This is a genomic window from Exiguobacterium sp. UBA1053, assembly GCF_002316465.1.
GTDB classification, from domain to species: Bacteria; Bacillota; Bacilli; order Exiguobacteriales; family Exiguobacteriaceae; genus Exiguobacterium_A; species Exiguobacterium_A abrahamii.
Genome location: NZ_DCDO01000003.1, coordinates 401,619 through 516,961 on the forward strand (window position 1 = coordinate 401,619; position 115,343 = coordinate 516,961).

General features: G+C 46.8%; 108 protein-coding genes, 2 tRNA genes and 1 pseudogene (2 of these 111 cut by a window edge). 16 read left to right on the forward strand and 95 right to left on the reverse strand.

Going from position 1 to position 115,343, the window contains the following annotated elements; genetic code table 11:
- From B3G15_RS03065 to B3G15_RS03085, 5 genes are all read right to left on the reverse strand, one after another.
- On the reverse strand, positions 1-599 hold the 5' portion of the coding sequence (locus B3G15_RS03065; RefSeq protein WP_064300301.1) for a superoxide dismutase. The gene continues 10 nt to the left of window position 1, outside the view; only the first 599 of its 609 coding nucleotides appear in the window; it begins with the start codon at positions 597-599; the stop codon falls past the left edge of the window.
- 93 nt (positions 600-692) lie between these two features.
- Positions 693-2,153, reverse strand: coding sequence for an alpha-amylase (locus B3G15_RS03070; protein ID WP_023467536.1), 1,461 nt, complete (start codon positions 2,151-2,153; stop codon positions 693-695).
- 116 nt (positions 2,154-2,269) lie between these two features.
- Positions 2,270-2,343: transfer RNA gene (locus B3G15_RS03075), tRNA-Ile, on the reverse strand.
- 11 nt (positions 2,344-2,354) lie between these two features.
- Positions 2,355-2,428: transfer RNA gene (locus B3G15_RS03080), tRNA-Met, on the reverse strand.
- 128 nt (positions 2,429-2,556) lie between these two features.
- Positions 2,557-4,200, reverse strand: coding sequence for a Na/Pi cotransporter family protein (locus tag B3G15_RS03085; protein ID WP_064300303.1), 1,644 nt, complete (start codon positions 4,198-4,200; stop codon positions 2,557-2,559).
- 207 nt (positions 4,201-4,407) lie between these two features.
- Between B3G15_RS03085 and B3G15_RS03090 the strand changes: the two genes are divergently transcribed.
- From B3G15_RS03090 to B3G15_RS03105, 4 genes are all read left to right on the forward strand, one after another.
- On the forward strand, positions 4,408-4,893 hold the full coding sequence (locus B3G15_RS03090; RefSeq protein WP_215148143.1) for a hypothetical protein: 486 nt from the start codon (positions 4,408-4,410) through the stop codon (positions 4,891-4,893).
- A 167-nt stretch (positions 4,894-5,060) separates the two neighbouring features.
- Positions 5,061-6,170 (forward strand): flavodoxin-dependent (E)-4-hydroxy-3-methylbut-2-enyl-diphosphate synthase, encoded by a 1,110-nt coding sequence (gene ispG, locus B3G15_RS03095; protein ID WP_023467533.1) that lies wholly within the window; start codon positions 5,061-5,063, stop codon positions 6,168-6,170.
- Positions 6,171-6,269: 99 nt separating this feature from the next.
- On the forward strand, positions 6,270-6,839 hold the full coding sequence (locus tag B3G15_RS03100; RefSeq protein WP_231884699.1) for a 5' nucleotidase, NT5C type: 570 nt from the start codon (positions 6,270-6,272) through the stop codon (positions 6,837-6,839).
- Between the two features lie 100 nt (positions 6,840-6,939).
- A complete protein-coding gene (locus tag B3G15_RS03105; RefSeq protein WP_230088826.1) occupies positions 6,940-8,019 on the forward strand; it encodes a GGDEF domain-containing protein in 1,080 nt (359 codons plus the stop codon).
- A gap of 55 nt (positions 8,020-8,074) precedes the next feature.
- Here B3G15_RS03105 and B3G15_RS03110 read toward each other — a convergent pair whose 3' ends face one another.
- From B3G15_RS03110 to B3G15_RS03130, 5 genes are all read right to left on the reverse strand, one after another.
- Entirely contained in the window at positions 8,075-9,952 is a 1,878-nt protein-coding gene (locus B3G15_RS03110) for an EAL domain-containing protein (protein WP_290715549.1), read from the reverse strand.
- A 104-nt stretch (positions 9,953-10,056) separates the two neighbouring features.
- Complete coding sequence (locus tag B3G15_RS03115; RefSeq protein ID WP_290715552.1) at positions 10,057-11,487, reverse strand: NAD(P)H-hydrate dehydratase; 1,431 nt, start codon at positions 11,485-11,487, stop codon at positions 10,057-10,059.
- A gap of 94 nt (positions 11,488-11,581) precedes the next feature.
- A complete protein-coding gene (locus tag B3G15_RS03120; RefSeq protein ID WP_023467528.1) occupies positions 11,582-12,013 on the reverse strand; it encodes a Fur family transcriptional regulator in 432 nt (143 codons plus the stop codon).
- On the reverse strand, positions 11,985-12,854 hold the full coding sequence (locus B3G15_RS03125) for a metal ABC transporter permease (RefSeq protein ID WP_023467527.1): 870 nt from the start codon (positions 12,852-12,854) through the stop codon (positions 11,985-11,987). The genes B3G15_RS03120 and B3G15_RS03125 overlap by 29 nt, the downstream gene beginning before the upstream one ends.
- Positions 12,851-13,618, reverse strand: coding sequence for a metal ABC transporter ATP-binding protein (locus B3G15_RS03130; RefSeq protein WP_023467526.1), 768 nt, complete (start codon positions 13,616-13,618; stop codon positions 12,851-12,853). Before B3G15_RS03130 ends, B3G15_RS03125 begins: the two co-directional genes overlap by 4 nt.
- Positions 13,619-13,833: 215 nt before the next feature.
- Here B3G15_RS03130 and B3G15_RS03135 point away from each other — a divergent pair, with 215 nt between their 5' ends.
- The 3 genes from B3G15_RS03135 to B3G15_RS03145 all read left to right on the forward strand — a co-directional run bounded on the left by B3G15_RS03135 (position 13,834) and on the right by B3G15_RS03145 (position 17,758).
- A complete protein-coding gene (locus tag B3G15_RS03135; protein ID WP_023467525.1) occupies positions 13,834-15,372 on the forward strand; it encodes a Ppx/GppA phosphatase family protein in 1,539 nt (512 codons plus the stop codon).
- Positions 15,369-17,522 carry an RNA degradosome polyphosphate kinase gene (locus B3G15_RS03140; protein WP_064300311.1) on the forward strand — a complete coding sequence of 718 codons (2,154 nt, stop codon included), beginning with the start codon at positions 15,369-15,371 and terminating at the stop codon, positions 17,520-17,522. Before B3G15_RS03135 ends, B3G15_RS03140 begins: the two co-directional genes overlap by 4 nt.
- 65 nt (positions 17,523-17,587) lie before the next feature.
- Positions 17,588-17,758 (forward strand): XapX domain-containing protein, encoded by a 171-nt coding sequence (locus tag B3G15_RS03145; protein ID WP_023467523.1) that lies wholly within the window; start codon positions 17,588-17,590, stop codon positions 17,756-17,758.
- Positions 17,759-17,813: 55 nt separating this feature from the next.
- On the opposite strand, the gene B3G15_RS03150 is transcribed toward B3G15_RS03145, so the two are convergent.
- The 8 genes from B3G15_RS03150 to B3G15_RS03185 form a co-directional block, all read right to left on the reverse strand.
- The gene (locus B3G15_RS03150) at positions 17,814-17,996 is read right to left on the reverse strand and encodes a FeoB-associated Cys-rich membrane protein (protein WP_087679837.1); all 183 of its coding nucleotides are present in this window, start codon (positions 17,994-17,996) and stop codon (positions 17,814-17,816) included.
- Positions 17,997-18,008: 12 nt separating this feature from the next.
- Positions 18,009-19,988 carry a ferrous iron transport protein B gene (feoB, locus tag B3G15_RS03155; protein ID WP_290715564.1) on the reverse strand — a complete coding sequence of 660 codons (1,980 nt, stop codon included), beginning with the start codon at positions 19,986-19,988 and terminating at the stop codon, positions 18,009-18,011.
- The gene (locus tag B3G15_RS03160) at positions 19,985-20,221 is read right to left on the reverse strand and encodes a FeoA family protein (protein WP_290715567.1); all 237 of its coding nucleotides are present in this window, start codon (positions 20,219-20,221) and stop codon (positions 19,985-19,987) included. The genes feoB and B3G15_RS03160 overlap by 4 nt, the downstream gene beginning before the upstream one ends.
- A gap of 170 nt (positions 20,222-20,391) precedes the next feature.
- The gene (locus B3G15_RS03165) at positions 20,392-21,009 is read right to left on the reverse strand and encodes a hypothetical protein (RefSeq protein WP_064300312.1); all 618 of its coding nucleotides are present in this window, start codon (positions 21,007-21,009) and stop codon (positions 20,392-20,394) included.
- A 20-nt stretch (positions 21,010-21,029) separates the two neighbouring features.
- Positions 21,030-21,932, reverse strand: a complete 903-nt coding sequence (locus B3G15_RS03170; protein ID WP_058712880.1) for a deoxyribonuclease IV — start codon at positions 21,930-21,932, stop codon at positions 21,030-21,032.
- Between the two features lie 98 nt (positions 21,933-22,030).
- Entirely contained in the window at positions 22,031-23,383 is a 1,353-nt protein-coding gene (locus B3G15_RS03175) for a DEAD/DEAH box helicase (protein ID WP_064300313.1), read from the reverse strand.
- Positions 23,384-23,430: 47 nt separating this feature from the next.
- Positions 23,431-24,384 carry a sugar ABC transporter substrate-binding protein gene (locus tag B3G15_RS03180; protein WP_064300314.1) on the reverse strand — a complete coding sequence of 318 codons (954 nt, stop codon included), beginning with the start codon at positions 24,382-24,384 and terminating at the stop codon, positions 23,431-23,433.
- Positions 24,381-26,144, reverse strand: a complete 1,764-nt coding sequence (locus tag B3G15_RS03185; protein WP_290715575.1) for a two-component system sensor histidine kinase NtrB — start codon at positions 26,142-26,144, stop codon at positions 24,381-24,383. Before B3G15_RS03185 ends, B3G15_RS03180 begins: the two co-directional genes overlap by 4 nt.
- 145 nt (positions 26,145-26,289) lie before the next feature.
- Here B3G15_RS03185 and B3G15_RS03190 point away from each other — a divergent pair, with 145 nt between their 5' ends.
- Positions 26,290-27,237, forward strand: coding sequence for a 4-hydroxy-3-methylbut-2-enyl diphosphate reductase (locus B3G15_RS03190; protein WP_029341043.1), 948 nt, complete (start codon positions 26,290-26,292; stop codon positions 27,235-27,237).
- Positions 27,238-27,340: 103 nt separating this feature from the next.
- Here the strand turns inward: B3G15_RS03190 and B3G15_RS03195 are convergent, their stop codons facing one another.
- From B3G15_RS03195 to rpsU, 21 genes are all read right to left on the reverse strand, one after another.
- Positions 27,341-28,453, reverse strand: coding sequence for a Nif3-like dinuclear metal center hexameric protein (locus B3G15_RS03195; RefSeq protein ID WP_290715580.1), 1,113 nt, complete (start codon positions 28,451-28,453; stop codon positions 27,341-27,343).
- On the reverse strand, positions 28,453-29,172 hold the full coding sequence (locus B3G15_RS03200) for a tRNA (adenine(22)-N(1))-methyltransferase TrmK (RefSeq protein WP_326188407.1): 720 nt from the start codon (positions 29,170-29,172) through the stop codon (positions 28,453-28,455). Before B3G15_RS03200 ends, B3G15_RS03195 begins: the two co-directional genes overlap by 1 nt.
- A 117-nt stretch (positions 29,173-29,289) precedes the next feature.
- On the reverse strand, positions 29,290-29,631 hold the full coding sequence (cccA, locus tag B3G15_RS03205) for a cytochrome c550 (protein ID WP_035398358.1): 342 nt from the start codon (positions 29,629-29,631) through the stop codon (positions 29,290-29,292).
- A gap of 153 nt (positions 29,632-29,784) precedes the next feature.
- Positions 29,785-30,870 (reverse strand): RNA polymerase sigma factor RpoD, encoded by a 1,086-nt coding sequence (gene rpoD, locus B3G15_RS03210; protein ID WP_023467512.1) that lies wholly within the window; start codon positions 30,868-30,870, stop codon positions 29,785-29,787.
- A gap of 34 nt (positions 30,871-30,904) precedes the next feature.
- Positions 30,905-32,701 (reverse strand): DNA primase, encoded by a 1,797-nt coding sequence (gene dnaG / locus B3G15_RS03215; RefSeq protein WP_023467510.1) that lies wholly within the window; start codon positions 32,699-32,701, stop codon positions 30,905-30,907.
- A gap of 146 nt (positions 32,702-32,847) precedes the next feature.
- The gene (locus B3G15_RS03220) at positions 32,848-33,657 is read right to left on the reverse strand and encodes a pyruvate, water dikinase regulatory protein (RefSeq protein ID WP_029341037.1); all 810 of its coding nucleotides are present in this window, start codon (positions 33,655-33,657) and stop codon (positions 32,848-32,850) included.
- 12 nt (positions 33,658-33,669) lie between these two features.
- The gene (locus B3G15_RS03225) at positions 33,670-34,299 is read right to left on the reverse strand and encodes a helix-turn-helix transcriptional regulator (protein ID WP_035398363.1); all 630 of its coding nucleotides are present in this window, start codon (positions 34,297-34,299) and stop codon (positions 33,670-33,672) included.
- A gap of 21 nt (positions 34,300-34,320) precedes the next feature.
- On the reverse strand, positions 34,321-36,381 hold the full coding sequence (gene glyS, locus B3G15_RS03230; RefSeq protein WP_214857073.1) for a glycine--tRNA ligase subunit beta: 2,061 nt from the start codon (positions 36,379-36,381) through the stop codon (positions 34,321-34,323).
- Positions 36,374-37,264, reverse strand: a complete 891-nt coding sequence (glyQ, locus tag B3G15_RS03235) for a glycine--tRNA ligase subunit alpha (protein ID WP_029341034.1) — start codon at positions 37,262-37,264, stop codon at positions 36,374-36,376. Before glyQ ends, glyS begins: the two co-directional genes overlap by 8 nt.
- A 288-nt stretch (positions 37,265-37,552) precedes the next feature.
- The gene (gene recO / locus B3G15_RS03240; protein WP_023467502.1) at positions 37,553-38,302 is read right to left on the reverse strand and encodes a DNA repair protein RecO; all 750 of its coding nucleotides are present in this window, start codon (positions 38,300-38,302) and stop codon (positions 37,553-37,555) included.
- A 3-nt stretch (positions 38,303-38,305) separates the two neighbouring features.
- Complete coding sequence (gene era, locus B3G15_RS03245; protein WP_023467500.1) at positions 38,306-39,214, reverse strand: GTPase Era; 909 nt, start codon at positions 39,212-39,214, stop codon at positions 38,306-38,308.
- Positions 39,207-39,605, reverse strand: a complete 399-nt coding sequence (locus B3G15_RS03250) for a cytidine deaminase (protein WP_023467498.1) — start codon at positions 39,603-39,605, stop codon at positions 39,207-39,209. Before B3G15_RS03250 ends, era begins: the two co-directional genes overlap by 8 nt.
- Before the next feature lie 48 nt (positions 39,606-39,653).
- Positions 39,654-40,004, reverse strand: a complete 351-nt coding sequence (locus B3G15_RS03255; protein ID WP_058265082.1) for a diacylglycerol kinase — start codon at positions 40,002-40,004, stop codon at positions 39,654-39,656.
- Complete coding sequence (gene ybeY, locus B3G15_RS03260; protein ID WP_029341033.1) at positions 40,001-40,477, reverse strand: rRNA maturation RNase YbeY; 477 nt, start codon at positions 40,475-40,477, stop codon at positions 40,001-40,003. Before ybeY ends, B3G15_RS03255 begins: the two co-directional genes overlap by 4 nt.
- Positions 40,474-42,531: an HD family phosphohydrolase gene (locus B3G15_RS03265; RefSeq protein WP_290715601.1), complete on the reverse strand. Its 2,058-nt coding sequence runs from the start codon at positions 42,529-42,531 to the stop codon at positions 40,474-40,476. The genes ybeY and B3G15_RS03265 overlap by 4 nt, the downstream gene beginning before the upstream one ends.
- A gap of 36 nt (positions 42,532-42,567) precedes the next feature.
- Positions 42,568-43,530 carry a PhoH family protein gene (locus B3G15_RS03270; RefSeq protein WP_023467492.1) on the reverse strand — a complete coding sequence of 321 codons (963 nt, stop codon included), beginning with the start codon at positions 43,528-43,530 and terminating at the stop codon, positions 42,568-42,570.
- Between the two features lie 171 nt (positions 43,531-43,701).
- Complete coding sequence (locus tag B3G15_RS03275; RefSeq protein ID WP_064300320.1) at positions 43,702-44,172, reverse strand: hypothetical protein; 471 nt, start codon at positions 44,170-44,172, stop codon at positions 43,702-43,704.
- 13 nt (positions 44,173-44,185) lie between these two features.
- Positions 44,186-45,169, reverse strand: a complete 984-nt coding sequence (floA, locus tag B3G15_RS03280; protein WP_023467489.1) for a flotillin-like protein FloA — start codon at positions 45,167-45,169, stop codon at positions 44,186-44,188.
- On the reverse strand, positions 45,166-45,675 hold the full coding sequence (locus tag B3G15_RS03285; RefSeq protein WP_047396392.1) for an NfeD family protein: 510 nt from the start codon (positions 45,673-45,675) through the stop codon (positions 45,166-45,168). The genes floA and B3G15_RS03285 overlap by 4 nt, the downstream gene beginning before the upstream one ends.
- 181 nt (positions 45,676-45,856) lie before the next feature.
- Entirely contained in the window at positions 45,857-46,303 is a 447-nt protein-coding gene (locus B3G15_RS03290; RefSeq protein WP_023467485.1) for a GatB/YqeY domain-containing protein, read from the reverse strand.
- Positions 46,304-46,324: 21 nt separating this feature from the next.
- A complete protein-coding gene (rpsU, locus tag B3G15_RS03295; protein ID WP_012369719.1) occupies positions 46,325-46,498 on the reverse strand; it encodes a 30S ribosomal protein S21 in 174 nt (57 codons plus the stop codon).
- A gap of 313 nt (positions 46,499-46,811) precedes the next feature.
- Between rpsU and B3G15_RS03300 the strand changes: the two genes are divergently transcribed.
- A complete protein-coding gene (locus B3G15_RS03300) occupies positions 46,812-48,071 on the forward strand; it encodes a dicarboxylate/amino acid:cation symporter (protein ID WP_064300322.1) in 1,260 nt (419 codons plus the stop codon).
- A gap of 68 nt (positions 48,072-48,139) precedes the next feature.
- Here B3G15_RS03300 and pulA read toward each other — a convergent pair whose 3' ends face one another.
- The 13 genes and pseudogenes from pulA to B3G15_RS03365 form a co-directional block, all read right to left on the reverse strand.
- A complete protein-coding gene (pulA, locus tag B3G15_RS03305; protein WP_290715621.1) occupies positions 48,140-51,052 on the reverse strand; it encodes a type I pullulanase in 2,913 nt (970 codons plus the stop codon).
- Between the two features lie 225 nt (positions 51,053-51,277).
- Positions 51,278-52,192: an LCP family protein gene (locus B3G15_RS03310; RefSeq protein WP_290715625.1), complete on the reverse strand. Its 915-nt coding sequence runs from the start codon at positions 52,190-52,192 to the stop codon at positions 51,278-51,280.
- Between the two features lie 25 nt (positions 52,193-52,217).
- Positions 52,218-53,393, reverse strand: coding sequence for a DHHW family protein (locus B3G15_RS03315; RefSeq protein WP_290715628.1), 1,176 nt, complete (start codon positions 53,391-53,393; stop codon positions 52,218-52,220).
- A gap of 15 nt (positions 53,394-53,408) precedes the next feature.
- The gene (locus tag B3G15_RS03320; RefSeq protein ID WP_290715632.1) at positions 53,409-54,797 is read right to left on the reverse strand and encodes an MBOAT family O-acyltransferase; all 1,389 of its coding nucleotides are present in this window, start codon (positions 54,795-54,797) and stop codon (positions 53,409-53,411) included.
- A complete protein-coding gene (locus tag B3G15_RS03325; RefSeq protein WP_290715635.1) occupies positions 54,787-55,272 on the reverse strand; it encodes a hypothetical protein in 486 nt (161 codons plus the stop codon). The genes B3G15_RS03320 and B3G15_RS03325 overlap by 11 nt, the downstream gene beginning before the upstream one ends.
- Complete coding sequence (gene wecB / locus B3G15_RS03330; RefSeq protein WP_290715638.1) at positions 55,269-56,369, reverse strand: non-hydrolyzing UDP-N-acetylglucosamine 2-epimerase; 1,101 nt, start codon at positions 56,367-56,369, stop codon at positions 55,269-55,271. Before wecB ends, B3G15_RS03325 begins: the two co-directional genes overlap by 4 nt.
- A 112-nt stretch (positions 56,370-56,481) precedes the next feature.
- Positions 56,482-57,222, reverse strand: a pseudogene (tagH, locus tag B3G15_RS03335) (teichoic acids export ABC transporter ATP-binding subunit TagH); the annotation flags it as partial.
- Positions 57,223-57,233: 11 nt separating this feature from the next.
- Positions 57,234-58,034 carry an ABC transporter permease gene (locus B3G15_RS03340; protein WP_023467468.1) on the reverse strand — a complete coding sequence of 267 codons (801 nt, stop codon included), beginning with the start codon at positions 58,032-58,034 and terminating at the stop codon, positions 57,234-57,236.
- Complete coding sequence (locus B3G15_RS03345; RefSeq protein WP_149426934.1) at positions 58,031-59,323, reverse strand: nucleotide sugar dehydrogenase; 1,293 nt, start codon at positions 59,321-59,323, stop codon at positions 58,031-58,033. The genes B3G15_RS03340 and B3G15_RS03345 overlap by 4 nt, the downstream gene beginning before the upstream one ends.
- A 278-nt stretch (positions 59,324-59,601) precedes the next feature.
- The gene (locus tag B3G15_RS03350) at positions 59,602-60,855 is read right to left on the reverse strand and encodes a glycosyltransferase family 4 protein (protein ID WP_214857062.1); all 1,254 of its coding nucleotides are present in this window, start codon (positions 60,853-60,855) and stop codon (positions 59,602-59,604) included.
- Entirely contained in the window at positions 60,852-62,168 is a 1,317-nt protein-coding gene (locus B3G15_RS03355) for a glycosyltransferase family 4 protein (protein ID WP_290715650.1), read from the reverse strand. Before B3G15_RS03355 ends, B3G15_RS03350 begins: the two co-directional genes overlap by 4 nt.
- Positions 62,063-63,067: a class I SAM-dependent methyltransferase gene (locus B3G15_RS03360; protein WP_290715653.1), complete on the reverse strand. Its 1,005-nt coding sequence runs from the start codon at positions 63,065-63,067 to the stop codon at positions 62,063-62,065. The genes B3G15_RS03355 and B3G15_RS03360 overlap by 106 nt, the downstream gene beginning before the upstream one ends.
- Positions 63,064-65,688 (reverse strand): glycosyltransferase, encoded by a 2,625-nt coding sequence (locus B3G15_RS03365; RefSeq protein WP_290715656.1) that lies wholly within the window; start codon positions 65,686-65,688, stop codon positions 63,064-63,066. The genes B3G15_RS03360 and B3G15_RS03365 overlap by 4 nt, the downstream gene beginning before the upstream one ends.
- A gap of 287 nt (positions 65,689-65,975) precedes the next feature.
- Between B3G15_RS03365 and B3G15_RS03370 the strand changes: the two genes are divergently transcribed.
- Positions 65,976-66,140 carry a hypothetical protein gene (locus B3G15_RS03370; RefSeq protein WP_167507528.1) on the forward strand — a complete coding sequence of 55 codons (165 nt, stop codon included), beginning with the start codon at positions 65,976-65,978 and terminating at the stop codon, positions 66,138-66,140.
- A 58-nt stretch (positions 66,141-66,198) separates the two neighbouring features.
- Here the strand turns inward: B3G15_RS03370 and B3G15_RS03375 are convergent, their stop codons facing one another.
- Positions 66,199-67,194, reverse strand: coding sequence for an NADP-dependent oxidoreductase (locus B3G15_RS03375; protein ID WP_290715665.1), 996 nt, complete (start codon positions 67,192-67,194; stop codon positions 66,199-66,201).
- A gap of 188 nt (positions 67,195-67,382) precedes the next feature.
- On the opposite strand from B3G15_RS03375, the gene B3G15_RS03380 reads away from it, so the two are divergent.
- A complete protein-coding gene (locus B3G15_RS03380; protein WP_290715668.1) occupies positions 67,383-68,441 on the forward strand; it encodes a PTS transporter subunit IIC in 1,059 nt (352 codons plus the stop codon).
- Between the two features lie 86 nt (positions 68,442-68,527).
- Here the strand turns inward: B3G15_RS03380 and B3G15_RS03385 are convergent, their stop codons facing one another.
- The 3 genes from B3G15_RS03385 to B3G15_RS03395 form a co-directional block, all read right to left on the reverse strand.
- Entirely contained in the window at positions 68,528-69,157 is a 630-nt protein-coding gene (locus B3G15_RS03385) for an HAD family hydrolase (RefSeq protein WP_064300333.1), read from the reverse strand.
- Between the two features lie 13 nt (positions 69,158-69,170).
- Positions 69,171-69,734, reverse strand: a complete 564-nt coding sequence (locus B3G15_RS03390; RefSeq protein ID WP_050676927.1) for a DedA family protein — start codon at positions 69,732-69,734, stop codon at positions 69,171-69,173.
- A 129-nt stretch (positions 69,735-69,863) separates the two neighbouring features.
- Complete coding sequence (locus B3G15_RS03395) at positions 69,864-70,298, reverse strand: YkvA family protein (RefSeq protein ID WP_029341012.1); 435 nt, start codon at positions 70,296-70,298, stop codon at positions 69,864-69,866.
- 136 nt (positions 70,299-70,434) lie between these two features.
- Here B3G15_RS03395 and B3G15_RS03400 point away from each other — a divergent pair, with 136 nt between their 5' ends.
- Together B3G15_RS03400 and B3G15_RS03405 are read left to right on the forward strand one after the other, a co-directional pair.
- A complete protein-coding gene (locus tag B3G15_RS03400; protein WP_290715675.1) occupies positions 70,435-71,184 on the forward strand; it encodes an SDR family NAD(P)-dependent oxidoreductase in 750 nt (249 codons plus the stop codon).
- A gap of 336 nt (positions 71,185-71,520) precedes the next feature.
- The gene (locus tag B3G15_RS03405) at positions 71,521-72,768 is read left to right on the forward strand and encodes a murein hydrolase activator EnvC family protein (RefSeq protein WP_133207947.1); all 1,248 of its coding nucleotides are present in this window, start codon (positions 71,521-71,523) and stop codon (positions 72,766-72,768) included.
- 64 nt (positions 72,769-72,832) lie between these two features.
- Here B3G15_RS03405 and B3G15_RS03410 read toward each other — a convergent pair whose 3' ends face one another.
- The 15 genes from B3G15_RS03410 to lepA all read right to left on the reverse strand — a co-directional run bounded on the left by B3G15_RS03410 (position 72,833) and on the right by lepA (position 90,104).
- Entirely contained in the window at positions 72,833-74,482 is a 1,650-nt protein-coding gene (locus B3G15_RS03410; RefSeq protein WP_050676930.1) for a methyl-accepting chemotaxis protein, read from the reverse strand.
- Positions 74,479-75,453, reverse strand: coding sequence for a BMP family lipoprotein (locus B3G15_RS03415; protein WP_290715682.1), 975 nt, complete (start codon positions 75,451-75,453; stop codon positions 74,479-74,481). Before B3G15_RS03415 ends, B3G15_RS03410 begins: the two co-directional genes overlap by 4 nt.
- Positions 75,454-75,590: 137 nt before the next feature.
- Positions 75,591-76,256 carry a deoxyribose-phosphate aldolase gene (gene deoC, locus B3G15_RS03420; protein ID WP_023467449.1) on the reverse strand — a complete coding sequence of 222 codons (666 nt, stop codon included), beginning with the start codon at positions 76,254-76,256 and terminating at the stop codon, positions 75,591-75,593.
- A 76-nt stretch (positions 76,257-76,332) separates the two neighbouring features.
- On the reverse strand, positions 76,333-77,217 hold the full coding sequence (gene rarD, locus B3G15_RS03425) for an EamA family transporter RarD (RefSeq protein WP_050676932.1): 885 nt from the start codon (positions 77,215-77,217) through the stop codon (positions 76,333-76,335).
- Between the two features lie 16 nt (positions 77,218-77,233).
- Positions 77,234-78,109 carry an EamA family transporter RarD gene (gene rarD, locus B3G15_RS03430; protein WP_050676933.1) on the reverse strand — a complete coding sequence of 292 codons (876 nt, stop codon included), beginning with the start codon at positions 78,107-78,109 and terminating at the stop codon, positions 77,234-77,236.
- Between the two features lie 53 nt (positions 78,110-78,162).
- A complete protein-coding gene (gene rluF / locus B3G15_RS03435) occupies positions 78,163-78,858 on the reverse strand; it encodes a 23S rRNA pseudouridine(2604) synthase RluF (RefSeq protein WP_023467446.1) in 696 nt (231 codons plus the stop codon).
- A 108-nt stretch (positions 78,859-78,966) separates the two neighbouring features.
- On the reverse strand, positions 78,967-80,301 hold the full coding sequence (gene mtaB / locus B3G15_RS03440) for a tRNA (N(6)-L-threonylcarbamoyladenosine(37)-C(2))-methylthiotransferase MtaB (RefSeq protein ID WP_023467445.1): 1,335 nt from the start codon (positions 80,299-80,301) through the stop codon (positions 78,967-78,969).
- Between the two features lie 5 nt (positions 80,302-80,306).
- The gene (locus B3G15_RS03445) at positions 80,307-81,053 is read right to left on the reverse strand and encodes a 16S rRNA (uracil(1498)-N(3))-methyltransferase (RefSeq protein ID WP_214854793.1); all 747 of its coding nucleotides are present in this window, start codon (positions 81,051-81,053) and stop codon (positions 80,307-80,309) included.
- Between the two features lie 4 nt (positions 81,054-81,057).
- Positions 81,058-82,005 carry a 50S ribosomal protein L11 methyltransferase gene (prmA, locus tag B3G15_RS03450; RefSeq protein ID WP_058704803.1) on the reverse strand — a complete coding sequence of 316 codons (948 nt, stop codon included), beginning with the start codon at positions 82,003-82,005 and terminating at the stop codon, positions 81,058-81,060.
- A gap of 25 nt (positions 82,006-82,030) precedes the next feature.
- Positions 82,031-83,137: a molecular chaperone DnaJ gene (dnaJ, locus tag B3G15_RS03455; RefSeq protein WP_023467442.1), complete on the reverse strand. Its 1,107-nt coding sequence runs from the start codon at positions 83,135-83,137 to the stop codon at positions 82,031-82,033.
- A 132-nt stretch (positions 83,138-83,269) separates the two neighbouring features.
- Positions 83,270-85,096 (reverse strand): molecular chaperone DnaK, encoded by a 1,827-nt coding sequence (dnaK, locus tag B3G15_RS03460; RefSeq protein WP_064300340.1) that lies wholly within the window; start codon positions 85,094-85,096, stop codon positions 83,270-83,272.
- Between the two features lie 48 nt (positions 85,097-85,144).
- A complete protein-coding gene (gene grpE / locus B3G15_RS03465) occupies positions 85,145-85,702 on the reverse strand; it encodes a nucleotide exchange factor GrpE (RefSeq protein WP_023467440.1) in 558 nt (185 codons plus the stop codon).
- Positions 85,703-85,726: 24 nt separating this feature from the next.
- The gene (gene hrcA, locus B3G15_RS03470; RefSeq protein ID WP_064300341.1) at positions 85,727-86,761 is read right to left on the reverse strand and encodes a heat-inducible transcriptional repressor HrcA; all 1,035 of its coding nucleotides are present in this window, start codon (positions 86,759-86,761) and stop codon (positions 85,727-85,729) included.
- A 315-nt stretch (positions 86,762-87,076) separates the two neighbouring features.
- Complete coding sequence (hemW, locus tag B3G15_RS03475) at positions 87,077-88,222, reverse strand: radical SAM family heme chaperone HemW (protein WP_064300342.1); 1,146 nt, start codon at positions 88,220-88,222, stop codon at positions 87,077-87,079.
- Between the two features lie 58 nt (positions 88,223-88,280).
- A complete protein-coding gene (lepA, locus tag B3G15_RS03480) occupies positions 88,281-90,104 on the reverse strand; it encodes a translation elongation factor 4 (protein ID WP_023467435.1) in 1,824 nt (607 codons plus the stop codon).
- A 232-nt stretch (positions 90,105-90,336) separates the two neighbouring features.
- Here lepA and rpsT point away from each other — a divergent pair, with 232 nt between their 5' ends.
- A complete protein-coding gene (rpsT, locus tag B3G15_RS03485; protein ID WP_023467434.1) occupies positions 90,337-90,597 on the forward strand; it encodes a 30S ribosomal protein S20 in 261 nt (86 codons plus the stop codon).
- 126 nt (positions 90,598-90,723) lie between these two features.
- Here the strand turns inward: rpsT and B3G15_RS03490 are convergent, their stop codons facing one another.
- Complete coding sequence (locus tag B3G15_RS03490) at positions 90,724-91,167, reverse strand: GNAT family N-acetyltransferase (RefSeq protein WP_041255011.1); 444 nt, start codon at positions 91,165-91,167, stop codon at positions 90,724-90,726.
- A gap of 13 nt (positions 91,168-91,180) precedes the next feature.
- On the reverse strand, positions 91,181-92,182 hold the full coding sequence (gene holA, locus B3G15_RS03495; protein WP_023467432.1) for a DNA polymerase III subunit delta: 1,002 nt from the start codon (positions 92,180-92,182) through the stop codon (positions 91,181-91,183).
- Positions 92,183-92,282: 100 nt separating this feature from the next.
- On the opposite strand from holA, the gene B3G15_RS03500 reads away from it, so the two are divergent.
- The gene (locus B3G15_RS03500) at positions 92,283-92,444 is read left to right on the forward strand and encodes a YqzM family protein (protein WP_023467431.1); all 162 of its coding nucleotides are present in this window, start codon (positions 92,283-92,285) and stop codon (positions 92,442-92,444) included.
- Between the two features lie 36 nt (positions 92,445-92,480).
- On the opposite strand, the gene B3G15_RS03505 is transcribed toward B3G15_RS03500, so the two are convergent.
- The 15 genes from B3G15_RS03505 to B3G15_RS03575 all read right to left on the reverse strand — a co-directional run bounded on the left by B3G15_RS03505 (position 92,481) and on the right by B3G15_RS03575 (position 104,806).
- Positions 92,481-94,643, reverse strand: coding sequence for a DNA internalization-related competence protein ComEC/Rec2 (locus B3G15_RS03505; protein ID WP_290715715.1), 2,163 nt, complete (start codon positions 94,641-94,643; stop codon positions 92,481-92,483).
- Complete coding sequence (locus B3G15_RS03510; RefSeq protein WP_064300428.1) at positions 94,643-95,251, reverse strand: helix-hairpin-helix domain-containing protein; 609 nt, start codon at positions 95,249-95,251, stop codon at positions 94,643-94,645. Before B3G15_RS03510 ends, B3G15_RS03505 begins: the two co-directional genes overlap by 1 nt.
- 228 nt (positions 95,252-95,479) lie before the next feature.
- The gene (locus tag B3G15_RS03515) at positions 95,480-96,208 is read right to left on the reverse strand and encodes a class I SAM-dependent DNA methyltransferase (protein WP_058704798.1); all 729 of its coding nucleotides are present in this window, start codon (positions 96,206-96,208) and stop codon (positions 95,480-95,482) included.
- Positions 96,208-96,555 carry a ribosome silencing factor gene (gene rsfS, locus B3G15_RS03520; RefSeq protein WP_023467427.1) on the reverse strand — a complete coding sequence of 116 codons (348 nt, stop codon included), beginning with the start codon at positions 96,553-96,555 and terminating at the stop codon, positions 96,208-96,210. The genes B3G15_RS03515 and rsfS overlap by 1 nt, the downstream gene beginning before the upstream one ends.
- Positions 96,552-97,127: a bis(5'-nucleosyl)-tetraphosphatase (symmetrical) YqeK gene (yqeK, locus tag B3G15_RS03525; RefSeq protein ID WP_290715723.1), complete on the reverse strand. Its 576-nt coding sequence runs from the start codon at positions 97,125-97,127 to the stop codon at positions 96,552-96,554. The genes rsfS and yqeK overlap by 4 nt, the downstream gene beginning before the upstream one ends.
- Positions 97,117-97,686 (reverse strand): nicotinate-nucleotide adenylyltransferase, encoded by a 570-nt coding sequence (nadD, locus tag B3G15_RS03530; protein ID WP_064300344.1) that lies wholly within the window; start codon positions 97,684-97,686, stop codon positions 97,117-97,119. The genes yqeK and nadD overlap by 11 nt, the downstream gene beginning before the upstream one ends.
- On the reverse strand, positions 97,683-97,976 hold the full coding sequence (yhbY, locus tag B3G15_RS03535) for a ribosome assembly RNA-binding protein YhbY (RefSeq protein WP_023467424.1): 294 nt from the start codon (positions 97,974-97,976) through the stop codon (positions 97,683-97,685). Before yhbY ends, nadD begins: the two co-directional genes overlap by 4 nt.
- A gap of 2 nt (positions 97,977-97,978) precedes the next feature.
- Entirely contained in the window at positions 97,979-98,767 is a 789-nt protein-coding gene (aroE, locus tag B3G15_RS03540; RefSeq protein WP_214857042.1) for a shikimate dehydrogenase, read from the reverse strand.
- Positions 98,767-99,876, reverse strand: a complete 1,110-nt coding sequence (gene yqeH, locus B3G15_RS03545) for a ribosome biogenesis GTPase YqeH (RefSeq protein ID WP_023467421.1) — start codon at positions 99,874-99,876, stop codon at positions 98,767-98,769. The genes aroE and yqeH overlap by 1 nt, the downstream gene beginning before the upstream one ends.
- Before the next feature lie 143 nt (positions 99,877-100,019).
- The gene (locus B3G15_RS03550) at positions 100,020-100,604 is read right to left on the reverse strand and encodes a YqeG family HAD IIIA-type phosphatase (protein ID WP_290715730.1); all 585 of its coding nucleotides are present in this window, start codon (positions 100,602-100,604) and stop codon (positions 100,020-100,022) included.
- A gap of 136 nt (positions 100,605-100,740) precedes the next feature.
- Complete coding sequence (locus B3G15_RS03555; RefSeq protein ID WP_290715733.1) at positions 100,741-102,090, reverse strand: ArsB/NhaD family transporter; 1,350 nt, start codon at positions 102,088-102,090, stop codon at positions 100,741-100,743.
- A gap of 50 nt (positions 102,091-102,140) precedes the next feature.
- Complete coding sequence (locus B3G15_RS03560) at positions 102,141-102,920, reverse strand: phosphatidylserine decarboxylase (protein ID WP_214860939.1); 780 nt, start codon at positions 102,918-102,920, stop codon at positions 102,141-102,143.
- Entirely contained in the window at positions 102,913-103,401 is a 489-nt protein-coding gene (locus B3G15_RS03565) for a thioredoxin family protein (protein ID WP_050677692.1), read from the reverse strand. The genes B3G15_RS03560 and B3G15_RS03565 overlap by 8 nt, the downstream gene beginning before the upstream one ends.
- A 13-nt stretch (positions 103,402-103,414) precedes the next feature.
- Positions 103,415-104,548, reverse strand: a complete 1,134-nt coding sequence (gene iadA / locus B3G15_RS03570) for a beta-aspartyl-peptidase (RefSeq protein ID WP_290715740.1) — start codon at positions 104,546-104,548, stop codon at positions 103,415-103,417.
- A 63-nt stretch (positions 104,549-104,611) separates the two neighbouring features.
- Entirely contained in the window at positions 104,612-104,806 is a 195-nt protein-coding gene (locus B3G15_RS03575) for a YjzD family protein (RefSeq protein ID WP_023467415.1), read from the reverse strand.
- Positions 104,807-105,004: 198 nt separating this feature from the next.
- Between B3G15_RS03575 and B3G15_RS03580 the strand changes: the two genes are divergently transcribed.
- Positions 105,005-105,814, forward strand: a complete 810-nt coding sequence (locus B3G15_RS03580; RefSeq protein ID WP_290715744.1) for a Cof-type HAD-IIB family hydrolase — start codon at positions 105,005-105,007, stop codon at positions 105,812-105,814.
- Between the two features lie 50 nt (positions 105,815-105,864).
- On the opposite strand, the gene B3G15_RS03585 is transcribed toward B3G15_RS03580, so the two are convergent.
- The 7 genes from B3G15_RS03585 to B3G15_RS03615 all read right to left on the reverse strand — a co-directional run.
- Positions 105,865-106,716: a YitT family protein gene (locus B3G15_RS03585; RefSeq protein WP_050677689.1), complete on the reverse strand. Its 852-nt coding sequence runs from the start codon at positions 106,714-106,716 to the stop codon at positions 105,865-105,867.
- 188 nt (positions 106,717-106,904) lie between these two features.
- Positions 106,905-109,205 (reverse strand): glycoside hydrolase family 65 protein, encoded by a 2,301-nt coding sequence (locus B3G15_RS03590; RefSeq protein ID WP_290715749.1) that lies wholly within the window; start codon positions 109,203-109,205, stop codon positions 106,905-106,907.
- A gap of 227 nt (positions 109,206-109,432) precedes the next feature.
- The gene (locus tag B3G15_RS03595) at positions 109,433-110,464 is read right to left on the reverse strand and encodes a LacI family DNA-binding transcriptional regulator (RefSeq protein WP_035398727.1); all 1,032 of its coding nucleotides are present in this window, start codon (positions 110,462-110,464) and stop codon (positions 109,433-109,435) included.
- Between the two features lie 34 nt (positions 110,465-110,498).
- Positions 110,499-112,022: an alpha-amylase family glycosyl hydrolase gene (locus B3G15_RS03600; RefSeq protein ID WP_195865601.1), complete on the reverse strand. Its 1,524-nt coding sequence runs from the start codon at positions 112,020-112,022 to the stop codon at positions 110,499-110,501.
- Between the two features lie 22 nt (positions 112,023-112,044).
- Positions 112,045-112,878: a sugar ABC transporter permease gene (locus B3G15_RS03605; protein ID WP_023467409.1), complete on the reverse strand. Its 834-nt coding sequence runs from the start codon at positions 112,876-112,878 to the stop codon at positions 112,045-112,047.
- Between the two features lies 1 nt (position 112,879).
- Positions 112,880-114,235 (reverse strand): carbohydrate ABC transporter permease, encoded by a 1,356-nt coding sequence (locus B3G15_RS03610; protein ID WP_195865600.1) that lies wholly within the window; start codon positions 114,233-114,235, stop codon positions 112,880-112,882.
- A 126-nt stretch (positions 114,236-114,361) separates the two neighbouring features.
- Positions 114,362-115,343: the 3' portion of an extracellular solute-binding protein gene (locus B3G15_RS03615; RefSeq protein WP_174316741.1), read on the reverse strand. 275 nt of this gene lie beyond the right edge of the window; only the last 982 of its 1,257 coding nucleotides appear in the window; the start codon falls outside the window, past its right edge; the stop codon is at positions 114,362-114,364.

A 115,343-nucleotide genomic window follows, 5' to 3' on the forward strand; every position in this document is an offset into this window, starting at 1 on the left:
TCAGCGTAAAGCTTCGCTACGTGATCCCAATCAACGACGTTGAAGAACGCATTGATGTAATCAGGACGACGGTTTTGATAGTTGAGATAGTATGCATGTTCCCAAACATCAAGACCGAGGATTGGCGTTTTGCCTTCCATGACTGGTGTATCTTGGTTTGGTGTCGAAACGACCGCCAATTTTCCACCGTCAACGATTAACCAAGCCCAACCTGAACCAAAACGAGTTGTTGCTGCTTTCGCGAATGCATCTTTGAATGCATCGAATGATCCGAATGCTTCGTCGATTGCTGTCGCGAGTTCGCCTGTTGGAGCAGCACCGTCGTTCTTCTTCAACAGTTTCCAGAAGAATGAGTGGTTCCAGTGACCGCCACCGTTGTTACGGACTGCAGTTTGAATGTTTGCTGGGAGAGCATCCAAGTTTTGAAGAAGTTCTTCAAGTGACTTTCCTTCATGTTCTGTACCCTCAAGCGCCGCATTCACGTTCGTGACATACGTGTTGTGGTGTTTCGTGTGGTGAATCTCCATCGTACGAGCATCGATATGTGGCTCAAGCGCATCATAAGCGTAGCCGAGTTCTGGTAATTCAAATTTTGACATGTTCATGTCCCCCTTTGTGCTATTTTCGAAAACTTCAATACCCTTTAAGACTAGCAAAAGAACCTGTGTTGACGCAAGTCAAGACCCTCGGATTTACTCGACTTCTCGCGGAGCAAAAACTGAGACACCACCACCTGGAACCGGGAAGACACCAAATCCTTCATCGTCGATCACGACAGGGTGATCTTGATGGTTCGTATAGTCGAACCATTCTTGACCTGCACGTTCTTCACCGACGAACATCCGTTTTTCACACATATCGGCATTCGACAATAAGACCGCACAGCCAGAGTTCTCGATTTCCTCAACTCCACGGCGAACCCAACCGACACAATGAGGATCATCGAGATAATCTTCTTGCTCACCATATGCTTTGTGATACCGTGCATAGAGTAAAGCATCGATCATTTCTTTTTTTCCTTCTACCGGATGTGGTCCTTGCACTCCATAATAGTCACCGTAGAAGACACATGGGTAACCGTCTTTACGAAGTAAAATCGCCGCGTAAGCGTGTTGTTTGAACCAGTCATCCACCCACGACTCAAGTGATTCCCCCGGTTGAGAATCGTGATTGTCGACGAACGTGACGGCATTCGTCGGGTGTGATTCGACAAGGGTGTCCGCAAACAACGTCGTCATATCAAAGTCCTGTCCCTGCTTCGAAGCTTCATGGAACTTGTAATGAAGCGGAACATCGAACAAATCGATCGTATAGTCGACGCTATCGAGGAAATGACGACAATCATCGAGATCTGATTTCCAGAACTCGCCGACCATATAGAAATCACCTTCACTTTTTTCAATCATTGATTTTGCGAATTCATGAACGAATTCATAGTTGATATGTTTGATGGCATCGAGTCGGAAACCTTGGCAATCAATTGTTTCTTGGAACCAATGTCCCCAGCGGATCATTTCTTCGCGGACTTCCGGGTGATTATAATCGATGTTCGCGAACATCAAATAGTCATAGTTTCCGAATTCATCATCTACTTGATCATTCCAATCTTTATTTTTACCGGAAATTTTAAAGACCCCCGTCTTTTCTTCACGGGCATCAAAATCCGTTCCATTGAAAAATTCATGTGTCCAGATGAAATCTGAATATTTTCCGTTACGTCCTGGGAACGTAAACTTCGTCCAAGCTTCGATTTCAAACTCTTCTGAAATTTCTTTCGAACGATCTTCTGGATGGACCTCGACGACATTGATCGTCTCGAGTTCATCGGCTGCTGCTTTATGGTTCATGACGACATCCGCGTAAACAGCGATATCGTTCTCACGAGCAACCTGGATCGCTTCGACGAGTTCATCTTTCGTACCGTATTTCGTACGGACCGTTCCTTTTTGATCAAATTCGCCTAAATCATAGACGTCATAGATGCCATATCCTGTATCTTCATCCGATTGACCTTTTGACGCCGGTGGAATCCACACGGACGTGATGCCGGCAGCACGTAATTCAGGCGCCCGCTCTTTCAAGCGTTGCCAGTGCTTCCCATCATTCTCTACATGCCACTCAAAAAACTGCATCATCGTATGGTTACGTTCCATCTCTCTTCGCTCTCCCTTAGTTACTATAGTATGAATATTATTACAATATCTTTACTATTCCCCGGGGGAACAAAAATAAACGCTTCCCGTTTTTCAACGAGAAGCGTTCTACTGAATGGACCCTGCAGGGCTCGAACCTGCGACCGGACGGTTATGAGCCGTCAGCTCTAACCAGCTGAGCTAAGGGTCCTTAAGTAATAGTAGCGGCGGAGGGAGTCGAACCCACGACCTCACGGGTATGAACCGTACGCTCTAGCCAGCTGAGCTACACCGCCATGATGTATGTTTCTTACTCTTACTAGATTACGAGATGTGGCGAAACTTGTCAATATGCTATTTCAAAAAAATAAACAGCTGATTTCATATTTTTGAAATCAGCTGTTATAAGAAAATCGTATTTCACTTAGTTCGTTAAAGCCGTCCGCTGTTCAAGGACGAGATCCGTGATGTTGACAGCGTGATCGCCAATTCGTTCGAGGTTCGACAAGAGATCGACAAAAATCATTCCTGCTTGTCCCGTACATTCGCCAGCGTTAACACGAAGGACATGATGCTTCCGGAATGATCGTTCGAGTGCATCAAGTTTGCCTTCGAGTTCCAGAACCTTACGAGCTCGTGTGACATCATCCTCTTCGACAGCGCGAACAGCACAATCGACGATTTCTTGCGTTAAGGCGTACATGTCATCAAGCTCTTGCTTCGCAGCTGATGTGAACTGAATTCGGTTGACGATTTGGAAATCGACCAATTCAACGATGTTTTCGACGTGGTCACCGATTCGTTCAAAATCATTGACGGCATGCATCAATAACGAATGATCATTTGATTCTCGTTCTGATAAATCATGTGCCGCTACTTTGACAAGGTAATTCGTGACTTCTGTGTTCAAGTGGTTGATTGCATATTCAATCTGCTCTGATTCTGAAACATCTTTCTTATCATGCGATTGCGTGTAACGGTGCGCTTTTGCAAGGGCGTCTTTCGAGAATTCTCCCATTCGCAATACTTCGAGTTTTGCATGATTTAATGCAAGTGCCGAAGATTGGTTCAAGATGTTCTGATCGAGATGACGCGGTTTCGAATCAATCGTCGTATCCGTACCCGGTACGATTTTTTGTACAAGCCATGCGATTTGTGCGATGAACCAACATTGAATCAACGTATTGACGACGTTGAATGTTCCGTGTGCAAAGGCAATTTGCATTTTCGGACCTAAATCAAGCGTTCCTGTGATCCACGTAATGAAGCTTGAGAAAATTGGTAATGCAATCAGGAACAATACTGTTCCGATGATGTTGAAAATGACGTGTGCTGCTGCTGTACGTCTTGCTGCAATCGACGCACCAAGTGCTGCAAGTACTGCTGTGATCGTCGTTCCGATGTTATCACCGAACAAGACCGGAAGTGCCGCTTTGATATCGATCATGCCGCCAGCGTACAACTCTTGTAAGATGCCGATCGTTGCTGACGACGACTGGACAAGAACAGTAAAGATCGTTCCGACGAATACACCAAGCAATGGGTTATCCGACATCGATACCGTCAACTCACGGAACCAGACGCTTGACTCGAGTGGAGCCATTCCGTCGCCCATCAATGTCAAACCATAGAACAATGCACCGAAGCCGAAGAAAATCTGTCCGATGTATTGAATCCGTTCTTTTTTAAAGAAGAAAATCAAGAAGGCTCCGAGCGCAATTGCCGGAAGCGCAGCTTCCTTGACGTTAAAGCCAATGATGAAGGCGGTAATCGTTGTTCCGATGTTTGCCCCCATGACGACTCCGATCGCTTGTCGTAAATTCATCAGACCCGCACTAACGAGTCCGACGACGATGACGGTCGTTCCTGACGAAGACTGAATCAGGACGGTTACGACGATACCCGCTAGGATACCTAGTAGTGGATTTGTCGTATATTTATCGAGGATATAACGTAATCGGTCTCCGGCTGTTTTTTGGAGCCCATCTCCCATATACTTAATACCGAATAGGAAAATTCCGAGTCCACCGATGAAGGTGAAAATCATTTCCTGCAAATCATAGTTCATCTTGCCAGCTCCTTTATTTCATGTGGATTGATGTGTTTGTAAAGTTTATTTTCTCAACTCCCCCATTATGTAAAGGTCTGTTGAACTTGTAAATAGTTTTTGAGACATCCGTTTGTTAAGGTTTTATTAATCTGTACCATCACACAAAAACCCTTTATCACCAATCAAAATTAAACAATTAAAATCTGTTATAAAACAGTAGAAAGAGTGATTCACTTGTCATTTTTACGTCAACTGATTAATTACTTACAAACTTCTTTAATTCCAAATCGTCCGTTTTTGCGTCTTCGTTTGGCAGATGTTTCCCTTTATTTTTGTGGATTAGCTTGGATTTCATTTTGGACGACGGTCATTGATTCCTTCTTTTTACAAAAAAACATCCCGATCATCGTTTGGTTCATCCTTCATTTCATCTTTATCGCAATCGCTGTATTACTTTACGTATTGTTTATGGCGTATCTAACGAAGGGGTTCGTCCGATTGTTACTTCCACGTCCGTGGGCGTATCGCCACACATTTCCTTACACGGTCGCAACGAATCTCTGGTCTTTCCCAATCGGTATGCTTCTATATCAACTCGATTATCTTCGCTTCGGAATCGGGATACTCGTAATCGGACACTTCGTCTACACATTAGTGCCATTATGGATTGCCCGTTCCTCGAAGCCGCGTTCTTCACGTAAACCTCAATGAGTATTAAAATCAGGCGTCCGACGGATTGACGGACGCCCTTCTTTCATTAAACAATTGTAAATGTTCAATTTTCGTTCTTGTTTCTCGATTTTTAGGGAATAGTTCGATATGATAGAAAAGGTAAACATAAACAATATGGCGGTATGCCACAAAAGGAGATTTTCGATATGCCGAAAATGGTCCATCGCTCTAAGACTCGTCCCGTTCGTGTAGGGGACCTTGTCATTGGTGGAAATAATGAAGTCATCATCCAAAGTATGACGACAACTAAAACACACGACGTCGAAGCGACAGTCGCTGAAATCCTACGCCTTGAAGAAGCTGGTTGCCAAATCGTCCGCGTCGCTTGTCCAGAAGAACGTGATGCGCTCGCACTTGCAGAAATCAAAAGCCGAATTAACATTCCGCTTGTCGTAGACATCCACTTCAACTATAAACTTGCGCTTATGGCAATCGAAGCTGGCGTCGATAAAATCCGGATCAACCCGGGTAACATCGGTCGCCGCGAAAAGGTCGAAGCCGTCGTTACAGCAGCAAAAGCGAAAAACATCCCAATCCGGATCGGGGTAAACGCCGGTTCACTTGAAAAGCATATTCTTGAAAAATATGGCTACCCAACTGCTCGTGGTATGGTCGAGAGTGCCTTGCACCACATTAAGATTCTCGAAGATCTCGACTTCCATGATATCATCGTCTCGCTTAAGGCATCAGACGTACAGTTGGCGCTTGAAGCGTATCAGCTCGCTTCTGAATCATTCGACTATCCACTTCACGTCGGGATTACGGAATCTGGTCCACTTCGCTCTGGTTCATTAAAATCAGCAGCGGGACTTGGCGCGATCTTGTCACGCGGAATCGGAAATACAGTTCGTGTATCTCTTTCAGCGGACCCTGTCGAAGAAGTAAAAGTCGCAAAAGAAGTCTTGAAATCATTTGGTCTCGCAGCGAACGCAGCGACATTGATCTCATGTCCAACATGTGGTCGGATCGAAATCGATTTAATGTCAATCGCTGCAGAAATCGAAGACTATATCGAAAACATCCAAGCGAACATCAAAGTTGCGGTTCTCGGATGTGCGGTCAACGGTCCTGGTGAAGCACGTGAAGCTGATATCGGTATCGCTGGTGCACGAAACGAAGGATTGTTATTCCGTCACGGAGAAATCATCCGTAAAGTACCGGAAGCAACGATGGTCGAAGAATTGAAGAAAGAGATCGATGCGATCGTTCTCGAAAAACAGGCTGAAAAAGAAGCCGAAAAAGCGAACCATGCATAAGTTGAAGACTCCTCCCTCGCGAGGAGTCTTTTTTCGTATCTCGATTTCGACTATGTTATACTAAGTGAAGAAAAATTTTTAGAACGTGGGTGACTGTAAATGAAAATTGGAATTGACATTGATGGAACGATCACACATCCATCCTCTTGCTTCACTTACATGAATAAATATCTCGGAACGTCGATTGACTTCAATCAGGCGTCCGAGTATGAATTGCATACGTACACCGATATGAATCAAATCGAATTTTGGGACTACATGGTGAACTCCGGTCACGAGACCGGCATTTATCGTGAATCCATCCCTCAAGAACATGTTCGCCACCACTTATGGAATTTGCGGAAGCAATATGACCTCCATTACGTAACAGCACGATCGGAGCTCGTTCGTCCTGTAACAGAAGAGTGGATCAAACAACACGAACTTCCTCTTGATTCCTTGATCATGACAGGATCACACGACAAAGTACAAGTCGTTCGTGATTTATCACTCGATTTATTCATGGAAGATCGATTAGAGAATGCTGTGCAGATCGCAGAAGACACATCGATTCCTGTAATCTTGTTCGACGCACCTTATAACCGTAAAGCCGTACCGAATAATGTCATTCGTGTCGCTTCATGGAATGAGGCCGTTCAAGAGATTCAAAAATTTGCACCGATTCGTTAAAACAGCCGATTAGGCTGTTTTTTCCATTTTTATGTCATTGCACGACTTGATATCGTACAATGACGATAGATTGAAACTTTGATATAGAAAGGGCTTCATGATGCTTGCGACAGTGAATATCTTTTTTATTAATATCTGTATTATTTTTCTCGTTTCTACGTTCACCTTTTACCTACTTCGTGATCGTTTGCCAATTCAACCTGACTCAAAAATATCTACTCGTCTCTATTTCGGACTTTCCAATGGTCTGACTGGCATTCTACTTATGCATAATGCAATCGACTTAAATGGAGCATTGATTGATTTACGGTTATTACCTCTCGCTTTGTCCGCTTTGTTCGGTGGTAATATCAGTATTGCCGTGACAGGATTGATGCTCTTGATCTACCGATTCGTGATTGATAGCGGAGATTCACTAGACGCTCTGTTTAGTTCCGTCATCACACTACTTGGATTTCTAGTACTTTCTTTTATTTGTCGTCGATTCATCAAACGGCAAGGGTACTTCTTTTCTGCCATCGTCACAGTCGGTTCCCTACTCGTACTCTCGCGATTGATTATGAGTAACTCCCCAGCGGATGCCTGGGGAACGATTTATATTCCATATTTCATTTTAACGATTGGTGGAGCTCTTTTGTTTTATCGTTTGTCTTCACTCCTTCAGCAACATTTTGTTCTTTATTCTTATCAATCCTACCTTGCTTCGACCGATCAATTGACGCGGCTCGCGAATCGCCATGTCATTTTAGAAAAAGTCACGACGCTCGAAAAGAGTACAGATTCTTGGGGAGTCATCTTGTTTGATTTGGATCACTTTAAGAATGTAAATGATACACATGGTCACGCGATCGGAGACGCTGTCTTGCGCCACTTTTCAATCTTATTGAACGAGTATTGTCCGGCACCCGTTACGGTCGGTCGATATGGTGGTGAAGAATTCATCGTCATCGTTCCAGACATTGAACGGCATCCTCCTGTCGTCCTAGCTGAAACAATCGTAACAGCCGTTCAGCAAACACCGTTCGTCATGCAAGATCATGCCGTATCCATTACGGTATCCGCAGGAATTGCTTATGCTCATCAACAACCAGCTGAAACAGTATTTAAGCAAGCGGATAGCGCTTTGTACGAAGCAAAAGCACAAGGACGAAATCAGTATCGCCTGTATCGATCAGAATGAATACTAAAAAGCCACTTTTCCTCCGAGCGATTCGGACTGAAGTGGCTTTTGTTGGTCAACGGACCGTTCCTTCATTCGTTTTTTGCAGTAGACAGATGATTTCTTCAAGTGATACCGGCTTAGCAAAGAAATAACCTTGGAATAGATGAATGCCGATTCCCTTGGCAATGCGTACTTCTTCTCCTGTCTCAACTCCTTCGACGATACATTCGACATGCATCGACTGGCTCAGTTGAAAAATCGACTCGAGGATGGATTGTCGTTTCTCCGATTCACCGATTTGTTCGATGAATTGCTTTGGAATCTTTAATTGACGTAACGGTAACAAACGCTCGAGAACATGATAGGACGCATGACCGGTTCCGAAATCATCGAGTGACAACGGGAAATCGAGCGTTTTGATTCGTTTGAGCGCTCGATGAATCGATTGGCTCTCGAAATCAAGTGACTGACTCTCTGTGATTTCAATTTTTATCTGTTGCGGTTTTAGGGCATACTTCAGTAGCGTTCGTTCGATGAACGGCATGAACGAATCACTTGTCAACTGGCGTGGTGATACGTTGACAGATAACGTAAACTCGTCTGGAACCAGATCGACCAATGCTTTGCGCGTCTTACAGCTTTCCTCAAAAATCCATTCTCCTAGACGAATGATTAAATCACTTTTTTCAGCAATCGGAATGAATACGGATGGTCGATCAGCTCCTTGTAACGGGGTCTTCCAGCGAACTAAGGCCTCAAGACCAATGAATTGCTCTGATTGAACATCGTATTGTAATTGATAGACCAGATGAAAATCCGTTTCGATGTTAGCTTGGGCTAGGGATTGTGCTGCTTTGACTCGTAATTCTTGATCCTTACGCCATTCTTGGTCAATACACATCACACGTTCGTTTTGTTGCGCTGCTTCTTGTAAGGCAGTCAATAATTGCTGCACCCGACGCTTTCGATTGTTGGTCGCCCCTTCGCCATTATCAATGACGATGGATATGTTGACATAGACATGATGCCCCTCGATTTCGTATGGTACAGAGATTTCTTGGCTCAATTCTTCCATCGCTTCCTTACACGCCACCTCGTCCGGCTTTTCCATGACGATCAATAACGTCCCTGCTTCAATCCGAGCAAAAGCTTGATAAGGAGGTAGTTGTCTCTTGAGTCGCTCGATACAGGCGCGTAGTACTTGTAACTGAATATCTTCTCCAAAATAACGTGCCAGCTCATAGTAGTTTTCTAAATGAATCCCGACAAAAATGAGCTGTTGTTCGGGTCTTGGAAAATCAATTTCGTTTAATCCTTGGCGATTCAAGACACCTGTTTCTTCATCACGTCGCGCCGTATCGTGTAATTGTATCGCAAGGTCATTTAACCGATTTAAATTGCGAATATGCAAGTGATTGATGACAAGCGCAATCGATACGCCAATCACAATCATGCCAATCCGTCCATAATGGTCCGTCGGATCAATTTCTACCGTCACGGTATCGGCATTCCACATGACATACAAACTAGTTGCGATGGCAATCACGATGGCGTACCACATCATGATTCGTTGATACGAGATTAAAGCGATCATCAAAAACAAAAAGCTACTTGCCCAAACGGTAACTGCCGCATAAGGTAAAAAGCTAATCGATGTAATCGGAACGACGAGCAACATCAAAGACAATAAGTGCGTTTGCAAAACGGTTTCCATTTTGCGACGACTAATATAAAAAATAAATAGACCCATGACGATTAAAAATGAAATGATGACAGAACGACTCAAATACGCATTCTTAATTGTCTCTTCTGTCGTCGTATAAATGATCAAAGCACCAACGAACATCATGAATAAGGCAAAATTTCCAATCCACCATTGTTGTTTCCGAACGATATCCTCGATGCTTTCCCCCTCCTTTCCGTCTGATTTTCCGTATAAAGGTTTCGACATCGCTTGATGATACTCCTGTCAAATGGAATGTGTCAATTCTTTCCTAAAAAGAAAAGTCTTCCCTCATACGTATCGTGGAAGACTTTTCTTTCAAATTGATGTTTTTATAGCTTGACTCTTCCTAACTCCTCGATGACATCCGTTGCTAGCAAGCTGCTCGGATGCATGTGTCGTTCGACTTGTCGAGAAGCACGTGCATACCACTCCGCTCCTAACGCCAGTGTTCTTTCGATATCTCCTGTTGGATGTTGTGCAAGAAGGCTGGTTAATATACCAAACAGCGTATCCCCACTTCCTCCTTTGGCGAGACCACTTGATGCACCAGAGACGACGAATCCGCCTCCATCCGGTTTCGCGATTAAGATGACATGAGACTTCAAAACGACAGTTACTTGATGCAAGATGGCATAGTCGGTTGCCTGACCAAAAAGATCATCTTGAATACTTTCGACACTCTGATTCGTCATTCGGGCGAATTCACCGATATGCGGTGTGACGATGATTGGCGCGGTTCGTTCGGGATAACTTTCTTTTACTAGAGCTGCAGCATCTAGTACAACCGGCAAATCACTCTCAAGCAGATAGTCCACCCATGTTTCGACTGCCTTTTGCGATAATCCGGGACCGATTCCAACTGCTGAGACGGAGGGAATCATCTCCTGAATTGCTAGTAACGTCTGATCAATGACCATCGCTTCCGGCGCTTGGGCGATGATTCCATGTTTCGCAAGTGCCGTCGTTGCCACTTGTAGTTTACCGACTCCTGTTCGTAAGGCTGCCCGTGTCGCGAGTTGGATGGAACCCGGCATCGTCTCACTTCCACCAATCAATAGCGCCGTCCCGTACGTTCCTTTATGACCGTATGGTTCCCGCTTGAACAAGGCGGTCACACCCTTAGGTGATACGCGCCATTCACCGAATGTCGGTAATCCGATATCAATCGTTTCTAATTCGCCATAAAACGGTGCTGTTCGTATTAAAAAGGCAGATCGTTTCATTGCATGTAATTGGAATGTCACGTCTGCGCGAATCGCTGTCTCCTTAAATTCCGTTGCATGATCCGTCGGTACTCCGCTCGGTACATCCACTGCATAGATACGTGCCCCTTGTCGCTTTTGTTCCGATACGAATTCACATTGCGCTTCGAACACCTGATTCATCCGCTTTGGATCAAATCCCGTTCCATATAAGGCATCTAGAATGACATCATATTGACCACACGGTTGTTCGGTCACGAGTCCAAACGCTTCTGCATAATGAACATGAACGATGGATGTATCCGAACGATTTTCTCCAAATGGTGCATGTAGTGTGACATCAAATCCGTCGCGTATCAATTCGCGTCCAATGACATACCCATCCCCACCGTTATTGCCTGTCCCACATAAAATCAAGATTCGCTCCGTCTTTCTATGACGCTCCTTGATACGTGTTGCGATGTGACTTCCAGCTCGTTCCATCAGCACTTCAAGTGGCAGTCCGGATGTCCGTGCCCACTCATCGATTTGTCGCGCTTCTTGTGTATCATAAATCATCTTCTCATCACCTCTGTTCGACTATTCCCGTTTTGAACAGGACTAGTCTTTTAAAACGCAAAAAGAGGACGCCCGACCGGGCATCCTCTTTCATTTAAGATGTCATGCGTTGACAATTCGCACAGCGTCCATAAATTTCGAACTTATGATCCTCGACTTCAAAGCCAGTCTCTTGGACCGGAGAAACCCATTCCATCGGACAGACATTCAATGTTTCCGTCTTGCCGCAGATTCGGCATATCAAATGATGATGATGGTGTCCTGAAGCACAAGCTGCTCGGTATTTCATCTCACCGTCTAATTCCGTCACTTCTAATAAGTCGATTTCCGAAAAGTCATTCAAGTTTCGATAGATTGTATCATAACTTAACGAAGGATGAGACGTTCGAAGAGCTTCTGCTACTTCCCGCGCACTGACATAACGATTCACTTCAAACAGATACGATAGCAAATCGAGACGCTTCGGTGTCATTTTAAACCCAGAAGCCTTCATGCGTTCACGCGCTTGTTCGATGTTCGTCTTCATGTGTTTTCCCTCCTATCCAAAAACGTTCCAACAGCATCACGATGATCAGCTCAAGTACCGCAATCAAGACGATCATTCCGCCGGGTGCCAAATCGAACTGATAAGCCAGGATGAGTCCAAGTACTGTAGCGATTTCGCCGAAGATGATTGCTAAAAAGATTGTCATCTTAAAACTCTTCGCAATTCGAAGTGCTGCCGCAACCGGTAACGTGATTAAGCTTGAGACAAGCAAAATCCCAACGATTCGCATACTGATCGCAATGACAAGCGCAACGACGATCATAAAGAGAATATGCACTAAGCGAAGGCGAATCCCGGAAACGCGCGCCTGCTCCTCGTCAAAGGAGAGGAACAACAATTCCTTGTAAAAAGCAAAGACGAAGATGACGACGACGATCGTCACGATAAGAATCGTGTACACATCCGTCAAGGCGACAGCCGAGACCGTTCCAAACAAGAAGGAGACGAGATCCATTGAAAAGCCGTTCGCGAGACTGATGAATGTTGCCCCAAGCCCCATTCCCGTCGCCATGATGATCGGGATTGCGAGTTCTTGGAAGTGCTTGTACTTCGCACGCAACCAATCGATCGTAAGTGCCGCGATGACCGACGTCACGATTCCTAAATACAGTGGATTCAAGTCCGCTAATTGTGCGACCATTCCAGAAATCAAGAGACTGAGCGCAATCCCAGCTAGCGTGACGTGTGATAGTGCATCTGCGATCAGGCTCATCCGCCGGACGACGACGAACGAACCGATCAATGGTGCCGTGAATCCGATCAGAATGGCAGCCACCAAAGCGTACTGTAAAAACTTTAACGTCATGAACGCTTCAATCATTGGACACTCTTCCCTTCATGAACGAGGACACGTCCCGGAACCGGATAGAGGGAGCGGATCGTCTGTTCATCTAGTTCCCAGTATTCCTTGATGCCACAGTTACATCCTAAACGTCCATCGACCAGATGAATCACATCCGTGACAAGTTTACTGACGAAATGAATATCATGTGTGACAAGAACGAATGTCCGGCGCTTATCTCGACGAAGTTCTTCTAAGATCTCATAAAATTCTTTCACGTATCGCTGATCGACACCAACGGTTGGTTCATCCAAGATCATTAAATCAGGATCGTTGACGAGCGCACGTGCGATGAAAACACGTTGTTGTTGACCACCGGATAGGTCGCCGACTTTTGAATCGCGTCGCTCCCACATGCCGACCGTTTCGAGGGCCGTTCGTACTTTGTCTCGATCGTCGCGAGACAAGCGACGAAAGAGTCCTTTTTTAGCGTACAGTCCCATCTCAACGACTTCTGCGACAGTCACCGGAAAACCGGAGTTGAACGCTGCCGCTTTTTGCGAAACATAGCTGATCCGCCACCATTCATTGAATTGTGATTGGGATTGTCCAAATAAACGAATCGTTCCTTTCGGTTGCAATAACCCTAATATACATTTGATCAGCGTCGATTTTCCGGATCCATTTTCACCGACGATGGCTAAAAATTGCCCTTGCTCGACCTGAAACGAGACTTGATTCAACACCCGACGATCCGGGTAATCATAGCTGACTTGATCAATCTCGATGATTGGTGTTTCCATGTATTTTCACTCCTTCCGTTCTCGTAAAACGGAATAATTACGCCTTAATCAACTGTCTTATTATAGCGCTCGCCAATTATTGGTGCAACTCTAGCAACTTCCTATCCTCCTTAGAAAACATTCAAGGTACAATAAAGAAAGAAGCTAGCTGTTTCCGGCTTGTTCAGAGAGGGAATTCTTTTAGTGCACGCATCGCAGAGAGGAGTCGGAGTCATTTGAAACAAGAACTTGCAGTCATCGATATCGGTTCCAACTCGATTCGTTATGTCATCTTCCATCCGATCGCTTCTGGTCGCTATATCGAGAAGATTAATATTAAAGTCGTCGCCCGGTTATCTGCTCACATCAACGAGGATGGAGCACTCGATGATGAAGGCATCGCCTTACTCGAAGAAACATTACATCGTTTTTATGAAGTTGGTGTCACCCATGAAGTCGAAGAAACGATCTGTGTCGCGACAGCAGCCATCCGTAATGCAACGAACCGAGATGCCATCGTTGAATCCGTTACAGAAAACACGCCTTTTTCCATTCAGGTTCTGACAGATGAACAAGAAGCATACTATGGCTATTTTGCCATCATCAATTCGACCTTCCTGACTGATGGCTTTTCTGTCGATATCGGTGGTGGTTCCATGGAAGTCACCTTGATTGAAAATCGCGAAATGGTGGCGTATCACAGCTTTCCATTTGGTGCCGTCACTTTGACACGGCAATTCGTTTCGGACGAGACACTAAATACCAGCGATAAGAAAAAATTGGTGAAATTCCTACGGGAACAATTCGAATCGATTCCATGGCTGAGTGACAAAAAGCTTCCTTTAATCGGTGTCGGTGGTTCTGCCCGAAATTTCGTTCGGATCCATCAGTCGAATCAGGACTATCCCCTTCGAAGTGTTCATCAATATCAAATCAAAGCGAAAGAACTTGCGAAGATGGTCGACGATCTCGAAGGAAAGTCGGCGAAACAACTATCGAAAATCGAAGGACTATCAAAAGATCGAATTGATATCTTTCTGCCGGCATTGATTGCGATTCAAGAGTTAGCCCATCACATCGAAGCGGAAGAATTCGTCATGAGTAATCTCGGTCTTCGCGAAGGTCTTGTTTACGAGTTCGATGTGCAAGACGAAGCATACCGTCGGATTGAAAACGTACGTGAGCAAAGTCTCTATCAGCTCGAGAGCGACTATAAGGTCAATCGAGATCGTGCGTCATATATTGGAACACTCGCCAAATCGATGTACCGACAGCTCGTCACGCTCGACTTGATTTCAGAACGCGCGTCTGATCTACGACTGCTCGATTCAGCAAGTCGCTTATTTTATTGTGGACAATACATTAATCCAGATACACGATCGGACCAGACGTTCTACCTGTTGACGAATACCGAATTGAATGGCATGACGCACAAGGATCGCGTTGCTCTCTCGCTCGTCAGTTCCTATTCTTCTGCCAAGCGGATGAACCAGCTTGCAAAACCTTTTAAGGACTGGTTTACGGAAAAATCGCTGGATCGCTTCGACCTACTTGGATCTCTCCTCAAATTAAGTCATGCGCTCGACGTGACGGAGCGAAAAGCCGTCGATCACTTGGAGCTATTCCTTCAAAAGGATCAACTCCAGTTTGTCCTCGATACAGGCGATCATGATTATGGATTCGAAGTCGAAAAGGCGGAAAAACAAAAGAAACACCTGGAACGAATCATTGATTGTACGATTACCTTCGAAACGAAAGGAGATCTTCCTTCATGAAGCTCGACATACCGGAACATTTCAATAATCGTGAACTCAGCTGGCTCCAGTTCAATAAACGTGTACTGGATGAAGCGTTTGACACACGCAATCCGTTAATGGAACGTTTTAAGTTTCTCGGTATCTTTAGTTCCAATCTAGACGAATTCTATATGGTACGGGTCGGTGGTTTAAAGGATGAAGTACTCGCCGGATTCAATAAACCAGAAAATAAACAACAGATGACACCCAAACAACAGTTACGTGCGATCGCAGCGAAAACAAAAGAGTTAGTCGATCGGCAATACGAAGCATTTCAAGCAATCAATCAGACGTTATCCGATGAAGGCATTACATTCTTGAAATATGACGCCCTGACTTCGGAACAAACGACCTATGTAAAATCCTTTTTCCGTGAACAAGTCTTTCCGGTACTCACGCCCGTTGCCGTCGATGCCTATCGTCCGTTCCCGATGCTCTCGTCAAAATCACTTAACATCGCAACGGTACTCGAGGCAGAAGACGGGACGAAACGAAATTTGGCGCTCGTACAAGTACCTGCTGTTTTACCGAGATTCGTCGATTTACCAGTAGAAGATGACGAGACGACGGCTGTCATCTTACTCGAAGACGTCATCATCGCCTTCATCGATAGTCTATTCAAAGGCTATCGTGTGTTGTCTGCCATGCCGTTTCGGATTACGCGTAATGCCGACCTTCCGTTTCATGAGGAAGGTACGCATGACTTATTAAAGCTGATTGAGAAAGAATTAAAAAAACGGCGTTGGGGAGTCGCAATTCGACTCGAAGTCCAAAAAGCTGCCATCAATACCGAACTGCTCAACATGTTACGCGATGTGCTTGATTTGCAGGAACGCGACATCTTTGCCGTGGACGGTCCGATTGATTTAACGTTCTCCTTTGCCTTCTACAGTCAAATCGGTATTGAATATGATCATTTGATCTATCAGACGATCATGCCGGTCGACCCACCGGCACTCGATAGTTCAAAAAATCTGTTTAATCAATTACTGGAACGCGATTACCTCTTGCATCATCCGTATCATACGTTTGATCCTATCGTCCGGTTCATCGTCCAAGCGGCGAATGATCCGAACGTCCTTGCCATCAAACAAACGCTTTATCGCGTATCTGGTGACTCACCGATCATCAAGGCCTTAAAAACGGCAGCGGAGAACGGGAAACAGGTCACCGTCCTCGTTGAACTGAAGGCTCGATTCGACGAGGCGAAGAACATCGAGTGGGCAAAGCAACTGGAGAAAGCCGGCGCTCATGTCATTTACGGATATAGTGATTTAAAGACCCACTCAAAGATCACGCTCGTCGTTCGACTCCATGAAGGCAAGATTCAGCGTTTCGTCCATCTTGGTACCGGCAACTATAATGATTCGACGGCGAAACTATACACGGACGTCGGATTATTAACCGCTCGGGAAGAGATCGCCGAAGATGCGACGAACTTCTTCAATTGGTTATCCGGATACGGGGAACAGCCGGAATGGAACGTCATCCAAACTTCACCGAACGCGATGCTTGAGAAGTTCCTGTCATTGATTGATGAAGAGATTCATCATCATAAAAAACACGGAAACGGTCGAATCGTCGCCAAGATGAATAGTCTAACGGAAAAAGACATCATTTTACGGCTTTACAAGGCATCGCGCGCTGGTGTCCAAGTCGAACTCATCGTTCGGGGCGTCTGTTGTCTGCGTCCTGGTATTCCAGATGTTTCGGAGAACATTCGCGTCATCTCGATCGTCGATCGTTACTTGGAGCATTCACGCATCTTCTACTTCCATCACAACGGTCAGGATTTGATGTATGGATCAAGCGCAGACTGGATGACACGCAACATGCGAAAACGAATTGAAATCTTGTTCCCGATCATGGACGAAGAACATAAGGAGTATTTAAAGGATTGCCTCGCCCTCGCCCTGGCTGATAATGTAAAGTCGCGTGAGCAGGCAGCCGATGGATCCTATCATTACGTGAAGGAAGGAAAACAGAGCTGTGAATCTCAGCTGCTGATTCAAGACTATACGAGCGGCAAACTCAAACAAAAACCTAGTTTTACAACACCATTAACACAAAAGTGGATCACGATCGAAAAGAAGGAGGACAAAGTCATTCTTGATCAAAATGCTACATGATTCTGGTCATGTTTTACCACGTACTCTACTTCACATGCTGATTTACAGCAGAAAGGACGAAATGTATGCTTCAGCAAATCTTATTATCCCTTCTCGCCGGCGTCATCTGCGGCGTCGTGTTTACCGCACTGAAACTGCCGATTCCTGCCCCACCCGTTTTTCCAGCCGTCGTCGGAATCTTCGGTGTCTTCCTTGGGATGAAAATCTATCTATTTTTAGTAGAACGCTTTTTCTAATCCAAACAAAAACCGTTCTCTGACTGCCTCGTGCAGAAAGAGAACGGTTTTTTAATTATTTTTTTAAGGCTTCTGCGATCACACGATCCCAGTTGACCTCATCACATGCCGTCTCACACGTCGGTTCTACTTCGCATGTCGCACATTTCCCTTTTTTCGCCTTTTTCGTAAAGCGAACAAGTGAAAACCCTGCATAACCAAAGACGATGAGTCCGATAAGTATATCGATGAAATGCATTTGTTCTCCCCCTTAAGCGAACCCTAACCATTGTCCTGTTTGATAAATGATGAACGCCACCCCGTAAGCAACGAATAAGCCATATAAACTAGCAATCCACGTCCACTTCGCACTTCCAACTTCACGACGAATGACAGCGACCGTTGCTAAGCACGGGACGTAAAGTAAGACGAAGACCATGAAACTATACGCGCTGAGCGGTGTGAACTGTTGCGCAATATGACGTCCCAGTTCCGATTCATTGACAGCATAAATGATTGCCATCGTTGAGACAACCACTTCCTTCGCAAGAAATCCGGTAATAAGGGCGGCACCCGCCTGCCATGTTCCGAATCCAAGCGGTACGAGCACCGTGGCAATGATGCCACCGATCATCGCAAGAAAACTATCATTCATATTGACGTCCAGTCCACCGGGTCCTGTATAGGCGAGCAACCAAATAACGACTGATCCCCCAAAGATGAACGTTCCCGCTTTTCGAACAAATCCTTTTCCTTTTTGCCATGTGCTCCGCCATAGCGTTAACCCTTGTGGAATCCGGTATGGTGGTTGTTCGACCAAAAATAAGCTCGTCGCATCTTCTGCAGCTAACACTTTCGAAAAGACTTTTGCTGCAATGAGCGCCAGTACGATTCCAAGGATATAGAGCGATAAAACGACGAGTGCCTGATTCGTCGCAAAGAAGCTTCCCGCAAAAACAGCGTAAATCGGTAAACGAGCAGAACAAGACATGAATGGCGAGATAAAGATTGTCACTAAGCGCTCTCGCTCTTCTTCTACAGAACGAGCAGCCATGATCCCTGGTACATTACAACCGAAGCCAATGATCATCGGAATGAAGCTTTTCCCGTTTAAGCCAACCATCTGCATGAATCGATCCATGACGATCGCGACACGTGCCATGTAACCCGAATCTTCCAAAAATGAGATGAAGAAGAAGAGGACGAAGATTTGCGGGACGAATACCAGGACACCCCCAACCCCAGCCACGACACCTTCAACAAGTAAATCTTGAATGAACGGTGATGCACCAAGCGTACTTAACAGACTGACGAGCCCTTTTGAGAGTGGTCCAGCGATGAATCCATCCAGCAAATCTGACATCGGCGATCCAATCCAGTTGAACGTCACATGGAACAAAAGATAAAGAATCGCAAAGAAGATCGGTAATCCTAAAATCGGATGTGTGACGATGGCATCAATCCGTTCTGTCCAGTTCGTTCTTATCGTCTGTTCTTCCGTTACGACAGCAGCCCTCGTCGCCACTGCCCAGTGCCGGCGACATTCCGTGATATGCGCATGAACGAATCGTCCTAGCTGTTGTTCTAGCTGTTTACGAATCGTTGCGATCTGTGGTGTCCGTTGCTCTAACACGTCAACAAAAACACGATTCCCCGCTAAATATTGAACAGCCATCCACCGTTCCATTTCCGGCATATCGACGATTTCGAGGATATCCTCAATCGCCTGTTCGGTCTCTGAACCATAATCGATTCGAAGGACAGGCTGTGGTTTTTGTTGTAAGGAAGATAATAATACATCACACCCGTCACCCGTGCGGGCAACGATCGGGAAAACGTCAACGTGTAAGACGTTTGCTAAACGTATTGGATCGACTTTCATCCCACGATGATCGGCTACATCCATCATGTTCAGCCCAATTTGAAGAGGTTTTCCGATTTCCAGTAACTGAGCAGTTAATTGTAGATTTCGCTCAAGCTGGGACGCATCGATGATGTTGATCATCGAGTCAAACGACTCCTCCATTAAAAATCGAGCAACGACTGCTTCATCTGCAGACAATGGATCTAAGTCATATACGCCAGGTAAATCAATCAATTGCCCACGATTTCCACGCAACTGTCCGATTTTTTTGTCCACCGTGACCCCTGACCAGTTCCCGACGTGAGCATAGGAATTCGTCAATCGATTGAATAAAGACGTTTTTCCGGTATTCGGATTTCCGAGCAAGGCAATGCGTTGCGTCGTCATGGGACATACACCTCGATTCGTTTTGCATCACTGCGACGGATAGCAACCATTTGGTGATGATCCTGTTGCTCAATCGTCATAGGACCTTGAAATATCGCTTTTCGTCGCACGATGATCGGACATCCTTCATAAAAACCAAGCGCGAGTAATCGCCGACGTAATCGATCATCGATATGATTCATGTTCGTCATCACGACAGGCTGGTTCATTGGAACCGTAGCTAAATCCATCATAGCTGCTCCCCCATTTATCTTTACATTCATTGATAACAATTATCATTCCTGATTATAACACCATCGATTCCTTAGTTACATAGGAATTCAATAAATGAATCAACTGGATATGTTTGCCTCAATAATAAAAGCTCTGCTTTCCTGACCGAGATCAGGAAAAAGCAGAGCTTTTATTCACTTTCTTCCGTTGCTGCTGCCGTATCCACCGCATGCAGCATCTGTTGATGTAACCATCGGTGACAGGTCGGGCAAACCGTCTGATATCCTTCTGGTGTCAAATGCCATTCCAGTAACGACTGCCTAGACTCCTCACAATGCATACATTGACGCGCGACTTGTTCCAGATGATTTCGCTCCTTGAAGCGCTCGATTCGACGTTGTTTAGATTGTTCGAGTGTCAGTACATCCGTTTCGAAATACCCATACTGCCATGAATCAAGCAGACGCGTGCGAAACACGCCTTCGACCGGTCCAGTTTTAAGACCAAGTTGATCGAGTGGTCGTCCAAGTAAGGGATGACGTAAATCCACACTGATGAGATCAAGGCACACATATGACCCTTCCGAGTCGTCAGCATTCGTCAACCAAAATGGATCTTCTGGACGTGTCGTATACTCGGTGAACAAGGCTTCAGCATACGCCATGATACCGTCAGTCGTCGCAAGAAACACCTCTTCTCCCTCTACCAGTTCTGCCGGCAAATAAAACGGTTCCTTTGTTTCATAGTAGTGGACAACAGCTTTTCGTATCGCAAAACTAGTATCATCAACGACGAGTATATGACACATCACAGACACCCCTTTATGAGTTATTCGACCGGTGCTCCTAGAATCGGTAGACGCCAGTCTGCATCAAACGCACCCGAACGTAACATATCGATTTCTTGTTTATACGGTGCCACTTTTTTCTTTGGATCGAGACCGATGTATGGCGTCTCTAAGATTTTCGGTAAATGTGCCAGAGCAGGATGATGCACGACGCGATGTAAGGCATCAAATCCAATCTCACCAAAACCAATATTTTCATGACGGTCCTTTCGCGCACCACGGATATTCTTTGAGTCATTCACATGGATGACACCAAGACGATCCAGTCCAACGATCCGGTCGAATTGCTCAAGAACACCATCTAAGTCGTGCACGATATCGTATCCTGCATCATGCACGTGACATGTATCGAGACAGACGGACAGACGATCATGATGTGTGACGCCTTCGATGATTTGAGCAAGTTCCTCGAAGGTTTTTCCGATTTCCGATCCTTTTCCAGCCATCGTCTCAAGCGCGATCTTGACCTGTTCGTCACCTGTCAGTACTTCATTGAGTCCTTCGACAATCCGTTTGATTCCGATTTCTTCCCCAGCACCGACATGCGCACCAGGATGTAATACGATGTGTTGCGCCTTTTCAAGCGCTTCTGCTCGTTTAATTTCTGCTGCTAAAAACGAAACGGCGAGTTCGAATGTCTCGGGTTTCGTCGTATTCCCTAAGTTAATGATATACGGCGCATGCACGACGATTTCCTCTATTCCATTAGCACTCATATGTTGCAATGCTTCTTGAATCCGTAACTCTTCCATCGGCTTACGGCGTGTATTTTGAGGTGCTCCTGTATAGACCATCATCGTCGTTGCACCGTAAGATGCCGCTTCCTCACTTGCACCTAACAGCATTTTTTTCCCCGAAACGGAGACGTGTGAACCTATTTTCATGTTCTTTTCCACCTTTCTCTTTTTACAGTGTACCAAATCTTAAAAACAACAAGACACCCGAAAAATGTTTTTTCATTTCACGGGTGTCATCAATGGAATTATTTTGATTTGCGTGCGTTTTCTTTACGTTGCGCGCGACCGACACCACGTTGTTCTTTGATGCGTTCACGTTTTGCTGTTTCTTTCAGCTTATATTGATGCTTCTTCTTATAACCTGGTTTAACGCGTTTTTTCGCTTTTGCTGCTTCACCTGACAGACGGCTATGCGCTGTCTTCGAGACAGCAGTTTTCATATGCGGCTTCGCACGACGACGTTCTTTAACCTCGACGATTTGACTGCCTTTGACATCAACGTTCGTGAATTGAATGCCACGATCCTCTAAGCGATTGATCATACCGTTCTCGTGATCTTCAAACAGTGTATATGCCAATCCATCTTGATCGACGCGACCTGTCCGACCGACACGGTGGACGTAGAAGTCTAAATCTTTTGGAATACCGTGGTTGATGACGTGCGAGACACCTGAAATATCAATTCCGCGTGCTGCAAGATCCGTCACGATGACGTATTGATACTTCGCATCGTTGATTTCTTTGATGGCTTGTTTACGACGACGTGCCGGAAGATCTCCGTGAAGGGAACCAACGTTCAGTCCTGCTTCTAGGAACAAAGCTTCGACTTCGATTGCTTCTGCTTTTGTATTCGTAAAGATTAGACAAATATACGGATTCAGCGCTTTCGCGACTTTCAACGTCAATTGTGAGCGCTCACGATGCTTGACCGGAATCGTATGGTGAACGATTTTCTTCGCTGTCTGTTGTTTTGGATCCACATGCGCATAACGCGGGTTGTTCATGTATTTTTTCAAGAACGGTTGCAATTTCTCAGGAATCGTTGCTGAGAAGACCATCATCTGAAGCTGTTCTGGAAGAGCTTGCGCAATCCGGTCAACTTCTGGCAAGAAGCCCATGTCGAGCATTTGATCCGCTTCATCGATAACGTAGTGCTTCACGAAATGCGGTTTTAAAGCCTGTTCTTTGAATAGGTCTAAAATACGTCCCGGTGTTCCGATAACGATTTGAGGTGAGACTTTCACACGACCGATTTGACGTTCGCGATCCATTCCACCTGTAATAAGACTCGTCTTGATGAAGTCTGGTTCCTTCACGAGTAACGATTTCAGTTCTTCATGAATTTGCCAAGCAAGTTCGCGCGTTGGAGCAACGATGATTGCTTGTAATTCTTGAAGCTTTGGATCGACGTTTTGAACGATTGGAAGAAGGAACGATAACGTTTTTCCTGTTCCTGTTTGTGATTGACCGATGATATCGCGTCCCTTTACTGCAGCTGGGATGATCCGCGACTGAATGTCGGTCGGTTTTGTGATGCGGGCGTCATCGAGTGCTTCGATGACGAACGGGTGTAATTGATAATGGCTGAATCCATTCATGAATTGACACCGTCCTTTCCTTATTTGCTGAGGCTTCTGCCTCTCGATTAGTTCAACATGGTTATGGGTCTACTACCGTCATACAGATAGGAGTACGTATAAAAACGAGTTGGAATCTTTTTGTTTTTCGTATGAAGCTTCAATGCACTGAAGGCGACTTTCATCATCTCATCAGCACTCTGGACGACCGTCGCATCCATCGATTTCATGTCAACAGCTTCTAATATAGCACGATTCCCGTCTATGCCGACAATTATTTTTCCTTTGATCCCTGCTTTTTTCAATGCTTCGAGGACACCTAGCGCAATATCGTCATTGTGACAATAGACGGCATCAAACGGAATTCCTGACTCAATGACCTGTGTCATGACCTTTTCTGAAGTGACTGGGTCGTAATCCCCATTCACGGATTCGACGATTTCAAGTTCCGGCTCACGCTCAAGACCAGTCAAAAATCCCCGGTGTCGTTCATTCGTCGTATTGACGTTTGCCGTACCTGCGACTTCAATGATGTCGGCCGTAGCTCGTCCCGTCTGCTTGATGCGTTCGTGTTTGATGAATGAGGCAAGCTGTTCCCCGATCAATTGGTTATTCGAGGTAATCGAACTGACGACTGCATCGGAGCGAATCAATCGATCGATCGCGAAGACCGGAATCCCAGCACGAGCTGCCTCTTCTAACGTACTAGCAATATAGACATCATCAAGCGTCGTCACGAAGATTGCATCTACCTTCATTCGAATGAACTCTTGAATTTGCTCGCGTTCATTGATGCGTGAATTATGAGACGTCGCGACAACTGCTTCGTATTTATTCAGTTTGGCTTGTGTCTTAAACGCATCGACGAGCCGTTGCGCAAATTCATGTTTATCATTGACGATCGTGAAGCCGACGAGATGACGGCGTGGACTCGGATCCGGATTGACGAATAAATTGGAAATGAACAAAACGGATGAAATCCAAACAATCAGGACGAATAACCAGGCCTTATTGAATTTCATTCCGTTTGCTCCTTTCGAGGTAAGTGGACTTGAATCGTCGTACCGACACCCGGCTTACTATCAAAGATCATCTTGCCTTTATGATCACGAACGATTTGCTTCGACATGAAGAGTCCAAGTCCATTGCCATCGACTTTTGATGTCTTGAACGCTTGACCGACATGATCAATCTGATTTCCATCCATCCCTACCCCATTATCCTGAACAATGAAGACGACTTCTTCTGGATAAACGTGGACATGCAGATGACAGATTCCATCCGGTCCTTTAAACGCGACAGCTTGAAGGGCATTTCGAACACAGTTTGCTAAAATCTGCAAAATCCCCTCTTCTGATGCATAAATCTTTGGCATGAAGGAAGGTGTATAAATCTTGCAGTCCGCTTCGTAATGATGAGCTTCCGCTTCTAAGATATATGTCAGCTTCTTCATTAAATCATTCATGTCAATCGTCGTTTTTTGAAGTGCGTTGTTTTCGCCTTTCGATAAATCAAGCATCGTTTGAATCATGCCATTTGCTCGATCCAGTTCCGATAAGGCGAGAATCAACATTTCTGGATCACGATCCTTTTCTGCTGCTAACAACTGTAACGTCATCTTGACTGGTGTTAGTGGATTGCGGATTTCGTGGGCAATTCCTGCTGCTAGTTGACCGAGTGATGCTAATTTTTCTTGATGTAACATCGTTTGTTGTTGACTCAACTGCTCAAGGCGCGCATTTTCCATCCGTTGAGCGTACTCGTTATAGGCAGCAACGAGTGTCTTGACTTCGTTTGATCCGGCACGCTCGAGAACAATCGGTTTGGGTGAGCTGCTTTTCTCGATCTTCTTCACAAGTTCAAGCATCGGTGCTGTCAATTGTTTTGACATCAAATAGCCGACGATCAGACTGAGGACGAGCGTCAAGGCAGCGATGATCAAATACTGTTGCCGTGTCGTGTAAACTGGTTCATAAAAGACGCTTCGTGGCGTTCGAACGAGAATCTTCCAATCCGTCACCTTCAAATCTTTCGCGAAGTAATACATGTCTTGGTTCGTACTAAAAATCTCAGAAGGTTCTACCGACTGAAAAGCGCGATCGATGACATTTTTTGATAATAAGCGCTCTTCATCCGGTACCAGATTACTGGATGTGGCTAATAATTCTTTTTTGCTATTGAACAGGTAGGCGATCGTCTGATCGTCAAATGATTCAAGCGAATTCCGAAAGACGATCGAGTTCATGACACTTAACCCACCACCAAAGACACCGACGCGTTCATTGCCGTCTCGAACCGGAACGAACATATAGGTGACAGCATCTGACTCCATCGTATACAGCTTACTCATATGAAAGTCCGTACTCGTCAACGTTTGCAAGAATTCATCATCTTTCAGGATCGTACTGTTTTCTATACGTCGATCCTCACTTGAGAACCAAGTGACTTGCTTCGTCTGTCGATCAAAGTAGAAGAAACTCTTAAATCCTGTATCAATGTCTATTAGATTCGATTCTTCAATTTTTTGTTTCAGCTTTTCGGGGTTTTTGACATTCAACTGCAAGCTCATGATCTCTTCATGCAGATTCCCAATATTGTCGCGAATCGCATTTCCTGAGACCTCGACACTCTTCTCGCTTTGTTTCTCTGTTTGTTGCTCGACCCGGGAAATCGTGACCCGGTCCGCAGTGAAGGCAAGCGCTGAAATGACAAGACAAATCAGGATGAATAAGACAGCGGTGATTTGAAAAAAATACGACCGCATCATTTTCTTAGACTCCATCCCTTCGCCTCCCTTTTGAATAATTGACAACTTCATTAGTATAGCATGTTCTGTAGATGAAACAGACTCCTCTATTTTCATTCAGCTTCAATCAATGGTACACTCTAACTAATCATTCTTTTTCACAAAGGGAGAATCCATAACTATGCTAGTAAAAAAAATCAGCCCCCGCGGCTATTGTTACGGTGTCGTCGATGCAATGAAACTTGCACAACAAGCGGCATTGAATAAAGACTTGCCACGTCCGATCCATATTTTAGGAATGATCGTCCACAATGCTCACGTGACACGTGAGTTCGAAAATATGGGGGTCATCACTGTCGATGGTCCCGATCGCCTTGAAGCGTTAGAGACGATTCAAGAGGGCACTGTCATCTTTACTGCACACGGCATTTCACCTGCAGTTTATGCGCGTGCTGCTGAGAAGAACTTACACGTCGTCGATGCAACATGTCCTGACGTGACGCGTACGCACGATTTGATTCGACAAGTCGTCGCGGATGATTATGAAGTCATCTACGTCGGCAAACACGGACATCCGGAACCTGAAGGTGCAGTCGGTGTAGCACCAGAGCATGTGCACCTCATCGAAAAAGTCGAAGATATTGATGAACTTCCGCCTCAGCTTGCCCACAAAAAAATCATCGTCACGAATCAGACGACGATGAGCCAATGGGATGTCCAAGCTTTGATGGAACACGTTCGTAAAAAGTATCCGCATGTAGAAGTACACAATGAAATCTGTAACGCAACACAAGTCCGGCAAGAAGCGGTGGCTGATCAAGCAGGAGACTGCGATCTCGTCATCGTCGTCGGGGACCCGCGTTCGAACAACTCGAACCGTTTGGCACAAGTATCCTTCGATATCGCTGGCACTCCAGCGCATCGGATTGGTGATCTGACAGAACTTGATTTGACTTGGCTCGAAGGTGTCACGCAAGTTGGTGTCACATCAGGTGCATCAACGCCAACACCGATCACGAAAAAGGTCATCGATTTCCTACAACAATATGATCCTGCTGATATCAGTACGCATGACAAGACACCGTTCCTTGAATTACGACGCATCTTGCCTAAAGTCAAAGTACTTTAATCATTACAATCGATACAGCAAAACCGAGTCGCGATCGTCATTCGCGACTCGGTTTTTTTATTACTAAATACGACGGTAGCATCGACGTATTCCATTCGATTCATCATAAAAACTGAAACGGATTCGTATTCGCTGTTGAAATCAGCAGTTCGACGTCGATTTTTTTCTGTTCGAATCGACGCTTCAATTCGTTGAAGACGCCTTCCTTCATGACCGACTCTACATGATGTCCCGGATCGACGACTGCTAGTCCAAGTGCCATCGCATCATGCGCCACATGGAAATAGAGATCGCCTGTCACAAGGACATCCGCTCCCGCAAATGCTGCAGTCGAGACGTACTTATTGCCGTCACCACCAAGGACCGCAACTTTTTGGATGTGGCGTGATTCGTCTCCTACGAAGCGTAAGTTTTGTACACCAAACGCATTGCGAACATGCTCTGCAAATTCCCGCAACGTCATTGCTTCCGGTAACCGACCAATCCGTCCAAGACCAAGTGATGTTGCCGGGCGTTCTTGACGAATGAGATCATAGGCGACTTCCTCATATGGATGAGCCTGTTTCATCGCTCGAATGACTTGTTTCTGATTCAGTTCCGTGACGATCGTCTCGATTCGGACTTCTGAAACGCGTTCGAGTCGCCCTGCTTCACCGATATACGGGGTAGCTTCCGTCAACGGTCGGAATTGACCCGTTCCATTGACGTGGAATTGACAATCACTGTAGTCCCCTTCTTTTCCTGCTCCCGCTTGTGCAAGGGCTGTTGAAACGCGCTCTACAGCCTCGTTCGGTACGAAGACACTTAGTTTATATTGTGTGTTTTCAAACGTCGGTGCTAGTACTTCACAAGACTCAAGACCAAGCGCATCTGCCATCCAGTCATTGACCCCGCCTGGTGTCACGTCAAGGTTCGTATGCGCAGCATACACCGCAATATCGTGTTTGATACATTTTGTGACGATGCGTCCTGTTGCAGAACGATCCGTCACATTTGCTAACTTACTAAAAATCGGTGGATGATGCGCAATGATGAGATCGACCTTCTTTTCAATCGCTTCATCCACGACAGACTCCAAGACATCAAGTGTCACGAGCACACGTTTGACGTCCTTGTTCAATGTTCCGATTTGTAGACCAATCGGATCACCTTCGAGTGCGAATTTTTTCGGAGCAAATGCTTCAAATTGCTCAATGACATGGTTCCCATTCGCCATTAGTTCGTCACCTCTTCCATCTTTTGAATCAATTGTTCGATGGCTTCGATTTTTTCTGATAAAACCTCCGTTGCTTGTCCTTGTTTCATCTGAGCTAGGATATACTCTCGCTTTTGTTTTTCGATCTGCCATTTTTCGATGAATTCTGGTGCACGTTCCCGCATTAACTGTGGTCCAAAGAACAATTCCCACTGACGTGTTGTTTCGTCCTCTGAGTAAAGTGTTTCATCTCCACGTTCTGCAACGAGAATTTCATAGATCTTCCCGTTCTCCTCGACAATCGCTTCAGACAATAACGCATAAGAATTCGTCAGCAACCACTTCCGAACATCGACTGCATCGACATTCGGTTGAAGAATCAAGCGTTCCTCACCTGACAACCGATCTTTTCCTTCTTCAAGGATAGAGGCAATCAGCGTTCCGCCCATTCCCGCAATCGTAATCGCTGTTGCTTCGCCCGGCTTCAAAACCGATAAGCCACTTCCTAAACGGACATCAATCTGTGATTCAAGACCGACAAGCGCCACTTGTCCTTTTGCCGCTTCCATCGGTCCTTCATTCACCTCTCCTGCAATCGCACGCTCGATTTTCTTTTGTTGTACACAAAAACAAGGTACGAATGCATGATCTGATCCAATATCTGCGAGGATCGCTCCTTGTGGAATATACGACACGACTTTTTGGAGTCGTTGATCCAATACGACGTTCATTTGCATCATCTTCATCCTTCCTATTTTCCGAAAAACTCTCTTTTAAAAATAGCGGATTTACGCTAAAAAAGATACCATACACCACAAAAAAACATCCATCTCGTAACGAGATAGATGCCCTTGTTCTTATTTCTTAGCAGCTAACCATTTGGCTAGAACAGCTGCTTCTTCGTCATTCGCAAGACCGCCAGGCATTTGCCCTTTACCGTTCATTGCGATGTTCTTAATTTCGTCTTCTTTCAGCTTCGCGCCGATCTTTGTTAAGTTCGGACCTGCTCCGCCTTCTAAGTTTCCACCGTGACATCCTGTACATCCTTTAGATGCAAACAAGTCTTCCGGCTTCATTTCTGCAGTTGACGGCCCTTTACGAGCTTCCTTCACCTGATCGACCCCAAAGTAAGACAATGAAATCATAGCGATGATGGCGATGACTGCGATCGCCGCGAACGGTACTAATGGATTACGCATTTGGATTCCCCCCATATTCTATACCCAACCAAGTTGGTGACTGAATGGTATTCCCCATTACTATTCTACTGTAAAAAAAACAGGGAAGGAAGAAAAAAACGAAACTTTTTTCTTCCTTCCCACTAAAATTTCATATATTCTTCACACTTTGAATTAATCGAGGAAATCTTTCAAGCGTTTTGAACGACTCGGATGACGTAACTTCCGAAGTGCTTTTGCTTCGATTTGACGAATCCGCTCACGTGTAACACCAAATACTTTTCCGACTTCTTCAAGTGTCCGTGTTCGACCATCGTCAAGACCAAAACGAAGACGGAGGACGTTTTCTTCACGATCCGTCAGTGTATCTAACACATCTTCGAGTTGTTCTTTCAAGAGTTCATATGCCGCAGCATCTTGTGGTGCTGTCGCATCTTGGTCCTCGATGAAATCTCCGAGATGTGAATCGTCCTCTTCCCCGATTGGAGTTTCAAGAGAAACCGGCTCTTGCGCAATTTTCAGGATTTCACGGACTTTTTCCGGCGTGATTTCCATCTCTTTCGAAATTTCTTCCGGTGATGGTTCACGTCCGAGATCTTGCAAGAGTTGACGCTGGACACGAATCAATTTATTGATCGTCTCAACCATGTGAACCGGAATTCGGATTGTCCGCGCTTGGTCAGCAATCGCACGTGTGATTGCCTGACGAATCCACCATGTTGCATACGTCGAGAATTTATATCCCTTCGTATAGTCGAATTTTTCGACCGCTTTGATCAGACCCATGTTGCCTTCTTGAATCAAATCAAGGAACAACATACCGCGTCCGACATAACGCTTCGCAATCGAAACGACGAGACGTAAGTTTGCTTCCGCCAATCGTTTTTTTGCTTCTTCATCGTTTTGCTCGATTCGTTTAGCGAGTTCGACTTCGTCTTCTGCATTCAACAGATCAACGCGGCCGATTTCTTTTAGATACATCCGGACAGGGTCATTGATCTTGACACCAGGAGGAACAGACAAATCGTTTAGATCCGCCTCTTCTTTTTCGTCCCCTGTGCCGTCATTGTTGACCTTGATACCTTCTGTTTCAAGCAATTGAAGGAATTCCTCGAATTGCTGAGCATCCATTGATTCGAACGAACTTAGTTTGTCTTCGATCTTTTGGTGTGACAATTCACCATTTTTATGTCCGAGCGCGATGAGTTCCTCTTTCGCGAGACGGAGTAATTCAGCTTCTGATCTTGCTTTTTCTGCCATCGAACCATACACTCCTTCCACATCATGCAGCAGGTCATCGATCTTTTAAACGACGCTTCCGTTCTATGATCGCCTGCATCAGCTCCGCTTGAGCACGGATATCTGTTTGTTGATTCAATCGTGACTTTTCTTCTTCTAACAACCGACGTTGCTGTTCATTTTGGACGGCACGAATATAGTGACTGAGTAAATCAGGATCATACTCAGGCATCAGCATGAACTCTAAATCCGCTACGATTCGTTGCAAAGAAGCGTCGTGCAACATCGTCAAAAAACGATCAGGACTTCCTTGCGTACCTGCTCCGTAAAATTCATATAGCTTGCCGGCAATCAATTGGTGTGCCGGATCATTGAATTGGACACCTAGTTGCTCTCGCACTTCAAGACATACTTCTTCTGAACGGATCATGTAGGCAAGCAAGAAGCGTTCTGCCTTTTTCCAGTTCGCGAACGTTCGGTCAGGAGGTGCTGTCGGTAGAGCAGCTGGGCGATCGGAAACGATTTGTTCTCTCTTCGGTTGTTGGACGGTTGGACGCACTTGTGCGATCAAGGAGTCTTTCGAGAGTTTAAATTCCTCAGAAAGTTTTCCTAAATAAATGTCCCGTAACAACGGATTGGATGTTCGACCAATCTCTTCAAGCATAGTTTCAATATATCGAACGCGTTCTCCTTCTAATCGCAAGTTTTTTCCTTGTCGAAAATAAAAAGATTTGAATTCAAGACTTGAAACCCGTTCTTGTTCAATCCAGTGTAAAAACGTCTCTTCGCCCTGATTCCCAATGAAGGAATCCGGGTCTTCGCCATCCGGTAAACGGATGACGGAACAGTCGACGGCAACGGCTTCAAGCAATTGTAGGGCTTTTAACGTCGCAGCGCGTCCTGCCTTGTCTCCGTCATAACAAATAATGACTTCATCGACGATACGTGCTAGGTTTTGGGCATGAACCGGTGTTAAGGCTGTTCCTAAAGAGGCTACCGTATAAGGTATACCCGCTTGAGCGACACGCACAACATCAAGATTCCCCTCAACGAGGACGACTTGTTTGATTTTGCGCATCGCCCCTCGTGCTTGAGCGAATCCGAATAACAGTTCACTTTTATTGAACAAAGGTGTTTCCGCTGTATTGACATACTTCGGATCACGACCATCAATCGAACGTCCACTAAATCCGACGATCGTGCCATCACGATCGGAGATAGGAAATACGACTCGACCGTTGAATCGATCTCGATAATCGCCATCGCGTCCGATTGAAATCAATCCCGCTTCGACCATCTCATCTAAATCAAACCCACGCCGTGCCAAGGAATCCACTGTAAAACGATCTTGATCCGGTGCATACCCGAGTCGGAACTCACGCATCGCACCCTCACGGATACCACGATTCTCTAAATAGATCCGTCCCGCGTCGCCTGCTTCCGTTTGAATCAACACCTCATGATACAACTCGGTGACGATCCGATGTGCCTCGCGCATCCGGAACTTCTTTTCCTGTTCAGGTGTCGATTCCGATTGTTCGAATCGATCCGGCTCCAGTTCTGGAAGTGTGACATCGCTGCGATCAGCTAATTTAGAGACGGCTTCCTTGAAACTCATTCCTTCTGTTTCCATGACGAAAGTGATCGCGTTTCCACCTGCACCACATCCAAAACAGTAGTACATCCCTTTATCAGGAGAAACAGAAAAGGAAGGTGATTTCTCAGAATGAAACGGGCAAAGCCCTGAATATCGATTCCCTTGTTTTTTTAATTCTACACGTTCTGAAATCAATTCGACGATGTCCGTTGCTTGGCGGACCTGATCGACGATTTCATCAGGAATTCGCTTCATTCCGTCCTCTCCCCTTTCCTTGAGAACTTATCCTTACATGACCATACCCGCAATGAAACGGAACGATGACTCGTTCCGTTTCATTAGAAAAAGGGCATTATCTCATTTATCAGCTAAACAAGTATACTATGTTCCTGACTGCTTGACTAGTCATGCGCTTTCCCAGAAATTCCGGTCAAAATCAGGTTCGCCGTTTCCTCGACTGCTTTATTCGTCACGTCGATGACTTGGCAACCGATTCGTTCGTATAAATTCCGTGCGTATTCGAGTTCCCGGTTGATTCGGTCCATCTGCGCGTATGCTGCTTCTGGTTTGAGTCCTAATGAACGCAGGCGTTCCATTCGGATGTCGATCAACTTTTCCGGTGAGATGAGCAATCCAAAACATTTTTCTTTTGGAATATCGAATAGCTCTGTCGGCGGGATCGATTCAGGTACGAGTGGTACGTTCGCTACTTTATATCGCTTCAAAGCCAGATACTGCGAAAGTGGTGTCTTTGATGTACGCGACACCCCGATCAAGACGATATCCGCACGTTTAATTCCTTTTGGATCACGTCCATCGTCATACTTGACAGCAAATTCAACCGCTTCGATTTTTCGGAAATACTCCTCATCTAAGCGATAGATTAATCCTGGCTCTTCCTTCGGTTGCATCTGTAAGCGATCTTCCATCGTGTCAAGCAATGGACCAAGTAGATCAATCGCTTTTACACCGTGGGCGCGAGCTGTGTCTGCAAGCAAACGACGATGGGTCGCATGAACGATCGTAAAAGCAATCGTCGCTTGTTCTTCTTTCGCATGAAGAACCAAGTCATAAATGACTTGGTCATCATCGACGAACGGAATGCGGACCGTTTCGATGGCTTGTTCCGGGAATTGGATTGCAGCTGCGCGGACGACGAGTTCACACGTCTCTCCGACAGAGTCACTCACGACATAAATCCGTTGACGCATCAGGAACCCTCCTTAAATTTCTTCATCACGTGCTAAAGCGACCAACACTTTCGTCATGTTCGTCTTTGTCATTCGACCCACGACTTTCAAGACGCCGTTCTCCTCTTCGACGACTGGCATTGAATCAATCTGCTTTTCGATCAGTTTCATACCGGCACCAATCAACGTCTCCGATTTTTCACAGACCGTCAAATTCGGCATCCGTGTCATGATGATATTGACCGGTAACGAGTCTAATTCTTGATTACCGATTGCCGCACGTAGAAAATCCTTACGTGACAACACACCGACCAACGCATGGTCCTTACTGACGACGAACAGCGAACCTACATCTTCCAGGAATAAGTGAACGATCGCATCGTATACGGTCATCCCTTCATGAATGACCTTTGCCGACGACATGAATTCGCCGACGGTCAAGGTGTCGAGTTTCTCATGAAGCATGGACGCATTTTTCTTTCCAACGTACATATAGCCGACACGTGGACGCGCTTCTAGCATGCCGGTCATCGTTAAAATCGACAAATCGGGCCGTAACGTCGCCCGTGTCAAGGAGAGTGCAGAAGCAATCTGCTCTCCCGTGATCGGACCGTTCTCTTTGACGATTTGGAGTATCTTTTTTTGCCGTTCATTTAACTTCATCGGCTCATCCGTCCTTTTTCTTTACGCTAAAGTAAGTGCATTGAACCGGGCGACTGATTCGATGGCTTGCGCAAATCGTTTCATTTCGCTAAGACGGTTCGTGCGGACTGTTTCGTCGTCCGTCATGATCATCGTACCGTCAAAGTATGCTGTGATCGACGGAACGGTTGCCTCAAGTGCCTCAAGCGCTCGTTCATAATCAAGTGACGCGATCGCTTGATCGACCTCTGGTAAGGTCTTCTCAATCGCCTCATGTAACGCGCGTTCCGCATCATTTTCAAAGAGCGCTGGATTAACAGTTGTGACGTCTTCTGCTTTTTTCGAGATGTTTAAGACACGACTGAGTTGTTCGACTGTTTTCTTGAACGATTCTTTTTTCGTCGCACTTTCAAGCATCGCAGCACGCTGCTCATTCGCTTCGACTGTCAACGTATGATCAAGAGCGGCTTCGACGACATCATGACGGAAGTTCATTTCCGATAGACGGTATTTCAAGCGTTGTGCAAAGAAGTCTTGTAATGCAGCTTGAACTTCTTCGGCATCCTTCGCATAAAGACCTGCTGCCACCTGTTCTGAAACGACGAAGGCAATCAATTCAGTCAATGTCAGATTCAACTTGCGATCTGATAAAATCTGAACAATCCCTTGTGCTTGACGACGCAATGCATACGGATCCGCTGATCCACTCGGAATCATACCGACACCAAAGAATCCAGCGACGCTATCCATCTTATCGAGAATCGCATAGAGTGTTCCTGTCGGTGTCTCCGGACTTGCATCACCCGCGAAGCGTGGCATGTAATGTTCACGAATCGCAGCCGCGACTTCCGGATCCTCATTCTTCATGTTCGCATAACGCTCACCCATCAGACCTTGTAATTCTGTGAATTCATAGACCATTTGACTGACGAGGTCGAATTTATAGATCTGTCCTGCACGTTCGACACGTGTTTTGTCTGCACCGACACGATCGGCAAGTGCGAGTGCCATCTGACGAACGCGACGGACTTTTTCGCCTGTCGTTCCTAATTTTTCATGGAAGACGATTTTATCAAGACGTTTCGCCTGTTCATCGATATCTGCTTTTTTATCTTCTTCATAGAAGAACTGCGCATCTGCTAAACGGGCACGGATGACTTTTTCGTTTCCGCGTGCGACGTTTTCAAGATGTGTTGCGTTTCCGTTTCGTACCGTCACGAAATAGTGGAGCAACGCCCCGTCACGTTTGACCGGGAAGTAACGTTGGTGTTCCTTCATCGTCGTGATCAAGACTTCTTCTGGTAACTCAAGATACGCTTCATCAAATGCACCGAACAAGGCTGTCGGATACTCGACGAGGTTCGTGACTTCTTCAAGTAAAGACGCATCAATCGGCACTTCGAATTGTTCGCGTGCCGCAAGCGCTGCGATTTGTTCTTCGATCAATTGACGACGTGCTTCATAACTGACGATGACGTTTTCTCCTGCGAGCGCTTCAACATAAGCGTTCGGACGCAGGATCGTGATGTCCTGCCCGAGGAAACGATGTCCACGTGATGTCCGACCTGTTTCGACGGATGCGACTTCAAACGGGATGACTTGATCGTCAAGCAGGGCAATCAACCAACGAATCGGGCGCATGTAACGCAATGATTGTGTGCTCCAACGCATGTTTTTCGGGAATGTCATCGCTTCGACGACTTGTTTTAGTCCAGGAAGTAGATCAGCTGTCGCTTGTCCGACTTCCTTACGTGTCGCATAAAGGTATTCGACTCCTTTTTCTTCTCCAAGGAAGAGATCGTCCGTCGTTAACCCTTTACCACGCGCGAATCCTTCGGCTGCTTTCGTCCAGTTACCGTCTTCATCCATCGCGATTCGTTTTGCTGGTCCTTTTAATGTCTCTTCGAGGTCGCTTTGACGTGCTGCGAGACCTTTGACGTAAACTGCAAGACGGCGTGGTGTCGAGAAGGATTCGACGCTCGCGAACTCGATCCGTGCTTCTTCAAGAAAACGCGTCACGCGCTCCTTGAGTTGTGTTTCGGATTGAAGAACGAATCGAGCCGGCATCTCTTCTAAACCGATTTCAAGTAATAATTCATGCATGTGACTCACCTGCTTTCGACTTGATCAATGGGAAGCCAAGACGTTCCCGTTCTTCGATGAAACTTTGCGCACAACGACGCGACATGTTCCGGACACGATGGATGAATCCTGTGCGTTCCGTGACGGAAATCGCCCCTTTCGCGTCGAGAAGGTTAAAGGTATGTGAACATTTCAAGATGTAATCATACGCTGGGAAGACGAGGTTCTCGTCCAAGGCACGATTCGCTTCTTTTTCATATTGATCGAACAACGTGAAAAGTAATGCGACATCTGACGTTTCAAACGTATACTTCGAATGTTCGAACTCCGGTTGATAGAAGATATCACCGTATTTGAAGCCATCTGTCCAAACGAGATCAAAGACACTCTCGACGTCTTGGATGTACGACGCGAGACGCTCGATTCCGTACGTGATCTCTACTGCGATCGGATTACACTCGATTCCACCGACTTGTTGGAAGTACGTGAATTGTGTGATTTCCATCCCGTTCAGCCATACTTCCCAGCCGAGACCTGCAGCACCGAACGTCGGGTTCTCCCAGTTATCCTCTACGAAACGAATATCATGTTCGAGTGGGTTGATACCAAGCAACTCGAGACTTTGTAAGTACAATTCCTGAATGTTGTCAGGTGATGGTTTCATGATGACTTGGAATTGATGGTGTTGATACAGACGGTTCGGGTTTTCCCCGTAACGACCGTCAGCCGGACGGCGTGATGGTTCTGTATAACAAACGTTCCATGGTTCTGGTCCGAGACTCCGTAAGAACGTCATCGGATTCATCGTACCGGCTCCTTTTTCTACGTCGTATGCTTGCATCGTCAAGCAGCCTTGTTCTGCCCAAAATTTTTGTAATGTCAAGATCATGTCTTGTACTGTCATCTTCACGACTTTCACCTCCGAAATGATTAAGGAACGCAAAAAACGCCCCTATGTACAACAATCGTTGCACATAGGGACGAGACGAGCCCGCGGTTCCACCCTACTTGCATGCATCGCATGCCACTCTTTTTGACAAAGAACACTCCGAAACGCCATTCGCGCCACTCTCACTCCCAGCTCACACCACCCTGGAATCGCTTGATTGAGAAAAAGACGGTACTCCTTTTCGTCATCGTGTTCATTTAGTTGCTTCTACCGCATTTATTCTACCGAACCCGCTTGTTGCTGTCAATCGTTGCCGAAATCAATCAACTGGTCGAGGACACGTTTTGAACGTAGACGTAACCCGCTGTAGCGTTCCATATAAGCATCCATGATTTGACGTAGTAGACGCTTCGTTTCCGGCTTCACCGTCACGGTCCCGATCCGCGAGAAATCATAGACAGAAAACACATAGAGCATCTTCGCGACTGCCTCTGACATAAAGACAGCATGTTCATCCTCATGGCGATGCCGGCGACAGAGTAGACCACCGTGGTGTAACGAAAAAGCAAACGGTGCTTCAGCACTCCCGCAAATCGTACAGCCATTCAAGTGCGGCGCAATCCCTAGATGACGCAACAGGCGCAACTCGATGATGAAAGAGACGACGTCGGGATCCAGTCCTTCATCCATCGCCTCCAGTCCTTCGACGAACAAATCATAGAGTGCCGGTTGCGGCACTCGTTCATCAAGCGCTTTATCTGCCAGCTCCAGTAGATACATCGCATACGCCATCAAGACGACATCTTGCCGGATATGCGCGTGGCTCGTGATGACGTCTGCTGATTTCAACTGACCGAGACCACGTGACCGTGGATAGATATAGACGGCTCGAACGAAAGGCTGGCTTGCCGCGTTGAAACGACTACCCGGCTTCTTCGCTCCTCGCGCCATGACGGCGAGCTTGCCGTATTCACGTGTCAGTAGCGTGACGATCTTATTCGATTCACCGTATACGACCGTTCGTAGTACAAGCCCTTCCGCCTTATCGATCATCGCTTAATACTCGTCATCGCGGAAGCCAAGTTCACGCAATTGACCGGCCTTGTTACGCCAATCCTTTTGGACTTTGACCCACAAGTTCAGGTAAACTTTCGTTCCGAGTAACATCTCGATGTCCGTTCGTGCTTCAGAGCCGATTTCTTTTAGAAGTGCTCCGCGTTTACCGATGATGATTCCTTTTTGGGAATCGCGCTCGATCAAGATCGTCGCATGGACATCGACCATGTTTCCATTCTCACGCGTCTTGATTTGATCAATCGCGACTGCGATCGAGTGTGGTACTTCATCGCGTGTCTTCTGCAAGACTTTCTCACGGATCATCTCTGAGATGATGAAACGCTCCGGGTGGTCAGTGACTTGATCCGCCGGGTAATACATTGGTCCTTCCGGTAAGATCTTCGCGATTTCTTCAAGTAACGGTCCGACGTTGTTACCTTGAAGCGCAGAGATCGGAACGACTGCCGCAAACTCGAGCTCATTTTTATATGACTCGATGATTGGCGGAATATCATTCGGATGAATCAAATCGACCTTATTCATGACGAGAATGATCGGTGTATCGAGTTCCTTCAATTTTTCAATGATGAAATCGTCACCTTTTCCTTTTGGTTCTGTCACGTTGACCATGAACAAAATCGCATCAACTTCACGCAATGCGTTCGTTGCGACCTTCATCATGAAGTCACCGAGTTTATGTTTTGGTTTATGAATCCCTGGTGTATCGATGAAAATCGTCTGAACGTCTTCTGTCGTATAGACACCTTGGATCTTATTTCGCGTCGTTTGTGGCTTATCAGACATGATGGCAATCTTTTGTCCGATGACACGGTTGAGGAATGTCGATTTTCCGACGTTCGGGCGTCCGATGATCGAGACAAAGCCCGATTTGAATCCTTCTTTAAACATGTAAATCCCCTTTCGTGAATGCTCCTGGTAAGAGGGCGCCCACTGTTGTTTCTGTGACATCCCCTTTAAGGTTCGTCAAATAGATTGGCATATCTGCGTCACACATCTCTGATAGCACTTGGCGGCATTGTCCACATGGTGCGACCGGTCCTTCTGTGTCCGCAACGACAGCCATCGCTGCATACTCGCGCGCATCCTGTGCCCACGCAGAGAAGATTGCTGTCCGTTCTGCACAATTACAAAGACCATATGCAGCGTTTTCAATATTGCAACCATGGAAGACTTGTCCGTCTTTTGTTAGTAGAGCAGCACCGACTTGGAATTTCGAATATGGAACATACGCTTTTTCGCGTGCACGTTTAGCTTGTTCGAGTAATTGTTCTGTTTTCATGTGAGTATCCCCTTCTTAGGAACGGTATTGGCCAAAAAGGCCGGATTCTTATTGTACCAAATATGGGATGAAGATGCATAGTGCAATTGCAATAGATGTAAGCGCCAACACAAGAACAGCTCCACTTGCAATATCCTTGACTGCTTTTGCCAGTGGATGCCATTCCTGCGTCACGAGATCAACGACGCGCTCAAACGCTGTATTGAACATCTCGGCACTGATAACGATCCCGACCGTCAAGAAGAGGATTGCTCGCTCGACAGACGTCAAGGGTAATAGAAAGGCGACAAGCAACACGATGGCACCAACTGTCACGTGAACTTTCATATGCCGTTCTTCTCGAATCGATTGGCGCAATCCGTTCATGGCATGTCGAAAGGGTTGCCACCAGCTTTTCACAATGTGCCCCGATATAACTCGAAGTGATGCAGGATTTCCTCCTGTCGCTTCGTCATGACTTCCTCATCTGCTTTTTCAATGTGATCGTATCCGAGTAAATGGAGAAAACCATGGACAGCGAGGAAACCGAGCTCTCGCTCAAAATGATTGCCATACTCTGCCGCTTGTTCACGGCATCGTTCCACGGAAATGATCAAATCGCCAAGGACGATTGGTTCATCTTCGAGCAATCCGAAATCGATTTCATCTTCTCCGAGTTCTTCCATCGCAAAGGAAATGACGTCTGTCGCCTGATCCTTTCCACGCCATTCACGATTGATTTCTTGAATCTCATCGTTTGAGACGAAAGTCACGGACAACTCACTATTTGAATCGACTTCTTCTTGTTCTGCCGTGTAAATCAAAATCGATTCGACAAGCTGTCGTTGTTCTTCCGTTAGACGATTGTTTTCGTCTGTCATATAAATATTCATGTCGTTGCCTCTTTCTTTAATTCTGGATACTCGATTCGTTCATGGAACAAACCGGATAAAGTATGACACGCACTTTCACCGACGCGATAAATCTCACGTGTCGTAATGTCACATTCCGCAAATTGGTCATCCATCATCTTTTCACGAATGATTTTCGCGACTAAGTCCCGAATTCCTTCTTCTGAAGGAGCTTTCATCGAACGAACGGCCGCTTCAATCGAGTCAACGATCATGATGACCGCCGCTTCACGAGTTTGTGGTTTCGGACCTGTGTAACGGAACGTCTCTTCGTCGACCTCACCTTGTTCTGCTGCTTTGACATAAAAATAGCGAAGCAGAGAGGTTCCATGATGCTGACGGCAAATATCGATGATCGCCGCAGGAAGTTTTGCGTCTTCGAGTAATTCAACGCCATCCTCGGTATGTGCCAAGATGACACGTGCCGACTCTTCCGGTGTCAATCGATCATGGGGATTACGTCCATGCTGGTTTTCAATGAAATAAAGTGGCCGTCGCGTTTTCCCTAAATCATGATAGTAGGCTCCGACTCGTGCAAGCAATCCATCTGCTCCGATTGCTTCACAGGCTGTTTCTGCTAGGTTCGCGACCATCATACTATGATGGTACGTTCCCGGTGCTTCAACTAATAGTTTTTTGAGTAACGGATGCGTCGGGTTCAACAGTTCGAGTAGGCGGGTCGGTGCTAAAATACCGAATGTCATCTCAAGAAACGGCAATAGTCCAATTGCTAGGACGGCACTCAAGATACCACTCGCAATCGCAAAACCGATTAAAATCAGCGTTTCGCGCAGTTCGAACGTACCACTTCGTAACAGAACGAATGCTAAGAAAATCGCGATGTTTGCTCCGGCAATCGAAATACTGCTCATGAAAATACGACGACGCGACAAACTAGATTGTAGGAAAAATGTTGCGACTAACCCACCGACCAATAAATAGATCGCGATATTGAAGCTGAAGTTTTGATTGGCACTATAGAAGAACGTTCCGGCAAGAGCCGTAAACAGAGAACTCGATAATGCAATCCGTTCGTTCAATAAATTGCGCAGGACAAGCGCAGCAAAAGCGGTCGGTGTGAGTAAGTAAAGTGCAGGATTGATGTCGTCTGCTAAGAACGCCATACCATACATGACGAGTAATTGTAGACTGACGACGAGATAGACAAGACCGAATAAACGAATCCGCCCCATTTGAGCGTATCGTAGTTTCGAACGATGAATGAATCCAAATAAAAAGGCAGTCATCAACGCACTGACAAGCATCGCACCGAGTAACGGTTTCAACGACTGTCGATCAGAAATCAAACCGACCAGTTGTAGCTGACGATAGGCATCTTGTGAAATCACTTCGCCTCGTTTGACGATCACTTCACCTTCTGAAATGATAACCGGTTCGACTTTATCACTCGTCTGCTTACGAAGCTGTTCCGTCTTTTCCGGATCATAGACGTAATTCGTTACGATCAGTTGATCGGTCAGCGCTTTAGCGACTGCTTTTAATGAGAAAGAGAGCGGCGAACGTTCGATATCCGTCCGCGCATTCTCACGTGCTTCTGCTACTTCACCACCATCGGACGAGATACGTTGACGCATCGCTTCTTCAATCGCTGTAATGACGACGTCACGTGTCGTATTCCGCAGTGCTGTCGTCGACGTCACAAGCAAGCGTAACTCATCATCCTTCAACAGTGTCGCCGCCTCCGTTCCACGCAGACGCTGTTTGATTTTACCGATCTCATTTGCTTTTTTAATACCGGATAAACTAGCAAAAAGTTGTTCCACTTTATCAATTTGCTGTGCTGCATACTCTTGTTTGATCGTATACTGACTCTCGATTGCAGCAACCGAATTTTCCTTGATTTGATTTGTTGCGACCCGGTCCTCCATCGTCAAGGGTGACCGGATATCTTCTTCTGCAATTGAGAATGGTTCTGCGGACAAGGCTTCTGGTCGAACGCTGACATACATCATCGTCGATACGATGAGATAGAATACTACTGTCAAAAGACCAACCCAGACCCCAACCTTGCGCATATCATCTCCCCCTTTTCCCTCTTTTTCCGTAACGGCTTAGGTCAAATCCTGACTATAAGCATCAACGATTTTCCGGACAAGTGGGTGACGTACGACATCAGCTGAGCCAAAGTGCTCAAAATGAATCCCTTTGACATTACCGAGCAAATGTAACGCTTCTTGTAGACCAGACGTTTTTCCACGCGGAAGATCGACTTGTGTTAAATCGCCCGTAACAATCATCTTCGAATGGAATCCGAGACGCGTCAGGAACATCTTCATTTGTTCCCGTGTCGTATTTTGCGCTTCATCGAGAATGACAAAAGCATGTTCAAGCGTCCGTCCTCGCATGTAAGCAAGCGGTGCGATTTCGATGACACCACGTTCAAGCAGACGAGCCGTATGCTCGACACCAAGCACGTCATGTAGCGCATCGTAAAGAGGACGTAGATAGGGATCGACCTTTTCTTTAAGATCCCCTGGAAGAAATCCTAGATTTTCTCCTGCTTCTACTGCCGGACGCGTCAGGACGAGTCGTTTGACGTGACCTTCTTTTAACGCTTTTGCCGCCATCACGACAGCAAGATATGTTTTTCCGGTTCCCGCTGGCCCAATACCGAATGTCAAATCACAGCGGTCGATTCCCCGAACGTAACGTGCTTGACCGAGTGTCTTTGCACGAAGTGGTTTTCCTTTATGATTCGTATGAATGACCGTATCGTAAAGTTCTAGCAGTTCATCCACACGATCTTGACGTGCAAGTTGAATGGCGCTCGTCGCGTCACGTTCCGTTAAAACAGCTCCGCGATTTACAAGTTGTTTCAAGACGCCTACGACCTGTCCTGCTAAGATCACAGACTGCTCCTGTTCGGATTGTGCCAACAGCTCATCTCCTCGATGGGTCAGCTGAACGTCAAGTTCTGCTTCCATCGTACGTAAGACTGCATCATTCGGACCGACGAATGCTTGAATCTGTTCTGAATTCGAAAATGCAAATGGGATTCTTTCGTTGAATATCACGTTGTGAATGGCCTCCTAGTCATGGATAACAAGTTGTCATCGCTTCATATCTAATCTCTTCCACTTTAGCACTTCCGCCGAAAAGATGGAAAGAAAAACCCGTTCCCACCTTTTAGGAAATAAAAAGAGTCGATCCTACGCGTTTCGTAGGATCGACTCACTAGACAAATATTAGCGTTTGCGCTTGGAAACAGGTGCACCAAGAACTTCACTCCAAACGATGGCACGTCGCATTTCATCTTGTGAAATCGTCGTTGCTGATGCTGAACGACTAGACGATCCAATGGCACCATCTGCTACGCTATCTTTGATTTCGCCAATCGTCGATGAGGACATCCCTTTTTTCGAATGTTGCTTTTGACGTTGGTCCAAACGTTGTTGCAATTCCGTTCGTTCATGAACGGGTCGCGCTTTCGTTTGCGTTACCCCCGGTTGTTTCTTCGTGGGTGCTTTTTTACGAACGACAGGTGGAGGTACCGTCTCTTGTCGCATCGTATCGACCTGTTCGGTCATTTGCTTCACATATTCACCGAACTCCTTTGAAGGAGTTCGGTTCGTCTGCTTCGGTTTTTTATCTGCTGCTTTTGAGATGACGGAGATGACACCGAATGCGATCATCAATCCGACCCATATGATATCCATACCGTCTCACCCTTTATTGTGAGTCATTTGGTGATGATTGCCCACCGATTGCTTGGCGCATTTTCGTATCTGCTGTCACGTTCAAGTAGTTCGCATAATCCATGACGCCAAAGTTACCGTCACGCATCGCTTCAGCGATAGCAAGCGGCACTTCCGCTTCAGCAGCGACAACCTTCGCACGCATCTCTTCAACACGTGATTTCATCTCTTGTTCACTTGCGATCGCCATTGCGCGACGTTCTTCGGCTTTCGCTTGCGCAATGTTCTTATCTGCTTCTGCTTGATCCGTCTGCAGAACCGCACCGATATTCTTACCGATATCAATATCTGCAATATCAATCGAGAGAATCTCGAACGCCGTACCCGAATCGAGTCCTTTTGCAAGAACCGTCCGTGAGATCATCTCTGGATTCTCAAGTACTTCTTTTTGGTCATTACACGAACCAATGGTTGAGATGACACCCTCACCAACACGTGCGATGACCGTTTCTTCCCCAGCACCACCGACGAGACGATCGATGTTCGCACGTACCGTGATCCGGGCTTTCGCTTTCACTTCAATCCCGTTCATCGCCACACCGGCAATGAATGGTGTTTCGATGACTTTCGGGTTAACCGACATTTGAACAGCTTCCAAAACGTTACGACCAGCAAGATCAATCGCCGCTGCGCGTTCGAAGCTCAACTCGATATTCGCACGGTGTGCTGCAATCAAGGCATTGACGACGCGGTCAACGTTACCACCAGCAAGGAAGTGACTTTCCAGTTGGTTCGTATTCAAGTTCAATCCCGCTTTAACCGCCTTGATCAACGGATTGACGATCTTAGACGGTGTTACTCGACGAAGACGCATCCCGACTAATGTAAAGATCGATACGCGTACTCCCGCTGCGAGCGAGCTAATCCAAAGTGGAATCGGAACGAGCGTGAAGAAGATGGCGAGGAAAATTAAAATTCCTCCGGATATGAGTAATACAGTCAATAATTCAGGTGTCATGTGTGGGACTCCTCCTTCGTATGTTGGACTCTAACAATGACGCGTCCATGCGTCACTTCTTTTACGACGATCGTTTCCCCCGCTTGAATGAAGGTCCCTTCCGTAACCGCATCGATTCGATTTCCGTCGATTTCAATTGTTCCTGACGGACGGAGAGGTGTCAGACTAACTCCTTCTTGTCCTAACAATTGCACTTTGTCTTGATGAGAAAGATAGCCTTTTTCAGACGATGTGGAATCTGTCAAAATCAAACCTCTCCATAATAAGGATTGATTCGATTTAATTCTGCGATATGCCCAGTATCCGGCCGCAAGTGATAGAAATACAGCAAGTCCAACCGCTATGCCTACTTGACCAACTGTAGCACCTGCCATGATCAGACTAGCAAGGACAGCGCCGATTCCGAGGACTCCAAAGATTCCGAACCCTGTGACGAATATTTCGACCAGTAACATGAGGACCCCGATCATGAAGACCGCCAAAATCATCCCTAAGCTAAACGTCATGCGTACGTTCACCCCTTTTCATTCGTGTCAGAAGCTGCTTCTTTTGCACTTTGATTCGTTACTATAATTATATACGCTTTCAAAACAAAAAGGTTTCATGACTATTCTGAATTCATCAAGAAACTTTTAATTGTGACAGGAACGACAAAAAAGGTGCCCCGAAGGACACCTTTTCGATGTATTAAGCGAGCCGTTGTTTGACGAGTCGATTAATTAATGCACCGTCTGCCTTGCCTTTAAGCTGTGGCATGACGATACCCATTACTTTCCCCATATCTGAAGGAGCAGAGGCGCCCGTCTGCGCAATAGCTGCGTCGACGATTTCCTGTACTTCTTCCTCGGAAAGCTGTTTTGGCATATAAGCTTCGAGCACGACAATCTCTGCTTGAATTTTCTCGACGAGATCGTGACGACCAGCGCTTTCGAATTCTCGGAGGGAGTCGTTGCGCTGCTTCATTTCACGTGAAAGAATCGTTAATTCTTCCTCGTCCGTCAATTCTTGCTTACCGAGTTTGATCGTTTCATTTTGCAGCGATGATTTCACCATCCGAATCGTCGTAAGACGATCTTTTTCACGTAGACGCATGGCTTCTTTCATATCCGCTGTCAAACGCTCCTGAAGACTCATGAGGATACACCCTCTCTAACGTTAGAACTTCTTACGCTTACGCGCAGCCTCCGATTTAAGCTTACGTTTTACACTTGGCTTTTCGTAGTGTTTACGTTTACGAACTTCTGCAAGCGTACCATCTTTTGAAACACCACGTTTGAAGCGACGAAGTGCGTCTTCAAGTGATTCATTTTTACGTACACGAGTTTCCACTAGTTTTCCCTCCCTCCGATATTACCGACTAAAGGAAACGTGTCAGACACGTCATACAACATTATAGTAGGAATATACAATTTGGTCAACAGTTGATTCTAGCGACTTTTCTATACCCTACGCTGTTCCTTTTTGTTCTTTTCTATCCTCTCATGGTTGCATCCGTTTGACAACAAAATCTAGTCATTCCTGTATCAAAATCCAGAAACTTTTTTGTAAGCGTTATCATGTATTTTTTAAAATGTTTTGTCAAAATGGGTGATGATGTGTCAAAATATAGACAATTATCAAATAAAGGAGTGTGACATCACTTATGAAAGAAGCAAAGCGCATCATCTGGGGATTGATTCTCGGGGTGATCCTCGGAATCATTCTTGCAACCTTACCGGATAAGTCGATTTATGAGGGATTGAATAAATATGCTTTACAGCCCATCGGGACAATCTTCCTGAACCTGATTAAGATGCTCGTCGTACCGATCGTTTTCTTCTCGATCACTCTCGGTGTCATGGGGCTCGGGAATCCAAAAGAGCTTGGTCGTGTCGGCGGAAAGGCAATCGGCTACTTCATGACGACGACGGCTGTCGCGATTGTCATTGCTCTCGGTTTGTCATTACTGATTAAACCGGGTACTCTCGGAAGCTTCTCTACAAATAACCTTGAATACGATAGTGGAAGTCTTCCCGATACGAGTTTGATCAACACAATCGTCGGTATGTTCCCGACGAACCCGATCACCTCGATGGCAGAAGGCAACATGTTGCAAATCATCGTCTTCAGTGTGTTCGTCGGTTTTGGAATCACATTCCTCGGTAAAAAAGTCTCGACGTTACGGACATTCGTCGAACAAGGAAACGAATTGATGACGTACCTCATCACACTCGTCATGAAGATGGCTCCGCTTGGAGCGTTTGCTTTGATCGCATCAGCAGTCGGTTCACAAGGTTGGGAATCGTTAAAAGCAATGTTCTTCTATATGCTCGTCGTTGTTCTAGCGTTAGTCGTTCATTCTTTATTCACATACGGTTCGACTGTTTCGTTACTCGGGAAGATGAACCCGTTCTTCTTCTTTAAGAAGTTCGCACCTGTCATGTTGTTTGCTTTCTCGACGTCTTCATCGAACGCAACACTTCCTGTCGCGATGCAAACGGCTCAAAAAGAGTTGAAGGTTCCGCGTTCCGTCTCAAGTTTCGTCCAACCTCTTGGTGCGACGATCAATATGGATGGAACAGCAATCATGCAAGGTGTCGCGACTGTCTTCATCGCGCAAGTCTACGCTGTAGATTTGACGCCAGGTCAACTTGCGACTGTCGTCCTGACAGCTGTTCTTGCCTCAGTCGGTACAGCCGGTGTACCGGGTGTCGGTCTCGTCATGTTGACGATGGTTCTTCAATCGGTCAATCTACCGGTCGAAGGGATCGCTTTAATCATCGGTGTCGATCGTCTTCTTGATATGATGCGGACAGCCGTCAACATCACTGGTGACGCAGCATGTGCCGTCATCGTCTCGAAATCGGAAGAAGGTAATCTGAAAGAAGAAGAGAACGAAGAAACGGATGAGCGTTACGCTTGATTGCACGTTTCTCGACTGACGAAAAGGACGTTCCGCCAACTGCGGAACGTCCTTTTTTATCTGTTCACTTATTTCGATAAGACGAATGAGCTAAGTCCTTCGACACGAACCGTACCTGATACTTTACGGATTGCTTTGGTTCCTGCTTGTTTACCGTCTACAAGCAACTTCCATTTCCCTGTCGGTAACTTCATATCGACTGCTGTCCGATTCGCATTATGAATGACGTAGAGATCATCCTTTTGTTGTGGCGCAGCATCATCTAATCGATAAGCGATGACTTGTGCCGGTGCTGTTTCAAACGTCAGGTAACGACGAATGTCTTTTGCTGTTGCTAAATGAAGTACTGGATTCTTTTTACGTAACTCGATCAATCCTGTCATATAATCAACGTCTTGTTGACGGTCCATCTTCCGTTTCCAGTCGAGCTGGTTGACAGAATCCGGTGATTTATACGAGTTATGGTCTCCGCCCTTCGTCCGCATGAAGTCCTGCCCCGCATGGATGAACGTCGTTCCTTGTGACGTCAACAAGATACTTGAAGCCAAACGATGCATCTTTGTCTTCGTTGCGTCATTGTCTTGTGGATTCGTCAGGTTTAACTTATCCCAAAGCGTATGGTTATCATGGGCTTCAACGTAAGTGATGGCTTGATCTGGTTCTTGCGTAAATCCTTGAATCTCTTTGTCATAAGCAATCTCTCCGACGATTCCGCGTTTGATGCGCGTTTCAAGACCGGTTGTTCCGTTAATGAAACCAGCATCTGAATCGATGAAGACGCTACCTTTGAGCGCATCGCGTAGATTGTCATTGAAATGTCCGATTCCTGGCATTTGTTTTGTATTCGTTTGGTTGGCCTTATCTGCATCCGGAAGCGGTGTTCCAAGGCTCCACCCTTCTCCGAATACGAGAATCGACGGGTCAATTCGTTTTGTCGCCTGTTTAACAGCATTCATCGTCTTGACGTCGTGAATGCCCATTAAGTCAAAGCGGAATCCGTCCCAGTGGTATTCTTTCGCCCAATATGAGACAGAGTCAACGATCAATTTGTGCATCATTTGACGCTCAGATGCTGTATCGTTTCCGACACCCGTTCCGTTTGCTAAATCGCCGCCTTCTGTATAACGGTAGTAATAACCAGGAACGATTTTATCAAGGTTTGATGCTTTTGCGTCAAACATGTGGTTGTAAACGACATCCATGACAGCACGAAGTCCATTGTCATGTAGCCCTTGAATCATCTGTTTCATTTCTGTGATTCGGACTTTTGGATCATAGGCGTTTGTCGCATACGATCCTTCTGGTGCGTTATAGTTCTTCGGATCATAACCCCAGTTGTACGATTTAAGCGGGTTCGTCTCATCGACGGATGCTGTGTTGAAATCATAGACTGGAATGAACTGAACGTGCGTGATGCCAAGTTCCTTCAGATGATCAAGCCCTGTCTTCGTCTTCGTTTTCTTACCATCCTTCGTCAAACGCGTACCTGGCTCGATGACGCCAAGGTACTTCCCTTTTTGTTTGATGCCTGAATCGTAACCTGAATTCGTCACATCAAACATCGATAAATCACGGACGTGTGATTCATAGATGATCGCGTCTGTCGCATGGCGAAGTGGCATTTTCCCATTCGTCCAGCGTTTTGGATCCGTCTCGCGTAAGTCGACGACGACACCTTGGTCGCCATTGACGGCGACTGCTGTCGCATACGGATCAACAGCACGCGTCGATTCTTTGGCGTGTTTGACTTCGTATGTGTATCCGACACCGTCAAGATCACCCTTGACCGTCACTTGATACACACCACGATCCGTTCGTTCCATCTTGATTTCACGCGTGATATCTTTTGTCGTAGCAGCTTCTTGTTTTGGTAAGCGATACAATTCGAGCTCGACCGCTTGTGCTGTCGGTGCCCAGACTTTAAACGTCGTCTTCGATTTTTGATAGTCGACACCGAGTTTTCCATCGTAGGCATACTTTTGGTCGAATGCTTTCGAACGGAGCACTTTACCTGCTTCAAGAATTGCTTCTCCAAAAACAGGATGAGATGCTCGGACGACTTTTGCTAAATCGATATCTGAAGTGACTTCGACTTTTACCGTTTTGGCATCGATTGCTGACACGACTGGATTCGTCACGCCTTCAAACGTAAATGCCTTTAAGTCTTCTTCCGTCAGCGGTGCATTCGTTTTTAATGTCATCGTCCGGAAGTCATCTGCTAAAAAGCTTGTGATTTTCGGTGTGCGATCAATTTCCGGTTTGCTGTAGTATACCGTCTGATCTCCTTCAATCAACCAGATGTCTTTCGCCCCTGCATAAAAGAAACGATCAGCTCCGTCTTTTTCCGACCATCCTTCAAGATGCGGAATGACGCCTGCAAGACGTGCTTTCGTCGGATTATCGAGTGTTACTTTGGCAACGGCACCAAACTCATCTTGCTTGTCGAACTCGAATCGCTTGCCATCTTGCTCTTCCGGCCAAGACCAGACACCATACTTGTCATAATCATTGTCATACCGGTAATAGTGGATGTTCGTATCGATATTTTCGACATCTGCTCCATTGCTTGGATTGACTGTCGAGATGTTCTTACTTCCCGACTCGATCCAGATTTCAGCAACACCATTTTTAATCATATCTTTCGTGATGAAGCGATCATTTTCAGATCCCCCATCCTTGTTCCAGTTATCATCTCGAACGATGAAGCCGATTTTTTCCGGCTGATCAACTGGAAATTCATAAGCTGCGATTTTCCCGTAAGCATCCTCGCCGTTAAAAGCGTGAGCTTTATTCGGAAAATAATCCGGACCATTTGCCCATAACCACAGATTCCAATCCTTTGTGGCATTTGGGTCTTCCTTGTAGTGAATGATGACCAATGTCGACTTCCCTTTTTCCAGTGCTTGACCGGATAAAGAGAGTCCACTAAATATCAGTGCAAACGTTAGCGCAACGATACAAACGAATCTCATGCGTTTCATACGGTAGCCATCTCCTTTTGGTATGTAATCGTTTTCATTTTGCATCCGTTTACAAGTCCTGTCAAAGCCTATTTCATCGGTTTGATCGAAAATAAGACTTTTGAACCAAGCACTTTTTTTCAAAAAGAGCGATGTTACTTTAGAGAAAAACAGGAAAAAGCGTCTCCACAATCATGTGCTAGAGACGCTCATCCTGGTTTGTTTGATGGTAATACTATTTATGGCTTACGATCGTGCGAGAAGTGTAGCGATCGTCTGCTTCGTCTGTTCCATTGATTCGTCCGATGCAAAGAAATACCAGACACCATCACTTGCGATATATCCTTCTCCATCAATTTTCAGCGGCTTCAATTGTTCGAACCCACGCTGATTCTCCTGCGCTAGCTGCGCTGCGACATCAAGTCCGATATTCGTCGTAAAGTTGTTTTTCATAACGTCCGTAATCTTTTCGAGTTGCGTCAACAACTGTGGTCCAGCAAGCTTCATTCCGACGGCTTCTAGCACTTGACGCTGACGAATTTGTCGACCCATATCGCCGAGTGGATCTTGCTTTCGCATACGTGCGTAACCACTCGCTTCAAGACCCGTCAGATGAATTTTCCCTTTCTCATACTCCTTTTGAAGACGGCGGTCGTTCCAACTGAAGGCAGATGGATTGTCGACCGTGACACCCCCAACAGCATCGACCAACTCAATCAATCCATCCATGTTGATCTTCGCATAATAAGGAATATCGGTCTCAAACGTCTGCTCCACCGTTTCGACTGTCTCTTTCACACCCCCATAGGCATAGGTATGATTGATCTTAGTCTTTTCGCCAGACGGCACGGTTACCTGCATATCTCTTGGAATAGACAGGGAAGTCGCTTGTCTTGTTTTTGGATTGAATGAAAGAAGCATGATGGCATCGGCACGTCCCTTATCATTTTTCCGTTCATCCACACCAAGTAACAAGACATTGACCGGCTTCATCGATTCGAGTGGCTTCGGCTGCTCTCCATCTAACGGTGTTAAGAATGCATCTGCCGTTTGCTTCACTTTTAAAAAAGCTAAACCAGCTGATGTATTAGCAATCAGAACGAACCCTAGTAGGAGCGCACTCAATACGCGCCAAACAAGACGCGGTTTTCTTTTCGCCATTCGGGATCTCATATCATGAACTCCTTCATAGTGTGTTTTCATACGTCTTCATCAATCCAGCAATGTTCGAGTTATGCAAGAACAACACGGAGTCGACTTGTTTTTGTTTAGCGAACTGCGAGACGTCGAATGATTTTGGCACATAACGAACGTCGACGACTTCCAGATTGGCACTTTTAGCAAGGAACGGTAAGACAGGATTCGCGAATGAATCCTTTAAGACGAGAATCGTTGGTCGATCATTCTTCGTTTGCTCTTTCATCGACATGATGCCGTGATTCCCGCGCAAGAATACTTCATACCGATCGACGTAATCTCCCTCCTGCTGAACGAAGGATTCATCAATGATTGGACGATCGCATGCCCCGTCGTAACAGACATCGATCCCTTTAAAGAATGCTGGTCCATAATAAGCTAACTGATCACCGGACGTCGCGTACGCAAGCGTCGTCTTTCGCGCTAATGAACCATAATAGGCATGCTCATCCTCTTTACGATCTGCTTTTGATGGTGTGACCGGTTGCAATCCCATCCCCTTCGTAATCGTCTGGTATGCTGACGCTGCTCCGTCGATATTCCAGTGATGGTCCGTCTTGAAGTAGTCCGTTAGTTTTAATTGATCAAGTGACAAATTCGTCATCCCCGCAGCCTTGAAGTCACGAATCATTCCTGCGTAACGTGTCCGTGCATTCGAAGCAACATACGATGGGATCAACTGATCGCGTTCAGCAATGACCGTCTTCGATGGAGCTAGCGCCATATAGACGGGTCGATCGACTTCTTGCACGAATTGCTGAAACGCGTTTGGAATCTGGACTTGAGTCGAGGCACTCGGTTCGATCATATAGCCATTTTTAGCTGTATAGATTCCATTACGAAAAGGCTGTCTGAAGACATCCTTCGATAGTAGCGCCTGCATCTCAACGAACGTCCCTCGCAAAAGTAGTTGGTCCGTGAAATACGTCTCCATCTTCAGCATGTCTTTTCCAGTCGCGATTCCTTCGATCGTCGGATCGACCGATTGTGCGAGTGTACGATTTTCTAACTGGGAACGCACACGATCCTCTCGGACGATCGTTCCGACACCAATCGTTAACAAGATGAGTAAAAAACTAATCGTCGTCACCCACATCATGATCCGTTCAAAAGAAGTCGTCCGTTTTTGTCCCTGCTTATTTTCTGTTTCAAGTGGCTGTGCCATCAGTAGACCTCCTTTTTAGAAGCGGAAATAGATGAATGGGTTAAACGTACTTGCAACAAGTGCTGATGTCGCCAAAAATAGTAGCAACATCGCATATCCATACTGCATCGTCGTACCAATTCTTCCGAGTGACACAACTAATCGCTCTCCGATGATTTTCGGAATCGGTGTCGCTGCGATGCACGCGACAAGCAGTAGAACACCATTTTGGACAAGCTGGTAGCTCGCGCGTTCATCCCAGATCACATCTGGTACGAACATCGCTTGAATGTACGTAACGGCTTCCGGGAACGTCTCGGAACGGAAGAATACCCAACCGACCAACACAAGTACGAGTGTCCAAACGGTCGAGAAGACTGGCATTTTCTCCAACCATTTCCCGAGAAATGCTTTCTCGAGCATGATCCAGATTCCGTAATACGCTCCCCACGCGACGAACGTCCAACTCGCACCATGCCAAAGACCTGTCAGCATCCAGACAATTGCTAAGTTGCGATACTGTAACCACGGTGAGACACGATTTCCACCAAGCGGGATGTAGACATAATCCCGGAACCACGATCCGAGCGAAATATGCCAACGACGCCAAAATTCAGAAACAGACTTTGAAATGTAGGGATAGTTAAAATTCTCAAGAAAATGAAATCCGAACATCAAAGCTAGTCCAATCGCCATATCACTGTATCCCGAAAAATCGAAATAGATTTGTAAGGCGTAGGCGATGATCCCGATCCAAGCAAGCCCCATCGAAAGATCTTTCATATTGAAGATGGCATTCGCGACCTGACCACATCCATTGGCAAGAATCAGTTTTTTAGCTAAGCCGATCGTAAACCGACGAACCCCTCGGGCAAAATCGGAAACCGTCTCTTCTCGTGACTCGATTTGGCTCGCAATCGTGTTATAGCGAACGATCGGACCCGCGACGAGTTGGGGAAAGAACGCGATATAAAGGGCGAGGTCAAGCGGATTCTTTTGCACCGCTTCCTTCCCTTTGTAGATGTCGATGACATAACTCATCGCATGAAACGTATAGAACGAGATTCCGAGTGGCAAGACGACCTCTGGTACGAACCATCCTAATCCGAATGTCTCGTTGACTGAACGAACAAAAAATCCGCTGTACTTGAACCAGCCGAGTAACCCCAGATTGACTGCGATCATACTGAACATGATCCACTTGACGCCGATTCGGTGTCGATACAGATCGACGAACAAGGCGAAGAAGTAGTTGATTGTGACGCTCAGTAGCATCAGCAATGCAAAACGCGGTTCTCCGAATGCATAAAAGAATAGACTCGTCACTAATAACCAGCCATTTCGGAAGCTGCGGGGGAGTAGGTAATAGACGATCAACACAGTCGGTAAGAACAGAAATAAGAATATCGTCGAACTAAATAGCATACGTCGCTTCCTCCCCTGCCGTGACATGTTGCACAATCTGAATGTCCCGGAGATGGACCCGGAAGCTCCCCTCTTGCAAGAACTTCCATGCCACCTTGAAATACTTCGCTCCTGGTACTCGTTTCATCTGTACATGAACGACTGTCTCATTCGTCAATGTGACGGTTTCCGTTTCCGATCCCATCCGTTTTTTCTGTCCATACTGCATCTTGAATAACTGAACGACACATGGTGCATCGACTTCGAAATGACAGGTCATCTCGATGATGTCTCCTGTAATCGTGGCGTCTGACCGGTACAACTTTGAAGGAGGATGTTGAAATCCTTGATCAAACAACTGAATGTACAATTTGTCGTCTGCCGTCGCTTCTTGAAAATCAAAATAGACACCATCTGCAGCATCCTCAAGCAAGATTTTTTCCTGCGTTCCGAATGGAAAGAACTGATAAATCGCTGGAGGAATACGTTGACTCATACAGGTACCTCACTCATGATGGCATCGACGATTCGCTCTGCTGCCTGTCCATCGCCATAAGGATTCGCCGCTTGTGCCATCGATTGATAGAACACCTGATCCGTCAACAATTGATGACTCATCGTATAAATCATCTCTGGGTTCGTTCCGACGAGCTTCAACGTTCCAGCTTCGACCCCCTCTGGACGTTCTGTCGTCTCTCGTAAGACAAGAACAGGCACGCCGAGCGAAGGTGCTTCCTCTTGAATCCCACCTGAGTCAGTCAGAATGAAGGATGCCCGAGCCGCAAGATTATGGAAGTCAAATACATCAAGTGGTTCGATCAATTGAATCCGCGGATGATGCTCCAAGCGAGCTGCCGCCTCTAGTACGACCGGATTCGGATGAACCGGATAGACGATTTCGACTTCTGGATGTTCGTTCGCTAGTCGCTCGATTGCATCAAAAATCGTTGCCAGTTGTAAATGATTCTCACGGCGATGAACCGTCAAAAGAACGAGTTTTCGTCCCGACTTCTCTAGGCGCGATAGGACAGGATGTGTATATGTCGGTGATACAGTCGTCTTCAACGCATCGATGACCGTATTACCGGTTACGATGATTGGCGTCTGCTTGTTCTCAGCACGTAAGTTCATTGCGGCCTGTTCAGTCGGTGCAAAATGATAATCCGCCAACACACCTGTCAATTGACGATTCATCTCTTCTGGGAACGGCGCATACTTTTCATATGTCCGTAATCCTGCTTCCACATGACCGACTGGAATCTGTTGATAGAACGCCGCTAAAGAAGCAGCGAACGTCGTCGTCGTATCCCCATGGACAAGGACGAGATCCGGCTGTTCCTTTTCGAGGACGCGACGCATCGCGTTTAAAATACGCGCCGTCATTTCCTCTAACGTCTGACGCGGACGCATCAAATCCAAGTCATGGTCCGGAGTGATCTCGAACAGTTCAAGGACCTGATCGAGCATCTCTCGGTGTTGTGCTGTAACGACGACGATTGGTTCGACGTCCTGACGATTTTCAAGTGCTTTGACGACCGGCGCCATTTTGATCGCCTCTGGTCGTGTTCCGAATACAAGCATGACACGTTTCATTTACTTCATCCCCTATCTCATTTCATGACGATTGTTCAATCGTCTCGCCCATCATTTGCTGATCCACGGAACCGATCCGTTCCGTTCGTTTCTTAGCTACGTAATGGGAGGCTTGCTTTTTTGATAACTGTTTGTACCAATATAGATATTTATTGTATTCAGCCAACGTTTCGTTCGTCGGACCAAATAGACGTACTTCCCCGTATTCCAACCAAAGGATTTTTGTACAGAAACTCTTTACCTGGCTGAGCGAATGACTGACGAAAAAAATCGTTTTCCCTTGATCGCGGAATTCACGCATCTTATCGAGGCACTTTTCGGTAAACGTTTGGTCTCCGACTGAGAGTGCTTCGTCGATGATCAAGATATCTGGATTAATATGAATCGAGATCGCAAAACCAATTCGAGCTCGCATGCCGCTCGAATATGTCTTGACCGGCTGATCGATGAACTCCCCAATATCAGCGAACTCTAAAATTTCTGGAGTAATCGTCTCGATTTGTCGTTTCGTCAAGCCCATCATCAGCCCTTTTAATTCAATGTTATCTCGCCCCGTCAGTTGACTATTCAATCCACTAGAGATAGCAATCAATGCTGACTTTCCACCCAATGTAACCCGACCGTACGTCGGTGGTGTCACGTTAGCAAGCAGATGCGATAGTGTCGATTTCCCACTTCCGTTGATGCCAACGACACCGACGATTTCTCCCTCTTCCACAGAAAAGGAGACGTTCTTCAGAGCATAGAACGATTTTCCATTCACCTTACCGAACAACACTTCTTTTAGCTTGTCGATCGGTCGGGCATAGAGCATGTACCGTTTCGATACATTCTCAAACACGACATGACCCATCGTTCTCCCTCCTATACGTAATCGATGAAATAGCGTCGGAATCGAATGTGAATCGATGCTCCAACAAGTAAGATTGCGAGCGTCATACACCAGAAATACACGCCGTACCACATATGATCGAGCAGATAACCCGTTCCGATGAGTGCGGACCGATATCCCTCAATCAAATAAACGAGTGGGTTTAACATCAACAACATCTTGAATAACGAGTGATCTGGCGGAATCCACATGATTGGTGTTAAATACATCAGCATGCGAATCGCAGATGTCACCATGTTTTGCACATCTCGAATCATCGTCGCAAGTGCGGATAACAATAAGGAAACCGCATAGAGGAATACGACGCCCGCCGGTACGATATATAGGAGTTCAAACGTATGCCATCCCGGGAAGTAACCGAAGGCACACCCTAAAATGATCGTCAAAGCAATCATCGCGAGATGACGGTAGAATTGTGCCAAAATGACATACGCCGGAATCGTACTCAATGGAAAATGCATCTTCGAGACGAGGGCGACCCGACCATAAATCGACCGGGAACCACTTGGAATCGTACTGCCGATGAAGAACCAAGCAATCAATCCACTGACGAGCCAAAAAACGAACGGAATTCCATCGACTGGATGCCCACCACGAATCCCGAAGCCGAATACGACCCAGTAGACACCGATTTGGAGTAGTGGCGTCATGATCTCCCAAAACCAACCCAGGTATTGCATGCTATATTGACTCTTTGTTTCATAAAGCGAGAGTCGAAAGATCAGGTATAGATGATCCTTCAACTCTCCCCCAATCGTTCGTAACGCGTTCATATCGCTTTCGCATCCACTTCCGTCACGCGGTGCGTATGCAAATTACCGAAGTTCAGGACTTTGACAGCGTCGAGCGCTTTGACGATCCCTTTCGTATCGAAGAGCAATGGTGTCCGCATGTAGTTTGCGAGACGACGTGAATCGAATTGTTTGAATTCATCATGATCGACCAAGACAAGCGCTAGATCAGCGCCTTGAATCGCTTCCAACTCATCAACGAGTTCGAAACGTGTCGAGATCGAGCGTTCGACGTGCGGATCACAGACAGCGACGTCAAGTCCACGGTCGAGTAATTGTTCAATGACTTCGACAGCTGGACTCTCGCGCATGTCGTCGACGTTTCCTTTATACGTGACACCAAAGACGGCGATTTTTGGACGGACACGCGAACCGACGAGACGCGCTGCTTGTTCGGCAACGAATTGTGGCATCTGAACGTTCGTTTGTCGTGCCGTATGAATGATGCGAGCAAGCGATGGGGCTTTTGCGACGATGAAGTACGGATCCACTGCGAGACAGTGACCACCGACTCCCGGTCCCGGATGATGCAAGTTCACACGTGGATGCATGTTCGCCATCTCGATTACATCTAAGACGTTGATCTCTAGCTGATGACATACTTGCGTTAATTCATTTGCAAGAGCAATGTTGACATCGCGGAACGTATTCTCCATCAACTTCGACATTTCGGCTGTTTTGGCATCGGTCCGGACAATCTCACCTTGAACGAATGTTTCGTAGACGGCAGCTCCTGCTTCCGCACACGCTGGCGTCAACCCACCGACGATGCGGTTATTATGGATAAGTTCATGTAAGATTTGTCCTGGTAAGACACGCTCTGGGCAATGGACGACATAGACGTCTTCACCAATCGTAAAGCCGGCTTCTTCAATCAATGGACGAACATGGTCATCCATCGTACGTGGTGCAATCGTCGATTCGACGATAACGACATTCCCTTTTTCAAGGAATGGCAGCATATTGTTAACCGCTGAAATAACATATTTCAAATCACATGATTTATACGTATCGTTTAAGTTAGGAGTTGGAACGGCGATTAAGAAGACATCGGCTCGTTCTGGCGTAAGTGTCGCTCGGAATTTTCCGTTCGCGACGACCCGTTTGATGACATCCTCGAGTCCTGGTTCTTCAATATGAATCGTTCCCGTGTTCAGAAGATTGACGATTTGTGGATCGATGTCGACACCTACGACTTCCGTGCCATGATCCGCGAACATCGCAGAAGAAGGTAATCCAATATATCCTAGTCCTATTGTGCAAAGTTTCATTTTGTCATTCCTCCATCGAGTTAGTCATACTAGCCAACGAACGATCTGTGGCTTGGCTGTAACTAGACCATAACGACATTTCCTTTGCTTTCCAATGCTTCTAACCATCTCTTAAACCATTCTTCACAGACCTTACATTTCCAGTGTTTTCTATCGTTTTTGTAAATCTTATGAAGCTTTCGCGAATCCTTCGTGTCTATTCGAATGAAACAAAACGACTCGTCAGGAATCCGCCTTCATTGCACGTGGATTTCCCTTCGAGTCGTTGACTATTTTTCTTATTTTGCGCCAGATTCCATGAAAATCGAGTCATAGACAGCAAGAAGTCGACCTTTTTCTTGCTCCCAGTTGTATTGTCTCCTTGCTACGCTTGCTCGTTCCTGCATCGCCCGTCGCAAGTTCTCATCCTTCACTAGACGATTGACCGCCTCGGCGATACTCTGCGGTGATTCGACATCGACGATTAATCCAACTCCTTCTGTTTCGACGACACGACGGATTTCTGGTAAGTCGGCCGCGATGACAGGAATCAACGCCGCCATGTATTCGAATAGTTTATTCGAAGAAGCGGAATAATGATTGAAGCAAACGTTCTGGAGGACTTGAAAGCCGACCGTCGCCGCTGCCGTGTAACTGGGTAGTTCAGCAAGCGGAACCTTATCAATGAAGCGGATACGAGACTTTTCCGATGATTGCGTGGCCAGTTGCATCAGTTTCCCTTTTAACTTTCCATCTCCAACGAAAATAAGTGTTCCTCGATCGATGAACGGCATCGCTTCAATGAGTCGCTCCAGTCCACGTCCTTCCTGGATCCCGCCTTGATACAACAAAATCGGCTCGTCTGGTGCGAGTGCTAACTCTTCGCGTAACGGTCGCGGTTGCGGAATAATCGGTTCGTAAAACGGATAATTGTGCAAGACGGATGGTCGGGTTCCATATAATTTTTGATGATAATCTGCACGCGTGTCATTTTCAACGATTGTCTGGTCGACGAATCGAAGCAACCAGCGTTCTAATTTCCCTTGCATGCTTCCGTATCCTGTCCGATCGGTCTGGACTTCATGCGAGTCATAGACGATTTGTGCACCACGCGCCGCCCCAATCGCTTGTGGTAACGTATTGACATCGTTCGCATGCATGACGTCATAATCATGCTTCCGGGCAGTACGTGTCATACGAAGAATGCCGAAACTGTTATATAGGGCGTAACGGATGAATCGACTTCGCATGAGTAAAAAGAGCACGAGCATCACGGGAATAAGCCATGGCGCAAGAAGCGCACCCATCAATCCGATAACAAGGGTCCGTTTTTTCCGTTTGCGAAAGAACGGGAGCCACCTCGCAAAAGGTGGCGTCCGGTCGATTCGAATGACGCGAAACCCAGACATCGGGTATTCGACTTCTGGAAATGTTCCGTCATTTAAGCAGTATAGGTCCACGCGGTGTCCTGCTTCGACAAGTGCCGTACATTCACGTAAGACACGGGCATCATTCGTAAACGGATTCCAAACAAACATTCCAATGCGCTTCATTCTGCGACCGCCTTTCGTGACTGCGTTTGTTCGATGGCTTCAAACAAGCGCTGTTCATTTTGTTCCCAATCGAAATGGCGTTGGACGTAATCCACACCCGCCCGTCCCATCGCTGCACGTTTCTCTGGATTTCGTGATAACTCGAGAATATGATCAACGATCTCCTCTTTTTTCCGCTGGACAGACACATAACCGGCTCCTGCTTCTTCGATGACATGCGCCGCATGACCGGATACCGCACCGACGATGGCACAGCCCATCGCCATGTAGTCGATGATTTTGCCTGGTGTCACTGTATCGAACGCTGTACTCTCGACGAGTGTCGCAAAGGCGATGTCACTCTTCGCGAGTTGTTTCAACGCATCCCAGCGTGGCATTGCGTCAAGAAACTCGATATTCGTCAATCCACGTTCCTTGACGAGTCGTTCGAACGTTTGCTTGTGATAGCCGTAACCAACGACTTGAAAGCAGATATCCCGTTCTTGTTGAAGTTCCTGTGCGACGTCAAGCAACAAGAACACATCTTGTGCGAGTCCGATATTCCCTGTATACACGACGCGCACTTGTTCCGATACTTTTCGGCGTTTGATCAACCACTCATTTTCCTCGATGGAGTTTGGGATGTAATGAATTTTTTCCGGTGCAATGCCCCGCCCTTCAATATACGATCGAAACCCCTCACTGTTGATGACCAATTGATCTGCCTGACGATACATCCACTTTTCAAGCCAGTAGAGCGGAGTCAATAAGAGACGCGATTTCGTGATTCCGACGCCAATCAACGATTCCGGCCATAAATCACGTACATCGAGAATCAAAGGAGCCTTTTTGACATGTTTCGCGACGACCCCGACGAGCCCCATGAAGATGGATGGCGTCGTCGCATAGATGTAGGCATAGGATTTCGGGTCATATCGCACCTCTTTTACCGCGAGCACGAATTGTTCCACGAACAAGCGAAGACGCCGCCATAAATTATTCGTCGCCCGGACGTCACGCGGTTGGATACGGGTTACATGTGCCGTATCGAGGCTCGGTTCATCCCAGAACATCGAGTCCGTATAAAGTTCTGCCGTCGGATAGAGCGGTTCTGACGTCAACACATGGACGTCACTTCCCGCTTGTTCCATCCGCTTGAAGATATTCTTCATTCGGTTTGCCGCACTCCCGATTTCCGGATAGAAATTTTGACAAATCATCAAGACGTTCATCGACGACTCCGGCGCTGCTTGAGTTGACGTCGGAACTTCCAGTAGCGGACGACGATTTTTCCGAGCTTTGATCGCGCGAGTGAGCGGTATTTTGATTTCCATGATGCATTCGCCTCCAGCAATTCCAGATTTGTCACCAATGATCCTTCGAATCGATCAAGCAGTACGGCATATTGTTCTTCGAGCATCTTGTACTGTTCACGCTGTTCCTGTAGTTGCTGTTCATGACGTAGCAATTCGACTTGAGCGTGTTCCAATTGGTCCGTTTGTTCCCCTAACCGTTGTACTTTTCGTTCTAGATTCTGTTGCTTGCGTTTTAAATCAATGATCGTCGCGAGATGCAATCGTTCCACCTCTTCAAAGGCGTCTTCAAGCCATTCGACTTCCGCCGGTAGAATCGATCGACCGGATCGAGGTTCCGGATAGACTTGAATCGTGATCCCAAGCCACTTGTCAATCCGCTCGATCGTCTCGATCTTACCGAAGGGTGTCAACTGTTCAAGCAGTCGATTTAAATAATACGTCCGTTTGTGATCCGCATAATCGTTCACTCCAAATGGGACTGTGATGACGAGTCGTCCTTCTGGTGCGATGAACGAGACGGCACGGGCGATAAAGCGCTCTGGCTCCCCGATATGTTCCAGTACTTCCGTCATCAAGACTGTATCGAATTGAATGTCAGGTGTGTACGTCATGACATTTGCTTCATGTAATTCCACTTTTTCTTTTACGGATGCCGGTTCTTCAAGTAACGCTTGTTTGGCCTCGATGATCGCTTCTGATAACACATCGATCCCGATGACATGTTTCCCTTCGCGTCCGAGCAAAATCGGGACGACTCCACCCGAACAACCAATATCTAAAATGTGCTCTCCTTTTGCTTGTCGAACGATCCAGTGAACACGCGCGCGGACTTTTTTACCGAATCCACCGCCTAACTGATCGTAGTAGGCAGCTCGGATTTGATCCTTGGGGCGTGCTGTTTTCATCGATGCCGTCATTTTTGCACCTCCTCGAGTAGTAAGTGTTGAAGTCGATCCGTCTCCTGTCGATCTGCAAGCTCCATGAATCGACGAATCAACGGGTTCGTCAACGTGATTGGTTCATAGAATCCGATGATCGTGCGTAGTAATGCGACACTCGGTGCAAAGTCCTTATCACTGCAGTAGCGTAACTTGACAAGATACCAATGCTCAAAGAAATGCTCGAATCGAGTTTCCTTGTATTCCTCTAGCACTCCATAGCGAGCGAATTTCTCAGCTCGTGCCCGTTCTCGGACGACACTTCGTTCAAAGAACTTCACCGTCAATGCATTCACGGTTGACCCTGCAACTGCTGCGTAATAATAATGGATGACTCGATTGACGAGTAAGACACGGTTCGCGCGAAGCATCAATTCTTGGAAGAACAAGGAGTCCTGACCGACCGCACCGACGACTTGTTCCAATTGATGCTCGAGCAGGAAGGTACGACGGACGACGAGTGCTTGAATGCTTTGTACCGCAAACCGATGTTTCAATAGAAAAGCTTTCGGATCCTCACAAACCGTTCGTCCTTGTTTACGAATCGTTGGCAAGGCGATGATGCTCGTCTTCTCGGCAAGCTTTTTCATATGCCCTGCTACAAAATCAAGTGATGGATCTTTTTCTAGTTCTTGAAGCAAAAAGGCATATCGATCACTGAGTACCTCGTTATCCGGATCAAGGAACGTCACATAGTCAGCTCGTGCCATCTCGACTCCCTTGTTACGCGGACGTGAAGCACTACCGCTTCCGCCTGTCTCGAAGAAATAAGTTCTGACATTTCCATAGCGTCGCGCGAGACGCTCTACGGCTTGACGTGTCGCTATGTCCGTCGATCCATCATCTACGAGTAAAATCTCCGAATCCATGAATCGATCCATCCGCGTTAGACTGGCGAAACATTTATACGTGAGGTGTTTCCCATTGTTATAGATCGGAACGACGACCGACAGTTGCGGGGTCTGATTCGTCGGAACTACCGTCTGCTCGTTCCACTCAAATTGATCGAGCAACAGTGTTTTTCCGTTCAGTTCATCTGCCTGGAACATGTCATATCCGATAGCTGACCGCCAAACGATCGCACCGTTTCGGCTACCGCTCATCTCTTGTACATGATACGGATGCTCGCTTCCCTTTCGGACGATGCTGGCATCGCTATATTTAAAGCCATTCACGAGGTCCTCTAAATAATATTCGCCGTAAGATTCCTGTCCATCCATCCAAGCTACGAGATCCGCTTGATCATAGGTTTGCTCCGTCAACGTATCCGCTGAGACGATTTCGTCTGGTGTGAGACTTTGGCGATCGATTGCGTTACGAATGGCTTCCCCGTCTTGAGCGACAACGACTAATAAGCGATGTTCCCGTGTCTCAGGTACTCGTCCAATGAACGCTAGGATCTGATCCATCCGTTCGAAGACTGTATGTTCCGTCATGACGGCACGAAGTCCTTCTGCTCGCAATCGTTCGATTTCTTCTTGCGACGTACGTTCTACGATCGCCGTCGCCTCCTGTGCGTCATGCACGGTGAAGATATTCGGAAACTCGTTGTTGACGGCGATACTGTAATTCGACAGGATCAAATTCCCGAGTGCTTGCGATTCATAGACGCGACGAGCACACATCGTTTTACTGTATTTGATGCTATTCAGGTTCAAGACCCAGTCGTAACATTTACTGACTTGTTGTAAAGCATCATAAGGAATCGCTGGTGCGACCCGTGATTGATAGCGCTCCGGAAACTGATAGGCTGGTAAGTCGAGATGATAATTCCGGTCCACGATATCGAGTTCGTGCGAGGATTGCATCACCCCATCAAACAACATCTCCGTATCTTTCACGCGCTCCGGATATTTCGCCATCCAGCTACCGGCAAATAAAACGCCTTTCTTTCGGCTACGTGTCGCTCCGATCGGATTGTGAATCAATGGATTGACACCAAACGGCATCGCCATGATCCGATCATGACCACATAAGACGCGGTATTCAGGAATCATCGCCTCATCTGAAGTCAGGACATAATCGGCAGCTTGCGCCACGTCTTGAAACCGTTCATGATTGCTCGGATCTTCCGTCGATTGAAAGACGACTGGAATTCCTTTGGCTTTGACTTCCTGCATCATCGAAAGCAGTCGTTGGCGTTTCTTTGAATTCGGTGTGGCGACACCTTTCCAATCGTCTCCTCGTAACCCCTTCCATGAGGAAACGACTAAAAAGAGATCAATCTCACGCTCGAAGACTTCTTCGAATGTATGCGCATTGACGTAGTGGAGATGAACGGCATCTTCATAATAGGCATACATGAATTCCGAGCAGACGATTGCCATCTCGATTGGTCGCTTTTCATAGTAACGCGTCGTCGTCCGGACCGGAATCTCCGAGACATCCAATTGATTCAGCAGTGATGCTTGGCTATTTTGTCGATAACGTGTCGTCGTATTATTAGAAGTTCGAACCGTCGGCAGTCGCAAGACGTCTAACTGACGGAGTTTTTCGAGTGCATCTTTACTTGCGGTCGTCGCGCTCGTAAGCCGTTTTTTCTCTTCGCGGACCCAGTTCAGTTGTTTCATGATTTGTCGTTTCCATTTTTGATCACTCACACGTAAACACCCTTCCTCTTTTCAACTCTTTCTTAGTCTACGGAAGCAGTTCAAAGGCTACTTGAAGGACTTGCAAGGTTTTTGTAAAGACTTAGTGAAGCTTTTTTGGATTTTCCTTACATTCCAGTTCAGTCAACCTGTATTTCCTAGGAAATCGACCAGTTTCGCTTTCTTGTCCGTGGAAGTCATTCACATGTTTTCAAAAACGAATCCTATGCACTCTCATTGTTTTGGATTTAAAAAACGGGGAAACATTACTACGTACTGATAAAAGGAGATGACTGGACATGTTAAACGAAAAAAATCATGATTTACCAGATGAAAAGGCAGACGTTGGTCTTCACCCGGATCCTGATCCAGCTGAGACATCAGATCCCGGCATCAAGCCTGCGGAAACACAGCATCCGGATCCTGATCCAGAAGAGCTCGAGCGCGATCGAAAAAATTCGTGAATCTCATGCCATAGAAAAAGAGGTTGCGGAAATGATTCCGCAACCTCTTTTGGCATGTTCACTTAACTTTTACTAGTAGTTTCCCTGTGTTCGAACCATCGAACAAGCCAAGGAACGCATCTGGTACACGATCGAATCCTTCAAAGATCGTCTCTTCGTATTGCAACTTCCCTTCACTAACCCATTGACCAAGTTGCTCAGCTGCCTCTTTAAAACGTTTTCCATAGTCGCCCACTAAGAAACCTTGCATGCGCGCGCGCGCGATGATTAATTTCGATTGAACACGTGGACCAATGTCCTGTTGTGCGTTATATCCAGAAATGGCACCGCAGACTGGTACCCGCGCGAATGGATTGAGTCGATCAAGGACTGCATCACCAATCTCTCCGCCGACGTTTTCAAAATAGACATCGATCCCGTCTGGACATGTCCGGTCCAATGCTTCCCGGATGTCTTCCGTTTTATAGTTGATGACTTCGTCAAAACCAAGATCTGCTTTTAAGTGTTGTAGCTTTTCGTCACTTCCTGCGATTCCGACGGCACGTGCTCCTTTGATTTTAGCGATTTGACCAACGATCGATCCAACAGCCCCTGCTGCTGCCGATACGACGACCGTTTCCCCTGGTTGTGGATTCCCGATATCAAGCAATCCGAAATACGCTGTCATCCCTGTCATTCCGAGAACACCGAGTGCTGTTGAAATAGGTGCGATCTGCTCATCGATTTTACGAACGGTTTTCGCATCGACGACTGCTTTTGTTGCCCAATCGAGCATCCCGACGACGACATCACCAGACTTGAGCCCTTCACTTTTAGACTCGATGACACGCGCTACGACACCTCCGTGAATCGGTTCATCAATCTCAAATGGTTGCGAATAAGAACGCGCATCGTTCATACGCCCCCGCATATATGGATCGACCGAGATATAGAGTGACTCTAGTGCGACTTGTCCTTCCTTCAGCTCTGCTAACTCAAATGATTCATAGCGGAATGTTTCCCCTGTTGGCTTTCCGTTTGGTCGTGCTGCTAATACGATACGTTGTTCTGACATGATTCATGACCTCCTCATTCAATGTACTTCTTCACTGTAACAATTCCGTTTCTGAAAGACGAATCCTTTGCTCGTTTGGAATTTTCTAACTTTTTCTTGACGTCCTTCTGTTCTTGCCGTAAGATAAAAAACAATTCATAACTTTTATACTGTTATGCACAAAAGCGTTACATAAGGAGAGGACTTGTATGGATTCATCTATTTTGTGCCAGCCGCGTCAATTTGCCGTTCATATTTTAAACGGACTTAGTATCGGAATTCTCGTTGCCCTTATCCCAGGAGCACTACTCGGTGAACTCGCTAAGGCATTGTTGCCATACGTATCCGGAGCCCAACATGTTTTAGATGCCACCACACTCGCGATGCGCCTTTTGCCGATGGTGATTGGTGTTGCCGTAGCCATGCAATTTAAAGTGACACCGATTGCGACCACGTCGATTGGACTCGCGACGGTCGTTGGCTCAGGTGTTGCGACCCGTGCAGATGCGACCTTCGTCTTCGTCGGTACGGGCGACGTCATCAATGCTGGTCTGACGGCAGCTGTTGCGACAGCAATCGTCTTATTGATCGGTGAGCGTTTCAAGACGTATACGGTACTTGTCATGCCAACGATTTTGATTGTCGGTGCCGGTGGGATCGGTGTGTTAACGTACCCGTTCGTGACACGGATCACGACAGCGATCGGACATGTCATTTCAGACTTTACGGCACTTCAACCTGTCTTGATGGGTATTCTAATTGCGATTACTTTTTCCGTACTTATCGTTTCTCCGCTTTCAACGGTCGGCATTGCGACAGCCATCAGTTTATCCGGTGTTGCCGCCGGAGCTGCGAATCTAGGCGTCTGTGCCGCTGGATTCGGTCTTGCGATTGCCGGGTGGCAAGCGAATTCACGCGGAACGTCGATTGCTCATTTTCTTGGTTCTCCTAAAATCCAGATGGCGAACTTCATACGTAATCCATTGATGATCCTACCTGTCATGTGTAGTGCTGCTATCCTTGGCGCACTAGCAGGAATGCTCGGCGTCCAAGGTACGCCGTTTAGTGCCGGCTTCGGGATGTCTGGTCTAATCGGTCCGATCAATGCGTTACATCTGATGTCAGGGGGCTGGACATTGTTCAACATGACATTCGTTCTCGGATTATTCATCGTCTTGCCCGTCATTCTTTGTCTGTTGTTCCATCTGCTCTTCCGGAGATTCCGTCCATGGATGAGTGCAGAGCCATACCGACTGGATTTTGAGTAAGTTCATCGTTAGCGTTCTTTCATCACAAAAAAAGCCAAGCCGACCGTCTAAAAAATCGACGGATCGAACTTGGCTTTTTTGTGCATTTATTTGATCACTGTCAGTAAGTCAAGCGGTGTCTCGATGACATGGTCCGCCGAATCCCACTCGGATTGTGTCCCAAAACCATACTGGCATAAGACGACCGGCATGTTTTCCTTACGGGCCGCTTCGACATCGGAAGACCGATCCCCAATCATCCAGTATATTGCTTCCCCAAACTCCTCACGGTGAGCTCGTAAGATATCCGCTTTTTCTTTCCCGTTGACGGATTCTAAGCATTTCGGACTCGTGAAGAATGAACGAATTCTCTGGCTATCCAGCACAAGGTTTAGATAGTGGTTGCCACAATTACTCGCTGTTGAAATGGTATGTCCAGCGGAAACTAGCGCTTCTAATAAAGATCGAATTCCGTCGAACAAGACGTTCTGTTCTGCCATCGTCGCTTCTAGATGACCATGTCTTTTTTTACGAATCAACCGAATATCCTCTTCTGAGGCTTCCGGAATCGCCTTACGCCAAAAGGCACTTCCCGCCAAACCATAGCTCGCTTGTACACTCGATTGAGAAGGTTTTGGAAGATGCGGCATGTCCTCCATCGCTCGATGGATTGCTTCTGTCATCTGTTCCGTTGAATCAATCAATGTACCGTCAATATCGAATAAGATAATTGCCATGTTCCCACTCCTTTTAGATCTCTTTTTTTGCTTTTCTCTTTTTTTGAATCAAGTAGCCAACCGTAATCAACACGCCTAAACCAATCCAAACTATTGGATGATTGAGGTGGTGCAATTTTCGCCATTCATGTCCGACGGCTTTCCCGCCCCAAATGAAAATCGCCGACCAAAGGAAAAAGGAAATCGTCGTCACGACGGTAAACGTCCAGCGTGAAACACCAGTCAGACCGGCACCAATCGCAAATCCGATGCGCCACATCGGAGACAGAAGAAGGATATAGCGTCCCTTTGTCTCCATTTGTGTCTGAAACTGAAGCATTTTTGTTTCCGAAATCCGAAACCATTTGAATAAACGATTCAATAACCGTTCACTCCCGAACTGACCAATCGTAAAGAAGAGGTTCTGACTAATGACGAAGCTCACTACAGCGAGGAACAACATGAATAAAAGATTCGCCTGTGCGGTATGCACGAGATATCCGGCATACGCGAGCGGTACTTCGCTCGGTATGAATGGAAACATGAGCGTCATCATGATCCCGATATAACCGTATGATTCCATCCACTGGTGTCCCATCTTCGCCCCCCTCTCTCTTTACCAACTATTTCTAGTGTATCGAACTTTCAAGAAGGCGTACAGGAAACGGCTCTCCGTAGACAAAGAAGAGCGACTTCTCATAGTGAAGTCGCTCGGATCATTATTTGATTAATACGCATCCTCACTTTGTACTGGTTGCGTACGACGCTTTTGTTGTTCATCTTGCCAGTCACTGAAACGTGTCAACTCTTCAAAGACTGTTTTCGTGACGAAAAGGATGACGGCGATATCGTCTGCGAAACCAAATCCGAGTACGAAATCAGGTACGAGATCAATCGGTGACACGAGGTAAATCAACGCTCCGATTACTTTTAAAATCGTCGTACGACGAATGTTGCGATATTCACCTGACTGGTACGCGCGAATCATATCGACGAACAACGTCAACGGCGAGAAGACGACGGACAAACGAGAGTTCCCGTTCACTTTAGCAGTTGCTCGTTGTAACAGCGAGTTCGTCTTTTTCGGACGATCGATATAATCTTTTGCATCTTCGGCATATTGATTTTGTTGTTTTTCTAATTGTTGATTTGAGAATTTCATTCCTGTTTTCCCCCATTCTAAAGTAACTTCAACGCTTTTCTATTTCCCTGTTCCTACGTATGATAATCCTGTCAGGTTTCAGGATATGATGGAACGGTAAAAAAGGGAGAGAAGCGTTACAGAAAGGATGATTTTTATGAATCATGTTAATCAAACCGTCATCATTACGGGAGCGGCGAATGGAATTGGTGCAGAACTCGCCCGCACCTACGCTACGCATGGCGCAAATGTCGTTCTTGCTGACATCGATCAAATGACAGGAGACGAACTAGTTCAACGAATTGAAGAAGATGGTGGGACGGCTTACTTCTATCACCTCGATATCCAACATGAAAAAGACGTTCAACTGTTGATCGAAAAAGCGATTGAACATACGGGTCGCATCGACATCGTCATCAACAACGCCGGTATCATGATCCGAAAACCCTTACTCGAATTGTCGCTTGAGGAATGGGATCGGGTTCATCATACGAACCTGCGTAGCATCTTTCTAACAACTAAGGCCGCTACACCCTATTTGAAACAAAGTAAAAGTGGTGGTCGGATCGTCAACCTCGCTTCGACCCGCGCCTTCATGTCGGAACCGCATACAGAATCTTATGCGTCGACGAAAGGTGGCATTTTTGCCCTGACCCATGCACTTGCTGTCTCACTCGGAGAAGACGGAATTCTCGTCAACGCGATTGCTCCGGGTTGGATCGAAACCGGTGACTACCAAGAATTATCACCCGAAGACCACAGTCAGCATCCAGCTGGTCGCGTTGGAAAACCAAGTGATGTCGCTCGTGCGGCTCTCTATCTGACACACCCAGATAACGATTTCTTGACGGGCGAAGCATTGGTCCTAGACGGTGGGATGACACGAAAGATGATTTATGAGGAATGATGCGTATAGGGTGCCTTTCGGGGCACTTTTTCATTTTACAAAAACTATATTTATACCTTTTTCAAACATTAATAAACCTTCTATTTATACGATGTTACAAAAATATATCTTCTGACATCATTCGGAAATCAATCAATTGCACAATGATTTTTCCTTTCATATCAACATTTTCTATTTATCCTTCTATTCATGCATTATTATTTTCATAAATTCTTCATACTTTTCGCTAGCTTCTCTTGCATTTTTTTAAAAGAATTGTAAAGTTGATTTTCCGATTTTCTTGTTAGAGTGGGAAAGGTAACACTTCATACAAGGGAAAGGAATGACGCTTAGTTTATGAAACGACCTTTCGGAAAGTCAATTGGGCTATCGCTCATGACACTCACTTTACTCGCAAGTCCGCTCATGACGACAACTCCCGTCGACGCGGCAAGTTCATATAAAGAAAAGCAACAACAAAACCAGCAACAACAATCGAAGCAACGTGAGGCGTTGTCTCAAAAGAATAACCAGTTATCTAAAGCACAACAACAAGTCTACGCACTGGATCAACAGATTAATGGGCTGACATTACAAGTCGTCGAGAATCAAAAGAAAATCGACGAAAACACGAAACAGATTGCTCGATTAGAAGATAAAATCGAGAAGCTACAAAAGAAAATCAAGAAACAAGAAAAAATGCTCGGTGATCGTCTGGCGGTCCGTCAGTCGAAAGCCGATAACGCTCCGCTGCTTGAGGCCGTATTCGGCGCAAAAGATGTCGGTGATATGATTAGCCGCTTCAATGCCTTCAATACAATCGCGGAAAGCGATGCTTCTTTGTTAAAAGATTACGAATCAAACAAAAAAGAACTGGCAGCTGCGAAAGAAGAACTAAAGCAGACACGCCAAGACTTGATTGAAGATCGTAATGTTTTAAAAAAGAAACAACGTGAACTGAAACAAGAAAAACAAAAGCGCACAGCACTTTTGAAGCGTCTGACGTCGCAAAAGAAAAAAATTGAATCCAATATCCTAAGCCTGAAAGAGGCATCGGCCCAACTGAAGGCACAGGAAGCAGCTGAAAAAGCAGCAGCACGAGCAGCAAAGGCAGCTGCCGCAAAAGCTGCGAAACAATCGGCAGCACCAGCATCTGTTAGCAAGGCCAGCACGAAAGTTATCTCAAAAGCAAAAGGTAAATTCATCAAACCTGCTCAAGGCTCTGTTTCGCAAGGAATGGGTGCAGCAAGCGGAAGCAATGGTTATGCGTACCACAATGGAACCGACTTCGCTGGTCCACTCAACTCGCCAATCGTTGCATCTGCAAGCGGGACAGTCATCTTAGCAAGTTCAGGTGGTCCTTACGGCAACCACGTCTATATCTCTCATAATATCGACGGGAAAACGTATACGACCGTGTATGCCCATATGAATGCCTTGAACGTTAAACAGGGACAACAAGTCAAACAAGGACAGCAAATCGGTGTTCTCGGAAGCACCGGTAACTCAACTGGTCCACACTTGCATTTTGAAATCCACGATGGTGGGTACCAGTATGATGCGAATGGACGGACGAATGAGCTCGACCCAGAAAGCTTCTTCTAAGTCGATTCAAGAAAAAGTGCACTTCTTCTCTTCCCGAGAAGGAGTGCACTTTTTGCTGTGTTCATTAAATTTTGAATTGATGTGTCTGACTGTCAAGCGACGTCGTCGTCGACTCGAGTTCTTGCATCAATTGATGAATCTGTTCAAACGAGGCCTGTTGATCACGCATCGAAGCAGCGATCTCTTCATTTCCAGCTGCAAGTTCTTCCATGACACCACTGACTGTACTGACTTGACCAACGACATGGCGGGCTTGTTGCTTCGAATGAACGAGTTGTTTCGTCACGTAATCGAGGGTTTCCGTCACACTCGCTACCTTTTGACGTGTTTCACCGAAAGCTTGTTGAACATGCGTAAAGTTCTCGACCTGATTCGTCTGCTCCCGCTCCGCTTGCACGAGTGCTTCTTGTAAAACAGCACCGTCCTGACGAATCGAACGGACAAGCGAGAAGATCGAGCGCGTCGCTTCGTGTGTCTCATCTGCTAACTTTTTAACTTCACTTGCCACGACGGCAAATCCTCGACCAGCTTCTCCAGCCCGTGCCGCTTCGATTGCCGCATTGAGTGACAATAAGTTCGTCTGCGCGGAGACTCCCGCGACAAGTTGTGCCATCTGTTCAATTTGTTGCGTCTGTTCTAAGAAACCTTCCAGTTTCTGACCGAGTTCGCGATTTTGTTCTGTTGACGCGCGAAGTGACCGTGCTTGCTGTTCCATGACGGAACTACTTTGAACCATCACGTGATCGGCCGCCTGTCCTTCTGCATAAGCCGTTTGTGCACGTTGTTCACTCTCTTCAAAGAGCTGTTGCATATCGGACATCGTACTGACTGTCGTCTGGATATCGTCCGACACTGTTTGTGTCCCACTTGCCATCTCATTGATCGCATGGGTCATGTTTCCCGATACTTCAACGATGTTCGCGTTCTCTGTCGTCGCTTCCGTACTCATCTGACGAATCGTGTTCGACGAACGACTAATCGTTCCGATGACCTCATGCAATGTTCCTTGCATCTGCGCAACCGCTGTCTCGAGTCGACCAATCTCATCTTTTCGACCGGATACGACTAATTCCTGCGATAAGTCTCCGTCCGAAATCTGTTCTGCCGTCCGGACGACACGGCTGATCGGTCGCGTGATGCTACGTGCGAAGTACCAGTTGTATAACGCAAGACCAATCAGGAGAATGAATGTCGCGATCAAGACAGTCCGTGTCAGATTTAATGTCTCGTCTTTTGCTTCACGTTGTAAGACATCATAAAATTCTCCGTTTTTCGTATGTAACGTGTAGAGATCACTGAGGACACCCTCAATCTGTGCAGCGTGCGAGCGAATCTCAATCGGATTCATCGCGTCCGTCAGTTCTGTCCGCTTCGTTGCAAGCGTCTTATACTTCATATCCGCCCGGTTCAACTCTTCTTGAAATGCAGGAATCAAATACGTCTTCTGTAATTCGTTTAATGCTTGTTCGTTCTTTTTACTAAGTGCTTGTACTTGCTCCGCCTGACTCTCAGACGGTTGGCTTGCCAGTCGGTTCCAGGCTGCTTGTTCGTATAAGAGCTTCGTTTCAAGTTCTGAGATCTCAACGAGCTGTTTCCCATAATCTTCGTTGTAGGACTGAATTTGACGGAGCTGGAACAAGGTCCATCCCATCAAGATGACGACACTCAAAATCGTCACTAACGTGGAGAGTAAAAATCGTTTCCGTAACGTCATTGGATCGTCACCTTACCTTCGAGCACATCTTGCTGCAGCTGCTCTAATTTTTTTCGTTCTCCGTCCGTAAAGTTCGTATTTCGGATTGGAGCCAACTGGATCGCTCCTTCTTTGACGCCAAGGACGACTTGTCCGGACTGTAGACCTTTCGCAGCTACATCTTGTCCGATTTTCGTAATCGCAAGATCAACTTGTTTTAGCATTGACGTCATGACGGCGTCAGGTGCAATCGCGGTCTGATCGCTATCGACACCGATGGCTTTTTTCCCCTTCGTTTGTGCTGCCTCAAGGACACCACTTCCCGTCAATCCAGCAGCTGCGTATAATACGTCTGCCTTTTTCTGCATCATTTCGTTTGCGAGCGTCCGTCCCTTTTCGGGCGCTGCAAAGTCTTCAGCATATTCGACGAGTACTTTTGTTTTTGGATTGACGGCTTTTGCGCCAGCTATGTATCCTTTTTCGAATTTTTCGATCAGAGGTGACTTCATCCCACCGACGAAACCAATCGTATTCGTCTTCGTTTGGATCCCTGCCGCAGCACCGGCTAAGTAACTACCCTCATCTTCCTTGAATGTAACCGAGAGCACGTTCGGTAACGTCGAAACAGCATCAATCAAGGCGAATTGTTGTTTCGGATATTTTTTAGCAACCGTTTCAAGATCCGTCTGTCCCATAAAGCCGAGTCCGACGATAACGGTCGACTTCTTTTTCGCTAACGCTTCGAATGCTGCTTTATAAGTCTTCGTTTCATTCAATTCTCGGTAATCGATCGACCAGCCTTCCTTCTCGCGTAACAACGCCATACCACTCATTGCCGCATCGCTGAACGACTGATCGCCAAGACCCACATCAGACAAGACGACTGCCATTTCCTTTCTTTCCTTGACTGCTCGTTCTGGATCATCGATGACACTGCCGCACCCTGCGAGGCTAAGTGTCGATGCCAGGATGATTCCACTCCATCGTTTCATCTATTCCACACCCTTCCAACATTCTACATCTGATTATCGGAAGCGATGTCTGACTTCTTAATACAAAATTTAAAATCAGAATACTTTCATAACAAAAAAACATGCCCCTCTTAAAAAGAGGGACATGTCAGATATTCTTAGTAGTCGCTATCAGACGTACCGCCTGTAACGATTGCAATTCCTGCTGATGCACCAATACGCGATGCACCTGCATCGATCATTGCTTTTGCACCTTCGAAGTCGCGAACACCACCAGATGCTTTAACACCGATGTCAGGACCAACTGTCTCACGCATGAGACGGATGTCTTCAACTGTAGCACCACCAGTTGAGAAACCAGTCGATGTCTTCACGAAGTTAGCACCTGCTTTAACTGAAAGTTCAGCAGCTGTTTTGATTTCTTCTTTTGTAAGAAGGCAGTTTTCGAAAATGACTTTAACAAGTGTACCGTTTGCCGCTTCGACAACCGCACGAATGTCACGTTCAACTAACTCAAGATCGCCATCTTTTAATGCGCCGATGTTGAGAACCATATCGATTTCTGTTGCACCGTTTTGGATCGCATCTTTTGTTTCAAATGCTTTCACTTCTGGTGTGTTTGCTCCAAGTGGGAAGCCGATGACTGTACATACTTTGACGTCGTCATCTGATTTTAAGAGTTCTGCTGCTAACGCGACGTATGTTGGGTTAACACAGACGCTTGCGAATTTGTATTCTAATGCTTCTTTACAGAGTGTTTCGATCTGAGCACGTGATGTTTCTGGCTTCAGTGCCGTATGGTCGATCATTCCTGCTAAATTCATGTTTGTTGTCCTCCTTAAGGGTATCCCTTAGACTCTGTTTTTATTCTATCACGCAAGAGGTCAGACTTCTATCTTTTTACGCGACTTTTCGGAGCTGTTTTTTCCGAATCCAGACACCATTGAGCGTAAAGACGATTGCTGCTGTCCAAATACATGTAAACGCCACCATGTGTGTTTTAGTAAATGGTTCATGATAAAGCAATACACCGAGTCCGAGCGACAAGGTCGGTGCGACGAATTGGAGGAATCCGACCCACGTGAATGGAATCCGTTGTGCCCCAAATCCGAATAACAAAAGTGGAACAGCGGTGACAATCCCGGTCAAGATGAGTCCGGTCGTCGTACCAACGGATTCGGTCATCGAAGACGTCCCTTGCACCTGCCAATACCCGAGAAAAATCAAGGCAAGCGGAAGCGGCGCCATCGTCTCAAGCGTCAGACTAACCGTTGATTCGAGCGGTCGCCGCTTTTTGACGACGCCGTAAAAGCCGAAGCTTAAGGCAAGTGCGATCGAAATCCATGGAAACTCGCCGTAGCCAATCGTTAAAATCAAGACACCGATTGTCGCAAGGACAATCGATACCCACTCGATCCGTGAGAGTTTTTCACGAAAGAATACGACACCGAAGACGATGCTGACGAGCGGGTTGATATAATAGCCAAGCGATGCCTCGACAATAAATTGATGATTGACGGCCCAGATATAGATGAACCAGTTCAGACTGATGATCAGTCCGTTTAAGAAAAAGAGTCGGCGCGTGAACGGATCGCGCAGCGCCGTCTTCCACTTCCCAAGCGCTTTTTGAAATGATAATAGGATGAGCAGAAATAAGAATGACCAGATGATGCGGTGTGCCAGTATCTCTTCACTCGGTACATTGGCGAGCATCTTCCAGTAGAGCGGTAAGAGTCCCCAAATGATATACGCGACAAGTGTCGCAAAGAATCCTGGTAGATTCACGTAATCCCTTCTTTCATTATGATACCTTCTTCATTCGCATCTTTCCTGCCGATAAACCGCTGATCGTAAATAGAGCAACAGCAATCCAAATGAACAGGAAAGCGATGAAGTGAATCGTTGTAAAGACGTCATTAAATAGATAAATTCCAAGGAGCAGCGTCAGCGTCGGGGCAATGTATTGGAGAATCCCGACGTAGACAAACGGGATTTTCGGCATTCCGTATCCGAATAACATCAATTGGACTGCTGTTGCGATTCCGAGCATGATGATCGCAATCAATGCACTCGTCGGCATCGCAAGCGGTTGACTATCTGTCACACCAAGCGTCAAGAGAGCGAACGGAAGCGTGACGAGTGTCTCTAAAAATAATCCGGATAATGGTTCGGCTGCTGCCTTTTTCTTCAGCACACCGTAAAATGCGAACGAGACGGCAAGCGAAAAGGCGATAATCGGAAATTGACCATAACCGAGCGTTAAAATCATCACACCGATGATTGCTGATAAAATTGCAATCACTTGCGGACGCGTCAATCGTTCCTTAAAAAAGATCAAACCGAACAAGACGCTGACGAGCGGATTGATGTAATACCCGAGTGACGACTCAACGATATACCCTTCCCCGATGGCGTACAGATAGAGCGACCAGTTCCCGCCTAATACGAGTCCTGCCGCAAGAACGGTATAGCGCTGGCGTTTGTTTTGCCATAATTGACGAACGAATTGGAATTTCTTCGTCAGGCGTAGTAACAACGTCACGAAGATGAACGCACTCAATATCCGAATTGAAACGACCGTCCATGCTGGAATACCAGCAGCAAATACTTTGTAGATCGGCAACAGTCCACCAATCACGTAGGCGACGAATGTCGCACTCATACCCCGTTTATCCACGGTCATCCCCCTTATGTATGAAGAAAGCCGCCAGTGGCGACTTTCATTGAACCTTATTGCCCGTCAAGCGTCGTAAACAACTCGCGTAATTCCTCTTCTGTCAAATCACGCCAAGAACCGATCGGTAAATCGCCAAGCTCGATGTTCATGATCCGGACGCGTTGGAGACGCTTAACTCGGTAGCCGAACTCTTTACACATACGGCGAATCTGACGATTTAACCCTTGCGTCAAAATGATCCGGAATGTCCGTGTCTCAAGTGGTTCAACGATGCATTCCTTCGTTGTCGTACCGAGAATGTCAACACCACTCGCCATCCCTTGAATGAACGTATCCGTAATTGGTGCATCGACGGTTACGATATATTCTTTATCGTGATTGTTTTCTGCTCGTAAGATCCGGTTGACGACATCACCGTCATTTGTCAAAAGAATCAAGCCGTCTGAATCTTTATCGAGGCGACCGATTGGGAAAATCCGCTTCGGATGATTGACGAAATCGATGATGTTTCCTTCGATATCAAGCTCTGTCGTACACGTGATGCCGACTGGTTTATTTAAGACGATGTAGACAGGTTTTGGTTTTGTCTGGAGCGGCTGACCGTCGATTTCGACGACGTCCGTTTCTTCAGCTTGCGAGCCGAGTTCTGCTGTCAGACCGTTGATCGTCACACGACCTGCATCGATTAGTTTATCGGCAGCACGTCTTGAGCAAAAGCCCGTTTCGCTAATGAATTTGTTGATTCGCATGAATGATATCCTCTTTCCTTAATTGAACTGTATTCAGTGTAGCGCATTCCTGAAATGAAAACAAAAAAAAGTGGCAAAGAAAACCAGAGGTTTCCTTTGCCCTTTCGATTAGACTGCAGCGTCTTTAAGTGTCTGCATGATTCGAACGAATTGACCATCATTCATCGGATAGCCGGCTTTCGTGATTTTGACACGAACGAGTTGTCCGATCATTGACTCATCGCCTTCGATTGCAACACGCAGATAGTTATCCGTGTAACCGACGAGACGACCGCCTGCTTCTTCCGAAAATTCTTCCGGAATGATCTCAAGCAGTTCTCCTTCGTATTTCGAAGCATATTCCTTCGCGAGTTGATCTGATAAAGCAATCAAACGCGCGACGCGTTCTTCTTTGATTGATTCCTCGACTTGATCGTCCATCATCGCAGCTGGTGTACCGGTCCGTTTCGAGTACGGGAAGACATGCAACTCACTGAACTTATGATCGTTGATGAAGTTGAACGTTTCCATGAACTCTTCTTCCGTCTCACCTGGGAAACCAACGATGACATCCGACGTGATTGCACAGTCAGGCAGGACTTCCTTCAGACGCGTGATCCGTTCTCCGAATTCCGCCATCGTATACTTGCGGCGCATCCGGCGAAGGACCGTATCGGATGCAGACTGGATCGGAACGTGCAAGTGACGAACGACGATTGGTGAGTCCTTCAGGACATCGAGTACCTCGTCCGTGATTTGACTCGCTTCGATCGACGAAATGCGTAAGCGTTCAAGTCCATTGACGGATTCGAGTGCTTTAAGTAATTTCGCTAAGTTGTAGTCTTTCAAGTCTTCTCCGTATCCACCTGTATGGATTCCCGTCAAGACGATTTCTTTGTAACCCGCATCAACGAGCTGTTGTGCTTGCTTCAAGACATCTTCTGGTTGACGAGACCGCATGAGACCACGCGCCCATGGGATGATACAGAACGTACAGAAGTTGTTACAGCCTTCCTGAATTTTCAGCGAAGCCCGCGTCCGGTCCGTAAAGGCCGGTACATCTAGTTCTTCATAGACTTTTGCTTTCATGATGTTTCCGACCGCATTGATTGGCATGCGTTCTTCACGGAATTGTTCAATGTATCCAATCATTTTATGCCGATCTTGCGTTCCGACGACGACATCGACGCCAGGAATCGCCATGATTTCAGCAGGAGACGTTTGGGCATAACAGCCCGTTACGCAGATGACACTATCCGGATTTTGGCGAATCGCCCGTCGGATGACTTGGCGACTTTTCTTATCTCCGGTATTCGTGACCGTACATGTATTGACGACATACACGTCCGCATGATCAGCAAAATCAACGCGTGCGTAACCAGCGTCCTTGAACAGTTGCCAGACAGCTTCTGTTTCGTAATGGTTGACTTTACAGCCAAGCGTTTGAAAGGCAACAGTTGCCATTTCGTTCACCCTTTCAATTCAAAATGATACGAGACGGCGGAAAGGACATAAAATGGTGCCGTTTCCGTCCGTAAGATGCGACGCCCTAGAGCGGCTTTTTTAAAACCGGCATCCGTCAAACGTGCGATTTCTGCTTCAGCGAACCCACCTTCAGGTCCGATGACGACAAGAAGGGAATCACCCTCTTGCAATCCAGCAAGCGTCGTAGCGAGGACGGAGGCCTCCCCTTGTTTTGCTGATTCTTCATAGGCAACCAGACAAGCCGTGTAGTTCGATGCATCCTGTAAGACTTCATCATACGCCACGAAGTCGACTGTCGGCAAGTGAGCACGGTACGATTGTTCCGCTGCTTCCTTGACGATTTTTTCGAGGCGTTCAATCTTTTTCGGAACCTTCTTCTGATCCCATTTCGAGACGGAACGGTCGGCTTCGAAAATTCGTAGATGATGGATCCCGAGTTCCGTTGCTTTTTGGGCAACGAGTTCGATCTTATCGCCTTTTGGCAATCCATGGGCGATCGTCACACGAATCGGTAATTCCGTCTCGATTGGTAGAGTCTCTTCGATCCGGGCAGAAGCCGCTTGTTTATCGAGTGCTTCCAGACGGCACCGGTAAAGACCTGTCCCGTCGAGTACGAGAATCTCTCCGCCGACTTCCATCCGCATGACGTTTTTCATATGGTGTGCGTCGTCTTTCGGGAGATGAAAGACATCTCCCTGACGCATCGAGGGCTCGACGAAATACCGTTGCATGCGTTTACTCCTCCCGTTTCGCGATGATCGCGACCCAGTCCTCAAGCTTCGTTGTCTCGACGATCGTAAATCCTGCTTCTTGCATCGCTTGGACGACCATATCCTTCTTCTGACTGATGATACCGGAAGCGATGAAATGACCGCCTGGTAACGTCAACGTATAGGCATCCTTGACGAAAAGGAGAATGACTTCCGCTAAGATGTTCGCGACGATCAACTCGACCGGCTCACTCAATTCCTTCATCAAGTCGCCTTGGCGAACTGTGATCTGCTCACTGACTTCGTTCAAAGCGACGTTTTCCGTCGCTGATTTGACAGCGACTTCGTCTAAATCGAGTGCAAAGACATCCTTTGCTCCAAGCTTCGCAGCTGCAATCGCGAGGACACCGGATCCCGTTCCGACATCGACGACACGGTCTTGCTCTTGCAAGTAGTTCTCAATCGCTTGAATACAGAGGACCGTCGTCGGGTGTGTTCCCGTTCCGAATGCCATACCTGGATCGAGCTCTATGATTTTTTCATCCGGCTGTGGCGTGTAGTCTTCCCACATCGGGACGACCGTCAGATGGCGACTAATCTTGACCGGCTTATAGAATTGTTTCCATGAATGAGCCCAATCTTCTTCATCTACTTGAGTCAGCGTGACAGCACCCGTGCCAATCGACAGACCGAAGTTCGTCAACTGCTGGATATCATGTTCGATGCCTTTGATCGTGTCCGTCAAATCGCTGCTTTCTGCAAGATACGCCTTCACGAGTACACCTTGAGTCGGGTACTCGTCTCGTTTCGTCTCATCCCAAATTTCACCGAAGTTATCTTCGCGGTGGGACATCATCTCGAAATCTTCGACGTCCTCGATGACGACTCCGCTTGCTCCCGCTTCATGTAAGATGTTTGAAACTGCTTCGATGGCTTCTTGTGTCGTATGGACACAGATCTCTGACCATTTCATTTCTTGTCACGCTCCTCTGTAGTGATCACCCTGTAAAGAATGTCTTGATCCGGCTGAAGACACCTTCGTGTTGCTCTTCGACACCTTTTTCATCGCTGATTTCATTGAATTCCCGTAAGAGTTCTTTTTGACGTTCCGTCAGATTCTTCGGTGTAATGACGACGACATTGACGTACTGGTCGCCATGGTGACCGGACCGAACGTTCGGCATCCCTTTTCCGCGGAGACGGAATCGTGATCCTGTCTGTGTTCCGGCTGGAATCTTCAGACTGACCTTACCGTGAACAGTTGGCACTTCGATCTCATCGCCAAGTGTTGCTTGCGCGAATGTCAGTGGCATATCCATGACGATATGATCGTCGACACGTTCGAACAGTTCATGTGCTGCGACACGAACGACGACATACAAGTCACCCGCTGGTCCACCGTTGACACCAGCTTCCCCTTTTCCTGCTAAGCGGATTTGTTGCCCATTGTCGATCCCTGCTGGAATTTTGACACGGACATCTTTGTTTTTACGAACGCGACCGGCTCCACGACATGTTTCACATGGCTCCTTGACGATTTGTCCACGGCCATGACATGTCGAACATGTCGTTTGGTTAACAACACGACCGAACATCGTGTTTTGTTCGACGTTGATGTGACCCGAACCACCGCATCGTTTACATGTTTCCGGATGTGTTCCTGGTTTAGCACCCGAACCATGACATGTCCCGCAATCTTCTTCGACTGGGATCGTGATCGTCTTCTCAACGCCTGTGACCGATTCCATGAAGTCGATTTCCTCGACGTATTGTAAATCCTGTCCTTTACGTGGTGCGTTTGGATCTTGACGACGTCCGCCACCGAAGAACATGTCGAAGATGTCGCCAAATCCTTCAGCTCCACTGAATCCACCGCCACCTTGTGATGGATCTTGGTGACCGAATTGGTCGTAACGTGCTCGTTTATTGTCATCGGATAACACTTCATACGCTTCCGATAATTCCTTGAATTTCGCATCCGCATCTGCTTCCTTGTTGACGTCCGGGTGATACGTCCGGGCAAGCTTACGGTACGCGCGTTTGATTTCCGCTGATGAGGCATCGCGCGCGACGCCTAGTACTTCATAATAATCGCGTTTTTCCACGTGCAGTCTTCCTCTCTCTATTCCGATTCATTTCATACTGTTTGATTTTACCGAACTTCGTGCGACATGGAAAGAGCCAAAGCGCGGATACGCTTTGGCTCTCTCTAGCGCCCGAAAAATCGGTCGGATGAATTACTTGTTGTCTTTCTCGTCGACTTCTTCGAACTCAGCGTCCATGACGTTGTCGTCTTGGCTACCAGCTTGTGCGCCTTCAGCGCCAGCTTGTTGCTGTGCCATGTTCTCGTAGACTTTTTGTGTCAACTCTTGGACGACTGTCGACAATTCGTCTTTTGCAGAACGGATTGCTTCGATGTCTGTTCCTTCGAGAGCTTTTGTTACTTTTTCTTTTGCAGCTTCTGCTTTTTCTTTATCAGCTTCAGCGACTTGCTCACCGAGGTCTTTGATTGCTTTATCTGTTGCGAAGACGAGTTGGTCTGCTTCGTTGCGTAATTCGACTTCTTCTTTACGCTTGTTGTCTGCGTCCGCGTTTGCTTCTGCATCTTTGACCATTTGCTCGATGTCCGCTTCAGTCAAACCGCTTGATGATTGGATCGTGATCGACTGTTCTTTGTTCGTTCCGAGATCTTTCGCAGAAACGTTAACGATACCGTTCGCGTCGATGTCGAATTTAACTTCGATTTGTGGCACACCACGTGGTGCTGGTGGAATGTCCGTCAATTGGAAGCGACCAAGTGTTTTGTTATCTGCTGCCATTGGACGTTCCCCTTGGAGGACGTGGATGTCAACAGCTGGTTGGCTGTCTGCTGCAGTCGAGAAGACTTGTGATTTCGAAGTTGGGATCGTTGTGTTACGATCGATCAATTTCGTCATCACGCCACCCATTGTCTCGATACCGAGTGAGAGTGGAGTTACGTCGAGAAGAACGACGTCTTTAACGTCTCCTGTCAACACGCCACCTTGAACCGCTGCACCGAGGGCAACGACTTCATCCGGGTTAACCCCTTTGAACGATTCTTTACCAGTGAAGTCTTGGATTGCTTTTTGAACTGCAGGAATACGAGTCGAACCACCAACGAGGATGATTTTGTCGATTTTGTCTGGTGTCAGACCTGCATCGTTCATAGCACGGCGTGTTGGTTCCATCGTACGTTCAACGAGATCTGCTGTAAGATCGTCGAATTTCGCGCGTGAAAGTGTCATTTCCAAGTGAAGTGGACCTGATGCGCCAGCTGTGATGAACGGAAGACTGATTTGTGTTGAAGAAACACCTGAAAGGTCTTTTTTCGCTTTTTCAGCTGCATCTTTCAAACGTTGAAGCGCCATCTTATCTTGAGCAAGATCGATGCCGTTTTCTTTTTTGAATTCTGCTACGAGATGGTCGATGATTTTTTGGTCGAAATCATCTCCACCAAGACGGCTGTCACCAGCAGTTGAAACAACTTCAAAGACGCCATCACCGAGTTCAAGGATCGACACGTCGAACGTACCGCCACCAAGGTCATAGATGAGGATCGTGTGATCTTCGCCTTTTTCGAGACCGTATGCGAGTGCTGCCGCTGTAGGCTCGTTGATGATCCGTTTTACATCAAGACCAGCAATCGTACCAGCGTCTTTTGTCGCTTGGCGTTCTGCATCGTTGAAGTAAGCAGGTACTGTGATGACAGCTTCTGTGACTTTTTCACCGAGGTAGTCTTCTGCTTGCGCTTTTAGTTTTTGAAGGATGATCGCAGAGACTTCTTGTGGTGTGTAGTCTTTGCCTTCAACTTCTACTTTATAGTCCGTACCCATATGACGCTTGATTGACATGATCGTGTTCGGGTTCGTGATCGCTTGACGTTTTGCGACTTCCCCTACTTGACGCTCGCCGTTTTTGAATGCGACGACAGATGGTGTCGTACGGTTTCCTTCTGCGTTAGCGATGACGACTGGTTCGCCACCTTCCATTACTGCAACACATGAGTTCGTTGTACCTAAGTCAATACCGATGATTTTTGCCATGATCTATTTCCTCGCTTTCAATGATTGGAATAATAAAGTGCAAGCTGATTACTCAGCTACTTTAACCATACTCGGACGAATCACACGATCGTGCAATTTGTACCCTTTTTGGAATTCAGCGATGACGACACCTGATTCGTGTTCTTCGCTCGCTTCTTGAACGACTGCTTGGTGTAAGTTCGGATCGAATGCTTCACCGACAGCTGGAATCTCGACGACGCCTTCATTTTGAAGCGTTTCGACGAGTTGACGTTTCACCATCTCAACACCCGTCAAGACGGATTTCGTCTCTTCGTTTTCCGTCTCGATTTGGAGCGCACGATCCAAGTTATCGACGAGTGGCAATAGCTTTTCGACGATCGCTTGTGAAGAATACTTCGCGCGATTCTCTGCTTCGACACGGTTGCGGCGTTTGAAGTTCTCAAAATCCGCACGGAGGCGTAATTCTGAAGCTTTTGCTTCTGCGAGTTGTGCTTCGAAGTCTGGTTTCTCGTCTTCGACGAGATCCGCTTGAATGACTTCTTCTTCTGTGACTTCGACGGTTTCAGTCGGCTCTGTCACGTTTTCTTCTTGTTGGAGGTTTTGATTCTGTTCTTTTTCTTCCACTCTGAATCGAGCCCCTTTCTATATTCAATCCAAATTGTTCTTATGCAATTCGGTTTGGAATGCTTGAAGTAGATGGATGATCGAGTTGATTCCCCGGTTGTAATCCATCCGTTTCGGTCCGATCAAGGCGAGTGTCCCGATCGAGACACCGTCGACCGAATAATGGGCCCGGATGACGCTACAATCTTTTAATGCATCCACATTGTTCTCACTCCCGATCGTGATCAGGATTTGATTATCGAGATTCGGTCGTAGGAAGTCGAGAACGGCTTCTTGCTGTTCGATCAACTCGAGAACAGGTCGTAGTTTTGCGACGTCCTGAAATTCAGGCTGATCGAACATGTTGGCTTTCCCGCCCAGATAGATGAACGGTCGCTCCTCTTGATCCGTCAAGACGAGATCAAGTGCCTTCGAAAGCAACACCGTCTGTTCAGAATGCTCTGAACGGAAGCGACGGATTTCCTCGAGCAGACGACTGCGCAAGGCTGAGAGCGGCGTACCGCGTAACGTCTGATTCAGACGTTCCATCAGTCGGCTCGCTGCTTCCTGGGACAACGCTTGACTCAATTGCAAGGTCTTGTGTTCGACATGTCCCGTCTCCGTGACGAGAACGATGACGACACGACCTTCGGCAAGAGGAATCAATTCCAGATGATGCAAGCGTTGTCCTTCTTCTTTTGGTCCAAGTACAAGCGTCGTGTAATGGGTTAAATCGCTCAACAGGTCTGCTGTGTGCCGAATCAACCGATCATTCTCATTCACGGAATGGGCAAAGAGTGATTTCAATGCCTGCGCTTCTTTTGGTGTGATGCTTTCCGGACGAATCAGATGGTCGACATAAAAACGATATCCGAGTTCGGAAGGAATCCGTCCTGCGGAAGTGTGTGGCTTTTCAATCAGACCCATCTCTTCGAGGTCCGCCATCTCGTTACGAATGGTCGCGGAACTGAACGTCACGTCGTCTCGCTTGGAGAGCGTCCGTGAGCCGACGGGTTGAGCAGTCTTGATGTAATCATCGACGATTGCACGTAAAATCAACAATTGACGATCCGTCAGCACCTTCTTCACCACCTTATTTTGTTAGCACTCACTTTTAACGAGTGCTAATTACATCTTTTACTATAAGGAATTGTCCGTCCGATGTCAACCGAATTGCGTGACCCTTTGAACAGTTTCCCATTCTGCGATACAGTGAAACAAAGAACGGAAAGGATGAATCGGATGATTGAATTATTGGCAATGGCAGGAGTCTTTGTCTGGCTGTTCATCGCGGTCATCGGAACGACTGCCTATTTTTTAAGGAAATCCAAAAAATGAAAATAAGCGGTATTCCTTTTTTTAAGGGAACACCGCTTCTTTTCATTTATTCAAGATTCATTGAACCTGCGCTTCACCGATGAACTCCGCAAAGACTTCGTTCGCTAACGGAATCCCAGCAGGCGTTAAACGGATATGTGTCTCCGTCTGTTCGACGAGACCGTTTGGCAATAAACGTTTCATGACTTCACCAAACACATCTTTAAACGCTACTCCATATTTCGTCTGGAAACGTTCGAGTGATACGCCATCCTTCATTCGAAGTCCAAGGAACATTTCTTCTTCCATCCGCTCTACGTTCGTCAACGGCGTCTCTTTTCGAACCGGTAACCCTTCCGCCTTGATATAGTGCGGAATTGGTGCGATGTTTGCACGACGCGTCTGATTGATGTAGCTGTGTGATCCTGCACCGAATCCGTAGTACTCATCGTTTTCCCAGTAGACGCGATTATGACGACTCTCTTTTCCTGTTTGCGCGAAGTTCGAGATCTCATACTGCGCATATCCACCTGCTTCGATTGTATCGATCATCACTTGATACATCTCTGCCTCGAGATCTTGCGTCGGTAGCGGTAACTTTCCTTTTCGCTCTTGAATCGCAAAGACCGTGTGCGGTTCTAAGATCAACGAATAGGAGGAGATATGCGTGATCGGTAATTGAAGTGCCCGCGAGACGTCGTAGCGGACCTGATCGAGCGTCTGATTCGGTAAGCCGAACATCAAGTCGACGGAGATGTTATCGAACCGCTTCGCTGCTGCGTCGAGCGTCTGCGCGACTTTCGCTTCCCGGTGCGTTCGACCGATGCGTTCGAGCAAACCGTCATCAAACGATTGGACACCAAAACTGACGCGATTGACACCGCCCGCCTTCATGATATCGAGCTTCTCTTCTGATACACCGTCCGGATTCGACTCGACCGTATACTCTAAATCATCGCCTGTCAGGGGCAACAAGTGTTTCTGGATGATTTCCATCAACCGTTGCATCTGTGGTTCATTTAAAGCGGTCGGTGTGCCGCCACCGATGAAGATCGTCTCGAGATGATCCGTCGGGTATTGTTTCAAGGTCAGTTCGATTTCTCGTTCGAGGGCATCGAGGTATTCATCGACGGGCTGATTCTTTAAAAAGACTTTATTGAAATCACAGTAATAACAAATATGTTCACAAAAAGGGATGTGGACATATGCGGCGCGTATTCCCATTTCGCCTCATCCTTTCTCTATAAAAACCGAAAAGGGGACGCAAGCGCCCCCCACCTTTTTAATCTTCGTCCATGGATAGAACGGACATGAAGGCTTCTTGCGGTACCTCTACTGAGCCTACCATCTTCATGCGTTTCTTACCTTCTTTTTGCTTCTCGAGCAACTTCCGTTTCCGAGAGATATCTCCCCCGTAACATTTCGCGAGAACGTTCTTCCGTAATGCCTTGATCGTCGAACGAGCAACGATCTTCGTTCCGACAGCGGCCTGGATCGGCACTTCGAACTGCATCCGCGGAATCAATTCTTTCAACTTATCAACGATGACTTTCCCGCGTTCGTACGCAAAGTCACGGTGAACGATGAAGCTGAGCGCATCGACGTTCTCGTTGTTGAGCAGGATGTCCATCTTGACGAGACGCGACTGTTGGTAGCCGATCAATTCATAATCAAGTGACGCATACCCTTTCGTACTCGATTTCAACTGATCGAAGAAGTCGTAGACGATCTCAGATAACGGTAACTCATACGTGATTTTGACACGTGTCGTATCGATATATTGCATGTCAACGAATGTCCCACGCTTCTTCTGGCACAACTCCATGATCGCACCGACGTAATCATTCGGTGTCATGACAGCAGCCTTAACGAACGGCTCTTCGATGAATTCAACTTTTTGCTGATCCGGCATCTTCGATGGGTTATCGACGTGCAAGACTTCACCCGCTGTCGTCGTCACGTGATAGATAACCGATGGTGCCGTCGTGATCATATCGATGTTGAATTCACGTTCGATCCGCTCCTGGATGATTTCCATGTGGAGCATCCCGAGGAATCCACAACGGAATCCGAATCCGAGTGCTTGTGATGTCTCTGGTTCGAACTCAAGCGCTGCGTCACTGAGTTGTAGTTTTTCAAGCGCTTCTCGTAAATCGTTGTATTTCGCAGCATCGATTGGATAGAGTCCACAGTATACCATTGGATTCATCTTCCGGTATCCTGGCAGTGCTTCAGTAGCTGGCTGTTTCGCAAGCGTAATCGTATCCCCGACACGTACGTCGCCGACCGTTTTGATCGAAGCAGACAACGTCCCAACATCACCGACCGTCAATTCTTGCTGACGTAATGGTTTTGGTGTCGCAACGGCAAGTTCCAGAACCTCAAAGTCCTTACCTGTCGACATCATCCGAATCTTATCGCCGACTTTAACTGTTCCGTTGACGATTCGAATCGATGCTACGACACCCCGGTAAGCGTCATAATAGGAGTCAAAGATCAATGCTTCGAGTGGTGCAGACGGATCACCCGTCGGCGCTGGTACTTTCTCGACGATTTGTTCGAGAATTTCTTCAATGCCGATCCCTGCCTTCGCAGAAGTCGGAACAGCTTCAGACGCATCAAGTCCGATGACATCTTCGATTTCTTGACGGACGCGTTCGACATCCGCAGAAGGTAAATCGATTTTATTAATGATCGGAAGGATTTCGAGATCGTTGTCGAGTGCTAAGTAAACGTTCGCAAGCGTCTGCGCTTCGATTCCTTGCGCCGCATCGACGACGAGGACAGCCCCTTCACAAGCTGCAAGTGAACGCGAGACTTCATATGTGAAGTCGACGTGTCCAGGTGTATCAATGAGGTGAAGAATGTAATCTTCCCCATCTTTTGCTGTATACTTCAATTGAACAGCGTTGAGTTTAATCGTGATGCCACGCTCACGTTCGAGATCCATGGCATCAAGTGTCTGATCTTTCATTTCGCGCGATGTCAACGCGCCAGTTTTTTCTAAAATTCGGTCAGCGAGTGTCGACTTCCCGTGATCGATATGGGCAATGATCGAGAAGTTACGAATACTCTTCTGCCGCTTTAAACGGTCTTCATTCGTCATGTTTAGAGTCACCTTACCTTATTTTCAAACGTACATACGGTTCATTATACCAAAAAGCGCTTCACTGTACTATCTCGTTTTGTTTTACCCGAAAAACAAAATGTGAAGATTCCCTAGACGTCGTATTGCTTTTAAGAAAAACGTTTGCTACAATTGTGTTTGTTCTGTTGAACGATAACTGCAGATATGCGAATATAAATCTCGAATGAGTTTTATTGGAGGTGAATCATCCATGGCTAACATTAAATCAGCAATCAAACGCGTTAAAACAGCTGAAAAACGCCGCGTCGCTAACGTACAACGTAAATCGGCAATGCGTTCAGCGATTAAAGCAGTCGAAACTTTCGCAGCTGAAGGTAACAAAGACCAAGCGGTCCTTGCTTTCGCTACAGCTTCTAAAAAAATCGACAAAGCTGCTGCTAAAGGTCTCATCCACAGCAACAAAGCTGGTCGTGACAAATCACGTCTCGCTAAACTCGTAAACGCACTTTAATTCTTTCCGAAGAATACGGTGATGGGTCGCCACTAGGAGGGTTCTCCAGTGGCGATTTTTTATATGATCTGAAATGGCGGACGAAGGACTCGTGTAAAACGATTCCTTCGTCCGCCATTTCTTGTCTTACTTGTCGTCTAGACGATCGATCATGACATAGTGAAGACCGATCCCTTCAATGAGGAACGGTTCTCCAACACGTTCCAGTCCGAGGCGTTCATAAAAAGGAAGTGCCGTGACGCGGGCGTTACACCACCAAGCTGTCACTTGTCGTTCTTTCAATAGACGACGGGCTTCTTCGATCAGCGCCCGACCATACCCTTCACCACGCACGTCTTCACTCGACGCCATACCACGAAGCTGATACGTCGCTCCTGGCGCTTGTGCATGCGATTGTTCCGAGAAACTACCGATTGCGACGATTTGTTGTGCTTTTATCCCGCCGAGATGAAACGTCGATGCAAGCGCATCGTCTGGGTAGATACATGCTTCACGTGGTTGATGTGGACGTAACACATCATGCCGTAATGGGATGACCTCTTCTGCTGTAATGATCTGGACTTCCATCATCGTTTGCCTCCTCTTATAGCGTCGCTAAGCGAACGATCAACGCATCGAATAGAATCTTCTTATCACCGCGTCCTGTTTTCATACCTTCATCTGTCGTCGTGATGGCGATTAGTGCTTGCTCGAGCTGCGCAAACGTAAACCGTTTGGCAGACTGGAGTGCCAATTTGATCGCATACGGATGAGCTCCGACTTTTGATGCGATTTGTCGTTCTCCGTATCCTTGTTCTGCTAATCGTTTCGACAGCAACATCATCCGGTATTGGCGTGCCATCAGTCCAAGGAGAGCCAACACTTCCTGTCCTTGTTTTTCAAGGTCGCGAATCAAGCGGATCGCTGGTTCGAGTTGACGCTTCATCAAGTAGTCCGTTAATTGAAAGACGTTGTCCTCTAATGTCCGCGGAACAAGCAAATCGACATCCTCGATTTCGATTGTTGGTCGGTCCCCTGCAAACAACATCAACTTCTCAAGTTCATGGGCTAATGTCCCCCACATCTCAGCAGTCAAGAAAATGAGTCGCTCGATTGCCGGACGTTCCATCCGGTATCCTTTGTCGTTGACAGCATCCAGAACGAAGCGGAACAACTCTTCGGTCGTCGGTTTTTTTGCCTCTAGTACCGTCGCGCGCTCCTTCAATCGTTTGACGACGGTTTTTCGTTCATCGAGCTTTTCTGCTTCGACGATCAAGACAACGACCGCGTAGTCTGCCGGTTGTAGGATATAATCTGCTAACCGTTCGAGATTATGTTGTTTTTTATCTTTCGCTCCTGTCAGAAACGTTGCAGGTTTTGCAACGACGACACGGTAGTCGCTTAAAAAGGGTACCGTCTCCGCTTCATCGAGTACCGCATCAAGCGGTTGGTCGTTCAAATCGATTTTCATATAATCAAAGCGTTCTCCGTCTGGCAGAGCCGCTTTTACGATTTCACGTTCCCATTCTTCTAACAAGTGTCGTTCTGTTCCATATAATAAGTATAAATTCGCTAATTTTCCGTTGACGAGCCAAGGAGTTTTCATCATTCCCACCACATTTCACAGTTTGTTCTTAACTTCATCATAGATAATCCTCTTTTATTCCGCTATACTAGAAGCGGAATCTATTAAGGGGGAATGCAGCATGGCACATTCAGTACGCCCACCAAGTGAAAACGCGTTCGAGAACGATATTCAATCAAAACGCAACGATGCGCTCGACTCTGCCGTTGGTTTTGGTGCATCATTCGGCTTCTTCGCAGTCTTGTTCATCATCGGTGTCGCAATTAAGTTCTTAAGTCTATAATCAGTAAAACAGCAACCTTGGGGGGTTGCTGTTTTTTTATTTTATCATAGGTTCACAGCCCGCTGAAGAACAAGTTACACTCCCGTCCTCATCCGTTCGAAAGACGATCCGATCTGTCCCGATCCGCTCAAGCACGTCCGGATGCGGATGCCCGTATCGATTTTTTCGTCCGACTGATAAGATGACAATCTTCGGATTTGTCTTCTGCAAGAGTTCTTCACCGGTCGACGTGTTCGAACCATGATGACCTGCTTTTAGAATATCGATTGGTCCAACGCTTAATTCGTCCTCGATTGCTAGGCCAGCGTCACCCGTCAGTAAAACACGTTGTTTGGCAATCTGTGCAAGTAATATAATAGACCGATCGTTCTCTTCTTCTTCTCGTCCAGTCGGTGCAAGTACCTGCAACCAAGGACGAATCGTTTGCCCCTTTTGAACGAACTCGACACGCGTCCCAGTTGCTTCGATCGAACGAATCAAATCGTTTCGCTTCTCATCCGTGTTGTCATACGCCCCTAAATAAATGGTTTTCACGCGAACTTGACGCAGTAATCCTAGCAGTCCACCGACGTGATCATGATCAGCGTGCGTCACGATGAGACCGTCGATTTCTGCTTCTCCTCGTGTGAATAAAAAGGGCGCGACGATATGACTACCTGGATCGAACGGACGGAGCAGTGGATGCGTTGTTTGCTGATAAACACCACCTGTGTCTACGACGAACGTCTCTCCTGCTTTCTCAAGTACGATACTATCCCCTTGCCCGACATCTAAAAACGTGATTTGTTCAGGTACGCGCCACTCCGTATACCCCCATGCCGTAAGTAAAAGAATCAGCGGGAGTGCATGCCCCCACCATCTCCGCTCAGCAATATACCAAGCGATTCCTGTTCCGACAACGACGATTGTCAAGACGATCGGAGAAAATGCTGGAACGGCAACCATCGCCAACGGCAGATTCTCCGCCAGTCGTAACGCTTGGTCCATCCATTGAATCGCGTACTGATGCGCGATCTGAAACGTTGAACGAATCGGTAAGAACGGGAGTGTCGCCAGAATGAACGATCCCGGCAGAATCACCCACTCAATCCAGCTACCAATCAATAGATTCAACAATGGCGACCAAATTGAAACCGTCGTCTGTTCAATCCCCTGTAAAAAGAGGAGGGTTCCAAACTGTGCCCAAGCACTGATAAGCAGCCAGTTCCAAGGACGACGAACCGAACCCATGAGTCGTCTCGACAGCACAAGAAACAGCGTCAGTCCGACCGTCAATTGAAATCCGATATCGTAAATGACAGTTGGTTGAATCGCTAATTGAAAAGCCGCGACCCCCGCAATGACCTCCACCGGATCTAACGGTTTGTGGAAACGACGACCGAGCAGCAGAATCATCGCGACGAGCACAGCCCGAGTGACTGGAGGACTCCACTCCGTCAACCATCCGTAAATCGGCAGTAAGATCAGAACGATATCAAGTCGTTTTTCTTTTGTCATCCTGATTTTTCGTAAGACGTACAGCAGACTAAACACTAAAAAAGCGATATGTGATCCTGAGATGACGATCGCATGTAATAAGCCGAATTTCTTAAACCGTTCGATCGTCACTTGATCCATTAATCGATCCTCACCAAATACAAGTGCTTCGACGTAAAATGCTTGCTTTTGTGGTAACAAGTCTTCTATCCGTTTCAACCATCCTTCACGTACCCGTCTTCCTTCTGCCGCATATCCAAGTGTCGGATGACAGGAATCAAACGAACGTACTTCCCACTTTCCAGCGTAACGATTCGTATGCATGAATTGCAGTTCGTCAAAACCTCCCGCATTCGATTGTTGACGGACATCGAGCGGTTCCGTATCGACGTGACAGGAGTAACCGATTCGTTCGTATCCTGTCTCATCTTCTGCAATCGTTGCCGTCAATAGAATCGATTGACCGTTGCTCTCCGCATCATAGCGAATTCGATCCCCATTACGCTTACCTGATAAGATGTCAACAGACGAGACGTCGTGCGGTTCAGGTGACAGATGACCCATTCCGATGAATAGAAAACTCAGAATGAACAAAAAGAAAAGACGACCGATTGAAAAAGACCATGACTTCATGATTGCAAAGAGCATCAGGAACACTAACCACCAGATCGATTCTTTAATGGCGACAATGAGTAAGAGAACGAACAGCGTATGAAGTGGCATCAGTAGACGATCAGGTAGGATTTAAGCGATTCTAACGTCTTTTCCCCAAAGCCCTTCACATCTCCGAGTGATTCATACGTCGCAAATCCCCCCTTCTCCTCACGGTAGGCCAAGATCGCTTCTGCTTTGGCAGGACCGATTCCCGGAACCTCCATCAACTGTTCCGCCGTTGCCGCATTGAGGTCAATCAGTCCTTTTGGTATCTCTGCTTTTGAGCGTTTCGTTGGTTTCGGCTGATCTTTCGTCTTTTTTACCGGCACGATGACTTCCTGTCCATCAATGAGACGTGCCGCGAGATTCATTTGTCGAATGTCAGCTTTCTCAGTCGTCTTTGCTTTTTCGATTGCATCCTTCACTCGATCACCGAGGTGGAATTGATAGGGTCCAGGTGCTTCTACCGCCCCTTTTATGTCGACCATGATGAGTTTGTCACGAATCGAAGTCTCCTTTTCTGCTGGCTCTGCTTTTGCCTCTTGTTGTTTATCTGTTAAGGACGGTTGATCGACCATCGCTTCATTCGAACAAGAGGGTAATGGTACGAACAATAAAATGATGAGTAGCAGGACGACGACGAGACCTGCGATTTGTTGCAAACGTGGAACGGTCAAGACGAATCCCTCCTTTTTCCACGACTCTAACAGGTCGCTACGGACTTCAGGAAACGAAGGAATACACACTAACCACTCTTTTACAACATGATACGGTGCGTTATGTCGGATAAAGGTCATACCATCCATACCGTTACTTTGAATTAGCATCTGTTTGACGAACAAAAAATCCGTCTCCTTTAAGCAACACGAATGTGTATCACTTAAAGAAGACGGATGAGATCACTTTTACATTTTTTCAGCAACGAAGAAAATCCGCTCGGCTGTCTCAGAAGGAGCATCCGGTCCAAAATCGCCTGTGACCGCGAGGACCCGGAATCCGGCGTCGCGTAACCATGTCACGTACTGTGCTGGAGGATACGTCCGCTGATGATGCGTTTCATCGACACGCTCATAGCGACCGTCCTCTTCCTCGATGAAGAAAGTCAGTTCATGGACGACAGAAAGCGGTGCTTCACCAGGATCCGCGAACCAGATATACGAACTTTGCTCCGCATGTGTCGCATATGTCTTTCCATTGAACAACGTTTCCATCTTGTATGGAGAGTGTGTATCAAATAAGAGACGTCCACCCTCTTTGAGGATTGCTGCTACATGTGTAAACGTCTGTTTGACATCCTCTTCCGTCCGGAGATAGTTCAAGGAGTCGCATAGGATCGTCACGGCATCGACAGGTGTCGGCAATTCGATTTCGCGCATGTCTTGCGCCCAGAATTGAATGCGTAATCCCTCTTCCATCGCTTTTTCCTGCGCGACTTCGAGCATCTCTTCCGATAAATCGATTCCGAGCATCTCATAGTGTGCCGCTAATGCAAGCGTCGCCGTACCCGTTCCACATCCGATATCAGCAATCGTACTGCCAGTCGGAACGTATGCTTTGACCCAGTCGACCCATTGATCGTACGGGACGTCTTGCATCAATTCATCATAGATGTAGGCGAACTGTTCGTATGCCATTAGTTGACCTCGACTTCAACCTTTGGAGCATCTGCCCAGAGTTTTTCGAGATTATAGTAATCACGATCGTCACGGTGGAAGACGTGAACGACGACGTTTTCAAGATCCGCTAACACCCAACGTGCCGCATCGAATCCTTCGAGACGTTTGATCGGCAGGTTATGTTCGTGCGCGACTTCTTTGAGTTCACGTGCGATTGCCTGTACTTGTTTTTCTGAATTCCCTTCACAGATGACGAAGTAGTCGGCAACTGGTGAGATGCTCGACATATTCAGGACGACGATATCTTCAGCGCGTTTATCGTCGATGGCATTTACGATTAATTGTAATTCTTGTTCGACTGTCATAGGACGGTCCCCTTTCGTTTGGCCGCGACGAAGGCATTATAGGTCTCAATCGTTCGCGGAAAGATGATGGCTTGTTTTTTACATAAAAAATGAATCGTCTGACTGAGTGTTGCGATGACGGCGTCCGTCAAATCCTGCTCCGCTACTTCACGAAGCGCTTCGACACCTGGATAACTGCGATTTGGTTCAATCGCATCCGCGACGAAGATGATTTGATCGAGCAACGGCATACCGGGTGCCCCCGTCGTGTGATTTGCGATCGCTTGATAAATCAAGTCTGAATCAAGACCAAGTTCTCGACGGACAAGCTCCGCACCTACTGGCGCATGAAGCAGTTCGTCATCATAATCGAGTAAAACCCGTTGATTCAATTCAACGGCAATCGAACGCATCTCATTCGTATCGCGGTATTTCGCATAATCATGAAGCATAGCAGCAAGTGTTGCTTCTTCTTCGTCAACACCATATTTAAGAGCCAAGTGTCGTGCTGTCTCAACGACACCTAATGTGTGCACATAGCGTCGCTCAGGCAACGTACGCTCAATGATTTGACGTGCTTCTTCAAGGCGCATATAGATTCCACTCCTCAATCCGTTGTCGAACGGCTTCCGGTACAAGGTAGCGAATGCTCCGTCCACGCGCGACCCGTTGCCGGATATCCGTCGAAGAAATTTCTAGCAATGGCATATCGACCGCTTTCACACGGGCACCACGCGGAATCAGATACCGACTGCCCGGTCGAGCGACGGCACCAAAGACCACTTCCTCGTATAACTGTTCGGCTTGATACCACGTATCGAGACTCACGAGTGAATCTGCTCCAATGAGAAATAGAAACTCATGCTCCGGGTACCGGTGCTTGAGTGCACGAATCGTATCATACGTATAGGAAGGCTCTTCGCGCTCAAACTCGATTGCTGAGACGGAAAAAGCAGGATTCAATGCAATTGCTTCTTCTACAAGGCGTAAACGCTTGGTTGCGTCTGTGACTGTACGTTGTTTATGCGGTGGCACATTCGCTGGTACGAACCAGACCGCATCAAGTTCGAGTTGTTCCTGCGCTTGTTCGGCAATCAGGAGATGACCGATATGCGGAGGATCGAACGTTCCGCCCATCAGTCCGATTTTCATCGTGGCAATTCGAGCGTCTTGTTCTCTTTTGATTCTTTATAGAGAACGATGACTTTTCCGATGACTTGAACGAGTTCAGCATTCGTTCCTGCGACGAGTTCTTGTGCGACATCCTTCGGTGCGTCCGCACAATTTTGCAATACTTGTACTTTCAAGAGTTCCCGTTTTTCGAGCGCATCCATCAAATCAGCACACATCGCTTCTCCGACTCCATTTTTACCGACTTGGAAAATCGGGTTTAAGTCGTGAGCTGTCGCGCGTAAAAAACGTTTTTGTTTACCTGTTAACATGATTAAAATTCCTCCAATTGCTTTCGTATCACCTGCTCGCCAAGTGCAAGGTCAGGTGCTTGTCCGGTGAAGCGTTCAAATGCTTCAGCCGCTTGTAAGACGAACATCGGGACGCCGTCAAGTGTGTCGAGACCTTTTTCGGTCGCTTCACGCAATAGACGGGTCGGCGTCGGTCGATAAATAATATCACAAATCAAGGCGTGCGTCTCCGTCAATTCGATCGGACGTGCCTCGATATGTGGCGCCATCCCGACAGAAGTCGTATTGATGATGACGTCGTAACTCGTTAAATCAAATGTTTTTTGCCATGGTAGAACGGTTGCTCCGAATTCATCGGCAACTGCCTTAGAGCGTTCTTCTGTACGATTCGTGATCGTCACATCTCCGGGCAACGCAGCAATGATGCCTCGCGCCGCACCGCCCGCACCAAGAACGAGCGTCTTTTGAAATGACGGACGACGTTCTGTCAACGCGCGGACGAATCCGATTCCATCTGTATTCGCACCAATCAACTGCCCATCCTGCCGATATACCGTATTCACGGCGCCTGCTTTTTGAGCTGCCGGCTCTAGCCGATCCAGATACGGAATGATTGCTGTTTTATGTGGAATCGTCACATTGATTCCGTCTAGCTGATGTGTGCGTAATTTCGTAATGATTTGCGGCAATTGCTGCTCCGTTACATCGATGAGGTCATAACAGCCGAAAAGCCCAGCCGCTTCCAGCCAAGCTGTATGCAGCTCAGGTGAAAGTGAATGGGCAATCGGATGACCGATGACGGCAAAGCGCATCAGACGAGCGCCTCACGTAAGGATACAGCGACACCTTTCGGGGCGTAAGCAGCGACACGTCCACCTTTTCCGTGAACCGCAACCCACCCGAGTCCACTGAAGACGATATCCGTCTTCATGTTGTCGCGGAGGCTGAATTCATGACGGACAAGCGGCGGTAGCATCTCACGCGTCTTTTCGTTTGGCGGAGACAACAGCTCACCGTTATGGTTCGCGTATAAATCGTCTGCCTTTTCAAGCTTCGTCCGGTGAACTTTCAATTCATTCGACATATAGATGACGAATGAACGCTTGTTCCCTTCCATATAGTCCAATCGTGCAAGACCTCCGAAGAAGAGTGTCTGTTGCGGATGGATTTGGAAGACTTGTGGCTTGATCTCTTTTTTCGGTGTGATCAGCTTCAAGTCCTTTGCATCAACATAGTGAGCCATCTGATGATGATTGATGATCCCCGGTGTATCATACAGGTTACAGTTATCGTCGAGTGGAATGTCGATCAAGTCTAGTGTCGTTCCTGGGAAGTGACTGACCGTGATGACGGCTTCATCTTCTTCACCGAAGCGTTTGATGACTTGGTTGATCAGCGTCGATTTCCCGACGTTCGTACAACCAACGACATAGACGTCGCGGCCTTTTCGATAATAATCGATTTTTTCAGCGAGTTCATCGACTCCGTGCCCTTTTTTCGCACTGATCAGATGAACGTCGACTGGACGTAATCCAAGTTCTTTCGATGCTTGACGCATCCAGTTCATGAGACGGTTCGGGTTGAGTGACTTCGGTAATAAATCGGCTTTGTTCCCGACGAGTAAGACGTCGTTTTTACCGACGAACCGATGTAATCCCGGTAACCAGCTTCCATTAAAATCGAAGATATCAACGATTTTAACGACAAGTGCATCTTTTTGACCGATTCCGTCTAAGATTTTAACGAAATCATCGTCCGATAACGATACATCTTGAATTTGATTGTAGTGCTTTAATTTAAAGCAACGTTGGCAAATGACCATTTCACGATCAAGTGCAGATTTAGGTGCGTATCCTGGTGCTTTTGTGTCTTCCGTTTGAATGGCGACACCACAGCCAGCGCAGTGGATTTCTTCGATCATATTATGTTGAGCCGCATGCGGGAACGATATCCCTTCTCTTTTCACCGTAGCGCCCTGCTCGCTACTCCAAGAGCGTAACTTCCGACCTCTCGCCGTACATGTTGCGACTGCTGCCTTCCCTTTCATCTACCGATCTGACAGGGTTATTGTTGCTTATCCTGACGAAGTGTTTCGATCGGATGCTCCAGTGCAGAAGGATCTTCCTTGACGCGTTGTGTCAATTTATAGATTCCTTTGCGTTTCATCCGGTGGAAAATGACACGTTCCATCAGGCGATTGAATTTCGTGACGACACCGTCCGTCTTAACGACAGGTTGAACGTGGATGACTTCGATTCCAACGGAGTTTGCACCGAGTACATCCGTAAAGAGTTGGTCTCCTAAGAAGACAACTTCCTTCGCATGATAACCGAATTCCGTCAATGCTCGTTTAAACCCGATAGGAAGCGGTTTTCGAGCAGGCGCAATATAATGCAATCCGAGTGGATCCGCGAACTTCTTGACGCGGTCTCCGTTATTGTTCGATACGATGATGACGTCGAAACCATATTGATTATTCACCATATCCAGCCAAGCAACCAATTCGTCTGGAGCATCTGCGATATTCCATGCGACGAGCGTATTATCAAGATCGGTCAAAATCGCTTTGACACCGTTTCGTTTGAGCATTTCAAGGTCGATATCGTAGATCGAAGCCACGAAATGTTTCGGATAAAGTCGTTTGAACAAGAATAAAACCTCCAGATAATGGTCTAGCTCTATAGTTAAGTTTAAGAAACAGTTATGCTCTTATCGTTCGATTATAGCACAATCAGGTAGTAAGAGCGACGCACAAAAGAAAACGGAAGGTCCACCTTCCGTTTTCTTAATAATATCGAATCCACAGATAGAGTTGCGATAGAATCAACGTTACGATCGTGATCGGTGCTCCATAAATCAAAAAGCGCATATAGGTAAATTTTTCACCTTGTCGTGTCGCGAGACCCGCGACGATGACGTTCGCCGATGCACCGATCAATGTCCCGTTACCACCGAGACAGGCACCGAGTGCGAGGGACCACCATAACACGTCCACTTTCGCATCTGCTGATGATAATCCAATTCCAGCAGCTACATCATTGATGAGTGGAATCATCGTCGCGACGAACGGGATGTTATCAATCGTCGCACTGGCGATACCAGACAACCAAAGAACAGCAGTCGCTGTCGTCTGAATATCGCCACCTGTCAAATCAATCGTCTTTTCAGCGAGGTAGCGGATGATGCCCGCTTCTTGGATCCCGCCGACGAGCACGAACAGTCCGGCGAAGAAGAAGATCGTTGTCCATTCGACGCGGGCAAAAATCCCTTCGAGCTGATGATCATTTTCAATCGTCAGCAACATCAGAACCGTCGCTCCAAGAATCGCGATCGCTGGTGCTTCGAGATGGAGTCCGATCCGGTCAAGCAGCGGATGTAACACGAACAACGCAATCGTACTGACGAGAACGATACTACTTCGCGTGACCAATTTTCGACTAACGATATAGCTCTTCTCATCGATTTCCATCAGTTTTTGTCGATCTTCCGCTTCGACATGCAACTGCTTCCGGAAGATGAAATACAGGATGCCGATCGTCACGACCGTGATGACGAGGATGATCGGTGCAAGATTCACTAAAAAGGCATTGAACGTCAAATGTGGATTTGCGGCACCAATCATGATATTCGGTGGATCCCCAATCAAGGTCGCCGTCCCACCGATATTCGCAAATAGGACTTCTGCGAGCAAGAATGGAAACGGCGCGATTTTAAGTATCTTCGTAATCGAAAACGTGATCGGAACGATCAATAGAACCGTCGTGACGTTATCAAGGAATGCAGATCCAAGTGCCGTCAATGCGGACAGTAGAATCAGTACCTTGATCGGATCACCTTTCGTCGTCTTCGCAGCGCGGATTGCGATGTATTCGAACAATCCAGATTGGTTGGCAATCGTGACGAGAATCATCATGCCAATCAATAAGACGATCGTTCCCCATTCAATATATTCAAACAATGCGGTTTCAAGATCCACAATACCGATGATGACCATCGCGAGCGCTCCAAGCAAGGCGACGATCGCCCGACTTACTTTTTCACTGATGATGAAGCCATAGGTCACTAAAAAAATGATGAGTGCGATATACGTTTGGACCTGTGTACTTCCGATTTCTGCTAATGCCAGTGCCGGCATGATTCATTCCTCCTAAACGTAAGGAGACGCCCAAAACGGGCGTCTCGCTTTCATGAATGCCATTGTCCGAGGCGTTGCCCCATTAAAACTGGTCCGATTGCTTGACTGTCTAACGTCAATGCGTCCTTCGGACAAATCAGGACGACCGTCGAACCGAATGAGAAGTATCCGAACTCATCCCCGCGACGAAGCTCCTTCGACTCGTTCGTCCGAACGATCGAGTTGACATTTAACGCACCGACCATGACATGTTCAAGTGCATGTTTCCCTTGGACGATGCGCGTCACACGACGGTAGTTCCGCGTCAATGGACGAAGCGCATGTGTGAGACCAATCTCATTTACCGGTGCTGAATCGCGACCGAGCGTATAGCTCGTCCGGACTGTTCCATCCATCGGCACATGAACACGATGGTAGTTTTGCGGACTTAAGTAAAAGATCATCACACGTCCCCCGACATATTGTTGTGCTTCATGATGGGAACCGAGTAACTCAGATACCGTATACGATTGTCCTTTGACAGTAAAGCGGCTATCAGCCGTCAAATCGTCAACGACGGATAGCACACCGTCACACGGACTGACGAATGCGCCTTCTGCTTGATCGATCGGTCGCATTTCTGGTTTGACATGGCGAACGAAGACGTCATGTAAACTCGAATACTCCTCGAGGCTCCGAGTCGCTTCTGCCATATTTAAATCGTATGCCTGAACGAACGGACGGATGAACGGACGACTGATACGGCTCATCGCAAAACGTTTTAGTTGTTTGGCAACAAGCGGGTGTCCATTTAATTCGAACACACGAGAGTAAAACCATTTTTTAATCATTGAGATCACCAGATGATTCTTCTTTTGAGTCCTTTACGTCTTTTCCAGCGAAGAACTCTTTATAGCTGTCTTCCGTTTGCTCTCCTGCTACGCGTCCGACTTCCTTACCGTCTTTAAAGTGAACGACAGTCGGTGTACCCTCGATGCCAAACGTATCCCAAGCCGACTGTTCGACAGCAAGATCGATCTGTTCGAATGGAATGTCTTGTTTTTCACCAAGCGGGACGAGATATGGTTTTACTTTTTCACAGTGGGAACAACCCGTTTGATAGAAATACGTATAGAATTCATCACCGGATTTTACTTTATCTGCGACTTGTGTAGCCGTTAAATTGCCGTTCTTCGATGCAGAATCTTCTCGATCCGTGAAGACAAGAAGTAATCCTCCCACCAATACGATCAAGGCGATGACTCCCGCTGTAATCCAATTCGCCTTGGATTGCGGTTTTTTCGTGTTTTTACGTTTCGACTTCTTTGACACGTCTATCCCTCCGTCATTCTGGTATTAGCCATTTTTTCTGAATCATTATAGCATGACCATTCGCAAGAATCGTATCGATTTGCAAAGCGTCATCAATCAGTAACAGATCCGCTCGTTCTCCGACCGCGATTCGCCCGCCCGGTATACCATATGCATCCGCGACATGTCGCGTGATCGTCGCGATTGCCTGATCAAAAGCAACACCATGCTCCACTGCATCGCGAACGGCTTGCATCAGAGAAGTAGGCTTTCCTGTATCAATCCGCACTAAGCGACCTGCATCATCAAACGCCGGAAGACTTGCGCCAGCGTCGCTCGACATCGTGATCTGCTCGGGTGGGATTCCCGCTGCTAAAGCACGAGCAACAGCCTGTCCTGCTGGAATCTCGCCTTCCGCAATGAAAGTTTCCGTCGTACACGTCGTAAAATCGATTCGACCTCCCCGTTTCGCCCAAGCGAGTCCCGCCTCAAAAATCCGTTCACTCCGGTTGATATGCGTCGGAAGGAATTGTCCGATAGGGAGGTCCGTCGTATCAATCACCTCATGTAACAGATCAAGCCCTTGTTTCCCGTCTCCGATATGGACGTTCATCGTTCCCGACACTCCTTTGACCATGCCAGCAATTCGGGCTTCTGACGCTAATCGCGCGAGTTCATGAGCCGTCGGTTGTGTCGATCGGTGATCGTTGATGGCAATCTCTCCGATGCCGATCACTTCATTGATGAGGACGATATCATGTCCTGTCGATTGCGTCAGGAAGACCGGCGGAACCATATAACTTCCGCTTAATAAAAAGGGACGGATACCAGATGCAGCATATCCCCGTATGTGTGCCAGTAGGTCAATTCCTGTTCGTGTCCAACCATCCGTTCCGAGTAATCCAACGACCGTCGTGACACCGCCTTCGAATATGTCACGAACAGTCAACGGAGCCGTTCGCGTGGCAAATCCGCCTTCTCCTCCTCCACCGATCGGATGTAAGTGTCCGTCGATGAATCCGGGGACTAGGCGTTTGTTGCGACCATCAATCCGGTGCGTAATGAGTGCTTCATCTATGGTGTAGGAACCGATTCCGATGATCTGATTCCCTGCGATGTAGACATTTTGCGGCATCTGTTGCCACAGAACCTGTTCGATGACGATCATCGATCATTCCTCCTTAAGACAAAAAGCGAGCCTATCGCCCATGTGACGACATCTCGCTTTTCCTTATTCTGCCTTAGTCCCTTGACCAAGACCTAAATCTTCATTGACGGCATCGAGTGCGAAGACGACAAGTGAAGTGACGACAGACATAGCTGTCGCGAATCCGAAGCTATACGTTACTGCATCAACTGCCGATACGATGAACACAGCCGTGTTCACGAGTAAGAATGACCAAAAGAATGTAACGAGAAAACGCATGATTTCCCCTCCGTTTCCATAACGTACTATAGAGTTATCCTACGATTTGTAGTATACCATTTTTTAATCCAAGCAACAGCTTTTCTCTAATTTTTTCAAGCGCTTTCTTTTCCTTGAAAAACTTAATCGTTTCATACGAAGGACAATCGCTTCATATGCTACAGTAGAATTAACGAAAAGAAAGCGGAGGATTTCATCATGACCCGTCACTTAATCGCTGTCGATCTCGACGGCACCCTTTTAAAAGATGATAAGACAATCAGCGCTGCGAACATCGCTGCGCTCCAGCGTGCGCGTGCGAATGGTCACGAAGTCGTCATCGCAACCGGACGACCATTTCGTCACGCTCGAAAATATTACGAACAGCTCGGTTTAACGACACCGATCGTTAACTTTAACGGTGGTCTCGTCCATCATCCACAAGACATCCACTTTGAAGTTCAGCATCATCCGATTCCATTAAAAACTGTTCAACATATTTTAGAATCTGTCGCTGAGACGAAAACACAAAACATCGTCTGCGAAGTCACGGATCATGTCTATTTTCAATATAATCCGGTTGGTATTTACGAATTCTATACCGACCATGCCTTATCCGTCACGACCGGAGATTTACGAAAGGTGCTTATGCATGAACCAACATCTCTTTTAATTCATGCCAAAGGAGAACACGTCGATGAGATCCGCTCCGAACTATCTGGTATCCATGCCGAGACGGTACTCAATCGTCAATGGGTGAAGCCTGAATTCATGGTCGAAGTGATGCGAAAAGGTACAAGCAAAGCGGTCGGTCTTGCCCATATCGCCGATCACCTTGGTATTAACTCTAAACAAATCATTGCTTTCGGTGATGAGGAAAACGATTTAGAGATGATCGAGTATGCTGGACATGGTGTCGCGATGGGTAATGCCATCCCCGCGCTGAAGCATCTGGCAAACGGCACGACGAAGCGAAATGAGGATGACGGGATCGCGTATTACTTGAGACACGTCCTCGGGCTCGCATGAAAACAGATAAAAGGCACTTGCTGCATATCGCAGAGCAAGTGCCTTTTTCATTATCCTTTTCGGAAGTATCCGACAACCGAGTCTGTCGCGACGACGTTGATGAAGACCGTCTCGTCCGCTTCCCGGCAAATCCGTTCAATGTCCCGTAATTCATGACGCTCGATGACCATCATCAACGTCGCTTTTTCAGCTCGAGAATACGTACCAATCGAAGGAATTTGCGTGATGCCTCGAATGATGTGCTGATGCAAAGCCGTCGTGATGTCATCCGCATGATTCGTGACGATGAAAATCGTTAGACGCTGATTGCTCGTATGAATCTCATCGACGACCTTAGACGTCACGTAGATGAAGACGATCGTATACAAAGCAGTCGACCAACCGAACAACGCTCCTGCCAATAATGCGATCAAGAAATTCAAGACGAACAGATACAAGCCGACACTGCGATCGGAGAAACGAGCGAAGATTAAGGCAACGATATCGAAACCACCCGTCGAAGCACCGAACTTAATCGTGATACCGGTACCAATCGCAAGCAAGACCCCTCCAAACACTGCATTCAGTGTTTGATCACCTGGTATGACAGCATATTGAGGAATAAGACCAATGAAAATCGTCGTTGCCAAAACTGAAATCAAGGTGATGATTGTAAAGCTCCGACCTAACATGATCCATGCGAGCACAATCAGAGGTATGTTCAACGCCAAGAACCAGACGTTTTCACCAAACGCAAATGCTGTATTTTGAAGGACTTGCGTCAAGATTTGGGCAAGTCCTGTAAATCCAGTCGAATATACACCACTCGGAATCAAAAACCAGTTCATGGCAACGGCGATGACGAATCCCCCAATCGAAGCCACGATCACTTTTAACATACTTTCCTTTACTACTGATGTCACACGCCGTTCTCCTCTCATTCATAACTATCTTGAAACACTTTAGCACATTCAAATGTCGCCGGATAGTCAAGATTTCCAAAGATTGATGTTCTTTTTCATGATGGCGTTTTCATTTGTGACAAAGGTGTCCTGATTCTTGTTACACACAAAAAAAAGAACCGACTAAAAAATCGGTTCTGTTTAATCTCTTATACTGTCATCGAAGCAGGAACTGTAATCTGTCCTCCCGCCGGAACTTCTACAGTTGTTCCATGAACGTTTAAGCTGAATGCTTCGCCTTCTGTTTGAGCGATTTCGACGGCATTTGGCTGTACATGGACATGGATATGATGACCGCGCCATTGCATCCGGAATGTATAGCTCGTCCAGCCTTTTGGCAACATCGGCTTAAAGGATAACGTATCGTTTGCCACCCGTAATCCAGCGAACCCGTGGACGATCGACATCCATGATCCAACCATCGACGTGATGTGTAATCCGTCTTCCGTATCATTGTTGTAGTTATCGAGGTCAAGTCGTGCTGAACGTTGGTACAGTTCGACCGCTTTTTCCTCATAGCCGACTTCCGCCGCAATGATTGAGTAGATACATGGTGATAATGACGATTCATGAACCGTGCGTGGTTCATAGAAATCGAAGTTCGCTTTTTTCTCTTCTACACTGAAGCGATCCGTCAAGAAGTAAAGACCTTGTAAGACATCTGCTTGTTTAATGAAGACAGAGCGAAGGATCCGGTCCCATGACCAATTCTGGTTTAGCGGAAGATGTTTTGGATCGAGGTCAGCGACCAAGATTTGTTCCTTATCCATGAAGCCATCCTGTTGCATGAAGATTCCAGGGGCTGCCTCATCTTTTGGATAATACATCTTCGAGTCGATATCTGCCCACTTTGCCAGCTCCTCATCCGTCAACGCTAATTGATGCATAAGTTCTTGCAAACGTTCTGGTTCTTCTTGTGCCAAATGACGGTGGACGGTCTGCGTATATTCGAGACACCATGCCGCAATCAGATTCGTATACCAGTTATTGTTGACGTTGTTCTCATATTCATTCGGTCCCGTCACGCCAAGAATCATATAGACATCCTTGTGCGGCACGTAATTGACACGGCTTGCCCAGTATCGGGAAATCTCGACTAACACTTCAAATCCGTATTGTCCGAGATACGACGTGTCTCCCGTGTAGTTCGTGTAGTTATAAATCGCATGCGCGATTGCACCGTTCCGGTGAATTTCTTCATGTGTGATTTCCCACTCGTTGTGGCACTCTTCTCCGTTCATCGTTACCATCGGATAAAGTGCACCCTTCATTCCGACATTCTTATCTGCATTTTCTTTCGCTTGCGGTAATTGATTGTGACGATACTTGAGTAAATTCCAAGCAACTTCCGGTTTCGACGTCGCAAGGTAGAAGTTTAAGCAATACGCTTCTGTATCCCAATACGTCGCACCACCATACTTCTCGCCCGTGAATCCTTTTGGTCCGATATTCAGACGTGAATCTTCACCTGTGTAGGTCTGGAACATATGGAAGATGTTGAAACGAATCCCTTGCTGTGCCTCGACATCTCCTTCAATTTTCACGTCCGCTTCTTTCCAGTGGTGCAACCAAGCTGCTTCATGTGTCGCAAGCAATGTATCAAAGCCTGATTCGAATGCGACGTGAACCCGTTTCATCGCTTGCTCCAATAGCGCATCGATTTCATGGTCGCGATTCGTTACGAGTGCGACGAATTTTTCGACTGTGACACCCTCACCTACTGCGGCTTGTTTCGTGAAACGATTCGCGACGTACTGCGTATTGCCATCGACGACCTCACATCGTGCGCCTTCGACATCCGTGATCATCGCTGCCGTCACATGCCAATCGAGCTTTTTCGTTTTTGATGTGACATAACCGAACCGTTCTTCAATTCCGTGTTCGACAGGAAGCCAGAACTTCTCGTCATAGTTCGAGTCTTCATTTTCAACATCTGCATCGAGATACGATTCAATGACGATTTCTGCTTCAAAATTGACAGGTGTCACCGTATATTGCAAGGCAGCGATTTCTTTATCAACGATCGAGAAGAAACGCTTGGATTCGACTTTCGTTTCCTCTACCCCATTCTTCAATAGCATCGTCCGTGTCAACACACCGTGTTGCATATCAAGTTCGCGTTTGAAGTCGATGACTTCCCACGTGTTCAAATCAACAGCTTTTCCGTTGACGGATACTTTCAATCCCATGATATTGACAGCATTGAGTACTTTCGCAAAGTACTCTGGATAACCGTTTTTCCACCAGCCGACACGTGTCTTATCCGGATAGTAAACACCTGCGACATACATGCCTTGATGCGTGTCCCCTGTATACTCTTCTTCAAACGTCCCGCGCATTCCCATATGACCGTTTCCGATCGATGTCATCGATTCTGCCAATCGATTATCTTCTGGATGAAAACCAAGCTCTGTAATTTTCCACTCATTGACCTCAAAAAGTCGTTTCATCGTCAAGTCGCTCCTTTTTATGCTACGCATGTCGGTCACCCTGATCATGTAAGCGTTTCATCTATACTATACATTCTTTATTGTACACATAAAAAGCATCAATGCAATCGTTTGCACGAAAATAAATTTCTTTTTCTGCAACCGCTTCCTTTTACTAGAAATCGATATCCATTTGAATCAAAAAAAGTCTATTTTCAAACCAATCGGCTTAAAAATAGACTATCATTTCATGCTTCAGATTTTCCGCCACAAGACTGACGAACGACGAGATAATGCGGAACGATGACGCGTTTCCCATAAGGTGTCGCATCCTCATTGATTTGTTCAATCAAACAATTCGTCGCTTCAAAACCAAGTCCAAAAATATTGATTTCAACAGAAGTCAACGGTGGGCTTGAGAATTCTGCGATGAACAAGTTATTAAAACTGACGACGGCCATTTGATCCGGCACACCAATCCCCATCTCATTCAGTGTACTCATGACACCAAGTGCCATCATATCGTCACTAACAACGACAGCCGTTGGCGGATGTTCAAGTGACATCAGTCGCTTGACTGCCTCGGCTCCTCCTGTCGTCATGAATGGTGCACTGACGATGTAGGACTCTTGAATCGGAATTCCCTCTTCCATGAGAGCCGTCTTGTAGCCACCGACACGCTCTTGCGTCACAGCTAAGTCCTGTGCGCCTCCTACGAATGCGATACACTCATGCCCAAGTTGATGCAAGTACTTCGTCACTTCGCGACCGGCTAGATAATTATCCGTATCGACATACGTGACATGTGATGAATCACTGAATGGTTTTCCGACGACGACGAACGGAAACTTTGAGTCTTGCAGAAATTGAACGACTTTGTCATCCGTACGGGAATACAGTACGACGACACCATCGACCCGACGGCCCTGAACCATCGAGACGACACCTTCATATACTTCTTCTTCCGAGACGCCTGTCGTCATATATAACGAATATCCATTTTGATGCGCTTTTGTACTGATTCCTCGAATGACCTCCGAAAAGAACGGGTTTTGTAGTGTTTTCGTTGCAGCACTTGGCATGACGAGACCGATCGCCTGTGTCGTTCGATTCGCTAGACTGCGTGCATGAACGTTCGGATAATATCCGAGCTCATCCATCGCCTGCCGCACCCGTTCCTTCGTCTTTTGACTGATGCGTGAACTATTCGCAATGACGCGTGATACCGTCGAGGGTGCGACATTCGCTTCCCGTGCTACATCCTTGATTGTTACCTGCATCCCCTTCACCTCACATTTCCCCTAGTTAAGTATTTTATTTTGTTTGACGTTGCATGCGTTTACGGTGAACGAGAAGAAGTATGAGCGCTAAAATCGGAGCAATCGCACCAATTGCGATGATCGACCACCAGTTGACTTGTGACTTTTCGATGACATAGCTGTTCGCACTATTTGCATCAAGCGTGATCTCATAGGCGTCACCATCTTGACGCACCAAGTCTGAGAATAAAAGTCCTCTTAGACGCTGATCATCACCGATTTCTTTCGCAGACACGCGTAAGCTCGTCTTTTTTTCTCCAAGATTAATCGCGTAAACGACTTGTTGTTGTTTCGTCTCCCGTGAGTAGACTGCCATATGATCGGTTTTTGCGATCAAGCGTTGCTTCCCTGTTGCAAACGCTGGGTAGTCCTGACGCATCTCGTTCAACGTTTTTACGTACTGTTGCATCTTCTTATTTTGATCAAATGTCATCATCATCCGGTTTCCAGGATCCTCACCACCTGGCATCGCCACCTCTGTTCCTTGGTAGACGATCGGCATCCCTGGTGCAGCATAGAGTGCGAACAGCGCTAATCGAAGCTGCCGCTCCTCTTCATCTGCTCCACCAATCTTTGCTTCCGTGATGAAGCGCTTGACATCATGATTATCAATGAAGGTTGCAAGTCCCTTGGCATTCGGATTAAACGTAGTATCTCGATTATAAACTGAATCGAGCTCTTCCGCTGAACCATTTTTGCGGGCAAACTGATCCTTGACTCCATAATAAAACGGGAAGTTCGTCACGGAATCAAAACCTAATTTTGAATAGGACGCGATTTTTCGTGGATCTCCATCGAATACTTCAGCCAACAAGAATAAGTCTGGATGCTTTTCTTTGACTGCTGGGATAAACGTTTCCCAAAATGACGCTGGCACATGGCGAACCGTATCGAGCCGGTATCCGTCTATACCCGTTTCATCGACCCAGTAGTTCGCGACATCAACTAAATAATCGACGACTTCCGGATTTTCCGTATTGAAGTCCGGTAAATCGAACAGCCAGTTATTCTCGACTTCCGACGGGTTATTCCAATTCATGATTGGTTGATTTTTATGGAACCACTCCGGTTTTTCTTTCACCATTGGATGATTTGGCCCTAAATGATTGACGACAAGATCAAGGACGACCTTGATATCCCGTTCATGTGCTTCCTTGACGAGACGTTTAAACTCTTCCTTTGTTCCGAAGTGCGGATCAATCTCGTAATAATCATCCGTCCAGTATCCATGATAACCATTCGGACGGTTCTTAAAGATCGGCGTTAACCAAATCGAAGTGAAGCCTTTTTCCTTGATGTAATCGAGACGTTTCGTCACGCCTGCTAAATCGCCACCTTGAAACGCTTTTGGATTTTCAGGATCCGCCTCTCGATCATTACTCGGATCGCCATTCTCGAACCGATCCACCATGATGAAATACATTCGTTCTTTTTCCCAACCTGCTGCTTCACCCGTCATCGGTTGAAGCCCGATAGACAAGAGAAGCGGCAAGAGGAGAAGCATTATGCCTCGTCTCATGCCGCTGATTTCCCCCTTATGATTATCCTTTTGTTCCACCTGCTGTCAATCCAGACACGAAGAAGCGCTGGAATGCGAAGAAGAGAAGAACGATTGGAACTGCTGATAATACGGCACCTGCCGCAAATAACGTGAAGTTATTGTCGAACTGCTCCGACACCATGTTGTACAACCCGACCGCAAGTGTCTGTTTCTCAGGAGAACGCAGGACGAGCGATGCTAAAATGAAGTCGTTGAATGGTGCCATGAAGTTGAACAACGCGATGACGGCGACCATCGGTTTTGCGAGCGGTAAGATGATTTGCCAGAAGATTCGTAAGTGACCGGCACCATCCATCCGTGCCGCCTCATCGAGTTCTTTTGGAATCGTATCGAAATATCCTTTTGCAAGATACGTATTCATTGGGATCGCGCCACCCGAGTAGAGTAGGATGAGCGCCAGATGCGTATCAAACAATTCTAACATATTAAGCAAGACATAAATCGCAATAATGGCAACGAATTGCGGTACCATCTGCAACACGAGGAACAAGATGAGTGAATTTTTCCGACCGACGAAGCGATAGCGTGAAAAAATGTATCCTGTTAACGTGATTAGCGCGACGGAGACGACCATCGTGATGACGGCAATCTTGATTGTGTTTAAATACCACATGCCATAATCCGTTTTTGACGGATCAAATAAATCAAAGTAGTGAATCAAAGTCGGATTACTTGGGAAGATATCCGATGTAATACTTTTCCCTGGGTTAAGTGAAGTACCAACGACCCAAAGGAGTGGATAGACGATAATGATGGAGGCGACCGTCAAAATGAGATATGACAACGCCATGTTGATTCGGTTTTGTTTTCTCATATTAGATCATATCCTCATCTTTGAATGATTTTGAACGCTTGAACTGAATAACGGCAATCGTCATGATGAAGAACGACAACACAAGCGTGATCGCTGCTGCAAATCCATACTGCGGGTTCGCGCCAAGCGACAATTTGTAAATCCACGAAATCAAGATATCCGTTCCACCAGCCGATTGACCCGGTACTGCCGGTCCACCGTTGTTGAAGAGATAGATGATATTGAAGTTATTGAAGTTGAACGTATACTGCGTGATCAAGATCGGTGCTGTTGCGAAAAGAATCATCGGCAACGTGATTAAGCGGAATTTCTCTCCTGCTGTCGCTCCATCAATTGTTGCTGCCTCATAAAGATCTTCTGGTATCGACTGCAAGATCCCCGTCGTCAGTGTCATGATGTATGGGAAACCTAACCACCACTGAATCCCGATCAATGCAAGCTTCGTATACGTCGGATCCGTCATCCAGTCGAGACCATTATCGAGACCAATCGCTGGTAGTAACGTCGTATTGAAGACACCGAATGTCTCATTGAACATCGAGCGGAAGATCAAAATCGTGATGAACGCTGGTACTGCCCATGACAGGATCAAGATGGAACGGAAGAACCGTTTTCCTTTGAGTCCCTTTTGGTTCAGTAAGACTGCCAGTCCGATACCGATCGCGATGACACCTGTCGTCGAAGCGACGGTCCAGACAAGCGTCCAACCAAGAACGCTGACGAATGTGTCGCGGAAAATATCAACCGTGAAGATATTCAAGAAGTTTTGAATCCCGATCCAGTCGACCAATTTCGCTGGAGGAGAGTTGTTGAACTTATAGTTTGTAAAAGCAATCAAGAAAGTAAAAATCAACGGTAAGACGACTGTGAACACTAAAAGTACTAATGAAGGAATCAACATCGCATACGGGAATCCATTATCACGGAAATTCCGTAGTTGCATCTTCAAGGAAGGTACTTCGAGGTTCATGTCGCGCAACTTACCGATTCGATACGCATCGATAAAGTTCCAGACGTAAATGGCGATACCAAAGACAAGTAAAATCAAGGCAATGATGCCCTCGACCATTAGAAAGATCGAGTGATCCCCCCTTACGCCTGGTACCTCACCGAGTGTAATCAAGCCCCAGATCGCTCCGCGATCGCCAGGACCATTTCCGGCTCCTTTGAAGAACAGTTCAAAGTTGACGAGAAAATATGATAGTACGACGACAAAAAATGTCGCGCCTTTAAGGAATTGTTTATTGTATAGTTGTCCTACTCCTGGAATGATCGACATCAGCGCCGCAATCGTGCGGTGGTTCGTCTTTTTTTCAGGCGTTGGATTCGTCGGGTGTGGTGTTGCAATCGCAGCCATCGTCCGTTCTCCTTTCCAAAGGTCATGTCTGACCTCAGGCTTCTCTTCCAACCATAAAGATGAGGGGGAATCCAAGATCCCCCTCTCTTTATCTCTTTTTCATGGATTCACGTGTTCCATTTACGCTTATTGATTGTTAGCTTCGATTTGTTGCTTGATTTGTTTGACAGCATCATCAGCTGATTTTTGTGCGTCTTGTTTGTTTGTTGCAACAAGCTGGAGTGCTGCTGCCATTGGTTCCCAAACTTGACCCATCTCAGCGATGTTCGGCATTGGCACACCGTTTTGTGATTGTGCGAAGACTGCTGCTGCGACTTCGTTATCCTTGATTGCTGCATCTTCTTGAAGCGCAGTGACTGGTGGGATCTCATTGTATTTTTCGAACATTGCTTTCGCGTTCTCTTCACCTGTGAGTGATGCCAAGAACTTCTCAGCCCACTCTGCATTTTCCGAGTATGCTGAAATCGCGTATGTTTTTACACCAACGAATGTTTTAATCGGCTCACCGTTTGGAAGTTTCGGAAGTGCTGAAGCTCCGAGGTTGATGCCTTTTTCTTTATAGCTCGCAACTGCCCATGGACCGTTCATGACAGCAACAGCTTTTTTATCGCCGAAGAGTTGGTCAAGTGCTTGACCACCGCCACCACCGATAAGACCTTTCGGGAAGAGACCTTCTTTGTACCACTTGCCGATGTAATCCATACCTTCGACAGCACCTTTGTTGTTCAAGCCAATATCTGCTGGATCCAATTTGCCACCGTTGTCTTTGAAGACATACCCACCGTAGCCACCGATTGGACCGTGTGCGAAGTAGAAGTTATCCCAAAGCGCGAGGAATCCGTATTTACCGTCTTTCTTTTGCTCTGTTGAGATCTTGTACAGATCATCCATTGAAGCTGGTGCTTCTTTTAATTCATCTTTATTGAAAAGGAGGATTGGTGTTTCAACTGCTTTCGGATATCCGTAGACTTTACCGTCAAACGTTACTGCTGATTTCGCTGTATCGATGAATGGCTCAAGTGCTTTTTCGCCATCTTTGAGTTCTGCGATCAAGCCTTGGTCAACGACTGTACCGATTTGGTCGTGTGGAAGAAGCATGATATCCGGC

What these genes read in the sequence shown, in the direction of transcription:
- B3G15_RS03070 (WP_023467536.1), bottom strand. Translation starts at nt 2,153, where the DNA reads ATGGAACGTAACCATACGATGATGCAGTTTTTTGAGTGGCATGTAGAG.
- B3G15_RS03085 (WP_064300303.1), bottom strand. Translation starts at nt 4,200, where the DNA reads ATGAACTATGATTTGCAGGAAATGATTTTCACCTTCATCGGTGGACTC.
- ispG (WP_023467533.1), top strand. Translation starts at nt 5,061, where the DNA reads ATGCCGAAAATGGTCCATCGCTCTAAGACTCGTCCCGTTCGTGTAGGG.
- B3G15_RS03100 (WP_231884699.1), top strand. Translation starts at nt 6,270, where the DNA reads ATGAAAATTGGAATTGACATTGATGGAACGATCACACATCCATCCTCT.
- B3G15_RS03105 (WP_230088826.1), top strand. Translation starts at nt 6,940, where the DNA reads ATGCTTGCGACAGTGAATATCTTTTTTATTAATATCTGTATTATTTTT.
- B3G15_RS03110 (WP_290715549.1), bottom strand. Translation starts at nt 9,952, where the DNA reads ATGTCGAAACCTTTATACGGAAAATCAGACGGAAAGGAGGGGGAAAGC.
- B3G15_RS03115 (WP_290715552.1), bottom strand. Translation starts at nt 11,487, where the DNA reads ATGATTTATGATACACAAGAAGCGCGACAAATCGATGAGTGGGCACGG.
- B3G15_RS03120 (WP_023467528.1), bottom strand. Translation starts at nt 12,013, where the DNA reads ATGAAGACGAACATCGAACAAGCGCGTGAACGCATGAAGGCTTCTGGG.
- B3G15_RS03125 (WP_023467527.1), bottom strand. Translation starts at nt 12,854, where the DNA reads ATGATTGAAGCGTTCATGACGTTAAAGTTTTTACAGTACGCTTTGGTG.
- B3G15_RS03130 (WP_023467526.1), bottom strand. Translation starts at nt 13,618, where the DNA reads ATGGAAACACCAATCATCGAGATTGATCAAGTCAGCTATGATTACCCG.
- B3G15_RS03140 (WP_064300311.1), top strand. Translation starts at nt 15,369, where the DNA reads ATGAAGCTCGACATACCGGAACATTTCAATAATCGTGAACTCAGCTGG.
- B3G15_RS03145 (WP_023467523.1), top strand. Translation starts at nt 17,588, where the DNA reads ATGCTTCAGCAAATCTTATTATCCCTTCTCGCCGGCGTCATCTGCGGC.
- B3G15_RS03150 (WP_087679837.1), bottom strand. Translation starts at nt 17,996, where the DNA reads ATGCATTTCATCGATATACTTATCGGACTCATCGTCTTTGGTTATGCA.
- feoB (WP_290715564.1), bottom strand. Translation starts at nt 19,988, where the DNA reads ATGACGACGCAACGCATTGCCTTGCTCGGAAATCCGAATACCGGAAAA.
- B3G15_RS03160 (WP_290715567.1), bottom strand. Translation starts at nt 20,221, where the DNA reads ATGATGGATTTAGCTACGGTTCCAATGAACCAGCCTGTCGTGATGACG.
- B3G15_RS03165 (WP_064300312.1), bottom strand. Translation starts at nt 21,009, where the DNA reads ATGTGTCATATACTCGTCGTTGATGATACTAGTTTTGCGATACGAAAA.
- B3G15_RS03170 (WP_058712880.1), bottom strand. Translation starts at nt 21,932, where the DNA reads ATGAAAATAGGTTCACACGTCTCCGTTTCGGGGAAAAAAATGCTGTTA.
- B3G15_RS03175 (WP_064300313.1), bottom strand. Translation starts at nt 23,383, where the DNA reads ATGAATGGATTCAGCCATTATCAATTACACCCGTTCGTCATCGAAGCA.
- B3G15_RS03180 (WP_064300314.1), bottom strand. Translation starts at nt 24,384, where the DNA reads ATGAAATTCAATAAGGCCTGGTTATTCGTCCTGATTGTTTGGATTTCA.
- B3G15_RS03185 (WP_290715575.1), bottom strand. Translation starts at nt 26,144, where the DNA reads ATGGAGTCTAAGAAAATGATGCGGTCGTATTTTTTTCAAATCACCGCT.
- B3G15_RS03190 (WP_029341043.1), top strand. Translation starts at nt 26,290, where the DNA reads ATGCTAGTAAAAAAAATCAGCCCCCGCGGCTATTGTTACGGTGTCGTC.
- B3G15_RS03195 (WP_290715580.1), bottom strand. Translation starts at nt 28,453, where the DNA reads ATGGCGAATGGGAACCATGTCATTGAGCAATTTGAAGCATTTGCTCCG.
- B3G15_RS03200 (WP_326188407.1), bottom strand. Translation starts at nt 29,172, where the DNA reads ATGATGCAAATGAACGTCGTATTGGATCAACGACTCCAAAAAGTCGTG.
- cccA (WP_035398358.1), bottom strand. Translation starts at nt 29,631, where the DNA reads ATGCGTAATCCATTAGTACCGTTCGCGGCGATCGCAGTCATCGCCATC.
- rpoD (WP_023467512.1), bottom strand. Translation starts at nt 30,870, where the DNA reads ATGGCAGAAAAAGCAAGATCAGAAGCTGAATTACTCCGTCTCGCGAAA.
- dnaG (WP_023467510.1), bottom strand. Translation starts at nt 32,701, where the DNA reads ATGAAGCGAATTCCTGATGAAATCGTCGATCAGGTCCGCCAAGCAACG.
- B3G15_RS03220 (WP_029341037.1), bottom strand. Translation starts at nt 33,657, where the DNA reads ATGCGTCAACGGATTTATGTCGTGAGTGACTCTGTCGGAGAGACGTGT.
- B3G15_RS03225 (WP_035398363.1), bottom strand. Translation starts at nt 34,299, where the DNA reads ATGAAGTTAAATGAACGGCAAAAAAAGATACTCCAAATCGTCAAAGAG.
- glyS (WP_214857073.1), bottom strand. Translation starts at nt 36,381, where the DNA reads ATGCATGAATTATTACTTGAAATCGGTTTAGAAGAGATGCCGGCTCGA.
- glyQ (WP_029341034.1), bottom strand. Translation starts at nt 37,264, where the DNA reads ATGACAGTACAAGACATGATCTTGACATTACAAAAATTTTGGGCAGAA.
- recO (WP_023467502.1), bottom strand. Translation starts at nt 38,302, where the DNA reads ATGATCGATAAGGCGGAAGGGCTTGTACTACGAACGGTCGTATACGGT.
- era (WP_023467500.1), bottom strand. Translation starts at nt 39,214, where the DNA reads ATGTTTAAAGAAGGATTCAAATCGGGCTTTGTCTCGATCATCGGACGC.
- B3G15_RS03250 (WP_023467498.1), bottom strand. Translation starts at nt 39,605, where the DNA reads ATGAAAACAGAACAATTACTCGAACAAGCTAAACGTGCACGCGAAAAA.
- ybeY (WP_029341033.1), bottom strand. Translation starts at nt 40,477, where the DNA reads ATGAATATTTATATGACAGACGAAAACAATCGTCTAACGGAAGAACAA.
- B3G15_RS03265 (WP_290715601.1), bottom strand. Translation starts at nt 42,531, where the DNA reads ATGCGCAAGGTTGGGGTCTGGGTTGGTCTTTTGACAGTAGTATTCTAT.
- B3G15_RS03275 (WP_064300320.1), bottom strand. Translation starts at nt 44,172, where the DNA reads ATGGATATCATATGGGTCGGATTGATGATCGCATTCGGTGTCATCTCC.
- floA (WP_023467489.1), bottom strand. Translation starts at nt 45,169, where the DNA reads ATGACACCTGAATTATTGACTGTATTACTCATATCCGGAGGAATTTTA.
- B3G15_RS03285 (WP_047396392.1), bottom strand. Translation starts at nt 45,675, where the DNA reads ATGACGTTTAGCTTAGGGATGATTTTGGCGGTCTTCATGATCGGGGTC.
- B3G15_RS03290 (WP_023467485.1), bottom strand. Translation starts at nt 46,303, where the DNA reads ATGAGTCTTCAGGAGCGTTTGACAGCGGATATGAAAGAAGCCATGCGT.
- B3G15_RS03300 (WP_064300322.1), top strand. Translation starts at nt 46,812, where the DNA reads ATGAAAGAAGCAAAGCGCATCATCTGGGGATTGATTCTCGGGGTGATC.
- pulA (WP_290715621.1), bottom strand. Translation starts at nt 51,052, where the DNA reads ATGAAACGCATGAGATTCGTTTGTATCGTTGCGCTAACGTTTGCACTG.
- B3G15_RS03310 (WP_290715625.1), bottom strand. Translation starts at nt 52,192, where the DNA reads ATGGCGAAAAGAAAACCGCGTCTTGTTTGGCGCGTATTGAGTGCGCTC.
- B3G15_RS03315 (WP_290715628.1), bottom strand. Translation starts at nt 53,393, where the DNA reads ATGGCACAGCCACTTGAAACAGAAAATAAGCAGGGACAAAAACGGACG.
- B3G15_RS03320 (WP_290715632.1), bottom strand. Translation starts at nt 54,797, where the DNA reads ATGCTATTTAGTTCGACGATATTCTTATTTCTGTTCTTACCGACTGTG.
- B3G15_RS03325 (WP_290715635.1), bottom strand. Translation starts at nt 55,272, where the DNA reads ATGAGTCAACGTATTCCTCCAGCGATTTATCAGTTCTTTCCATTCGGA.
- wecB (WP_290715638.1), bottom strand. Translation starts at nt 56,369, where the DNA reads ATGAAACGTGTCATGCTTGTATTCGGAACACGACCAGAGGCGATCAAA.
- B3G15_RS03340 (WP_023467468.1), bottom strand. Translation starts at nt 58,034, where the DNA reads ATGAACGCGTTACGAACGATTGGGGGAGAGTTGAAGGATCATCTATAC.
- B3G15_RS03345 (WP_149426934.1), bottom strand. Translation starts at nt 59,323, where the DNA reads ATGAAACTTTGCACAATAGGACTAGGATATATTGGATTACCTTCTTCT.
- B3G15_RS03350 (WP_214857062.1), bottom strand. Translation starts at nt 60,855, where the DNA reads ATGAAGCGCATTGGAATGTTTGTTTGGAATCCGTTTACGAATGATGCC.
- B3G15_RS03355 (WP_290715650.1), bottom strand. Translation starts at nt 62,168, where the DNA reads ATGGAAATCAAAATACCGCTCACTCGCGCGATCAAAGCTCGGAAAAAT.
- B3G15_RS03360 (WP_290715653.1), bottom strand. Translation starts at nt 63,067, where the DNA reads ATGACGGCATCGATGAAAACAGCACGCCCCAAGGATCAAATCCGAGCT.
- B3G15_RS03370 (WP_167507528.1), top strand. Translation starts at nt 65,976, where the DNA reads ATGTTAAACGAAAAAAATCATGATTTACCAGATGAAAAGGCAGACGTT.
- B3G15_RS03375 (WP_290715665.1), bottom strand. Translation starts at nt 67,194, where the DNA reads ATGTCAGAACAACGTATCGTATTAGCAGCACGACCAAACGGAAAGCCA.
- B3G15_RS03380 (WP_290715668.1), top strand. Translation starts at nt 67,383, where the DNA reads ATGGATTCATCTATTTTGTGCCAGCCGCGTCAATTTGCCGTTCATATT.
- B3G15_RS03385 (WP_064300333.1), bottom strand. Translation starts at nt 69,157, where the DNA reads ATGGCAATTATCTTATTCGATATTGACGGTACATTGATTGATTCAACG.
- B3G15_RS03390 (WP_050676927.1), bottom strand. Translation starts at nt 69,734, where the DNA reads ATGGGACACCAGTGGATGGAATCATACGGTTATATCGGGATCATGATG.
- B3G15_RS03395 (WP_029341012.1), bottom strand. Translation starts at nt 70,298, where the DNA reads ATGAAATTCTCAAATCAACAATTAGAAAAACAACAAAATCAATATGCC.
- B3G15_RS03400 (WP_290715675.1), top strand. Translation starts at nt 70,435, where the DNA reads ATGAATCATGTTAATCAAACCGTCATCATTACGGGAGCGGCGAATGGA.
- B3G15_RS03405 (WP_133207947.1), top strand. Translation starts at nt 71,521, where the DNA reads ATGAAACGACCTTTCGGAAAGTCAATTGGGCTATCGCTCATGACACTC.
- B3G15_RS03410 (WP_050676930.1), bottom strand. Translation starts at nt 74,482, where the DNA reads ATGACGTTACGGAAACGATTTTTACTCTCCACGTTAGTGACGATTTTG.
- B3G15_RS03415 (WP_290715682.1), bottom strand. Translation starts at nt 75,453, where the DNA reads ATGAAACGATGGAGTGGAATCATCCTGGCATCGACACTTAGCCTCGCA.
- deoC (WP_023467449.1), bottom strand. Translation starts at nt 76,256, where the DNA reads ATGAATTTAGCAGGAATGATCGACCATACGGCACTGAAGCCAGAAACA.
- rluF (WP_023467446.1), bottom strand. Translation starts at nt 78,858, where the DNA reads ATGCGAATCAACAAATTCATTAGCGAAACGGGCTTTTGCTCAAGACGT.
- mtaB (WP_023467445.1), bottom strand. Translation starts at nt 80,301, where the DNA reads ATGGCAACTGTTGCCTTTCAAACGCTTGGCTGTAAAGTCAACCATTAC.
- B3G15_RS03445 (WP_214854793.1), bottom strand. Translation starts at nt 81,053, where the DNA reads ATGCAACGGTATTTCGTCGAGCCCTCGATGCGTCAGGGAGATGTCTTT.
- prmA (WP_058704803.1), bottom strand. Translation starts at nt 82,005, where the DNA reads ATGAAATGGTCAGAGATCTGTGTCCATACGACACAAGAAGCCATCGAA.
- dnaK (WP_064300340.1), bottom strand. Translation starts at nt 85,096, where the DNA reads ATGGCAAAAATCATCGGTATTGACTTAGGTACAACGAACTCATGTGTT.
- hemW (WP_064300342.1), bottom strand. Translation starts at nt 88,222, where the DNA reads ATGGGAATACGCGCCGCATATGTCCACATCCCTTTTTGTGAACATATT.
- lepA (WP_023467435.1), bottom strand. Translation starts at nt 90,104, where the DNA reads ATGACGAATGAAGACCGTTTAAAGCGGCAGAAGAGTATTCGTAACTTC.
- rpsT (WP_023467434.1), top strand. Translation starts at nt 90,337, where the DNA reads ATGGCTAACATTAAATCAGCAATCAAACGCGTTAAAACAGCTGAAAAA.
- B3G15_RS03490 (WP_041255011.1), bottom strand. Translation starts at nt 91,167, where the DNA reads ATGATGGAAGTCCAGATCATTACAGCAGAAGAGGTCATCCCATTACGG.
- holA (WP_023467432.1), bottom strand. Translation starts at nt 92,182, where the DNA reads ATGAAAACTCCTTGGCTCGTCAACGGAAAATTAGCGAATTTATACTTA.
- B3G15_RS03500 (WP_023467431.1), top strand. Translation starts at nt 92,283, where the DNA reads ATGGCACATTCAGTACGCCCACCAAGTGAAAACGCGTTCGAGAACGAT.
- B3G15_RS03505 (WP_290715715.1), bottom strand. Translation starts at nt 94,643, where the DNA reads ATGCCACTTCATACGCTGTTCGTTCTCTTACTCATTGTCGCCATTAAA.
- B3G15_RS03515 (WP_058704798.1), bottom strand. Translation starts at nt 96,208, where the DNA reads ATGGCATACGAACAGTTCGCCTACATCTATGATGAATTGATGCAAGAC.
- rsfS (WP_023467427.1), bottom strand. Translation starts at nt 96,555, where the DNA reads ATGACAGTCGAACAAGAATTACAATTAATCGTAAATGCCATCGACGAT.
- yqeK (WP_290715723.1), bottom strand. Translation starts at nt 97,127, where the DNA reads ATGCGCCTTGAAGAAGCACGTCAAATCATTGAGCGTACGTTGCCTGAG.
- nadD (WP_064300344.1), bottom strand. Translation starts at nt 97,686, where the DNA reads ATGAAAATCGGACTGATGGGCGGAACGTTCGATCCTCCGCATATCGGT.
- yhbY (WP_023467424.1), bottom strand. Translation starts at nt 97,976, where the DNA reads ATGTTAACAGGTAAACAAAAACGTTTTTTACGCGCGACAGCTCACGAC.
- aroE (WP_214857042.1), bottom strand. Translation starts at nt 98,767, where the DNA reads ATGCGCTTTGCCGTCATCGGTCATCCGATTGCCCATTCACTTTCACCT.
- yqeH (WP_023467421.1), bottom strand. Translation starts at nt 99,876, where the DNA reads ATGATCGAAGAAATCCACTGCGCTGGCTGTGGTGTCGCCATTCAAACG.
- B3G15_RS03555 (WP_290715733.1), bottom strand. Translation starts at nt 102,090, where the DNA reads ATGCCGGCACTGGCATTAGCAGAAATCGGAAGTACACAGGTCCAAACG.
- B3G15_RS03560 (WP_214860939.1), bottom strand. Translation starts at nt 102,920, where the DNA reads ATGATTAAAAAATGGTTTTACTCTCGTGTGTTCGAATTAAATGGACAC.
- iadA (WP_290715740.1), bottom strand. Translation starts at nt 104,548, where the DNA reads ATGATCGTCATCGAACAGGTTCTGTGGCAACAGATGCCGCAAAATGTC.
- B3G15_RS03575 (WP_023467415.1), bottom strand. Translation starts at nt 104,806, where the DNA reads ATGCGTTTTCTCGTTACATTCTTTTGGTCATTCTTACTCGTGAACACG.
- B3G15_RS03580 (WP_290715744.1), top strand. Translation starts at nt 105,005, where the DNA reads ATGACCCGTCACTTAATCGCTGTCGATCTCGACGGCACCCTTTTAAAA.
- B3G15_RS03590 (WP_290715749.1), bottom strand. Translation starts at nt 109,205, where the DNA reads ATGAAACGACTTTTTGAGGTCAATGAGTGGAAAATTACAGAGCTTGGT.
- B3G15_RS03595 (WP_035398727.1), bottom strand. Translation starts at nt 110,464, where the DNA reads ATGCAGGTAACAATCAAGGATGTAGCACGGGAAGCGAATGTCGCACCC.
- B3G15_RS03600 (WP_195865601.1), bottom strand. Translation starts at nt 112,022, where the DNA reads ATGAGACGAGGCATAATGCTTCTCCTCTTGCCGCTTCTCTTGTCTATC.
- B3G15_RS03605 (WP_023467409.1), bottom strand. Translation starts at nt 112,878, where the DNA reads ATGAGAAAACAAAACCGAATCAACATGGCGTTGTCATATCTCATTTTG.
- B3G15_RS03610 (WP_195865600.1), bottom strand. Translation starts at nt 114,235, where the DNA reads ATGGCTGCGATTGCAACACCACACCCGACGAATCCAACGCCTGAAAAA.